At 69.3% G+C, this 114,561-nt stretch carries 91 protein-coding genes, 1 tRNA gene and 2 pseudogenes (1 of these 94 only partly in view); 54 read left to right on the forward strand and 40 right to left on the reverse strand.

All coding sequences use genetic code 11. The features are described from left to right. The first annotated feature begins 66 nt into the window (after positions 1 to 66). The 8 genes from I4Q42_RS14765 to I4Q42_RS14800 all read left to right on the forward strand — a co-directional run bounded on the left by I4Q42_RS14765 (position 67) and on the right by I4Q42_RS14800 (position 8,963). Positions 67 to 972: a LysR family transcriptional regulator gene (locus tag I4Q42_RS14765; protein WP_198576852.1), complete on the forward strand. Its 906-nt coding sequence runs from the start codon at positions 67 to 69 to the stop codon at positions 970 to 972. A gap of 132 nt (positions 973 to 1,104) precedes the next feature. After that, positions 1,105 to 3,591: a S9 family peptidase gene (locus tag I4Q42_RS14770; RefSeq protein WP_198576853.1), complete on the forward strand. Its 2,487-nt coding sequence runs from the start codon at positions 1,105 to 1,107 to the stop codon at positions 3,589 to 3,591. 13 nt (positions 3,592 to 3,604) lie between these two features. After that, positions 3,605 to 4,606, forward strand: a complete 1,002-nt coding sequence (locus tag I4Q42_RS14775) for a methionine ABC transporter ATP-binding protein (protein WP_198576854.1) — start codon at positions 3,605 to 3,607, stop codon at positions 4,604 to 4,606. A 59-nt stretch (positions 4,607 to 4,665) separates the two neighbouring features. Continuing rightward, the gene (locus I4Q42_RS14780; RefSeq protein ID WP_198577006.1) at positions 4,666 to 5,265 is read left to right on the forward strand and encodes a methionine ABC transporter permease; all 600 of its coding nucleotides are present in this window, start codon (positions 4,666 to 4,668) and stop codon (positions 5,263 to 5,265) included. Positions 5,266 to 5,311: 46 nt separating this feature from the next. Next, complete coding sequence (locus tag I4Q42_RS14785; RefSeq protein ID WP_198576855.1) at positions 5,312 to 5,674, forward strand: hypothetical protein; 363 nt, start codon at positions 5,312 to 5,314, stop codon at positions 5,672 to 5,674. Positions 5,675 to 5,912: 238 nt separating this feature from the next. Then, on the forward strand, positions 5,913 to 6,716 hold the full coding sequence (locus I4Q42_RS14790; protein ID WP_198576856.1) for a MetQ/NlpA family ABC transporter substrate-binding protein: 804 nt from the start codon (positions 5,913 to 5,915) through the stop codon (positions 6,714 to 6,716). A 183-nt stretch (positions 6,717 to 6,899) separates the two neighbouring features. Continuing rightward, on the forward strand, positions 6,900 to 7,640 hold the full coding sequence (gene radC, locus I4Q42_RS14795; RefSeq protein ID WP_198576857.1) for a RadC family protein: 741 nt from the start codon (positions 6,900 to 6,902) through the stop codon (positions 7,638 to 7,640). A 99-nt stretch (positions 7,641 to 7,739) separates the two neighbouring features. Next, entirely contained in the window at positions 7,740 to 8,963 is a 1,224-nt protein-coding gene (locus I4Q42_RS14800) for a dipeptidase (protein ID WP_198576858.1), read from the forward strand. A gap of 131 nt (positions 8,964 to 9,094) precedes the next feature. On the opposite strand, the gene msrQ is transcribed toward I4Q42_RS14800, so the two are convergent. Together msrQ and msrP are read right to left on the reverse strand one after the other, a co-directional pair. Continuing rightward, positions 9,095 to 9,808 (reverse strand): protein-methionine-sulfoxide reductase heme-binding subunit MsrQ, encoded by a 714-nt coding sequence (gene msrQ, locus I4Q42_RS14805; protein WP_198576859.1) that lies wholly within the window; start codon positions 9,806 to 9,808, stop codon positions 9,095 to 9,097. Then, a complete protein-coding gene (gene msrP, locus I4Q42_RS14810; protein ID WP_198576860.1) occupies positions 9,808 to 10,743 on the reverse strand; it encodes a protein-methionine-sulfoxide reductase catalytic subunit MsrP in 936 nt (311 codons plus the stop codon). Before msrP ends, msrQ begins: the two co-directional genes overlap by 1 nt. A 213-nt stretch (positions 10,744 to 10,956) precedes the next feature. Between msrP and I4Q42_RS14815 the strand changes: the two genes are divergently transcribed. Further along, a complete protein-coding gene (locus I4Q42_RS14815; protein WP_198576861.1) occupies positions 10,957 to 11,334 on the forward strand; it encodes a hypothetical protein in 378 nt (125 codons plus the stop codon). A 21-nt stretch (positions 11,335 to 11,355) separates the two neighbouring features. Here the strand turns inward: I4Q42_RS14815 and I4Q42_RS26105 are convergent. After that, positions 11,356 to 11,463: pseudogene (locus I4Q42_RS26105) on the reverse strand (hypothetical protein); the annotation flags it as partial. A 20-nt stretch (positions 11,464 to 11,483) separates the two neighbouring features. Continuing rightward, complete coding sequence (locus I4Q42_RS14820) at positions 11,484 to 14,372, reverse strand: bifunctional [glutamine synthetase] adenylyltransferase/[glutamine synthetase]-adenylyl-L-tyrosine phosphorylase (protein ID WP_198576862.1); 2,889 nt, start codon at positions 14,370 to 14,372, stop codon at positions 11,484 to 11,486. A 97-nt stretch (positions 14,373 to 14,469) separates the two neighbouring features. On the opposite strand from I4Q42_RS14820, the gene I4Q42_RS14825 reads away from it, so the two are divergent. From I4Q42_RS14825 to I4Q42_RS14835, 3 genes are all read left to right on the forward strand, one after another. Next, on the forward strand, positions 14,470 to 14,838 hold the full coding sequence (locus I4Q42_RS14825; RefSeq protein WP_198576863.1) for a BlaI/MecI/CopY family transcriptional regulator: 369 nt from the start codon (positions 14,470 to 14,472) through the stop codon (positions 14,836 to 14,838). Beyond that, a complete protein-coding gene (locus tag I4Q42_RS14830; RefSeq protein ID WP_198576864.1) occupies positions 14,828 to 15,736 on the forward strand; it encodes a M56 family metallopeptidase in 909 nt (302 codons plus the stop codon). Before I4Q42_RS14825 ends, I4Q42_RS14830 begins: the two co-directional genes overlap by 11 nt. An 81-nt stretch (positions 15,737 to 15,817) precedes the next feature. After that, entirely contained in the window at positions 15,818 to 16,372 is a 555-nt protein-coding gene (locus I4Q42_RS14835; protein WP_198576865.1) for a hypothetical protein, read from the forward strand. Between the two features lie 46 nt (positions 16,373 to 16,418). Here the strand turns inward: I4Q42_RS14835 and I4Q42_RS14840 are convergent, their stop codons facing one another. Together I4Q42_RS14840 and I4Q42_RS14845 are read right to left on the reverse strand one after the other, a co-directional pair. Then, on the reverse strand, positions 16,419 to 16,571 hold the full coding sequence (locus I4Q42_RS14840; RefSeq protein WP_198576866.1) for a hypothetical protein: 153 nt from the start codon (positions 16,569 to 16,571) through the stop codon (positions 16,419 to 16,421). 103 nt (positions 16,572 to 16,674) lie between these two features. Then, on the reverse strand, positions 16,675 to 18,096 hold the full coding sequence (locus I4Q42_RS14845; protein ID WP_198576867.1) for a helix-turn-helix domain-containing protein: 1,422 nt from the start codon (positions 18,094 to 18,096) through the stop codon (positions 16,675 to 16,677). Between the two features lie 158 nt (positions 18,097 to 18,254). Between I4Q42_RS14845 and I4Q42_RS14850 the strand changes: the two genes are divergently transcribed. From I4Q42_RS14850 to aceB, 3 genes are all read left to right on the forward strand, one after another. Beyond that, entirely contained in the window at positions 18,255 to 19,868 is a 1,614-nt protein-coding gene (locus I4Q42_RS14850) for an isocitrate lyase (RefSeq protein WP_198576868.1), read from the forward strand. Between the two features lie 53 nt (positions 19,869 to 19,921). Continuing rightward, on the forward strand, positions 19,922 to 20,152 hold the full coding sequence (locus I4Q42_RS14855; RefSeq protein ID WP_408611073.1) for a hypothetical protein: 231 nt from the start codon (positions 19,922 to 19,924) through the stop codon (positions 20,150 to 20,152). A gap of 256 nt (positions 20,153 to 20,408) precedes the next feature. Then, positions 20,409 to 21,989 carry a malate synthase A gene (gene aceB / locus I4Q42_RS14860; protein WP_198576869.1) on the forward strand — a complete coding sequence of 527 codons (1,581 nt, stop codon included), beginning with the start codon at positions 20,409 to 20,411 and terminating at the stop codon, positions 21,987 to 21,989. 215 nt (positions 21,990 to 22,204) lie between these two features. Here the strand turns inward: aceB and I4Q42_RS14865 are convergent, their stop codons facing one another. Then, positions 22,205 to 23,128 (reverse strand): polysaccharide deacetylase family protein, encoded by a 924-nt coding sequence (locus I4Q42_RS14865; RefSeq protein ID WP_198576870.1) that lies wholly within the window; start codon positions 23,126 to 23,128, stop codon positions 22,205 to 22,207. Positions 23,129 to 23,204: 76 nt separating this feature from the next. After that, entirely contained in the window at positions 23,205 to 23,957 is a 753-nt protein-coding gene (locus I4Q42_RS14870) for a FadR/GntR family transcriptional regulator (protein WP_198576871.1), read from the reverse strand. A gap of 138 nt (positions 23,958 to 24,095) precedes the next feature. Here I4Q42_RS14870 and manD point away from each other — a divergent pair, with 138 nt between their 5' ends. Beyond that, the gene (manD, locus tag I4Q42_RS14875) at positions 24,096 to 25,304 is read left to right on the forward strand and encodes a D-mannonate dehydratase ManD (protein WP_198577008.1); all 1,209 of its coding nucleotides are present in this window, start codon (positions 24,096 to 24,098) and stop codon (positions 25,302 to 25,304) included. 305 nt (positions 25,305 to 25,609) lie between these two features. Here the strand turns inward: manD and I4Q42_RS14880 are convergent, their stop codons facing one another. The 3 genes from I4Q42_RS14880 to I4Q42_RS14890 form a co-directional block, all read right to left on the reverse strand. Next, positions 25,610 to 26,332, reverse strand: a complete 723-nt coding sequence (locus tag I4Q42_RS14880) for a FadR/GntR family transcriptional regulator (protein ID WP_198576872.1) — start codon at positions 26,330 to 26,332, stop codon at positions 25,610 to 25,612. A gap of 134 nt (positions 26,333 to 26,466) precedes the next feature. Beyond that, positions 26,467 to 30,087 carry a TonB-dependent receptor gene (locus I4Q42_RS14885; protein ID WP_198576873.1) on the reverse strand — a complete coding sequence of 1,207 codons (3,621 nt, stop codon included), beginning with the start codon at positions 30,085 to 30,087 and terminating at the stop codon, positions 26,467 to 26,469. A 512-nt stretch (positions 30,088 to 30,599) separates the two neighbouring features. Further along, positions 30,600 to 31,718 (reverse strand): DegT/DnrJ/EryC1/StrS family aminotransferase, encoded by a 1,119-nt coding sequence (locus tag I4Q42_RS14890; RefSeq protein ID WP_198576874.1) that lies wholly within the window; start codon positions 31,716 to 31,718, stop codon positions 30,600 to 30,602. Positions 31,719 to 31,887: 169 nt separating this feature from the next. Between I4Q42_RS14890 and I4Q42_RS14895 the strand changes: the two genes are divergently transcribed. Next, positions 31,888 to 32,817, forward strand: coding sequence for a phytanoyl-CoA dioxygenase family protein (locus I4Q42_RS14895; RefSeq protein WP_198576875.1), 930 nt, complete (start codon positions 31,888 to 31,890; stop codon positions 32,815 to 32,817). 153 nt (positions 32,818 to 32,970) lie between these two features. On the opposite strand, the gene I4Q42_RS14900 is transcribed toward I4Q42_RS14895, so the two are convergent. Then, complete coding sequence (locus I4Q42_RS14900; protein WP_198576876.1) at positions 32,971 to 34,638, reverse strand: O-linked N-acetylglucosamine transferase family protein; 1,668 nt, start codon at positions 34,636 to 34,638, stop codon at positions 32,971 to 32,973. Between the two features lie 105 nt (positions 34,639 to 34,743). On the opposite strand from I4Q42_RS14900, the gene I4Q42_RS14905 reads away from it, so the two are divergent. The 6 genes from I4Q42_RS14905 to I4Q42_RS14930 are packed head-to-tail and all read left to right on the forward strand — an operon-like array spanning position 34,744 to position 39,418. After that, positions 34,744 to 35,715, forward strand: coding sequence for a ketoacyl-ACP synthase III (locus I4Q42_RS14905; protein WP_198576877.1), 972 nt, complete (start codon positions 34,744 to 34,746; stop codon positions 35,713 to 35,715). A gap of 10 nt (positions 35,716 to 35,725) precedes the next feature. Next, the gene (locus I4Q42_RS14910) at positions 35,726 to 35,947 is read left to right on the forward strand and encodes a hypothetical protein (RefSeq protein WP_198576878.1); all 222 of its coding nucleotides are present in this window, start codon (positions 35,726 to 35,728) and stop codon (positions 35,945 to 35,947) included. Then, positions 35,947 to 36,981 carry a 3-oxoacyl-ACP synthase III family protein gene (locus I4Q42_RS14915; protein WP_198576879.1) on the forward strand — a complete coding sequence of 345 codons (1,035 nt, stop codon included), beginning with the start codon at positions 35,947 to 35,949 and terminating at the stop codon, positions 36,979 to 36,981. Before I4Q42_RS14910 ends, I4Q42_RS14915 begins: the two co-directional genes overlap by 1 nt. Then, a complete protein-coding gene (locus tag I4Q42_RS14920; protein ID WP_198576880.1) occupies positions 36,978 to 37,739 on the forward strand; it encodes an SDR family NAD(P)-dependent oxidoreductase in 762 nt (253 codons plus the stop codon). Before I4Q42_RS14915 ends, I4Q42_RS14920 begins: the two co-directional genes overlap by 4 nt. Before the next feature lie 25 nt (positions 37,740 to 37,764). Further along, positions 37,765 to 38,388 (forward strand): NeuD/PglB/VioB family sugar acetyltransferase, encoded by a 624-nt coding sequence (locus tag I4Q42_RS14925; RefSeq protein ID WP_198576881.1) that lies wholly within the window; start codon positions 37,765 to 37,767, stop codon positions 38,386 to 38,388. 13 nt (positions 38,389 to 38,401) lie between these two features. Next, complete coding sequence (locus tag I4Q42_RS14930) at positions 38,402 to 39,418, forward strand: aromatic ring-hydroxylating oxygenase subunit alpha (RefSeq protein ID WP_198576882.1); 1,017 nt, start codon at positions 38,402 to 38,404, stop codon at positions 39,416 to 39,418. A gap of 168 nt (positions 39,419 to 39,586) precedes the next feature. Here the strand turns inward: I4Q42_RS14930 and I4Q42_RS14935 are convergent, their stop codons facing one another. From I4Q42_RS14935 to I4Q42_RS14945, 3 genes are read right to left on the reverse strand one after another with little or no spacing between them, the layout of a single operon-like run. Continuing rightward, complete coding sequence (locus I4Q42_RS14935) at positions 39,587 to 41,257, reverse strand: O-linked N-acetylglucosamine transferase, SPINDLY family protein (protein WP_198576883.1); 1,671 nt, start codon at positions 41,255 to 41,257, stop codon at positions 39,587 to 39,589. A gap of 8 nt (positions 41,258 to 41,265) precedes the next feature. Then, positions 41,266 to 41,985 carry a cytidylyltransferase domain-containing protein gene (locus I4Q42_RS14940; RefSeq protein WP_198576884.1) on the reverse strand — a complete coding sequence of 240 codons (720 nt, stop codon included), beginning with the start codon at positions 41,983 to 41,985 and terminating at the stop codon, positions 41,266 to 41,268. Further along, positions 41,982 to 43,838, reverse strand: a complete 1,857-nt coding sequence (locus I4Q42_RS14945; RefSeq protein WP_332873086.1) for a tetratricopeptide repeat protein — start codon at positions 43,836 to 43,838, stop codon at positions 41,982 to 41,984. The genes I4Q42_RS14940 and I4Q42_RS14945 overlap by 4 nt, the downstream gene beginning before the upstream one ends. A 220-nt stretch (positions 43,839 to 44,058) precedes the next feature. Here I4Q42_RS14945 and I4Q42_RS26720 point away from each other — a divergent pair, with 220 nt between their 5' ends. The 11 genes from I4Q42_RS26720 to I4Q42_RS15000 all read left to right on the forward strand — a co-directional run bounded on the left by I4Q42_RS26720 (position 44,059) and on the right by I4Q42_RS15000 (position 60,566). Then, a complete protein-coding gene (locus I4Q42_RS26720) occupies positions 44,059 to 45,984 on the forward strand; it encodes a methyl-accepting chemotaxis protein (RefSeq protein WP_198576885.1) in 1,926 nt (641 codons plus the stop codon). 2 nt (positions 45,985 to 45,986) lie between these two features. Continuing rightward, a complete protein-coding gene (locus I4Q42_RS14955) occupies positions 45,987 to 47,420 on the forward strand; it encodes a chemotaxis protein CheW (protein WP_198576886.1) in 1,434 nt (477 codons plus the stop codon). A gap of 10 nt (positions 47,421 to 47,430) precedes the next feature. Further along, on the forward strand, positions 47,431 to 48,513 hold the full coding sequence (locus tag I4Q42_RS14960) for a protein-glutamate methylesterase/protein-glutamine glutaminase (protein WP_198576887.1): 1,083 nt from the start codon (positions 47,431 to 47,433) through the stop codon (positions 48,511 to 48,513). Further along, on the forward strand, positions 48,510 to 49,346 hold the full coding sequence (locus I4Q42_RS14965) for a CheR family methyltransferase (protein ID WP_198576888.1): 837 nt from the start codon (positions 48,510 to 48,512) through the stop codon (positions 49,344 to 49,346). The genes I4Q42_RS14960 and I4Q42_RS14965 overlap by 4 nt, the downstream gene beginning before the upstream one ends. After that, the gene (locus I4Q42_RS14970; protein ID WP_198576889.1) at positions 49,343 to 51,235 is read left to right on the forward strand and encodes a chemotaxis protein CheA; all 1,893 of its coding nucleotides are present in this window, start codon (positions 49,343 to 49,345) and stop codon (positions 51,233 to 51,235) included. The genes I4Q42_RS14965 and I4Q42_RS14970 overlap by 4 nt, the downstream gene beginning before the upstream one ends. Further along, entirely contained in the window at positions 51,232 to 51,483 is a 252-nt protein-coding gene (locus I4Q42_RS14975) for a hypothetical protein (RefSeq protein ID WP_198576890.1), read from the forward strand. Before I4Q42_RS14970 ends, I4Q42_RS14975 begins: the two co-directional genes overlap by 4 nt. Before the next feature lie 55 nt (positions 51,484 to 51,538). Next, the gene (locus I4Q42_RS14980) at positions 51,539 to 51,922 is read left to right on the forward strand and encodes a response regulator transcription factor (protein ID WP_198576891.1); all 384 of its coding nucleotides are present in this window, start codon (positions 51,539 to 51,541) and stop codon (positions 51,920 to 51,922) included. Beyond that, complete coding sequence (locus I4Q42_RS14985; protein ID WP_198576892.1) at positions 51,919 to 52,557, forward strand: chemotaxis protein CheX; 639 nt, start codon at positions 51,919 to 51,921, stop codon at positions 52,555 to 52,557. Before I4Q42_RS14980 ends, I4Q42_RS14985 begins: the two co-directional genes overlap by 4 nt. Before the next feature lie 42 nt (positions 52,558 to 52,599). Next, positions 52,600 to 55,374, forward strand: coding sequence for a PAS domain S-box protein (locus I4Q42_RS14990; protein WP_198576893.1), 2,775 nt, complete (start codon positions 52,600 to 52,602; stop codon positions 55,372 to 55,374). A gap of 256 nt (positions 55,375 to 55,630) precedes the next feature. Next, positions 55,631 to 58,891: a TonB-dependent receptor gene (locus I4Q42_RS14995; RefSeq protein WP_198576894.1), complete on the forward strand. Its 3,261-nt coding sequence runs from the start codon at positions 55,631 to 55,633 to the stop codon at positions 58,889 to 58,891. Positions 58,892 to 59,021: 130 nt separating this feature from the next. Continuing rightward, positions 59,022 to 60,566 (forward strand): tryptophan halogenase family protein, encoded by a 1,545-nt coding sequence (locus I4Q42_RS15000; protein ID WP_198576895.1) that lies wholly within the window; start codon positions 59,022 to 59,024, stop codon positions 60,564 to 60,566. A gap of 98 nt (positions 60,567 to 60,664) precedes the next feature. Here the strand turns inward: I4Q42_RS15000 and I4Q42_RS15005 are convergent, their stop codons facing one another. After that, the gene (locus I4Q42_RS15005; RefSeq protein WP_198576896.1) at positions 60,665 to 60,853 is read right to left on the reverse strand and encodes a hypothetical protein; all 189 of its coding nucleotides are present in this window, start codon (positions 60,851 to 60,853) and stop codon (positions 60,665 to 60,667) included. On the opposite strand from I4Q42_RS15005, the gene I4Q42_RS15010 reads away from it, so the two are divergent. Both I4Q42_RS15010 and I4Q42_RS15015 read left to right on the forward strand, forming a co-directional pair. Then, positions 60,846 to 61,037: a hypothetical protein gene (locus tag I4Q42_RS15010; RefSeq protein ID WP_198576897.1), complete on the forward strand. Its 192-nt coding sequence runs from the start codon at positions 60,846 to 60,848 to the stop codon at positions 61,035 to 61,037. The genes I4Q42_RS15005 and I4Q42_RS15010 overlap by 8 nt on opposite strands. Positions 61,038 to 61,132: 95 nt before the next feature. Then, positions 61,133 to 61,810: an SGNH/GDSL hydrolase family protein gene (locus I4Q42_RS15015; protein ID WP_198576898.1), complete on the forward strand. Its 678-nt coding sequence runs from the start codon at positions 61,133 to 61,135 to the stop codon at positions 61,808 to 61,810. Positions 61,811 to 62,446: 636 nt separating this feature from the next. On the opposite strand, the gene I4Q42_RS15020 is transcribed toward I4Q42_RS15015, so the two are convergent. Beyond that, positions 62,447 to 62,523 (reverse strand) — tRNA-Arg (locus I4Q42_RS15020). Positions 62,524 to 62,819: 296 nt separating this feature from the next. On the opposite strand from I4Q42_RS15020, the gene I4Q42_RS15025 reads away from it, so the two are divergent. The 3 genes from I4Q42_RS15025 (at position 62,820) to I4Q42_RS15035 (ending at position 65,359) form a co-directional block, all read left to right on the forward strand. Beyond that, positions 62,820 to 63,962, forward strand: a complete 1,143-nt coding sequence (locus I4Q42_RS15025; protein ID WP_232793163.1) for a sensor histidine kinase — start codon at positions 62,820 to 62,822, stop codon at positions 63,960 to 63,962. Next, positions 63,959 to 64,318 (forward strand): response regulator, encoded by a 360-nt coding sequence (locus I4Q42_RS15030; RefSeq protein WP_198576900.1) that lies wholly within the window; start codon positions 63,959 to 63,961, stop codon positions 64,316 to 64,318. Before I4Q42_RS15025 ends, I4Q42_RS15030 begins: the two co-directional genes overlap by 4 nt. 63 nt (positions 64,319 to 64,381) lie before the next feature. Continuing rightward, a complete protein-coding gene (locus tag I4Q42_RS15035) occupies positions 64,382 to 65,359 on the forward strand; it encodes an alpha/beta hydrolase (RefSeq protein ID WP_232793164.1) in 978 nt (325 codons plus the stop codon). A 120-nt stretch (positions 65,360 to 65,479) separates the two neighbouring features. Here the strand turns inward: I4Q42_RS15035 and I4Q42_RS15040 are convergent, their stop codons facing one another. After that, on the reverse strand, positions 65,480 to 67,753 hold the full coding sequence (locus tag I4Q42_RS15040) for a WD40/YVTN/BNR-like repeat-containing protein (RefSeq protein ID WP_198576901.1): 2,274 nt from the start codon (positions 67,751 to 67,753) through the stop codon (positions 65,480 to 65,482). Positions 67,754 to 67,977: 224 nt separating this feature from the next. On the opposite strand from I4Q42_RS15040, the gene I4Q42_RS15045 reads away from it, so the two are divergent. Next, positions 67,978 to 70,101: a TonB-dependent siderophore receptor gene (locus tag I4Q42_RS15045; RefSeq protein WP_198576902.1), complete on the forward strand. Its 2,124-nt coding sequence runs from the start codon at positions 67,978 to 67,980 to the stop codon at positions 70,099 to 70,101. 31 nt (positions 70,102 to 70,132) lie between these two features. After that, positions 70,133 to 71,473, forward strand: a complete 1,341-nt coding sequence (locus I4Q42_RS15050) for a PepSY-associated TM helix domain-containing protein (RefSeq protein WP_198576903.1) — start codon at positions 70,133 to 70,135, stop codon at positions 71,471 to 71,473. Positions 71,474 to 71,477: 4 nt separating this feature from the next. Here the strand turns inward: I4Q42_RS15050 and I4Q42_RS15055 are convergent, their stop codons facing one another. After that, positions 71,478 to 71,894, reverse strand: a complete 417-nt coding sequence (locus I4Q42_RS15055) for a DUF1801 domain-containing protein (protein WP_198576904.1) — start codon at positions 71,892 to 71,894, stop codon at positions 71,478 to 71,480. 89 nt (positions 71,895 to 71,983) lie between these two features. Here I4Q42_RS15055 and I4Q42_RS15060 point away from each other — a divergent pair, with 89 nt between their 5' ends. Next, the gene (locus I4Q42_RS15060) at positions 71,984 to 73,801 is read left to right on the forward strand and encodes a beta-L-arabinofuranosidase domain-containing protein (protein ID WP_198576905.1); all 1,818 of its coding nucleotides are present in this window, start codon (positions 71,984 to 71,986) and stop codon (positions 73,799 to 73,801) included. Positions 73,802 to 74,018: 217 nt separating this feature from the next. Here the strand turns inward: I4Q42_RS15060 and I4Q42_RS15070 are convergent, their stop codons facing one another. Both I4Q42_RS15070 and fdxA read right to left on the reverse strand, forming a co-directional pair. Beyond that, on the reverse strand, positions 74,019 to 74,525 hold the full coding sequence (locus tag I4Q42_RS15070) for a CarD family transcriptional regulator (protein WP_110117731.1): 507 nt from the start codon (positions 74,523 to 74,525) through the stop codon (positions 74,019 to 74,021). 315 nt (positions 74,526 to 74,840) lie between these two features. Beyond that, on the reverse strand, positions 74,841 to 75,182 hold the full coding sequence (fdxA, locus tag I4Q42_RS15075; RefSeq protein WP_198576906.1) for a ferredoxin FdxA: 342 nt from the start codon (positions 75,180 to 75,182) through the stop codon (positions 74,841 to 74,843). A gap of 257 nt (positions 75,183 to 75,439) precedes the next feature. On the opposite strand from fdxA, the gene I4Q42_RS15080 reads away from it, so the two are divergent. Beyond that, positions 75,440 to 77,518: a putative bifunctional diguanylate cyclase/phosphodiesterase gene (locus I4Q42_RS15080; RefSeq protein WP_198576907.1), complete on the forward strand. Its 2,079-nt coding sequence runs from the start codon at positions 75,440 to 75,442 to the stop codon at positions 77,516 to 77,518. 56 nt (positions 77,519 to 77,574) lie between these two features. On the opposite strand, the gene I4Q42_RS15085 is transcribed toward I4Q42_RS15080, so the two are convergent. The 4 genes from I4Q42_RS15085 to I4Q42_RS15100 all read right to left on the reverse strand — a co-directional run bounded on the left by I4Q42_RS15085 (position 77,575) and on the right by I4Q42_RS15100 (position 81,796). Next, positions 77,575 to 77,934, reverse strand: coding sequence for a hypothetical protein (locus I4Q42_RS15085; protein ID WP_198576908.1), 360 nt, complete (start codon positions 77,932 to 77,934; stop codon positions 77,575 to 77,577). Positions 77,935 to 77,943: 9 nt separating this feature from the next. Beyond that, on the reverse strand, positions 77,944 to 78,753 hold the full coding sequence (locus I4Q42_RS15090) for a hypothetical protein (RefSeq protein ID WP_198576909.1): 810 nt from the start codon (positions 78,751 to 78,753) through the stop codon (positions 77,944 to 77,946). A 188-nt stretch (positions 78,754 to 78,941) separates the two neighbouring features. Beyond that, on the reverse strand, positions 78,942 to 79,235 hold the full coding sequence (locus I4Q42_RS15095) for an RNA-binding S4 domain-containing protein (RefSeq protein ID WP_198576910.1): 294 nt from the start codon (positions 79,233 to 79,235) through the stop codon (positions 78,942 to 78,944). Beyond that, positions 79,232 to 81,796, reverse strand: a complete 2,565-nt coding sequence (locus tag I4Q42_RS15100; RefSeq protein ID WP_198576911.1) for a helicase-related protein — start codon at positions 81,794 to 81,796, stop codon at positions 79,232 to 79,234. The genes I4Q42_RS15095 and I4Q42_RS15100 overlap by 4 nt, the downstream gene beginning before the upstream one ends. 188 nt (positions 81,797 to 81,984) lie before the next feature. Here I4Q42_RS15100 and I4Q42_RS15105 point away from each other — a divergent pair, with 188 nt between their 5' ends. Further along, positions 81,985 to 84,234 (forward strand): ATP-binding protein, encoded by a 2,250-nt coding sequence (locus I4Q42_RS15105; RefSeq protein WP_198576912.1) that lies wholly within the window; start codon positions 81,985 to 81,987, stop codon positions 84,232 to 84,234. A 57-nt stretch (positions 84,235 to 84,291) separates the two neighbouring features. Continuing rightward, positions 84,292 to 84,864 (forward strand): methylated-DNA--[protein]-cysteine S-methyltransferase, encoded by a 573-nt coding sequence (locus tag I4Q42_RS15110; protein WP_198576913.1) that lies wholly within the window; start codon positions 84,292 to 84,294, stop codon positions 84,862 to 84,864. Positions 84,865 to 84,945: 81 nt separating this feature from the next. Here I4Q42_RS15110 and I4Q42_RS15115 read toward each other — a convergent pair whose 3' ends face one another. Further along, the gene (locus I4Q42_RS15115; RefSeq protein ID WP_198576914.1) at positions 84,946 to 86,985 is read right to left on the reverse strand and encodes an alpha/beta hydrolase family protein; all 2,040 of its coding nucleotides are present in this window, start codon (positions 86,983 to 86,985) and stop codon (positions 84,946 to 84,948) included. A 55-nt stretch (positions 86,986 to 87,040) separates the two neighbouring features. Here I4Q42_RS15115 and I4Q42_RS15120 point away from each other — a divergent pair, with 55 nt between their 5' ends. Together I4Q42_RS15120 and I4Q42_RS15125 are read left to right on the forward strand one after the other, a co-directional pair. Continuing rightward, on the forward strand, positions 87,041 to 87,448 hold the full coding sequence (locus I4Q42_RS15120; RefSeq protein WP_198576915.1) for a hypothetical protein: 408 nt from the start codon (positions 87,041 to 87,043) through the stop codon (positions 87,446 to 87,448). A 143-nt stretch (positions 87,449 to 87,591) separates the two neighbouring features. Next, entirely contained in the window at positions 87,592 to 90,621 is a 3,030-nt protein-coding gene (locus I4Q42_RS15125; protein ID WP_198576916.1) for a TonB-dependent receptor domain-containing protein, read from the forward strand. 174 nt (positions 90,622 to 90,795) lie between these two features. Here I4Q42_RS15125 and I4Q42_RS15130 read toward each other — a convergent pair whose 3' ends face one another. The 6 genes from I4Q42_RS15130 to I4Q42_RS15155 all read right to left on the reverse strand — a co-directional run bounded on the left by I4Q42_RS15130 (position 90,796) and on the right by I4Q42_RS15155 (position 98,442). Then, positions 90,796 to 91,164 carry a response regulator gene (locus I4Q42_RS15130; RefSeq protein WP_101714994.1) on the reverse strand — a complete coding sequence of 123 codons (369 nt, stop codon included), beginning with the start codon at positions 91,162 to 91,164 and terminating at the stop codon, positions 90,796 to 90,798. Between the two features lie 5 nt (positions 91,165 to 91,169). Then, positions 91,170 to 92,780, reverse strand: coding sequence for an HWE histidine kinase domain-containing protein (locus I4Q42_RS15135; protein WP_332873087.1), 1,611 nt, complete (start codon positions 92,778 to 92,780; stop codon positions 91,170 to 91,172). 149 nt (positions 92,781 to 92,929) lie between these two features. Next, the gene (gene aroB, locus I4Q42_RS15140; RefSeq protein ID WP_198576917.1) at positions 92,930 to 94,045 is read right to left on the reverse strand and encodes a 3-dehydroquinate synthase; all 1,116 of its coding nucleotides are present in this window, start codon (positions 94,043 to 94,045) and stop codon (positions 92,930 to 92,932) included. Beyond that, positions 94,042 to 94,629, reverse strand: a complete 588-nt coding sequence (locus tag I4Q42_RS15145; RefSeq protein ID WP_198576918.1) for a shikimate kinase — start codon at positions 94,627 to 94,629, stop codon at positions 94,042 to 94,044. The genes aroB and I4Q42_RS15145 overlap by 4 nt, the downstream gene beginning before the upstream one ends. A 103-nt stretch (positions 94,630 to 94,732) precedes the next feature. Continuing rightward, the gene (locus I4Q42_RS15150; protein ID WP_198576919.1) at positions 94,733 to 96,016 is read right to left on the reverse strand and encodes a carbohydrate porin; all 1,284 of its coding nucleotides are present in this window, start codon (positions 96,014 to 96,016) and stop codon (positions 94,733 to 94,735) included. Then, positions 96,013 to 98,442, reverse strand: a complete 2,430-nt coding sequence (locus tag I4Q42_RS15155; protein ID WP_198576920.1) for a membrane-bound PQQ-dependent dehydrogenase, glucose/quinate/shikimate family — start codon at positions 98,440 to 98,442, stop codon at positions 96,013 to 96,015. Before I4Q42_RS15155 ends, I4Q42_RS15150 begins: the two co-directional genes overlap by 4 nt. 228 nt (positions 98,443 to 98,670) lie before the next feature. On the opposite strand from I4Q42_RS15155, the gene I4Q42_RS15160 reads away from it, so the two are divergent. Then, on the forward strand, positions 98,671 to 100,140 hold the full coding sequence (locus tag I4Q42_RS15160; protein WP_198576921.1) for a hypothetical protein: 1,470 nt from the start codon (positions 98,671 to 98,673) through the stop codon (positions 100,138 to 100,140). Then, positions 100,137 to 101,069, forward strand: a complete 933-nt coding sequence (locus I4Q42_RS15165) for a site-specific tyrosine recombinase XerD (RefSeq protein ID WP_198576922.1) — start codon at positions 100,137 to 100,139, stop codon at positions 101,067 to 101,069. Before I4Q42_RS15160 ends, I4Q42_RS15165 begins: the two co-directional genes overlap by 4 nt. 3 nt (positions 101,070 to 101,072) lie before the next feature. Here the strand turns inward: I4Q42_RS15165 and pseH are convergent, their stop codons facing one another. From pseH to I4Q42_RS15180, 3 genes are all read right to left on the reverse strand, one after another. Further along, positions 101,073 to 101,639, reverse strand: coding sequence for a UDP-4-amino-4,6-dideoxy-N-acetyl-beta-L-altrosamine N-acetyltransferase (gene pseH / locus I4Q42_RS15170; protein ID WP_198576923.1), 567 nt, complete (start codon positions 101,637 to 101,639; stop codon positions 101,073 to 101,075). 46 nt (positions 101,640 to 101,685) lie between these two features. After that, positions 101,686 to 102,675 (reverse strand): UDP-2,4-diacetamido-2,4,6-trideoxy-beta-L-altropyranose hydrolase, encoded by a 990-nt coding sequence (gene pseG, locus I4Q42_RS15175; protein WP_198576924.1) that lies wholly within the window; start codon positions 102,673 to 102,675, stop codon positions 101,686 to 101,688. A 108-nt stretch (positions 102,676 to 102,783) separates the two neighbouring features. Continuing rightward, a complete protein-coding gene (locus I4Q42_RS15180) occupies positions 102,784 to 104,055 on the reverse strand; it encodes a cytochrome P450 (protein ID WP_198576925.1) in 1,272 nt (423 codons plus the stop codon). A gap of 155 nt (positions 104,056 to 104,210) precedes the next feature. Here I4Q42_RS15180 and I4Q42_RS15185 point away from each other — a divergent pair, with 155 nt between their 5' ends. Together I4Q42_RS15185 and I4Q42_RS15190 are read left to right on the forward strand one after the other, a co-directional pair. Beyond that, positions 104,211 to 106,232 (forward strand): di-heme-cytochrome C peroxidase, encoded by a 2,022-nt coding sequence (locus I4Q42_RS15185; protein ID WP_198576926.1) that lies wholly within the window; start codon positions 104,211 to 104,213, stop codon positions 106,230 to 106,232. 112 nt (positions 106,233 to 106,344) lie between these two features. Beyond that, complete coding sequence (locus I4Q42_RS15190) at positions 106,345 to 106,566, forward strand: alkylphosphonate utilization protein (protein ID WP_198576927.1); 222 nt, start codon at positions 106,345 to 106,347, stop codon at positions 106,564 to 106,566. 100 nt (positions 106,567 to 106,666) lie between these two features. Here I4Q42_RS15190 and I4Q42_RS15195 read toward each other — a convergent pair whose 3' ends face one another. The 4 genes from I4Q42_RS15195 to I4Q42_RS15210 form a co-directional block, all read right to left on the reverse strand. After that, positions 106,667 to 107,155: a VOC family protein gene (locus I4Q42_RS15195; RefSeq protein ID WP_198576928.1), complete on the reverse strand. Its 489-nt coding sequence runs from the start codon at positions 107,153 to 107,155 to the stop codon at positions 106,667 to 106,669. A gap of 100 nt (positions 107,156 to 107,255) precedes the next feature. Further along, positions 107,256 to 108,383 (reverse strand): hypothetical protein, encoded by a 1,128-nt coding sequence (locus tag I4Q42_RS15200; protein WP_198576929.1) that lies wholly within the window; start codon positions 108,381 to 108,383, stop codon positions 107,256 to 107,258. Between the two features lie 112 nt (positions 108,384 to 108,495). Then, complete coding sequence (locus I4Q42_RS15205) at positions 108,496 to 109,503, reverse strand: hypothetical protein (protein WP_198576930.1); 1,008 nt, start codon at positions 109,501 to 109,503, stop codon at positions 108,496 to 108,498. Positions 109,504 to 109,505: 2 nt separating this feature from the next. Then, complete coding sequence (locus I4Q42_RS15210) at positions 109,506 to 110,393, reverse strand: LysR family transcriptional regulator (RefSeq protein WP_198576931.1); 888 nt, start codon at positions 110,391 to 110,393, stop codon at positions 109,506 to 109,508. A gap of 120 nt (positions 110,394 to 110,513) precedes the next feature. Here I4Q42_RS15210 and I4Q42_RS15215 point away from each other — a divergent pair, with 120 nt between their 5' ends. After that, complete coding sequence (locus tag I4Q42_RS15215) at positions 110,514 to 111,512, forward strand: aldo/keto reductase (protein ID WP_198576932.1); 999 nt, start codon at positions 110,514 to 110,516, stop codon at positions 111,510 to 111,512. Positions 111,513 to 111,764: 252 nt separating this feature from the next. Here the strand turns inward: I4Q42_RS15215 and I4Q42_RS15220 are convergent. Continuing rightward, positions 111,765 to 112,726, reverse strand: a pseudogene (locus I4Q42_RS15220) (IS5 family transposase). Positions 112,727 to 112,862: 136 nt separating this feature from the next. On the opposite strand from I4Q42_RS15220, the gene I4Q42_RS15225 reads away from it, so the two are divergent. Then, positions 112,863 to 113,882, forward strand: a complete 1,020-nt coding sequence (locus tag I4Q42_RS15225; protein ID WP_198576933.1) for a mechanosensitive ion channel family protein — start codon at positions 112,863 to 112,865, stop codon at positions 113,880 to 113,882. Positions 113,883 to 114,126: 244 nt separating this feature from the next. Next, positions 114,127 to 114,561: the start of an HpcH/HpaI aldolase/citrate lyase family protein gene (locus tag I4Q42_RS15230; RefSeq protein WP_198576934.1), read on the forward strand. 615 nt of this gene lie beyond the right edge of the window; the window shows 435 of its 1,050 coding nt (coding positions 1–435); it begins with the start codon at positions 114,127 to 114,129; its stop codon lies beyond the right edge, outside the window.

Below are 114,561 nucleotides of genomic sequence, written 5' to 3' on the forward strand. Positions count from 1 at the left end.
CGCCCATCTTGAACGATGGGATGAATGAGGTTCTATCGTTCAGTTTTTCGGAATGATTGGACGTTCATGGACAGGCTGCGCGCATTCGAGGTCTTCACGACCGTCGTCGCCAGGGGCGGCTTCGCCAAGGCGGCCGAGGCGCTGGACACCTCGCCGGCCAACGTCACCCGCTATGTCGCCGAACTGGAGGCCCACCTGGGCGCGCGGCTGTTGAACCGCACGTCCCGCCGGCTGTCGCTGACCGAGGCCGGGGAGGCGCTGTACGAACGGGCCCGGGCCATTCTCGACGAGTTCGCCGAAGCCGAGGCCGCTGCCTCGGCCAATGTCGCCGAACCGCGCGGGCGATTGCGGATCAACGCCCCGCTCAGCTTCGGCGTGCTGCACCTGGCCCCGCTGTGGCCGAAATTCATGGCGCTTCACCCGAAGGTCGAGCTGGAGATCAGCCTGTCCGACCGGGTCGTCGATCTGGTGGAGGAGGGTTACGACCTCGCCATCCGCATTTCGAGAGGCGGCTCCCAGGCCCATGTGGCGCGCAAGCTGGCGACCTCGCACAACATCGTCTGCGCCTCGCCCGACTATCTGCGGACCCATGGAACGCCGACGACGCCCGAGGAACTGTCCGCCCATCGGTGCCTGGCCTACAGCTACACGGCCATGGCGGAGGACTGGCGCCTGACCCATGAAGACGGGCGCGAGGCGAGCGTGCGGATGCGGCCGGTGATGTTCTCCAACAACGGCGACACGGCGCGAGCGGCGGCCCTGGCCGGGCAGGGGGTGATCTGGCAGCCAACCTTCCTGATCGGCGAGGACCTGCGCGCGGGCCGGCTGGTGCGACTGCTGCCCGACTGGCGCCTGCCGGACATTGACGTTCTGGCGGTCTATCCCAGCCGGCGGCACCTGAGCGCCAAGGTGCGGCTGATGGTGGATTTCCTGGCCGAGGCGTTCAGGGGCGCGCCACCCTGGGATCGTTGAACGGGCAGGGCCGTGCGCGCATCGCGCGGAGGTCGAAAACGACCGCCGATATCCGGTTTCCACTCGCTTTTTCGTTCACCTGAGCCGTAAGCCCGCCTATTGCTGCCCCTTCCTGAGAGTTCCGGGGGCTTCATGTTCGATATGCGTTTTGGTCGCCGCGCGGCGGCCCTTGCTTCGACCGCCGTGCTGGCGGCTCTGATCGGCGGTGCGTCCGTCGCCTCCGCCGGCGAGGCCTATCGCCTGCCGCCCGCGCCGATCGCCCAGATCCTCGACGCCGCGCCGACGCCGGGCGTCGGTCTCAGCCCTGACCGCAAGACCCTGGCCATCCTGGGCCGCGAGAACCTGCCGCCGATCCGGGCGGTGGCCGATCCGATCCTGCGCCTGGGCGGCTATCGCCTGAACCCGCGCATCAACGGCCCGACCGAGGCCCGCACGACCTGGATGAACAGCCTGTCGTTCGAGGACGTGAAGACCGGCGCGGTGCGCAAGGTCGCCCTGCCGGATGGCGCGCGCTTCATCGAGACCCGCTGGTCGACCAACGGCCAGAGCCTGGCCTTCGTGATGGAGGCCCCCACGGGCCTGGAGCTGTGGGTCGCCGACCTGAAGACGGCCACGGCGCGCAGGCTGACCGGTCCGGTGCTGAACGCCGCCTTCGGGTCGGTCGGCTATGACTGGCTGCCCGACGACAGCGGCCTCTTGGTGCGGCAGATCCCGGCCGGACGCGGCTCCGCGCCGGCCGAGCCGGCGGCGCCGGAAGGCCCGATCGTGCAGCAGGCCGCCGGCCGCACCGCCGCCATCCGCACCTATCAGGACCTGCTGGCCAACGCCCATGACGAGGCCCTGTTCGACCACTACTTCACCAGCCAGCTGACCCGCGTGGCCCTGGCCGACGGCGCGGCGACCCCGGTCGGCGCGCCCGGCGTGATCAGCGGCTTTTCCACCTCGCCCGACGGTCGCTACCTGCTCGAGACGCGGCTGAAGCGTCCCTACAGCTACCTGGTGCCGGCCGGTCGTTTCCCGACCGAGGTGCGGGTGCTGAACGCCGCTGACGGCAAGCTGGTCAAGACCGTGGTCGACCGTCCCCTGGCCGACAACCTGTCGGCCGCCTTCGACGCGGTGGTGGCAGGGCCCCGCAGCGCCCAGTGGCGGGCCGACGCGCCGGCCACCCTGGTCTGGGTCGAGGCCCAGGACGGCGGCGATCCCAAGAAGAAGGTCGCCATCCACGACCGCGTCCTGACCCAGGCCGCGCCGTTCGACGCCGCGCCCGCGACCCTGGTCGACCTCGACCTCCGCTATGCCGGCATCGACTGGGGCCGCGGCGACTTCGCCCTAGTCACCAGCCGCTGGTTCGACAACCGCAAGGAAAAGCGCCTGGCGGTCGATCCGTCCAAGCCCGGCGAGAGCCGCCTGCTGCTGGAGCGCAACTACCAGGACCGCTACGGCGATCCGGGCGACGCGGTCAGCCGCCGCAACGCCCAGGGTGAGGCGGTGCTGCACTTCACGCCGGACGGCAAGGGCGTGTTCGTCACCGGCGACGGGGCCAGCGCCAAGGGCGAGTTCCCGTTCGTGGGCGTGATGAACCTGGCCGACGGCAAGACCGCGCGCATCTGGCAGGCCAAGGCTCCGTACTACGAGACGCCGGTGGCCCTGGCCGACGAGGCCGGCAAGACCCTGATCACCCGCCGCGAGAGCAAGGACGAGGTTCCGAACTACTTCGTCAAACCCCTGAAAGGCGGAAACGGCAAGGCCCTGACGGCCTTCGTCGATCGCGCCCCGCAGTTCGCCGGCGTCACCAAGCAGACCATCACCTACAGCCGCCCCGACGGGGTGAAGCTGTCGGGCGACCTCTACCTGCCGGCCGGCTACGACAAGGCCAAGGACGGCCCGCTGCCGATGCTGATGTGGGCCTATCCGGAAGAGTTCACCGACGCCTCGGTGGCCGGCCAGACGGTGGACGCGGGCAACCGCTTCACCCGGCCGGGCGGCGCCAGCCCGCTGTTCCTGCTGACCCAGGGCTACGCGGTGCTCGACGGTCCGGGCATGCCGATCATCGGCAAGGACGGGGCCGAGCCCAACGACACCTATATCGAGCAGCTGACCGCCGACGCCAAGGCGGCCGTCGACGCGGTGGTGGCGCTGGGCGTGGCCGATCGCGACCGCATCGCCGTGGGCGGCCACAGCTACGGCGCCTTCATGACCGCCAACCTCTTGGCCCACACCGACCTGTTCCGGGCCGGCATCGCCCGCTCGGGCGCCTACAACCGCACCCTGACGCCGTTCGGCTTCCAGTCCGAGCAGCGCACCTACTGGCAGGCGACCGACACCTATACGAAGATGAGCCCCTTCACCTATGTGAAGCAGGTCAACGAGCCGATCCTGCTGATCCACGGCGAGGCGGACGACAATTCCGGCACCTTCCCGATCCAGAGCGAGCGCTTCTACGCCGCGCTGAAGGGGGCGGGCGCGACGGTGCGCTATACGGTGCTGCCCTACGAGGCGCACGGCTATCGCGCCCGGGAGTCGGTGATGCACACCCTGTGGGAGATGACCGACTGGATGGACCGCTACGTCAAGAACGCCCCGCCGCGCGCCGCCGCGCCGGCGGCCGCCGCAAAGTAAGGACCCGCCGCCGGTGATCCGCTTCGACTCCGTCTCCAAGACCTATCCCGCCGCCCGCGGCGCGACGGGTCATGCCGCCTTGCGCGAGGCTTCGCTCGAGGTCGCGCAGGGCGAGGTGTTCGGGGTCATCGGCGCCTCGGGGGCGGGCAAGTCGACCCTGATCCGGCTGATCAACGGCCTGGAAACGCCGACCGGCGGCAAGCTGGTGGTCGACGGCGACGACGTTGCCGCGCTCGACGTCGCCGGGCTTCGCGCCCTGCGCCGGCGGGTGGGGATGATTTTCCAGCACTTCAACCTGCTGTCGTCCAAGACCGTCGAGCAGAACGTCGCCTTCCCGCTGAAGCTTGCGGGCTGGGAGCCGGCGCGGATCAAGACGCGGACGGCTGAACTCTTGGCGCGGGTGGGGCTGACCGACCAGGCGGCCAAGTATCCGGCCCAGCTGTCGGGCGGCCAGAAGCAGCGGGTCGGCATCGCCCGGGCCCTGGCGACGGGGCCGAAGATCCTGCTCTGCGACGAGGCCACCAGCGCACTCGATCCCGAGACCACCGAGCAGATCCTGGCCCTGATCTCCGACCTCAATCGCGAACTGGGCCTGACCATCGTGCTGATCACCCACGAGATGGACGTGGTGCGCCGCGTCTGCGACCGGGTGGCGGTGCTGGAGGCCGGCCGCGTGGTCGAGGAAGGTCCGGTGGAGGAGGTGTTCCTGCACCCGGCCAGCGGCACGGCCCGCCGCTTCGTGGGCGAGGCCGAGGAGGTCTCCGAGATCGCCCTGCCGGCCGGCGTGCTGGTGCGGCTGACCTTCAAGGGCGAGGCCACCTATAAGCCCGTGCTGGGCGCGGTAGCCCGCGAGACTGGCGTCGACTATTCGATCCTCGGCGGCCGTATCCACAAGCTGCGCGATGCTCCGTACGGCCAGCTGACTCTGGCCCTGACCGGCGGCGACATCGAGGCCGCCATCACCCGCTTCGAGGCCGCCGGCGTGTGGGTGGATCGTCTGGAGGACGCCCGGTGAGCCTGTTCGCCAACATCGACTGGACGGATATCGGTCTGGCCAGCCTCGACACCCTGACCATGCTCGGCGGTTCGATGGCCCTGACCGTGATCCTGGGCCTGCCGTTGGGCGTGATCCTGTTCCTGACCGGCAAGGGCCAGATGCTGGAGCACAAGGCCGGGCACACGGCGCTGGGCCTGCTGGTCAACATCCTGCGCTCGGTGCCGTTCGTGATCCTGCTGATCGTGATGATCCCGCTGACCGTGCTGCTGGTCGGCACCTCGCTGGGCGTGGCCGGGGCCATCCCGCCGCTGGTGGTGGGAGCCGCGCCGTTCTACGCCCGCCTGGTCGAGACCGCCCTGCGCGAGGTCGACAAGGGCGTGGTCGAGGCCAGCTTCGCCCTGGGCGCCACCCGCCGGCAGGTGGTGCTGGGCGCGCTGCTGCCCGAAGCCATGCCCGGCATCATCGCCGGGGGCACGGTGACGGCCATCGCGCTGGTCTCCTACACCGCCATGGCCGGGGTGGTCGGGGCCGGGGGCCTCGGAGACCTGGCCATCCGCTTCGGCTACCAGCGCTTCCAGACCGACGTCATGGTGGTGACCGTGGTGCTGCTGCTGATCCTGGTGCAGGTGCTGCAGATGGTCGGCGACGTGGTGGTGCGGCGGGTTTCGCATCGTTGATCGGGCGGGCGTTGCGAGCGCAAAGCCGCCGTCCTAGAACCCGCTCATGAGCGACGACATCATCCTTCCCGCCCCGCCGCCCGAGCACTGGGACGCCGCCCTGGCCGAGACCCTGCCGGGCAAGACCATCCTGGTGGGCCTGACCTTCCTCGACGCCGACGGCGAGATCGAGGAAGTCGAACAGTTCCACGGCGTCATCCTGTCGGCCGAGCTCGACGAGGGCATCCTGGTCGACCTGCTGGGCGAGGAGGACGACGGCGACACCTATCTGCTGCCGCCCCAGACCTCGAACATCCAGGCCGCCCAGCCGGGGACCTACACCCTGGCCAATGGCGAGGTGCTGGAGAACCCCGACTTCGTGTCGAACTGGACGATCCAGGGCCCGGAAGATCCGGCCAACGAGGCTTAAGGCGACGGTCCGTTCTCTTCTTGGGAGTCATCGCCCGACTTGTTCGGGCGACCCAAGCCGACTTGGCCATGTCCTGACGCGCCGCTTGGGTCGCCCGCATGAAGCGGGCGATGACTTCTGGATGGGGGAGGCGTGGCCCGGCCCACCGCCCTCTTCCCCGCCCCAGGAAAACTGATTCCGCCCCGGCGGCGTTTTCGCGCAATACCCATCCGGAATTATCGACTTACCGGAGCCGTTCATGGTCGCCCGCCGCGCCGCCCTCCTCAGCCTCGCCGCCTTCGCCCTGCTGGCCGCCTGCAGCCGCCAGCCCGCGCCGTCGGCCGCCGATACCCTGGTGGTTGGCGCCACCGCCGTGCCGCACGCCGAGGTGCTGGAGTTCATCAAGCCGAAGCTGGCGGTCGAAGGCCTGAAGATCGACGTCAAGGTGTTCAACGACTACGTCCAGCCCAACACCCAGCTGGCCGAGAAGCATCTGGACGTGAACTACTTCCAGACCGGTCCCTATCTCGACACCGTCAACGCCGACCACGGCTGGGGCCTGGTCAAGGTGGCCGGCGTGCACATCGAGCCGCTGGGCGCCTATTCCTCGAAGATCAAGGCGATCGCCGACCTGCCGGCCGGCGCGACCGTGGCCATCCCCAACGAGCCCAGCAACGGCGGCCGCGCCCTGCTGCTGCTGGCCCGCAACGGCCTGATCACCCTGAAGGACCTGAGCAATCCCGTCTCGACCCTGAAGGACATCACCGCCAACCCCAAGAACCTGAAGTTCAAGGAGCTGGAATCGGCGACCCTGCCGCGGGTGCTGAATCAGGTCGATCTGGCGGTGATCAACACCAACTACGCCCTCGACGCCAAGCTCGACCCGTCCAAGGACGCCCTGCTGATCGAGGACAAGACTAGCCCCTATGTGAACTTCCTGGTCAGCCGGCCGGACAACGCGACCGATCCCCGCGTGCTCAAGCTGGCCAAGGCCCTGACCTCGCCCGAGGTGAAGGCGTTCCTGGCGGAGAAGTACAAGGGCGCGGTGGTTCCGGCGTTCTGATCGGGGAGCTCCCTTTCCACGCATCCCTTCCAGAAGTCATCGCCCGGCTTGTCCGGGCGACCCAAGCCGAGGCGGCAACGCCGCTTGGGTCACCCGCATGAAGCGGGTGATGACATCTTGAGGGAACCACTCTCGACAACTCCAGATTGCTAAGCTCTAATCCCGCTCTCGCAGAGGGGCGCGATGGTCAGCGGCAAGTCCTTGAAGGTGTCGGAGGCCGCGCCGCGCGCGCCCAAGGCGCCGGCGGCAGCGCCGTCGCACCAGAGCGGCCATCGCGAGCGCCTGCGCGAGCGGGCCAGGGCCGGCGGTCTCGCCGCTCTGCCCGACTACGAACTGCTCGAGCTCTATCTCTTCCGCAGCCTGCCGCGCGGCGACGTCAAACCCTTGGCGAAAGCGCTGCTGGCCCGGTTCGGCTCGTTCGCGGGCGTGATCGGGGCCAGCGTCGAGGAGCTGAAGATCGTCTCCGGCGTGGGCGAGGCCGCCGCCGTCGAGCTGAAGATTCTGCACGAGGCCACCTTGCGCGCCGGCCGCGAAACCATCGCCAAACGGCCGGTGATCTCGTCGTGGACGGCGCTGCTGGGCTATGTGCGGGTGGCCCTGGCCAACGAGTCCCGCGAGCAGTTCCGGGTGCTGTTCCTCGACAAGAAGAACCAGCTGATCGCCGACGAGGTGATGAACCACGGCACGGTCGACCACGCCCCGGTCTATCCGCGCGAGGTGATGCGCCGGGCGCTGGAGCTGGCCAGCTCCAACGTCATTCTGCTCCACAATCACCCCAGTGGAGATCCCACCCCTTCGCGGCCGGACATCGAGATGACCAAGCAGATCATCGCCGCCGGCAAGGCGTTGGGCATCGTCGTCCACGACCACCTGGTGGTCGGCCGCGAGGGCGTGGCCAGCTTCAAGGCGCTGGGGCTGATCTGACGCTCACCCTCCAAAAGTGGGCGCGGAGAAAATCTAATATCCTTGACGCGGGGCGCGGCGCCGCAGAGCTTGACCGGATCAGCTGTTCCGGAGTGTTCCATGCGTCGTCTGCTGTCAGTCCTGCTCGCCTCGACCGCCCTGCTGGGCGCTTCCGCCCAAGCCGCCGACGCGCCAGTCTCGAAGGCTGATAAGGCCCTGCACGAGCGCATCCTGACCCTGGACACCCACCTCGACACGCCCGAGCACTTCTCGCGGCCCGGCTGGAGCATGACCGACCGCCACACGGTGGGGCAGGACTTCACCCAGGTGGACCTGCCGCGGATGAACGACGGGGGCCTCGATGGCGGGTTCTTCGTGATCTACACCGGCCAGGGCGACCTGACCGCCGAGGGCTATCGCTACGCCCGCGACTTCGCCCTGACCCGGGCCACCGAGATCCGCGAGATGGTGGCCGCCCACAGCGACAAGTTCGAGCTGGCCTACACGCCGGAGGACGCGGTCCGCATCAACAAGGCCGGCAAGAAGTTCGCTTTCCAGAGCATCGAGAACAGCTGGCCGATCGGCGAAGACCTGACCCTGCTGCAGACCTTCTACAAGGCCGGCGTGCGGATGGCCGGGCCGGTGCACTTCCGCAACAACCAGTTCGCCGACAGCTCGACCGACCCCAAGGGCAAGATCTGGAACGGCTTCTCGCCGCTGGGCCTGCGCTGGCTGGCCGAGGCCAATCGCCTGGGGATCCTGATCGACGTCAGCCATGCCTCTGACGACGTGGTCGACCAGGCCGTGGCCCTGTCGAAGGTTCCGATCATCGCCTCGCACTCGGGCGCCAAGGCCGTCTTCGACCACCCGCGCAATCTCGACGACGCCCACATCAAGCGCATCGCCGACAGCGGCGGGGCGATCTGCATCAACTCGGTCTATCTGAAGGCGGCTCCGGCCAGCCCAGAGCGCAAGGCCGCCCTGGAAGCGCTGGGCAGGCCGCCGGCCGACGAGGTCGCCACCCAGGCCGACGTCGTCGCCTACGCCAGGAAGCGCGGGGAGCTCGACAAGCAGTACCCGCCGATCCGCGCCAACTTTGACATCTTCATGGACAGCATGACCCACGTGCTGAAGATCGGCGGCCCGAAAGCCGTCTGCGTCGGCGCCGACTGGGACGGCGGCGGCGGCGTCGAGGGCCTGGAGGACGTGGCCGACCTGCCCAAGATCACCGCGCGGCTGAAGGCGGCGGGGTATAGCGACGCCGACATTGAGGCGATCTGGAGCGGCAATGTGCTGCGGCTGCTGGGCCAGGCGCAGGCGTTCGCGAAGACGGCGGGGAAGTAGGTTCAAGAAAAGCCCTCCCCCTTGATGGGGGAGGGTTGGGTGGGGGTGGCTGCAGCGGTCAGTCGTGGTGCGGCGGAGCGGTGGGTGGTCACCCCCATCCCCGACCCTTCCCCCATCAAGGGGGAAGGGAGCTAGCGCGTCGCAAAACGCCTCCAAACCCGCCACCCCAGCAGCACCGCCAGGATCGCGCCGTAGACCAGCGGCGGCCGGTGGTCGGCCTTCACCAGCAGGTAGTAGTGGGCCACCCCTAGCGGCACGATGACATAGATCAGCCAGTGCAGCCGGCTCCAGGCCGCGCGGCCCATGCGGATCACCCAGCCGTTGGTCGAGGTCACCGCCAGCGGGATCAGCAGCACGAACGCCGCCATCCCCAGGGTGATGAACGGCCGCTTGAGGATGTCCTTCACCAGCTGGCCGACGTCGAAATAGAGGTCGACGCCGATGTAGCTGAAGAGGTGCAGCGTCACGTAGGCGAAGGCGAACAGGCCGATCGTGCGGCGAAAGCGGACCAGGCGCGGCTTCTTCAGGATCATCGCCGCAGGCGTGATCGCCAGGCCGACCAGCAGCAGCCGCAGGCCCCAGACGCCCAGTTGGCGGATCAGGGCCTCGATCGGATTGGCGCCCAGGTCGCCGGTGAAGGCGCGGAAGGCCAGCCAGACCAGCGGCGCGGCGCAGGCCAGCCAGACGGCGGCGTAGACGAGGTTGTCGCGGGTTTTCGAGGGCCTCCGCGCAGACCCCCTCCGGCCCTCCGGGCCACCTCCCCCAGAGGGGAAGGATTTGGTCGGCGCGGATGATGCTCCCCCTCTGGGGGAGCTGTCGCGGAGCGACTGAGGGGGCTGAGCCATCAGTAGAACTTCTTCAGATCCATGCCGCGATACAGGTCCGCCACCCATTCCCCATAACCGTTGAACGCCAGCGTCTCGCGCCGCCGGAACTCGCCGATCCTCCGCTCGCTGGCCTGCGACCAGCGGGGGTGGTCCACGGCCGGATTGACGTTGGAATAGAAGCCATATTCGCGCGGGGCCGAGCGGTTCCAGGCGGTCGGCGGCTGGCGGTCGACCAGGCTGATGCGGGTGATCGACTTGATGCTCTTGAAGCCGTACTTCCACGGCACGACCAGCCTCAGCGGCGCGCCGTTCTGGTTGGGCAGGGTCTCGCCGTAGAGGCCGACGGCGATCAGGGCCAGGGGGTGGGTCGCCTCGTCGATGCGCAGGCCCTCGCGATAGGGCCATTGCAGCACGTCCCACTTCTGGCCGGTCATTTCCGAGGGCCGCATCAGGGTCTCGAAGGCGACGAACTTGGCCTTTGATGTGGGTTTGACCGCCGCGATCAGGTCCTTCAACGGAAAGCCGACCCAGGGGATGACCATCGACCAGCCCTCGACGCAGCGCAGGCGATAGATCCGCTCCTCCAGCTTCTGGCCCTTGATCAGCTCGTCGATGTCGAAGGTGCGGGGCGCCTCGCAGGCGCCGTCGACGCGGACGGTCCAGGGACGAGTCTTCAAGCGTCCGGCGTTCTCGGCCGGATCGCTCTTGTCGACGCCGAATTCGTAGAAGTTGTTGTAGCTGGTGATGTCGTCCTTCGGCGTCGGCTTTTCCGGGGTCGAGAAGCCCTTGGTGAAGGCCAGGGGCGCGGCGGCCGCCGCTCCGCCCGATCCCGCCAATCCGAGCCCCGCCAGCCCAAGGCCCGCCGCGCCGGCGATGAACTCGCGCCGCCGCAGATAGAGCCCGCGATCGGTGACGTCGTTCTCGGTCAGGTCGGGACGGTGGCGGATCAGCATCGCGGGGCTCCGGGCTTGGCCTTGAAGATACGTATCGGGCTGGGCGAAGGTTTAAAGGCCGCGGCGCCTTTTTCACGACCGCGTCGCGCGCATTTCCTCATGGTGCAGCTTGAAATAGTTATATTGTGAATGCGCGCACAGATTGTGTTTTGGCCGGGGCGTATCGATCAGGCGTCGCCCAGCGAGGCGATCAACAACCAGAGGAGACACGTGATGGGTTTCTATGGTCCCGAACCTTTCGACACCGCCGAGGCCACCTACGTCTGGACCGGCCTGCGCACCCCGGGCTTCTTCAGCGTCAAGGTCCAGGGCGCGGCGCCGAACTTCACCAGCGGAATCCAGCTGGTCCGCGAGCCCGATTTCGTCGGCGGCCTGGCCGTCAAGGTCATGGGCTGGACCGGCCCCGTGGCCAAGGGCACGACGCCCTACGCGGTGTCGGGCACGTTCAACGGCTTCTACGTGCCCAAGATCCTGATCGTGGGCGCCAACAAGAGCCTGCTGATCGACGTGAAGGAGATCCCCTTCACCACCGACGAGGCCTATGTCGCGCAACTGACGGCCGCGGCGAAGGAGCCCGAGCCGGCGTACTGAGTTCCTAGCTGAATAAGGTCGTCATCCCGGGCGTAGGACCGCGAAGCGGGCCGTAGACCCGGGACCCAGGGGCCACTGCAATGCGGCTGCTTCTGGGTCCCGGCTCTCCGCTGCGCTGCGGCCGGGATGACGACGAATTTTGGTTTGCGCTAAGCCTTCACCACGGTCTCGAACGCCGCCCGCGCCTCGGCCTTGGCCTTCAGCAGCTTGGCCTTCAGCGAGCGGAACTGGCTCACATGCCCCGCCCGCGCCAGCAGCGCCCGGAAGGCCTTGGGTTCGGCCTCCGGATCGCCGCCGTCCTCCAGCGCCACCTTGATCAGCTGCGACAGGTCCTGCTCCAGCCGCCAGGCCGACAGGGCCGCGGTTAGGGACGCCTTGTCGCCCAGGCCCGCGGCGATCAGGGCCGACAGGGCCTCGCCGGTGTTCTGGGCCAGGGGGGCGCCGTCAGGGCCGTGAGCCAGTTGCAGGAACTGGGCGATGAACTCGATGTCGACCAGGCCGCCGGGTTCGAGCTTGAGATCCCACGGCCCCTTGCCCGGCCGCTCGCGCTCCATCAGTTCGCGCATCTCCAGCACGTCGGCGGCGGTCTTGGCGACGTCGCGGGGGCGGCGCAGGGCGGCCTCGATGGCGCCCTCGGCCCGCGCCTGGAAGGCCGGCGAACTGGCCCAGATCACCCGGGCGCGGGTCAGGGCCAAGAGCTCCCAGGTCTCGGACTCGCGCTCGTAATAGTCCTCGAAGGCGGCGAAGCTGACGGCCACCGGCCCCTTGCTGCCCGAGGGGCGCAGTTTCAGATCCACCTCGTAGAGCGTGCCCTCGGCGGTCGGGGCCGACAGGGCCGAGGCCAGGCGCTGGGTGAAGCGGGCGTAGAAGACGTCGGCGCTCCAGCCTTTGATCTCAGACGCGCCGGCCGGATCGTCGGCGGCATAGAGCGTCATCAGGTCGAGGTCGGACTTGGCGGTCATCTCGCGCGAGCCGGCCTTGCCCAGGGCCACGACCGCCACCTGTCCCGGGAAGGCGCCGCCCAGCCGCTCGACCTCGGCCAGGGCCGCGGGGGCGAGGCCGCCGACGATCAGGTCGCCGAGGTCGGCGAAGGCCCGGCCCACGTCGCGGGCGTCGGCCGTGCCGCTCATCACCCGCACGCCGATGCGGAACGACTGGTCGCGGAACAGGCGCCGGGCCGCGTCCATCGACGGCTCGAACTCGGAAGGATCCCAGGGAATCTCATCCGGCATCTCCATAGGACCGAAGAAGGCCGGGTCCAGCAGGGCGTCCAGCGCCGTCGGCCGGCGGGCCAGGGTGGTCGCCAGGCGCGGGGCGAAGGCCATGACCTGCACCACCAGCTCGAACAGCCGCGGCTGGGCCAGGAACAGCGACTGGATCTGCACGCCCGAGCTCAGCGACGAGAAGAAGTCGCCGAACCGGTTGAAGGCCGCGTCCGGCGCGCCGGTGGCGTTGGCCGCGTCGAGCAGGCGAGGGGCCAGGCGCGTGAACAGCTCGCGGCTGCGCTCGGTGCGGGTGGCGGCGATGTGGCCGTGGTGCCAGCCGCGGATGGTGGCGGCCACCCGCTCGGGCGACGAGAAGCCCATGCGCTTCAGCGTCGCCAGGGTCTCCGGATCGTCCTCGACGCCGGTGAAGACGAGGCTGCCGAACCGCGACGACAGCTCCTCCTCGCCCTTGAACAGGGCGCCGTAGCGCTGGTTGACGCCCTTCAGCATCTTGCCGACGGCGGAGTCGAAGCTGCGCAGGTTGCCGTGGTTCCACAGGGCGGCGACCTTCTTCCGGTCGGCGTCGGACTCCGGCAGCTTGTGGGTCTGGTCGTCGGCGATCATCTGGGCCCGGTGCTCCAGGGCCCGCAGGTCGTGATAGGCGGCGGTCAGATAGGCGCAGTCGTCAGGGGTGACGTGGCCGGCGTCGCGCAGAGCGGCCAGGGCGTCCAGGGTGCGCGGGCTGCGCAGGTCCGGATGGCGGCCGCCGAGGATCAACTGCTGGGTCTGGACGAAGAACTCGATCTCGCGGATGCCGCCGCGCCCCAGCTTCAGGTCCGCGCCCTTGGCCTCCAGCCGCTCGTCCACCTTGTAGGCGTGGATCTGGCGCTTGATCGAGTGGATGTCGGCGATGGCGGCGAAGTCGAGATTGCGCCGCCAGATGAAGGGCTGAAGCTCTTCGAGGAACGCCTCGCCGCGCGCCAGGTCGCCGGCCGCGATCCGGGCCTTGATGTGGGCCGCCCGCTCCCAGTTCTGGCCGACGCTCTCGTAGTAATCGAGGGCCGCCTCGATCGGCATGGCCGGCGGGGTCGAGCTGGGGTCGGGACGCAGGCGCAGGTCGATGCGGAAGACGTAGCCGTCGGCGGTGCGCTCGGCCAGCATCCGACCCAGGTGCTGGGTCAGGCGCACGGCCACGCCCTGCGGCTCGGTTCCGTCGCTCACCGGCAGGGCCTCGGGCGCGTAGAAGATCGAAAAGTCGATGTCGCTGGAATAGTTCAGCTCGAAGGCGCCGTGCTTGCCCATGGCGATGCAGAACAGGCCCGGATTCGGGCCGTCGGCGCCGTCTCCGACATGGGTCAGGGCGCCGCGCGCCACCTCGACCCGGGCGGCCTGGGCCAGGGCGGCGTGCAGCGAGGCGTCGGCAAAGCGGGTGAGGGCGCCGGTCACCGCGTCGAGGTCCCACACCCCGCCCAGGTCGCAGAGGGCGGTCAGCAGGTGCAGGTCGGCCTTCAGGTCGCGCAGGATCCGGCGGGCGGTCTCGAAGTCGGGCTCGGCGGCGACGGCCTCGGCGGCCGCCAGGATCTGCGACAGGCGGGCTTGCGGATCGCTGTCCAGGATCGTCGGCAGGCGCGCGCCGTCGCGACGGGCGAGGCCCGCGAGGTAGGGGCTGGCGGCGAACACCGGGGCCAGGGCCGGCCAGGCGGCGTCGATGCTCGCCATCCGCTCGCCGACCCGGCGGGCGATGCCTTCGTGGGCGCGCTCGGCCGCCTTGTCGTCGATGATCGGGCCGCAGGGGGCGAGGCGTTCGTCGAGGCGAAGGGGGAGGCGAGTCATGGCCGCACTCTTACCCGCTCGTCCCCGTCCGCCAAGCATCGCTTGACGAGGTCATTTACGGGCGTAATCATTCGGTTCAGCAGCGCAGCAGGCCGTCATGAGCATCACCCAAGCCGAAAGCCACGTCATGGAGTCGCTCTGGACCCAGAGCCCCCTGACCGTCGAGGAGATCCTCGAGGCCGTCGCCGCCCCGCAGGGGTGGGGCGAGGCCACGGTCAAGACGCTGATCAACCGCCTGCTCAAGCGCAAGGCCATCGAGTCACGCCGCATCGACGGCCGCGTGCGCTACGTGCCGATCGTCAGCCGCGCGGAGTATCTGCAAAGCGAGAGCCAGGGCCTGCTCGATCGGCTGTTCGACGGTCGGCTCACCCCGCTGGTCGCCCATTTCGCCAAGCACCGCTCGCTGTCGCCCGACGAGGTCAAGCAGCTGAAGCAGCTGATCGCGGAGCTGGACGATGCTGGTTGAACTGCTGGCCCTGACCCTGCTGCGCGTGCAGTTCGCCGCCGCCGCCGGCGTGCTGCTGGTCCTGGTGCTGCGCGTTCCGGTGCGCCGCCTGGTCGGTCCCGAGGCGGTCTACAAGCTGTGGCGCCTGGCGCCGATCGCGGCCCTGGTCAGCATCTTCCCCAGCCTGTCGGAAGCCCTGAAGGCGGGCGCGGCGGCCCAGCCGCCCGAACGGCTGCTGGCGGTGTCCCTGCTGACGGTGTGGATCGTCGGCGTTGTCGGCCTGGCCGGCTTCATCGCCCTGGCCGAGCGGGCCTTTCGGATCCGCGCCCGCGCCGGCCTGGAAGGGCCGGCGGTCATGGGCGTGTTCTGTCCGCGCCTGGTCATTCCGCACGACTTCGACCAGCGTTTCGACGCGGCCGAACGCGACCTCGTCCTGGCCCACGAGCGCGCCCACATGCGGCGCGGCGACCCGCGCGGCAACCTGATCATCACCGCCTGCCAGGTGCTGGGCTGGCTGAACCCGATGGTCCACCTGGGCGCGGCGATCGCCCGCCTGGACCAGGAGATCGCCTGCGACGGCGACGTCGTGGCCCTGCACCCCAAGGCCCGCAAGCGCTATGCCGAGACGCTGATGAAGGCCCATGCCTGCACGGCCGCCTCGCCGCTGGCCTGCGCCTTCGGCCGCCATCCGCTGGTCGCCCGCGTGCGGGTGCTGGCCGCTCCGGGTCCTGTCGCCGCCGAGGGGCTGGCGGTCACCATCGCGGCGCTGACAGCCATGACCGTGCTGGCCGTCTGGAGCCTGGCGCCGCGCGGCCTGGACGTGCCCGCTTTCCGCGTGCCCGGCGGCGAGGCCCGGGTGTTCGTCGACGGCGTCACCCCGCCGCCGCTGAACCGTCACGTCGAGGCGGTGGCGCGGTAGGGGGCATTTAACCGGCCAAGGGTTGAATGAGTTAGAATTACATGCGTAATATTTGCCTGGCTTTCAGGGAGATATCCGCGCATGTCGTTCGTCCTGCCTGTCCCCGACGCTGATGCCGACCGCAACCGCGCCGCCCTGGTCCGGCGCATTCTGGGGACCGGCCTGGCCCTGAGCCTGTTGGCCGCCCTGGCCTATACGATCTTCGACTTCGTCCGCTTCGAGCGGGCCATGGGCGCGCTGCCGCCGGCTAAGGGGACGGCCCTGGAGCCGGCGCGGGCGCAGGCCGCTCAGCGCTGGGCCGTGGTCAAGCCGATCCTGGTCGCGCGGATGAAGCAGTCACGGCCGCTGGAGCTGGGCGGGGTGTGGATGATGCGCACCGGCCGGGTCTGCGGCGTGGTCAACGGCAAGACCAGCTTCGGCGGCTTTACCGGCATGACCCGGTTCTACACCGACGGCGATACGCCGGTGTTCCTCTATGACGACCGCGGCGGCTTTCGCCAGACCTGGCATCAGTGCGATCGCGACCGTTGGGCGGTGATCCATCCGGGCTCGGACGAGACGGGCTTCTGCGCCACCAAGTTCGGGGCGACGCGCTGCCGGATCGTGCGGGTGCAGGCGAGAACGATGCCGCGGTAGGGGAGGTCAAGCCGGCGAACCGAACTTCCAGTCGGGGGCAGCGCGGCTAAATCCCGTCTGCGAAACCTGCGATGACCCCTTGGGCGAAGCCGATCCCAAACTCGCCCGCCAGGCGCGCGGCCACGATCGCGACGATCACCAGCACCGTCATCTTGAGCGGCTTGTCTTCGAAGCGGGAAAGCAGGGCTCTCAGCGACACCACCGAACTCCTTCGTTTCAGGACGGAACGATAGAGAACCGCATGTCCGCTTTCCACTCATAGTTGAAAATACTTCGTCTGCTGCAAGGGCGGGCGCTTGGCTTCACCGCGCGAACGGGAACGGCGTCACCGACTTGGTGGCCTCTTCCACCAGCAGCGTCCGGTTGATCGGCGCGGCCGCGCGCTGCGGGCAGGCGGGGCGTTCGCAGATGCGGCAGGAGGGGCCGATCTCGACGGTGACTGGGGCGGCGATGTCGAGGCCGCGGGCGTAGACCAGCTTGCTGGCGTATTTCAGCTCGCAGCCCAGGCCGATGACCAGTTCGTCCTCCAAGCCGGCTTGAAGCCCCGACACCCGCCGCACGGTGCGCGACAGGGTGAAGTAGCGGGCGGCGTCGGGGGTCTCGATTACCTGGGTGACGATGCGGCCGGGGGTCTTGAAGCTGTCGTGGACGTTCCAGCGCGGGCAGGCGCCGCCGAAGCGCGAGAACGGGAAGGGGCCGGCGGCGAAGCGCTTGGAGATGTTCCCCGCCGCGTCCAACCGCATCATGAAGAACGGAATCCCCCGGGCGCCGGGCCGGCTGAGCGTGGTCAGGCGCTGGGCGGCCTGCTCGTAGCTGACCCCGAACCGCGAGCGGGCCCGCTCGATGTCGTAGCCGCCGGCCTCCATGGCCGCGTGGAACGGCTCGTAGGGCATCATGATCGCGGCGGCGAGGTAGTTGTCGAGGAACACCTTCAACAGCTGGCGCGTGGCCCGGTCGGGGGCGGCGAAGCGGTCGGCCAGGCGCGTGAGGGCCTCGGGCGCCTCCATCAGGCCGAGCTGGTAGCACATGGCGAAGATGCGGCTGGCCGGGGCCAGGGTCTCCGACACCATCAGCCGCTTGCGGTGGTGGTCGTAGCGGCGCAGCGAGCCGGCCATGACCTCGACCGGCATGACCCGCACCTGGATGCCGAACCGGTCCAGCAGGCGCTCGCGCACGGCGGGGCCGAGGTCCTGCGGGTCGGCGTCGAGGGCGGCGACGATGGCCTCGGCCGCCGTCTCCAGCTCGGCGAAGTGGTTGCGCTGCGAGCCGACCAGGTCGCGGACCCAGTCGGTGGGCGAGGACGACACGGCGGGCGTTCCGTCCGGCCGCTCGAAGGCGCCCAGGTCGATCATCCGGCCGCGATCGAGATAGGCGCGGTAGAGGCGGGCCACGGCCTCGGCCAGAGCCGGCGACAGCTCGGCCACCTCGGCGGCCTCGTGCCGGCCGATGCCGAGGTCGGCGAACATCTTGTCGGCCAGCACCTCTTCCAGCCCCGCCCCGCCGCCGGGATCGTCTGCCGACAGGGTGCGCAGGTCCAGGTCATAGGCTTCCGCCAGCCGCAGCAGCATCTGGGCGGTGACCGGCCGCTGGTTGCGCTCCAGCAGGTTCAGGTAGCTGGGCGAAACGCCCAGTTCCTCGGCCATGCGGGCCTGGGTGACGCCGATGTCGCGCCGCAGCCGCTTCAGCCGGCCGCCGAGGAAGAGCTTTTTGTCAGTCGTGACCATGGATGTCACGTTGTCATGGATTTACAGATTACACAAAGTCAATTCATGACAAATCGTCTTCAATAGGTTCGACCGCATCGCCGCCGCCGCGTTAGCTCCCCAAGACGAAATCACGCCCGCCTCCCACAAGCGGGCCCCGATGGGGAAGTACGACGACCATGCGCAAGACCTACGCCGAGCACCGCCAGGACCTCCTCGCCCGCTATCCGCAAGGGCTGACGCCGGGCGGCGTCGCCATCGACGACATCATCCAGCTGAAGCTGCAGAACACCTATTCGACCCACCTCGACATCGCCCGCGACATGGCCGTGGTCATGCGCGCCGACATGGCCGCCTATGACGCCGACAGCAGCCAGTTCACTCAGTCGCTGGGCTGCTGGTCGGGCTTCCACGCCCAGCAGATGATCAAGTCGGTCAAGCGCCTGCGCGGCACCACCAAGGGCGCCTATGTCTATCTGTCGGGCTGGATGGTCGCCGGTCTTCGCAACCGCTTCGGCCACCTGCCGGACCAGTCGATGCACGAGAAGACCTCGGTCGTCGACCTGATCGAAGAGATCTATGTCTCGCTGCGCCAGGCCGACGAAGTGGCCATCAACGACCTGTTCAAGACCCTGAGCGCGGCCCGCAAGGCCGGCGACCAGGTCGCCGAACAGGCCGCGATCAAGGCCATCGACGGCTTCGAGACCCACGTCGTTCCGATCATCGCCGACATCGACGCCGGCTTCGGCAACGAGAACGCCACCTACCTGCTGGCCAAGGAGATGATCAAGGCCGGCGCCTGCTGCCTGCAGATCGAGAACCAGGTTTCCGACGCCAAGCAGTGCGGCCACCAGGACGGCAAGGTCACCGTGCCGCGCGAGGACTTCATCGAGAAGCTGCGCGCCTGCCGCCTGGCCTTCGAGGAACTGGGCGTCGACGAGGGCGTCATCGTCGCCCGCACCGACAGCCTGGGCGCGGGCCTGACCCAGAAGATCCCCGTCAGCCAGGAACCGGGCGACCTGGCTTCGGACTACATCAAGTGGCTGAAGACCGAGGCGATCACGCCGGAAAACCCGATCCAGCCGGGCGAGCTGGCCCTGTATCGCGACGGCGAGTTCCAGAAGCCGGTGCGCATGCCCAACGGCCTGTTCGCCTTCCAGGACGGCACCGGCCGGGCCCGCGTCATCGAGGACTGCATCGCCTCGCTGACCCAGGGCGGCGCCGACCTGCTGTGGATCGAGACCGACACCCCTAACGTCGACGAGATCGCCGCCATGGTGGCCGAGGTCCGCCAGGCCGTGCCGAACGCCAAGCTGACCTACAACAACTCGCCGTCGTTCAACTGGACGCTCAATCTGCGCAAGCAGGTGCGCGACCAGTGGATCGCCGAGGGCAAGATCCATGCGGACAGCTATCCGGAAGGCGCGGCCCTGATGTCGGCCGACCTGGACGACACCGACCTGGGTCGCGAGACCGACGAGCGCCTGGCGCGCTTCCAGGTCGACATCGCCGCCCGGGCCGGGGTGTTCCACAACCTGATCACCCTGCCGACCTTCCACCTGACCGCCAAGAGCATGGACGAGCTGTCGCGCGGCTACTTCGGCGAAGGCCGCATGCGCGCCTACGTCAACACGGTGCAGCGCGAGGAAATCCGCCGCGGCGTGTCGGCCGTGAAGCACCAGCACGAGGTCGGCTCCGACCTCGGCGACAGCTTCAAGGAAATGGTCGCCGGCGAGCGCGCCCTGAAGGCCGGCGGTCACGCCAACACCATGAACCAGTTCGCCGCCGAATAGCGGCGAGCTTCAAACCCTCCCGTCCCCCAAAGCCCGAACTGAGGAGAAACGTCATGACCAACGTCACGCAATTCGCTCCCGCCGCCATGCCGGATTCGTCGGCCCAGGACCGCGCCGTGGACCGTCTCGCCGAGGCCTCTCACCGCCTCAACGAAGCCGTCCGTCGCGCCATCGAGGCCGGCTATTCGGTCGAGCTGGTGCGCACCTCGCGCCACCACGACGGCTCGGGCAATTGGGGCGACCAGATCGTCCCGACGATCCGCGCCACGGAAAAGAGCGCTTAAAGACGCTCAGGCCAGGGCGGGAGGAGATGCAAGCGCTCCTCCCGCCCGCTCTCTGAAATCGTCATCCCGGAAGACGCCCAGCGTCTATCCGGGACCCAGGGGCCGGCGCGTGGCGCTCGAGGCTTCTTCGCGGTGGCCGGCGCTGCGCGGCGGCCCCTGGTTCTCGGCCCCTCCGCTCGCCTTCGCGGGCGTGCGGCCGGGATGACGAAATTTCGCTACAAGTACCTCCGCGTCACCACACACCACGGAACACGCCATGCCCCTCGACATCGCCGCCAACGTCCAGATCCTCGGCCCGGTCGAGGGTCGCGCGGTAGAGATCCTGACGCCCGAGGCCGTGGCCTTCGTGGCCGACCTGCACCGCCGCTTCGACGGCCGTCGCCGTGAGCTTCTGCAAGCCCGCCAGGCGCGCCAGGCCAAGTTCGACGCCGGCGAGCTGCCCGACTTCCTCGACGAGACCTCGCACGTCCGCGCCGCCGACTGGACCGTCGCGCCCGTTCCGGCCGATCTTCAGGATCGCCGTGTCGAGATCACCGGTCCCGTCGACCGCAAGATGATCATCAACGCCCTCAACTGCGGGGCCAAGGTGTTCATGGCCGACTTCGAGGACGCCACGGCCCCCACCTGGGCCAACGTCGTCGAAGGCCAGGTCAACCTGAAGGACCGCTGGAACGGCGTCTTGGACCACGTCGATCCGAAGTCTGGAAAGGCTTACGCGCTGGGAGCCAACCCGGCCGTCCTGAAGGTCCGGCCGCGCGGCTGGCACCTTCCCGAACGCCACCTCGAAGTCGACGGCGCGCCTGTCGCCGGCGCGCTGTTCGACTTCGGCCTCTATGTCTTCCACAACGCCAAGGCCGCCCTGGCCCAGGGCTCGGGCCCCTATTTCTACCTGCCCAAGCTGGAGAGCCATCTGGAGGCCCGCCTCTGGAATGCGGTGTTCGTCCACGCCCAGGAAGCGCTCGGCCTGCCGGTCGGGACCTTCAAGGCCACGGTGCTGATCGAGACGATCCCCGCGGCCTTCGAGATGGACGAGATCCTGTTCGAGCTGAAGGACCACATCGTCGGCCTCAACTGCGGCCGCTGGGACTACATCTTCTCGTTCATCAAGCGCCTGGGCCGCACGCCCGCCTTCCTGACCCCGGACCGCTCGGCCATGGTCATGGGCAAGGCGTTCCTGGGCGCCTATTCGCTGAAGCTGATCCAGACTTGCCACCGCCGCGGCGCCTTCGCCATGGGCGGCATGGCCGCCCAGATTCCGGTCAAGGGCGACGAGGCCGCCAACCAGGCCGCCTTCGCCAAGGTTCGCGCCGACAAGGAGCGCGAGGCCGGGGCTGGCCACGACGGCACCTGGGTCGCCCACCCCGACCTGGTGCCGGTGGCCATGGAGGTCTTCGACCGCCTGATGCCGACGCCGAACCAGCTTTCCAAGACCCTGGAAGGCCTGGAGATCACGCAACCCCAGATGCTGGAGCTGCATGACGGCGTGCGCACCGAGACGGGCGTCCGCGAAGCCATCCGGGTGGGCGTGCGCTACACCCAGGCCTGGCTCGAAGGCCGGGGCGCGGTGCCGCTCTACAACCTGATGGAAGACGCGGCGACCGCCGAGATCTGCCGCACCCAGCTGTGGCAGTGGGTGCGCCTGGCCGCCGAGCTCGACGACGGCCGCGTGCTGACCTCGGAGCTGTTCATCGGCCTGTTCACCCAGGAAATGGGCGACCTGCGCAGCCAGTTCGGCTCGCCGAAGCTGGAAGAAGCCGCGCACCTGTTCACGCGGATGGTGCTGGAGGAGGGGATGGAAGAGTTCCTGACCCTGCCGGCGTATGAGCTGATCGCGTAGTAGATCCGTGTCGTCCGGGCCGGGATGATGCGAAGGGGCGGCGGATCCAGTCGATCCGCCGCCCCGCTCTCATTCCGATATGTCCCCGCGAAGGCGGGGACCCAAGCTGTCTCTCATGATGAAGCGCGACCGTGGATCATCCTCGGCCTCGGCTTGGATCCCCGCCTTCGCGGGGATGCTCGGTTATTGGGCGTGCTGTAGGATAGGGGACCCAGCTATCGACACAGCCCCTTCGGATCCACCGGCTTGCTCAGCGCCGGCGGCAGGTCCGACAGGTCGACGCCGGTGTTGCGGGCCGTGCGCTCCATGATGCCGTCGCCGCCCAGCCACTGCTCGGCCTGGGCGTAGGCCGGGTCCTTCTGGGCCTCGTCCAGGGTCACGTAATGCGCCCCGGCCGCGTCGAGGCGGTCGAGCACCTGGGGCAGCATCCGCGCCGACCAGCCGCCGATGTGGGTCAGCAGCACCTGCGGGATCATCCGGCCGTAGACCTTCTGCGATACGGCCTGCATCCGCACGAGGGCGTCGTCGACGCCGCGCAGGTATTGGTCTTCCATCAGCTTGATCGCCGCCTGGTCGTTCCTGGCGACGCAGCGGGCATAGGCGTCGCTATAGGCCCAGTCGTCGAACGACACGGTGACGTGGGCGATGCGGTAGCCGTGCTCCTTCAGCCAGGCCGCGGCGCCGTCGTGGCGCTCGCGCGTCGCGCCGGTCGAAAGGTTGGGAAACCTCAGATACCGCCAATCCTGACCTTTCATCCGATCGGCGACCGCCGGCTCGCCCGCCTGCACGTCGGCGATCCAGGCCTCCAGGCTCGGGGCGCGGTCGATGTTGAGGTGGGTGGCGGCGTGGTTGCCTAGCGGGTGGCCGGCCTTGCGCCAGACGTCGAGCGCCGCCCGGGTCTCGACGTCGGTCGCGTTGGCGCCGTTGACGAAGCCGAAGGCCTGGGTGACGCCGTGGGCCTTGAATGCGGCGATGTGATCCTGGGTGATCGCCAGCCGGCTCATGCCCGAGGGCAGGGCGCCGTGCACCGGCAGGTCGTCGACCGTCACGGCGACGTCGAAGCCGGCCGCCAGGGCCGGGGCGGGCACGAGCAGCAACAGGAGCGCGGCGGCCCGGCGCAAAAGGCGTCGGAAGGGCATGGGTCGTCTCCTGGGTGGTGGTGGCGCAATTGGTTTGACCAATCTGGCCAAGACTCGCGCCTCCTCGAGGCAAGCTTCAGTCGGCGTCGGTATAGCGGTCGCGGGTGGCGGCGATGCGGGCGCGGGCCTCTTCCAGCTCCTGCACCTCGGTGGCGGCCAGCAGCGAGTTCAGCACCCGGGTCAGGTGGCGGCGCATGGCGTCGCGGGCCTCCTCGGGCGAGCGGGCGCGCAGGGCCGAGACGATGGCCGTGTGCTCGTCAATGCGCGGGATCACCCCGGCGGCGTGGGCCTTGACGCCCATCAGCTGGGTCTGGGGCGAGCGGGCGCGGGCCTCCCACAGCATCTCGACCGCGGCGATCATGGCGCTGTTCTGGGTGGATTCGACGATCAGCATGTGGAAGCGGCGGTCGGCGTCCTCGGCGCGATCGACGTCTCGGGCGTTCTCGGCCTGCATCTCGGCGACCAGGCCTTCGAGCTCGACCAGCGCCTCGTCGGAGATGCGCTTGGCGGCCATGGCGCAGGCCTCGGCCTCGATGGCGCGGCGGGCTTCCAGGAGCTCGAAGGGGCCGATGTCGGTGACGCCGGCCTGGCCCTGCTCGGGGACCTGGGCCTTGACGTAGACGCCCGAGCCCAGCCGCACCTCGACCAGGCCGTCCAGCTCCAGGGCGATGATGGCTTCGCGGACGGTGGGACGGGAGACGGAATAGGTCTGGGCCAGGTCGCGTTCCGACGGCAGGCGTTGGCCCACGGCGTAGCGACCCTCGGCGATCTGGCTGGCCAGATCGCGGGCGACCCGTTCGTAAAGGCGGCCTTCGGCCTTGGCGGACATGGGTAATCCTATAAATTGGTCAGGCCAATATGGACAGGCCGAACCGTGGGGACTATGGAACTGCCCATGGAAGATCACGGGAATCCCGACGTGCATACTAGCCAAACCGAGCCGTTCAAGGCAGCCGGCCTGCCGCCGCTGAAAATTACCGCAGCGCGGGTCATCGTCACCTCGCCGGGCCGCAACTTCGTGACCCTGAAGATCGAGACCGACCAGGGCGTCTACGGCATCGGCGACGCCACCCTGAACGGACGCGAGAAGTCGGTGGTCGCCTATCTCGAGGATCACGTGATCCCGGTGCTGATCGGCCGCGACGCCCGGCGCATCGAGGACATCTGGCAGTATCTCTATCGCGGGGCCTACTGGCGGCGCGGCCCGGTGACCATGCGGGCCATCGCCGCCGTCGACGTGGCCCTGTGGGACATCAAGGCCAAGGCTCTTGGCGCGCCGCTGTACGACCTGCTGGGCGGGCGTTCGCGCGACGGCGTGCTGGTCTATGGCCACGCCAACGGCTCTGACCTGGAAGACACCGTCGAGGCGGTCGGCCGCTACATCGACGCCGGCTACAAGGCCGTCCGCGCCCAGTCGGGCGTGCCGGGCATCGACCTGGCCTACGGCGTGGGCCGTGGCGACATGTACTACGAGCCGGCCGACGCCACCCTGCCGACCGAGACGGTGTGGGACACTCGCAAGTACCTGCGCTACCTGCCGACCCTGTTCGAGGCCCTGCGCAAGGAGCACGGCTTCGACGTGGCTTTGCTGCACGACGGCCACCACCGGATGACCCCGCGCGAGGCGGCCCAGCTGGGCAAGAGCCTGGAGCCCTACGACCTGTTCTGGCTGGAGGACTCGACCCCGGCCGAGAACCAGGAAGCCTTCCGCCTGATCCGCCAGCACACCACCACGCCGCTGGCCGTGGGCGAGGTGTTCAACACGATCTGGGACGCCAAGGACCTGATCCAGGAACAGCTGATCGACTACATCCGCACCACCATCGTCGGGGCCGGCGGCCTGACCCACCTGCGCCGCATCGCCGACTTCGCCTCGCTGTGGCAGGTGCGCACCGGCTGCCACGGGGCCACCGACCTGTCGCCGGTGACCATGGGGGCTGCGCTGCACTTCGACACCTGGGTGCCCAACTTCGGCATCCAGGAATATATGCGCCACTCGCCCGAAACCGACGCGGTGTTCCCGCACGACTACCGCTTCGACAAGGGTCTGCTCTACGTCGGCGACACCCCGGGCCATGGCGTCGACATCGACGAGGCCCTGGCGGCGAAATATCCTTACGAGCCGCGGCAGCTGCCGGTCGCCCGCCTGGAAGACGGGACGATGTGGAACTGGTGACACTCTCTCCGAATGAAGCGCGGGCCTGACCAGACCCGCCTCCCTAGGCCTTGTGCCTAGGGTCCAGGGGGCCGCCGCTCAGATCGTCGACCAGCGCATGGCCATGCTGGCGACGTTCTTCCGAAACACGCCGAGCCTTGCTCGCCCATGGATCCTCGCCACGAGGGCGAGGAAGGCGGGTATTTGAGGACAAAGGCCGTCTCGAACGGGGCGGTCTTTTCCATGGGCAAGACGGCCAGCGGTGAAACCTCTCACCCTCCCACCGCTTCGCGGCGGGCCCCTCCCTCTCTCGAAGAGAGAGGGTTTCAGGTGGGCCGTCGCTTCCGCTGCATCTGTGTCAGGTCCATCGGCCGGAGGATGTCGAGCAGCAGCTCGCGCATGGCGTCTTCGGCCGCTTCGGGGCGGCGGGCGAGGATGGCGTCGGCGATGCGGGCATGGGCGGGCAGGTGCTGGTCGGCCTGCTGCTCGATGCCGGGACGCTGGGCGCCGAAGCGCAGGGCCGCCTCGATCAGGTCGCGCATCTGGCGGTGGAAGCGGTTGCCGCTGGCCTCCAGCACGGCCACGTGGAAGGCGATGTCGGCCGTCAGCGGATCCTCGTCGCCCTGTTCGGCGGCGGCCATGCGGGCCAGGGCCTGTTCGACGCCGGCCCGGCGCTTGGCGTCGGCGCTGCGGGCGGCCAGGCCTGCGGCCAAGGGCTCGACGCTGAGCCGCAGCTGGGTGAACTCGATCAGCAGGTCCAGCGAGAACTTCCGTGTACGGATCCACGACAGGATGTCGGGATCCAGTAGGTTCCAGTCGTCCTCGGCGTTGACCGTCGTGCCGCGCCGGGCGCGGCTGGCCACCAGGCCCTTGGCGATCAGCATCTTCACCGCCTCGCGCACCACCGTGCGGGAGGTCTGGTAGCGATCGCAGATCTCGGTCTCGGTCGGGAAGGCGCGGACGGCGAAGGCGCCGGTGACGATCAGCTGGCCCAGGTCGTTGGCCAGGGTCTGGCTGAGAGTGCCGGCCGTGGTCAGGGAACGGGTCATGGTCGGTGAGCCCTGTCGGTGGCGAGCCAGCCGAAACCGGCCGCCGGAACAAGCGGAGGGGCGTCGCCCGGAGGGCCCCGCCCCGGCGCCGGGCCGACCCGAAGGGGCCGACGCGACGCCGAGGCGGGCGGTACTCAGTTCTTGTAGGTGAAGCCGACCGCGACGCGGGTGCCGCCGTAAGCGACCGACCACGGGTTGGGCGAGTTTTCGAAGCCGCGATCGTCCGAGCCGACCGACAGGCGGGCGGCGTTCAGCAGGTTGCGGCCTTCGAGATAGACCTCGAAGTTGTTGTTGATCTTCCGCGAGATCTTGGCGTCGAGGTACTCGTACTTTTCCGAGTAGTAGGCCTCGCTCGGATTGTACGGGAAGCCCACGAAGTTGCCGATGTTGGTGTTCGGCGGGTTGCGGACCGGCGAGCCGCTGGTGCTGGTGCACGGCGAGATGCACGACAGCACGCGGTCGCGGGTCTGGTAGGCGATGCGGGCCTTGGTGACGCCGTCGTCGTACCAGAACACCAGGTTGGCGAAGTACTTCGACTGGCCGGCCGGATCCAGGCCTTCGCCGGTCAGCGGGTCGATGTAGTTGACCGCATTGCCCGACTTGGTGGTCGAGATGTTGAAGTCCATGCCGGTCTTGTCCAGCTTCCAGGGCAGGAAGGTGAAGGCCGTCCGGGCCACGAATTCCCAGCCGGTCTGAACATAGCCGGGGCCGTTCTCGTAGCTGGTCATGGCGAAGTCGACGTCCGACAGCGGACGATCGGTGCCGGGCACGACCGCGTCGCTGCCGCCGAAGATCGTGCGGTTGTTCTTGATCGGCACGGCGATCGGGGCTCCGACGCGCACCTTCTGGCGATAGTAGGCGACGCTGAAGGTGGTGTCCTTGTTGGGATACCACTCGATCGAGGTGTTGTTCTTGGTCGCCTGGTAGGGCTTCAGGTCGGCGTTGCCGAAGGTGCCGCAGGTCATGTCCTGGTTCGAGCCGTCGGTCTCGATCACGTCGAGGCGGCGTTCGTCATAGGTACAGGCGCCGCCCGGCCACAGGCGGTTCATCGGCGGCGGGGCGACCGTCTTGGCCCAGCTGTAGCGCAGCACCAGCTTGTCCGGGATGGTCCACAGGGCGGCGTTGTAGGACGGCAGCCAGGCCGTGTAGGTCTTGTTGAGGGTCACCGGACGGGTGATCGCCGCGGTGGTCACGCCCAAGGCGTTGGTCGGGTCGTTCGGATTGAAGTTCCCGTTCTTCAGCGTGTAGTTCAGGGTCACGTAGCCGGAGCCGGCGACCTCGGTCTTGAACATCCGGCTGCCGAGGTTGCCGCGCAGCTCCATGCCGAACGGCAGGTCCTGGGCCAGGTCGGCCATCCAGTACCACGAGCTCATGGTCTCCTGGGTCTTGTTGACCGGCTGGTCGTAGACCTTGCCGTCGCTGGCGGTGCACGACTTGATGCAGTTGAGGTTGTAGTTGGCCGCGGCGGCCAGCTGCGAATAGGCCTTCTTGACGTCGATGCCGTCCCACAGCTTCAGGCCCGAGGTGCCCTCGTAGCCCTTCATGAAGGCGCCGTTCAGGTCTTCCAGCGAGTTCTGGTAGACCGAGATCAGCTGGGCCTGGGTCAAGGTCTCGATGCCGTACAGGAAGTTGACGCCCGTGGTCGGGTTGGGGGCGTAGCCGTAGACGCAGTTGTTGGCGGCGATGGTGGTCGACACGTTCTGGCAGGCCCGCACGTCGCTGCGCAGGGTCAGGGTCGGCACGAAGACGCCGGCCGAGGGCGAGTAGCCGCCGCCGGCCCAGGAGTCGGCGTTGCCCTTCTTGTAGAGCACGCCGGCCTTGAAGCGGGTGAACAGCGGCATGTCGGGCAGGTAGGTGACGTCGAACTTCAGCTGGTCTTCCGAGCTTTCGACCACGCGGGGCGTGAAGGCCAGGCGATAGGCGTTGCTGTACGACGGCAGGCCGGCCGCCGTCGGCGCCAGCATCTGCACGAAGTTCGTCATGTTGGTTTCGTCGTAGGCGGTGGGCGTGTCGATCGTCCAGATGCCGTTCTCGAGCACCCGCATCGTCGCGTTGCCGTAGTTGTACGACCGCGTCAGGCGGATTTCTTCGCGGGTGTACTTGCTTTCGTTGCGGCCGAAGGTCAGCTCGGCCAGCAGCGGGCCGCGGTCGAACTTGGCGCCGGCCGAGGCGTAGTTGGTGTGCCAGTCCTGGGAGTTCTGGATGTGGTCGATGTTCACCCCGGCGTTGGTGATGTCGAACTCTGTCAGGTGGTGGTTGCCGTCGACCTGGATCGTGCCGGGCACGATGTTGGCCGCCACGCCGTACAGCGGGAACGAGTTGTTGGTGACCGCCGTGCCCGGGGTGGTGTCGATGGTGAAGGGGGCGGTCGGCAGGCCGGGCATGTAGATGTAGTAGCCGCCGCCGTTGACGGCGCTCAGCACGTTGGGCGTGCCGGCCGGATAGAAGGTGTTGGTGGTCAGCGAGGTCGTGGTCAGGCCGTTCGACGCGCCATAGAGGGTGGCGATGCCGCCCCGGGTGCGCTGGCGGTTCTGCTCGGTCTGGTCACGGTTGGAGACCTGGTACTTGGCGAACACCGTCAGGTCGTCGCTGACGCGGTAGTCGAGGCGCAGGTCCCACGACAGGCGGTCTTCGTACTGCGTCCAGTTCTGGTCGCGCACCAGGTTGGGCGTGTAGTCGTTCCACTGGTTGAGACAGCTGATCTGAGCGTTGATCTGGGCCGCCTGGGCCGCGACGCGGTTGGCGCCGTTGCTGCCGGCGACGATCGTGCCCAGCTGCGCATCGTTCAGCAGCGGGAAGGCGCTGAGGCACTGGGCCTTGGTGGTCGCCGCCGCCGACTTGGTCAGCACGTCGACCGGGGTGGGGGCGTTCCACAGGCCGCCGCCGGTCGTGGCCCACGAGGCGATCGGGTCGTTGGCGCCGACGCCGTTGGCCGTGGCCGGATTGTAGGTGAAGGTCTTCTCGGCCGAATTGTCGAAGTCGGCGAAGCGGGTGTAGCCCTGGGCGTTGTTGGCGCCGCCGCTGTTCAGCGCGTGGCTGTCGTTCAGCCGCTTGCTGTAGCTGATGTTGCCCATGATGCCGATGCGGTCGTCGAAGAACTTGCGCGTCGCCACCACGCCGATCTCCGGCGAGGCCTTGCGCGACAGCGTGTTGCCCGAAGCCGCGCCGCGCACCGAGATGTAGGGCTTCTTGAAGTCCAGCGCGGTGCGGGTCTGGATCTGGATGGTCGCGCCGAGGCCGCCGGGCGTCATGTCGGCCGTCTGGCCCTTGATGACGTCGAGGCTCTTGATCATCTCGGCGGGGAATTCGCGAAGGTCGGCGGCGCGGCCGTCGCCGCCGCCCACGGCCAGGCTGAAGCCCGAGGCGGCCACGCCCATGCCGTCCAGCTCGACGCGCGTCAGGTCGGCGCCGTTGCCGCGGACCACGACGCCGTCGCCTTCACCGAAGCCGTTGCGCTCGATGGCGACGCCGGCGATGCGCGACATGGCTTCGTTGACGTTGCCGTCCGGGAACGAGCCGACGTCGTCGGCGACGATGGAGTCCTGCGCGGTGGCGCTGCGCTTCTTGCGCGCGATCGAGGACTGCTGCGAGGCGCGGGCCCCGACGACGATGGTCTCGACCTGCGTGGGCTCTTCCCTGGTCGCCGGCGTGGCGGTGGTCTGTGCGTGGGCAGCGTGTGCGGGCCACAGGGCCGCGCCCAGGGCGATGACGGACACAGCAGCGGCCATATGGCCGCGCGCGCTAAGGCGCTCCATTAGATTTCCTCCCGATGTATTTTTCTTTTTCGAGGACCCCTCGCCCTCGCCGGACTCTCAAGTCCGCGCACGACCCGAAGCTGCGCCTGCACGCAGCCGAGCCTGCCCTAGGGCGGTCCCGCCCTTGGTCTGAATGCCATTGTTCCCTCTCCCCAGCCCGTCAAACAGTGGTTTGGCCAGTCCCAATATGTTTGGAACGGTTCCACTATGTGGCATGACCACTTCATTACATACCGGAGATATTTTGGCAAGAATTGATATTATCAATGTGATGACGACTGTGGCCGCCAAAGCACGATCCGGCGCTCGAGCGCTTCAGCTGGGCGCCGAAATTATCCAGTTATTATAGAGCTTTATAGGCGTGTTATGGCGATGGCGTTCCGCGTCGCGAACCGGTTCCAGGCGAGGCGAGCGCCGCAGCCTGGGCGCGAGTTGGAGCCGTCGCCGTGTTGACCAATGTTTCAAGTTGGTAAGGCGACGCCCGAGCTTCGGACGTCAAGGCGCGCTGGCGGCTAAAGCGCCGCGCCCAGGGCTTCGGCGATGCGGGCGGCGTCGGCGCGGTCCAGGTCGATGTAGAACGGCAGGCCCAGGGTCGAGGTCGCCAGGATCTCGGTGTTGGGCAGGGCTTCGCGCGGGAAGGCGGCGAAGGCCGGAGACGCGTGGCAGCCCTCGCCCCACCACTGGCGGGTGTCGACATCGCGGGCCTTCAGCGCGGCGATCAGTTCCGGGGCGGCGCCCTCGGGCGTGGTCACCACGCAGACGCTGGTGGTCCAGTCGCGGCCCCAGCCGGGCTGGTAGCCAATTTCGCGGGGCAGGGGGAAGTGGCGCAGGGTCTGGGCGGCGGTGAACCAGCGCAGGCGATCGCCCGGCCAGGCGTCCAGCGAGGCCAGGCCGACGGCGGCCGCGTACTCGCTGATCTTGGCGTTGTTGGCGGTGTGCTGCGACAGCCGCGTGCCGTCGAAGCCGAAGCTGGTCAGGCGGCGCAGGCGGGCGGCGAGAGCATGGTTGTCGGTGGCCACGAAACCGCCTTCGCCCATGCCCAGCACCTTGGTGGCGTGCAGGCTGACGACGGTCGGCAGGCGCGCGTCGCAGGCCGCGTCGAAGGCGGCGGCGGCGTCGATGATCACCTTGATCCCGGTCTTGTCCTGAAAGTCGAGCCAGGCGGCGACGTCGGGCATGCGGCCGAACGGCGCGACGACGATGAGGGCGCCGACCGTTCCCGGCGCGCGGGCCAGGGCCTCGGCGGCGATCTGCGGCGTCAGCATCCAGCTGTCGCGGTCGGCGTCGAGGAACCACGGCGTCAGACCGGCCTGGACGGCGGCGTGGCCGGTGGCCACGAAGGTCCACGACGGCATGGCGCACAGGGTTCCGGGCGCGATGTTCAGGGCCTGCAGGGTCAGGGTCAGGCCCTGGGTGGCGTTGACGCAGGTGACGGCGCGGGCCTGCGCGCCGAAGCGGTGGGCCAGGCGCTCTTCCAGTTCCTGCACCAGCGGACCGAAGTTGGAGTACCAGCGCGCGGAATCGATGCGGCGCAGATAGGGGACGATCGCGTCGGTTTGCGGCAGGCGCGGCTTGGCGACAGCGATCGGCGTCGTGCTGTCGGTACGCGGGCTGCGGGCGTGCTTGACCATGGAGAATCCCCGAAATCCTCCGTAGCCTGCCGGTCACATGGTTAACAGGCGCTAACTGTCGCTGCGTCAGAGTTGCGACGGATTGCCTCGCCGCCGTGAAGCGATATTGGTTCTGCCGGTCTTTCGTCGTTTTCGGCGCAAAGTCTCGACGCAATTGGAGCAGCCTTCGATGTCCGCACCTTCGTCCGGCCCGGTTTCTGACCTGCCGGTGTCAGACCTGATCGAGCGCGGCTATCACGTGCTGCCCGGCGGCCTCGATCCCGCCGCCGCGGGCCGCCTGCTGGCGCGTATCCGCGAGCTGCGCGCGTTCGGCTCGGAGCTGTTCCTGAGCGAGGAAGAGTTCGACGCCGCCCCGCAATATGTCGGCGTCAATCCCGCGCCCGGCCGCAACCTGCTGGAGCGCTTCGACGAGGAACTGGCCTTCGTCGAGCGGGACGCCGGCCTGACCGCCGCGGTTGGCGGCCTGCTGGGCGACGACTACGAGATCCTGCTCAAGAAGCTGATCTGCGGCGTGCCGGCCTCGGCCGTGCCCCAGTGGCTGAAGACCCGGATCCACGGCAACCCGGTCAACAACCTGGGCCCCTACGTGAAGCCGCAGTACCGGGACGTGACCTATTTCTACGGCATCGACTTCCACCAAGACCTGATCGACTACAAGGACCGGGAAGCCGACTTCATCACCCTCTATGTCTATCTGCACGACGTCGGCGAACGCGACGCGCCGCTGTTCCTGCTGGAGAACAGCCACAAGCTGGGCGGCACCCTGTTTCCGCACGACCTGAGCAAGGACGAGACCGGCTGGACCTACGGCGACCGCAAGGGCGGGCAGGTGCACTGCCCGCAACACCTGCTGGTCGGGCCGGCCGGCTATGCCGCCATGTGGCACGCCTGCACCCTGCACGGCACCCAGCCCGACGCCGCCGACCACGAGCGCCTGTCGCTGCGCTACCTGATCGCCCGCAAGCCGACCCGCAAGGACACCGGCATCGACGCCGTCAACGCCACGCTGAGGGGGCCGCTGAGCCTGACGGCGACGCGGAACGACCTGGACGAGGCCGGCGCGGCGAAGGTGAAGGCCAATAGCGTCAACGAGGCTTAGGGGCCTTTCACTCAAGGCTACCTAATTTCCCGACTGTCCCCGCGAAGGCGGGGACCCAAGCTGGCGTTCAGGATGTGGCGCGGCCTTGGGTCACCCGCTGACTCGGCTTGGATACCCGCCTTCGCGGGGATGCTCGGATGAAAGATTGGCGTCCTATGCGGTTTTAGCCGCCATCTCCGCGAACGCCGCCTCCATCCGCCGCGTAAACCCGGCCTCGTCGCGATAGGCCGAGGCGTCGTAGGCGGGGCGGACGCGCGCGCGCAGGACCGCCAGGGCGTCGTGGTCCTGGTCCAGACGCGCGACGAACTCCGCCATGGCGCTCCAGTCGTCGAACAGCAGGTCGTCCAGGCCCATCGCCCCCAGCGCCTCGACGGCGACGCGGCTGTAGTAGTCGCGGCCCCGGATCGCCAGCACCGGCACGCCGCGCGAGACGGCCTCCATGGTCGTGGTGCCGCCGCCCACGGGCGTGGGGTCCAGGGCGAAGTCGATCTCCGCGAAGGCCTGCTCGTACTCCTCGCCGGTGGTCTTGCCCTCGAACAGGATGCGCTGCGGGGCGATGCCATAGGCCAGGAACCTGCACTGGGTCGTGGTCTGCAGCACCGGATCGACGAAGTAGCCGTACTTGCACAACAGCTTGGCGGTCGGGCTGGCGTGCAGCAGCCTGGCCCAGCCGGCGATGGTCTCGTCGCTGAGCTTGGCCGGGTGGTTGAAGCTGCCGAAGGTCAGAAAGCCGTTCGCGATCGCCGGCGACGGCGAGGTCTTCGCTGTCGGGGTCGGGCGGAACGGGGCCAGGATCGGGCCGATGTCGTACAGGGTCTCGACGAACAGCGGCGGGGCGTCAGCGGTCAGCATCTGCGAGCCGAGCATGGAGTAGTCCATGGTCTCCAGGCCGGTGGTCTGGATCCAGTTCAGCCAAGCGACCTGCACCGGCGCGGGCTGCCGGGCGAACACCGCCAGCCGGTTGCCCGAGGCGTGGCCCCAGACGTCGACCAGCACGTCGATGGCGTCGGCGCGGATCAGGTCGGCGTGGGCGTCATAGGTCAGGGCCTTGCACGAGCGGACGGTGACCTGGGCGGGCAGGGCTTCGGCTTCGGCGTGGTCGACATAGGCGAACACCTCGAAGCGGTCGGCGTCGTGGTTGTCGAACAGCGGGCCGGTGAAGTGGCGCAGCTGGTTGGCGAAGCTGGGCGCGACGTAGCCGACGCGCAGCTTGCGCTGGCCGTCCCAGGCGGGGGGGAAGGTCGGGGCGGCGGGGGCGACCTTGCGCATCACCTCGCCCCAGCGGCGGGCGGTTTCGGCTTGGCGGTTCAGCCCGTCCTTGGCGAACATCAGCGAATAGAGCACGAAGCCTGAGAGGTAGGAGGCGCCGGTCAGGGCCAGGGCCTTGTCGAAGGCGCCCAGCGCCGCCTCGATGCGGCCGGCGTGGTGCAGCGACTGGCCGTAGACGAACAGGCCCTCATTGGCCGCCACCGTCGCGTCGTTCAGGGCGCAGCCGCAGGCCGCCGCGGCGACCCCGACATAGTCCTCGCCATAGAACAGCCGGCCGACCTCGAGGGCGTAGGCGGCGTCGCGGGCCACGCGGTCCAGGGCGATCTCGTTCTCGCCCATCACCGTGAAGGCGTGGTTCATCCAGGCGGTCTCGAAGGCCTGGCGGGCGCGGGCCTCCTCGCCGATGCCGAGCAGGGCCGCGGCGTGGAAATAGTGCACCTGGACGTCGTCGCCGTTCCGGGCGGCCAGGGGCGCGAGCAGGGCCTCGGCGGCGGCGGGCTCGCCGGCCAGCAGCAGGTCCATGGCCCTGGGGAAGACGTCCTCGGCCGACATTGCAGGTCCCCCGCAAATCAAACGGCTGGCTCTCGGCGCAGCGACGCGCTTAGATTGCGCCAGACACTGTTCTGCAACGATTCATTCCGCGGCCGCGAGGCGTATATGTTGACCGCCAGGATCAAGGCGATCGCAGGTCACCTGCCCGAAGGCCGCCTGACCAACGACGCCCTGGCCGCGCGCTTCCCCGACTGGAGCGCCGACAAGATCCTGGACAAGACCGGCATCGCCGAGCGCCGGATCGCGGCCGACGGCGAGACCTCGCTGGACCTGGCCGAGGGCGCGGCCAAGGCCTTGCTGGCCCAGGAAGGCCTGAATCCGGGCGAGATCGACTTCCTGCTGCTGTGCACCCAGACGCCGGACTACGTGCTGCCGACCAGCGCCTGCCTGCTGCAGGCCAGGCTGGGCCTGCCGACCAGCGCCGGCGCTCTGGACTTCAACCTCGGCTGCTCGGGCTTCGTCTATGGGCTGAGCCTGGCCAAGGCCCTGATCGAGAGCGGCCAGGCCAAGCGAGTGCTGCTGGTCACCGCCGACACCTATTCCAAGCTGCTGGCGCCAGACGACCAGGGCGTGCGCACCCTGTTCGGCGACGGCGCGGCCGCCACCCTGGTCGAGGCGGTCGAGGCGCAGGCCCCGCTGATCGACCCGGTGGTGTTCGGCACCGACGGCCTGGGCGGCGAGCGGCTGATCGTCAAGCGCGGCGGTTTCCGCGAGCCTTCGGCCGGGGCCGACATGGTGTTGGAGATGGACGGTCCGGGCGTCATGGCCTTCACCCTGGGCCACGTGCCCAAGGCGATCGAGCAACTGCTGGCGCGCACCGGCCGGACGATGGACGAGCACGACCTTTTCGTCTTCCACCAGGCCAACGGCTTCATCCTGGATCGCCTGCGCAAGAAGCTGGCCATCCCGCCCGAGCGCTTCGTCATCGACATGCGCGAGGTCGGCAACACCGTGTCGTCCACCATTCCGCTGGCGCTGGCCCCGTTGTTGTCGCAAGGCGCGGGCGCCCCTAGACGCGTGATGCTGGTGGGGTTCGGCGTGGGCCTGTCCTGGGCCGCCGCCAGCGTCGTCATTTGAGGAGACCAAGATGAGCGCCCTTTTCGCCGGACTGGCCGAGATCTTCGAGGTCGACGAGTCCGAGATCTCGTCGGCTTCCGAGCTGGCCGCCTTCAACTGGGACTCGCTGGCGATCATCTCGACCCTGGCCCTGGTCGACGAGATCAACGGCGTGTTGCTCGACGGTCAGGCCCTGGCCAAGTGCGAGACCGTCGCCGACATCGAGGCGCTGATCGCCAAGGAAGCGGCGTGATGCAGGCCGCGCCCGGCGGCTATCGCGTCGAGGGCGTCCGCCTGGCGGGCGTGGTCTCGGCCGTGCCCGCCAGGCGCCTGGAGAACCAGGCGTTCGAAGAGCGGCTGGGCGAGGCGGCGGTCGCCGACGTCGCCAAGATGACCGGCGTCCAGACCCGCTACTGGGTGGAGCCGGGCCAGACCACGGCCGATCTCTGCCAGGTCGCCGCCGAGCGGCTGATCGAGCGGCTGGGCTGGGACCGCGCCTCGATCGACGGGATGATCTTCGTCTCCCAGACCCCCGATCACGCCCTGCCGGCCAGCGCCTGCCTGCTGCACGGCAAGCTCGGCCTTTCGCCGCACGCCCAGGCCTTCGACGTGGGCATGGGTTGTTCGGGTTACGTCTACGGCCTGTGGCTGGCCGCCTGTCTGCTGCAAGCGGGCTTGAAGCGCGTGCTGCTGCTGGCCGGCGACACCATCAGTCCCTTGCTCGACCCCGACGACCGCGCCACCGCCCCGCTGTTTGGCGACGCCGGCTCGGCCACGGCGCTGGAGCGCGATCCGGCCGCCGCGTCGCTGCATTTCAGGCTTGGCACCGACGGGACCGGAGCCAGCGACCTGATCGTCCAGGACGGCGGCTTCCGCTCGCCGTGCGGTCCCGCCGCCAGCATCGCCCCGACCCTGAAGATGGACGGCAACGCGGTCTTCGCCTTCACCCTGCGCGCGGTGCCGGCCCTGATCGAGGCTGTGCGCGCCGATGCCGGCCTGGCGGCCGAGGAGGTGGACTTCCACCTGCTGCACCAGGCCAACCAGTTCATGCTGCGCCACATCGGCAAGAAGGCGAAGGCCCCGCCCGAGCGTCTGCCGATCAACATCGGCAAGTTCGGCAACACCAGCTCGGCCACCCTGCCGCTGCTGCTGACCGACGCCGTGGCCGAGCCGTTGTCGAAAGAGGCCGCGACCCTGGTCCTGGCCGGCTTCGGCGTCGGCTATTCCTGGGGCGCGGTGGCCGGCCGCTTCGGTCCCCTCGACTGCGCGGAGACGGTGTACCTGTGAGCCTGCATCCCGAAGCCCTGGCGGGAAAGACCATCCTCGTGACCGGCGCCTCCTCGGGCCTGGGGCGGGCGAGCGCCCAGGCCGCAGCCGCCGTGGGCGCGCGGGTGATCGCCGCCGGCCGTGACGCCGAGCGCCTGGACCAGACCCTGGCCAGCCTGGCCGGCGAAGGCCACGTCTCCCTGATCCAGGACCTGTCCGAAGGCGACGCCGCCACCGACGTGGTGGCCAAGGCCGCCATCGAGGCCGGCGGGCTGGACGGGATCTTCCACGCCGCTGGCGTCGAGATGGTCCTGCCGATCCGCATGACCAAGGACGCCAAGCTCGACGAGGTGATGGGCGCGTCGTTCGGCAGCGCCTTCGCCGTCAGCCGGGCGGCCGCCAAGGCCAAGGTGATGAAGGACGGCGGCTCGATCGTCGTGGTCAGCTCGGTCGCCGCCGAGCGCGGCCGCGCGGGCATGACCGCCTATGCCGCCTCGAAGGCCGCCGTGGAGGGCCTGGTGCGGTCGCTGGCCTGCGAGCTCGCGCCCCGCCGCATCCGCGTCAACGGCCTGGCGGCCGGCGCGGTCGAGACCGAGATGCACCAGCGGATTTCGCGCGGCCTGACCGGCGAAGGGCTGGAAGCCTATCGCGCCCGGCACCTGCTGGGTTTCGGCCGGCCCGAGGATGTCGCGGCCGTCGCCGCCTTCCTGCTGAGCCCGGCCGCGGCCTGGGTCACCGGCGCGATCTGGGACGTCGACGGCGGCTATAAGGCCGCGTGAAGCGGCCGTACGGAGGAGACGGCAGATGGACTACGTGATGGTCGGGGGCGGCGCGCTCGCCCGGGAAATTATCGACTGGTTCGGTCCGCAGTTCGCCCGGACCGGCGACCGCTTCGTCGGCTACCTCGACGACGGCGACGCGCCGATGGCCCGCTTCGGCCGCGACCTGCCGCAGCTGGGACCCATCGCCGGCTACACCCCGGCGGTCGGCGTCCAGCTGGTGATGGGCATCGGCACGCCGGCCGGCAAGGCGGCGGTGGCCCAGGCCCTGCGCGCGGCCGGCGGCACGTTCGCCACCCTGGTCCACGACCTGGCCTTCGTCACCGCTTCGGCCAGGCTGGGCGAGGGCGTGCTGGTCGGGCCGTTCGTCAACGTCTCGTCCGACAGCAAGGTCGGCGATCTGGTCACCGTCAACGGCCATTCGGGCGTCGGTCACGACGTCGAACTGGGCGACTACTCGACCCTCAGCTGCCATGTCGACCTGACCGGCCGGGTCAAGGTGGGCGAGGGCGTGTTCTTCGGCTCGGGCGCGCGGGTGCTGCCCGGCGTCAGCATCGGCGCCAAGGGCGTGATCGGGGCCGGGGCGGTCATCGTCCGCGACACCGCGCCGGGCGCCACCTATTTCGCCGCGCCGGCCCGGAAGCTGTAGCCAGAAAGCCCTGATGACGCCGCTCGTCGACACCCTCTACCGCCGCTACTGGCACCTGGTCGCCCACCGCTCGGAAGTCGCCGAGCCGGGCGCCTGGCTGCGGCTGGACTGGGCGTTCGGCGATCTGGTGATCTACAACGACGACGGCGAGATCGGGGCCTTCGACAATATCTGCCCGCATCGCGGCGCGCGGTTCTTCGTCGGCGACCATGGCGTCGGACCGATGCTGTGCCCCTATCACGGCTGGCGCTACGGCGGCGGGGTGCTGAAACCGGCCCTGGCCAAGGGCTTCGACCCCGAGGTGTTGGCGGCCCAGTCCATCGGCCGTTACGCCGTCGCCTGGTGCGGCGACTTCCTGTTCGTCGGGATCGCGCCCGAGCAGGCCCTGGCCGACCAGTTGGGCGAGGCGGCCGGCAAGCTGGAGACGGTGTCGCGGCTGATCACCCGCCGCCGCGACTTCCACGCCCTGCCGTTCGAATGCGACTGGCGGGTGGCGGTCGAGAACGCGCTGGAGACCTACCACGTCAACCTGATCCACGGCTCGACCCTGGCCAGCCTGGGCATGGTCGAGAAGACCCTGATCGTCGACGGCGCGAACCTGACCTGGGAAGGCGAGGTCACCGACAAGCGCACCCTGCGCGGCCTCTCCGCCTTGGGGCGTTACTTCGACGCCGCCGAGGCCTACCAGGGCTACTGGACCATCCACGTCTTTCCGTTCGCGATGATCTCGTCGACCTTCGGCTACTCCTACGCGATGCAGACCTATTTCCCGGCGCGCGAGGGTCGGCGCACGCACTTCTGCACCCGCCTGCTGGACGGACGCGTGCGGCCCGGCGCCGAACGGGCGGTCGAGGCCTTCCTCGACTCCAGCGCCGAGATGAACCGCCGCATCTTCGACGAGGACCGCGAGATCTGCGAGCGGGTCAGCCCGGCGTATGACCTGGACAAGCCGGTGCGGGCGTTTGCGAAGTCGGAGGAGCGGCTGCGGTTGCTGCACGAGCGGCTGCGTCATCTCACCCCTCTCTCTTAGAGAGAGGGAGGGGCCCATCGCGGAGCGATGGGAGGGTGAGAGGTTTCACCCTTTACCGTCTTACCCCAAGAGGCGGGTGAGGCAGGCCGCGCCTCTTCCTGAGAGTTTGTTACCTCTCACCCTCCCACGCCTTCGGCGCGGGCCCCTCCCTCTCTCAAAGAGAGAGGGTCAGGTTTTATCCGGCCACTTCGCCGCGAACATCCCGAGATACGCCGCCTCCAGCGTCCGCGTGACCAGCGTCTCGTCGCTGAACGAGGCTTTGGCGAAGCCGTCCCAGGTGCGGTCGCGCAGAGACTGAAGGTTGGCGCAGGCCGCCACCGCCTTGGCGACGTAGTCGTCCCAGTCCTCGGCGACCAGGTCGGGCAGGCCGACGGCCTCGACCAGTTGCACGCCGATGCGGCTGTAGAAGGTCGGGCCCTTGAGGGTGATCACCGGCACGCCGCGGGCCATGGCCTCCAGCGTGGTGGTGCCGCCGGGGCAGGGCGAGGGGTCCAGCGACAGGTCGATCTTGGCGAAGGCCTGCTCGTAGCCGTCGCCCTCCGAATGGCCCTCGTAGAACAGCCGATCAGGCGTCACGCCGTGGGCCGCGAAGCGGGCGGTGGTGGCCCGGATCAGGATCGGGTCCTCGAAATAGCGGTACTTGAGCAGCAGGCGCGCGGTCGGCAGGGCCTGCAGCAGGCGCGACCACCCGGCGACGGTCTGATCGCTGAGCTTGGACGGGTTGATGAAGCTGCCGAAGGTGACGACGCCGCTCTCCAGGCTGGGGGCGGGCGAGGGCTTGGCCGGATCGGCGCGGAACGGGGCCGAGATCGGCTCGACCGGCCAGACGGTCTCGGTGAACAGGGCGTCCATGCCCGGCGTCAGGATCGACTTGGAGTGAATGGCGTAGTCCATCGAGCGCAGGCCGGTGGTCTGCTGGTAGTTCAGCCAGGTGGCCTGCACCGGCGCGGCCCGGCGGGTGAACACCCCAAGCCGCGAGCCGGAGGTGTGGCCCCAGGCGTCGATCAGCACGTCGATGCCGTCCTGTCGGATCAGGTCGGTCGCCTTGGCGTCGTCGAGCTCGCCGATCGCCCGCACGGTCGGCCGGCTCTTCCATTTGCCGCCGTCGTCGGGGTTCTGCGGATAGAGGAAGATCTCGAACCGCTCGGGGTCGTGATGGTCGAGCAGCGGGGCCACGAACTGGCGGATCTGGCCGCTGGAGAAGGTGGGCGCCACATAGCCGACCCGCAGCCGGCGGCCGGCCAGCGGCGCGGGCGGCGCGGCCGGCGCCAGGAACGGCGTCTCGAAGCGCTCGGCCCAGGCCCTGGCCGCCTTCGCGTGCCTGGCCACGCCGTCCTCGACCATGAACAGGCTGTAGAGCTCGAACTGCGCGGCCGGGCCGCTGTTGGGCAGCATGTCCGACAGGGCGTGGAACAGGTTGTTGGCCTCGTCGGCCCGGCCCTGGTGCAGGTAGGAGAGGCCCAGCGACACCACCTCCTGCGGCTGGTCGCGCCCGGCGATGACCGCCACCCCGAAGGCCACCCCGGCCGAGGCCGGATAGTGGGCGTTGTAGAGCCGGTGGCCGATCTGCACGGCGTAGTCGGCGTCGGTGGTCAGGCGCTCGACGTCGGCGCCTAGAGCCTTGATCACCGCCAGGCCGTGGGTCAGGCGCGCGTCGTTGAGGGTCTGGCGGGCGGCGGGATCGCGGTTGGCCAGTTGGGCCGAGGCCAGCCAGTACAGCGGCTCGATCGCGCCCGGCGCCTTGGCCACGGCGGCCTTGGCGGTGTGCAGGGCCACGGCCGGCTTGCCGGTCGCCAGGGCGTTGCGGGTGCGCAGGAGGTCTTGGTCGGGCGCGGCCATGGGGCTCTCTAGATGCGGGGATAGTCGCCGAGCGTGGCGAGGTCCGGACGGCCGCGCACGAAGGCGCGGACCTCGTCGGAGGTGAAGGGGCGATCGGGGCTGTAGAGCCCCTCGTAGACCGCGCGGACGAAGGTCAGGTCCGACGGCTCGTCGACGGTCCAGCGCAGTTCGTTCTCGTCCACGGCCTGGCGCACGCCGTCGAGGCGGAAGCGCTCGGGGCGGCGGTAGAAGAACGGGGTGACGTGCTCGCGCTCGTAGGGATCGGCCGCTTCCGCAGCGGCCTGGCGCAGGAAGGCCACGCCGACCATCTCGGCGTCGAGGCCCTTGGGATAGGTGCGGTCGGGATGGGTGGTGGCCGAATAGTCGGCCCCGCTGGCGACATGATGGGCGACCAGGGCGTCGATCAGCTGCGGGTCGGCCAGCGGGCAGTCGGCGGTCAGGCGGACCACGACGTCGCTGCCGGCCAGGTCCCGCGCCGCCCCGGCGAACCGGCCCAGCACGTCGTCGAGGTCGCCGCGATGGGTCTCGACCCCGGCCTGCTGCAAGGCCTCCGCCAGCACGTCGTCGGAGGCCTGGTCGGAGGTGGCGACGATCAGCCGATCCAGCCGGGCGGCGGTGCGCAGCCGCTCGATCTGACGTAGGATCATGGGCGCGCCGACCAGGTCGGCCAGCACCTTGCCCGGCAGGCGCGAGGAGCTCATCCGGGCCTGGAGGATGGCGACGATCATGCCTTGGCCCTGTCGGCCAGGGCCGTGGCGATGCGGGCCATGATCTCCGGCCATTCGGCGAAGTTCTTGGCCACGAAGGTCTTGGCCTGCGGGTACCAGGGATAGTGGTCGGTGCCCAGGCGGGTCCAGGCCTTGGCCGCGGTGATCATCCAGATCGGCGCGCCGCAGGCCCCGGCCAGGTTGATGGTGGCGTTGGAGAAGCCGATCGTCAGGTCCAAGGCGCAGGTCAGGGCCGCGACCTCGTCGAGGTCCTCCTTCAGGTCGATGCCCGGCGGCTGCCAGACCTCGACGCCCAGCATGTCGCGGGCGTAGGCGATTTCCTCGGCGCAGTCGCCGTACTGGATGTTGATGAAGCTGACGCCGGGGGTCTTCAGGACCGGCTCCCACAGCTGGAACGGCGAGAACTGCCGCGCCCGCTCGCCGTCGAGCTTCAGGCTCTTCCATAGCAGGCCGACCTTCAGGCCGGCCGGCGCGTCCTCCAGCACCTTGCGCCAGTGCGCCACGCGCTCGGGATCGGGTTCAAGGAAGCGCTCGCGCTCGGGGAAGGCCTGCGCGGTCGGGCGCAGCACCGGCAACAGCGAGGCGATCGGCGTCCAGGCGTCGTAGCGCGACACCTCGGCGACATTGGGAGCGCTGCGATAGGTGCGGCCCTCGTAGGCGACGGTGCGGTGCTGGCTGACCTCGACGCCCGGGAAGCTGCGCTCGAACAGGGTCTTCAGCCGGCGCTCGACGACCAGGCCCATCGAACCGTCGGCGCCAAGGCGCTCTTTCAGGTCCGGCAGCAGGTTGGCGAACATCACCTCGTCGCCCAGGCCCTGTTCGGCGACGACCAGCAGACGCTTGCCGTCCAGCGGCTCGCCGATGCGCCAGGGCTGGGCCTCGATGACGAAGCGCGGGGCGTCGCCGAGGTCGGGCGACAGCCGCGCCTCGTAGGCGCTCCAGCCCTCCTCGACCCGGCCGAGGGCCAGCAGGATGGTCGAGCGCGCGAACTGCATGGTGGCGATGTCTTCGCGCGAGTCCGAGCAGGCGATGCCCTTGTCGCAGTCGTCCAGCGCGCCCTCGGCGTCGCCCAGGTCGAGGCGGGCATAGGCACGGTTGTGATAGCCCTTGCCGAAGTCCGGGTTCAGCCGCAGGGCCTCGTCGAAAAAGGTCACCGCCGTGGCCCCGTCGCCCAGGCTGCACATCACCGTGCCCAGCGTGTTCCACAGGATCGGCTGCTGCGGATGCTCCTGGATCGCCGGCCGCAGGATGTCGATGGCCTCGCTGTTGGCGTTCAGGTCGCGCAGGGCGCAGGCCAGGTTGTTGACGCCGGCCACGTCGTGGGGCTGGGCCTTGACGTGGATGCGGAACAGCTTGGCGGCGATCTCCGGCATGTCCATGCGGTAGGCCAGGCGGCCCAGGTCGCCGGCCACGGCGTCCTCGCTGGGCAGCAGGCGCAGGGCCGCCTCGTAGCACTGCATCGAGCCGGAGAAGTCGCCCAGCTTCTCGCGCGACACCCCCAGCACGTGCCAGGCGACGCCGAGCTTGTCGTCGGTGGACAGGGCCTTCAGGGCCAGCTTGGCGGCGCGCTCGTAGTCGTGCTTGCGCACCGCCCCGATCGCCTGCTCCAGCAGGCGGGCCTGGGCCGAGTTGCCGAGGGTCTGGGTCTGGCGGGTCAGCCGGGCCAGGGCCTCCTTGGAGGCGGAATCGCCGACCGGTCCGGCCCGAAAGCCCATGTGGGCGGCGACCGGCGCGGCGTCCTGGCCGAGCGCCAGCACGCTGGGCGAAACCGGCGCGGCCAAGGCAGCCAAGGCGGGGCGAGCCGGACGCGCGCCCGAACGCGCGGAAGACGGCGATTTGTTGCGCGGCGCCATGAACGGTCCCCAGCGTGAGCGGCCGGCTCAGCCTTGTAGCGTCCTTGAATAGTCTGGTTCGCGGGAGAACGGGAATAGGGGTGTAGGCATGGCCGTTTCGCAGCGCCGGGTTGCAATGGTCCGGCGTGGCCTATTGTCGTTGTGGTCGAGCCTCGGGCCTGCTTCTATCGGTGCCTTCGAGCGGTCGCCTGGACCGGCCGATGGAAGTGTGGGGCGGCTTATGGCGCTGGTGAAGACGACGAAGCTCTCGGGTCGGGCGAAGGGCCGCGAGACCGCGCCGCCGCCCGAGGCCGTGGCGCCGGTCGCCAGGCGTACGCCGGCGCGAAAGCCCGTTCCGCGTCGCCAGAACGCCGAGGAGCGGATCGCGGCGGCCGTCCTGGAGTTGACCAGCGGCCTGACCGAGGCCGCCAGCGCCGTCGAGGAACTGCGCCGGGCCCTGGCCCAGATCTCCAGCGGCGCCGAGGAAGCCGCAGGAGCCGCGCACGAGTCCCTGGCCTCGATCAATGCGATGACCGAGCTGTTCGCGGCGGCGCGGGAGCGGGCCGAGGCCGCCCGTACGCGCGCCGAGACCTTGCAGGGCCTGCTGGCGGAGTCCGGCGCGGCGGTCACCACCTCGGTCAAGGCCGTCAGCCTGAACGCCCGGCGGCAGCTGGCGACGGTCGAGGCCGTGGCCCTGCTCGACCAGCACGCCACGCGCATCAACGAGATCACCGTCGGCGTCGCCGACATCGCCGACCAGACCAACCTTCTGGCCCTCAACGCCGCCATCGAGGCGGCGCGGGCCGGAGACGAGGGGCGGGGCTTCTCGATCGTCGCCGACGAGGTTCGGGCCCTGGCCGAGGCCGCCGAGCAGCGCTCGCGGCTGATCCGCGAGTCCGCCGACCGCATGGCGGCCCTGGTGCGCGACGTCGGCCAGCGGCTGCGCAAGGCCGCGACCGGCGCCGAGGCCGAGGCGATCTCGGCCGCCCGGATCACCGACACGCTCGACGTCATCCGCGGCGACATGGGCCGGCTGAGCCAGGACAGCCAGGAGATCCTGATCTCCGCCGTCGAGGCCGCCGCCGCCGCCAACGAGACCCGGCGCGGGGCCGAAAGCATCTCCAGCGCCGCGGAGGAGCAGGCAGCCGCCGGGACCGAGGCCCAGCGGGCGGTGCAGCAGCAGGGTCAGTCTCTGGACCAGAGCCAGACGGCGGCCGAATCCCTGAGCGAGCTGGTCGAGGTCGGAACGAGCGGCGAGGGCGCGGCCGACGCCGCGCGCGAGACCGCCGCCGCGGCCGAGGAGCTGTCGGCGGCCATCCAGCAGCTTTCCGGCTCGGCGGCCGAGATCCTGGTGGCCATCGACCAGATCAGCCGCGGGGCCCAGATCCAGGCGGCCGCCACCCAGCAGGCCAGCGCGGCGATGACCGAGGTCGAGCGCGCCGCCCGCCTGTCCACCGTCAATGGCGGCGAGAGCGCCAAGCGGGCGCAGGCCATGGGCGCGCTGCTGCGCGACAGCCGCGCGGCCATCTCGTCCCTGGTTGCGAACGTGGCCCAGGCCGCGAGCGAGAACCGTTCGATCCTCGACGCCATCGAGACCTTGGAACTTGAAAGCGCCACGACCGCCAAGCTGGTCGACGGCCTGGCCCTGGTGGCGGTGCAGACGACCATGCTGGCCACCAGCGGCGCGGTCGAGGCGGCGCGGGCCGGCGAGGCCGGGCGCGGCTTCGCGGTAGTCTCGGGCGACATCCGCACCCTGGCGCGCGACGCCGCGGGCAACGCCGAGGCGGTCAAGGACGTGATCGCCGCGATCGCGGTGCAGATCGGCAAGGTCCGCCGCGAGGTGGACCAGACCGCGGCCGTGGCCGAGCTGGAGGTCGACCGCAACCGGGCGATCGAGGAACGCCTCGAGGTGGTGGTCCAGGGGGCCGAAGCCCTGCGCGCCGGCGCCGAGGAGATCGCCCAGGGCGGCGAGGCCATCCTATCGGCCTGCACCCAGGTCACGGTCGGCGTCGGCCAGATCGCCGTCGCCGCCGAGGAGGCCAGCGCCGCCGCCACCCAGGCCGCCGTCGCCGCCCGGCAGCAGTCGCAGGCCGCCGAGGACCTTGCCGCGGCGATCGAGGAAATCGCCTTGCTGGCCGGCGAGCTGCAACGCGCGGCGGAGACGTGAGCGTGGCCGCCGAGGCCCGCCGACGGCTGACGGTTCGGGCTGGCGGAGCGCGGATGAGCCTGCCCGCCCAGGCGGTGGCCGAGGTGATCAAGCAGCCCAGGCTGACCCGCATGCCGCACGGCCCTGCCGAGCTGCTGGGCGTCACCCACCTGCGCGGCGTGGTGCTGCCCGTCGTCTCGCTGGCCGACATCCTGGGCCTGGAGGCGGGGGAGCCCGATCGCGTGGTGGTGCTGCGGCGCGATCCGCCGGTGGGCCTGGCCGTCGAGAGCGTCGAGGCCCTGGGCTTTTCCGACGACGCCTCGGACGACGCGGGCGAAGGCCTGAGGCTGCGCCGGGGCGACGGCGCCTCCTGGCTCGATCTCGACGAGGTTCTGGCGGCGCGCTTTTCGGCGACCCGCGAGCGGGGTCGGACCGATACGCGTATTGCGTCGGACGTCCTGCCGTCCAGTGCCCGCGAGGCCGAGCGTACCCTGGCCATGCTCGGGATCGCCCTGGCCGGCCAGGCCTATGGCCTGCCGCTGGAGGCGGTGGTCGAGGTCGCCGCCGTGCCGGCCGCCATCGCCGGCCTGCCGCGCACCGACGCGGTGCTGCTGGGCGTCTGCGACCATCGCGGCGCGGTGCTGCCGGTGCTGTCGGCCCGGGGGCTGCTGGGCCTGGCCGAGACGGCGCCCAGCCCGCGCGAGCGCCTCGTCGTGGTGCGCCTGGGCCAGGAGCGTCTGGGCCTGATCGTAGACGAGGTCACGTCCATCGTCCGCGAAAGCGCCGACCGTCTTGGCCGCGCGCCCAGCCTGTTCAATCGCGGCGGCGGCGAGGCCCGCATCGACACCGTCCTGCGCCTGACGGGCGACCGAGGCGTGCTGGCGATCCTCACCCCCGACCGCCTGCTGGCCGACGAGCGTGTCGGCCAGTGGCTGGCCCTGGCCAGCGCCTCCGAGGAGACCGCCATGACCCAGGGCTCCCTGGCCGCCCAGCGCGAACGCTTCATCGTCATCCGGCTGGGCGAGGAGCTGTACGGCCTGCCGATCGCCGCGGTCGACGAGGTGGTGCGCGCCCCCGACCAACTGACCCGCCTGCCCAAGGCTCCGGCCTATGTGAAGGGCGTGATGAACCTGCGCGGCAAGACCCTGCCGGTGATCGACCAGCGCGCCCGCCTGTCCGCGCCCGGCAAAGCCGAGGGCGCGGGCCGCATCGTCGTCGTCACCGTCGACGGCCTGCAGGCCGGCTTCGCCGTCGACGCCGTCATCGAGATCCTGGAGGCGGGAGAAGGCGATCTTCTGCCTGCGCCGGAACTGTCCGACCCCGGCGCCCGTTTGTTCGACCGCGCCGTGCGGCGCGGGGGCGACGTCATCTTGCTTATCGATCCAAAAGCGCTGCTGGAGCGGGCGGAAGCCGATCTCCTGCGCGACCTGGCGCGGACCGCTCCGGCGTCTTCGTGACCCCTTGCCCATGACAAAGGTCCTGGTCGTCGACGACTCGGCGCTTCTCCGGCGTGTCCTGAGCGAAATCCTGACGGAGGCCGGCTTCGAGGTCGCCATCGCCCGTGACGGGGTGGAAGCCCTGGCCAAGCTGGATGAAGTGCGCCCGGACGTCGTCACGCTGGACGTGCAGATGCCGCGCATGAACGGCCTGGAGTGCCTGGAGCAGATCATGGCCCGGCGGCCGTGCCCGGTGGTGATGGTCTCGTCCCTGACCGCCGAGGGGGCGGAGGCGACGCTGTCGGCGCTGGAACTCGGGGCCGTCGACTTCCTGCCCAAGCCCGACGGCGTGGTCTCTCTGGCCATAGACGAACTGGCGCCGGTGCTGATCGAGAAGGTCACGGCCGCGGCGACCGCCAAGGTGGGCCGTGGAAGCCGCTTGCTCGAACGCCTGCGGGCCAGGCGCGAAGCGGCCCGAGCCCCGACAAAGACGGGGGCGCGGCCTCGCAAGCAGGGCGCGGCCCCGGCCGGCGATCCGCCCGAGGGACTGGTGCTGGTCGGAACCTCGACCGGCGGTCCGGCGGCGCTGGAGGCGCTGCTCGGCGACATCGCCCCCGACTTTCCCTGGCCGATCCTGGTCGCCCAACACATGCCGGCCAGCTTCACCGCCTCGCTGGCCGCGCGGCTGGACGGCCTGTGCCCGCTGTCGGTGGTCGAGGCGGCCGGGCCAACGCCGCTGCGCACCGGCGGCGTCTATATCGCCCGCGGCGGGGCCGACATGGTGGTCAGTCGCCGGGCCGCGGGCCTGGTGGCCCTGCCGGCCCCGGCCGATCCCGCGCACCGCTGGCATCCCAGCGTCGACCGCCTGGTCGCCAGCGCCATGGCCCACGTGGCCCCCGACCGGCTGGTCGGGGTGCTGATGACCGGCATGGGCGACGACGGGGCCAGGACCATGGCCGAGCTGCACCGGCTGGGCGGGCGCACGGTCGCCGAGTCCGAGGAGACGGCCGTGGTCTGGGGCATGCCCGGCGCGCTGGTGCGGCTGGGCGGGGCCAGCGCGGTGGAGCCGGTCGACGCCATCGCCGGCCGCCTGTCGATGATGCTCGCCCGATGATCCCGCCCTTCACCGACATCGAGCTCGACCGCTTTCGGGATCACCTCTACCGGCAGACCGGCATGTGGTTCGGCGAGACCAAGCGCTACTATATCGAGCGGCGGCTGGACGAGCGGCTGGCCGCGACCGGCGCCGCCGACCTCGGCGACTACCTGGCCCACCTGCGCACCGACCCGGGCGAGCGCCAGGCCCTGGTCAACGCCTTCACCGTCAACGAGACCTATTTCTACCGCGAGGAACATCAGCTGACGTGCCTGGGCCGTTCGCTGCTGCCCGACCTCGTTGCGACGCGGCGGGCGGGCGACAAGGTGCGGATCTGGTCGATGCCTTGCTCGACGGGGGAAGAAGCCTATTCCATCGCCCTGTGGCTGCTGGAAAACTGGCGCATGGTCGACGCCTACAACATCGAGATCGTCGGGTCCGACATCGACACCCAGGCCCTGGAGGCCGCCCGCGCCGGGCTTTTCGGCGAGCGGTCCCTGGCGCGGCTGCCGCAGTCGGTGCGCGACGCCTATTTCGAGCCGGCCCGCCGCCATCGCTGGAAGATCATCGACGACCTGCGGGAGTCGGTGACCTTCACCGCCGCCAACCTGATGGACGGGCCGGGTCTGCGCGACCAGGGGACCTTCGACGTCATCTTCTGCCGCAACGTGCTGATATATTTCGACGACGCCTCGCGCGCCGTCGCGGCCCGGAACCTCTATGACCGCCTGTCGCCCGGCGGCTATCTGTGCCTGGGCCACACCGAGTCCATGAGCCGCATCGACGATCGTTTCCTCGTCCGGCGATTCGAGGACGCCGTGGTCTTCCAGCGTCCGGGAGGCCCGGCGTGATCGACGAGCTTCTCGCCCAGTTCCTGATCGAGGGCCGCGAGCAGGCGCTGGAGGCCGGCGCGGATCTGGCCGCCCTGCAGCGCGGACCGGCCGATCCGGCGCGGCTGGATCGCTGCTTCCGGGCCGTCCACACCCTGAAGGGGTCGGCCGACCTGTTGGGCCTGACGCCGATGGGGCGCGTGCTGCACGCCGCCGAGGACGTGCTGGGCCGGCTGCGCGGCGGGCAGGGCGAGGGGGGCGATTTCTCCGTCCTGCTGGAGGTCGCCGACCAGGTCGAGCGCTGGCTGGACGACCTGGACACGGTCGGAGTTCTGCCGGAGTCCGCCTCGGCGGCGTCGCAGGCCCTGATCGCCCGCCTGGCCGGCGACGGCGCCGCGCCGCAAGTCGCTGCCGCCGACGACTGGGACGGGGCGAGCGCCTTTCCGGGCCGGGCGGGCGTGGCCATCCGCTATCGCCCGCGCGCCGACGGCTACTTCGCCGGCGACGATCCGATCGCCATCATCAAGGCCGTGCCGGACCTGGCGCAGCTGCGGGTCAGCCTGGCCGAGCCCGTCGCCGATCCGGCCCTGTACGATCCCTTCCGCTGCACCCTGGTCATCGAGGCCCTGTCCACGGCCGCCCTGCCGGCGGTGGAGACCGCCCTGCGGCTGGTCCGCGACCAGGTGGCGCTGGCCACCCTTCGCGCCGCCGAGGCCTTCGCGCCGGCCGGCGTCGAGGTGGAAACGGCCCGCCGCACCCTGCGCATCGACGCGGCCCGGGTGGACCAGTTGGCCGACCTTTCCGACCAACTGGTGGTCGCCAAGGGCGGGCTGATCGAGCTGGCGGCCCAGGCCGAGCGCGGCGGCGACGGCCAGGCCCTGGGCCAGGCGCTGCGCGCCAAGCAGGCCGAGCTCGACCGGCTGGTCGCGGCCCTGCACACCACGGTCGGCCAGGCGCGGATGACGCCGCTGGCGCCGTTGCTGGGCCGGTTTCCGCGCCTGGTGCGCGAGATCGCCGCCACCCTGGGCAAGCCTGCGGCGCTGGAGATCGAAGGCGGCGAGGTCGAGGTCGACAAGGCGGTGGTCGACGGGCTCTTCGAGCCGCTGCTGCACCTGCTGCGCAATGCGCTCGACCATGGCGTCGAGCGGCCCGAGGCGCGGACGGCGGCGGGCAAGCCGGCCCAGGCCCTAGTGCGCCTGTCGGCCCGCACCGTCGGCGACCAGGCGGTGATCGAGGTCGTCGACGACGGGGCGGGCGTCGATCCGGCCCGGGTGCGCGACCGCGCGGTGGCCCGAGGCTTGATCGACGCAACCAGCGCCGAGGCCATGAGCGACGCGGCGCTCGTCGACCTGATCTTCCTGCCCGGCTTCTCGACCGCCGAGACGGTCAGCAGCGTCTCTGGCCGCGGGGTCGGCATGGACGCGGTGCGCGCCGCCGTCACCCGCCTGGGCGGGCGGGTCGAGATCGACAGCCGCCCTGGTCTCGGAACGACCGTGCGGCTGGCTCTGCCGATCCGCATGGTGCTGGCCAAGCTGCTGGTGGTGGAGAGCGCCGGCGAGCGCTTTGGCCTGCCGCTGGACGGCGTCGCCGAGATCGCCCGGGTTCCCGCCGACCGCATCTTCCCGATCCGCGCCGGCCGGGCCTTCGTGCTGCGCGACGAGGTCGTGCCGCTGGTGGATCTGGCCCAGGCTCTGGGGGCGGAGGCCGGCCCGTCCAGCGACCGCGTCGTCGTGGCCGGGGTGGGCGGCGAGCCGGTCGGCTTCGCGGTCGACGCGGTGGTCGAGCGGATCGACGCCGTCGTGCGGCCGATGGCCGGCCTGCTGGCCGGGGCGCGCGGCGTTTCGGGCTCGACCCTGACCGCCGACGGCTCGGTCATGCTGGTGCTGGACCTGGCGGAGCTTCTGGCATGAGGATCGAGCGAAACGGAGCCATCGCGGCGCTGCACGGCCACTGTCGGGTAGAAGACGCAGAGACCCTGGCGGCTCTGCTATGGGAGGGGAGCGTGACCACGCTGGACCTGTCGGGCTGCGACAGCCTGCACGGGGCCGTGGTCCAGGCGATCCTGGCGTTCCAACCTTCCGTCGTCGGTTCGCCCGGCGACGAGTTTCTGAAACAGCATCTGGTCCCGGCCCTGGCCCGAAGGGCGACGGCCGACTAGAGCCGGGCTATAACCGTCCGCCGCCCTAGGGGGCGCGGCATGTCGAGGAGTGTTCATGGTGGCGACGGTTCTGATCGTCGATGACAGCAAGCTGGCCCGCATCGTCGTGGGCAAGGCGATCGCTGCTCTGCAACCCGACTGGCGGCGGCTCGAGGCCGGCGGGGCCGACGAGGCCCTGGCGCTGTTCGAAAACGAGGCCATCGACCTCGTCATCCTCGACTTCAACATGCCCGGCCGCGACGGCCTGGAGCTGGCCGAGGAACTGCGCGGGCGCTTCGCCGACCTGCCGATCGCGGTGGCCACGGCCAACGTCCAGGACGAGATCATCGCCCGGGCCCGCGCGGCCAACGCCGCCTTCATCGCCAAGCCGGTCTCCGAAGAAGGCTTGAGGGGGTTCATCTCGGGGGCCGCCCTGCGCCTTCGGTCGGCCGGCCGATGAGCATCCAGACGATCTTTCTCGAAGAACTCGAACGCGACGCCCTGACCGAACTGGTCAATATCGGCGTCAGCCGCGCGGCCAGCAGCCTTCGCAAGATGGTCGGCGAGCAGGTGCTGCTGTCGGTGCCGTCGGTCGAGGTGGTGACCCGCCAGGGCGCGGCCACCCTGATCCGCGAGCGCGAGAACGGCGAGCTGGTCGCCGTGCGCCAGGACTTCGAGGGCGTGTTCTCGGGCCGCGCCCTGCTGATCTTTCCCCAGGCCAACAGCATGGCCCTGGTCCACGCGGTGACGGGCGGCGCCCTGTCCCACGGCGAGGCCGTCGACATGGAGGACGAGGCCCTCGCCGAGACCGGCAATGTGGTGCTCAACAGCTGCTTGGCGACCATGGCCAACATGCTGCAGAAGCCGCTGCAGATGTCGCTGCCCGAGGTGCTGCGCGGCGACGGGGCGTCGCTGTTCACCCTGACCGACCAGCACGCCGACGGCGGGGTGGTGCTGTTCCTCTACATCAACTTCGCCATCAACGACCGCGACATCCGCGGCTACATCGCCATGCTGATGGACCTGCCGTCGTTGCAGGCGCTGCGGTCGCTGATCGCCGACTTCATCGAACGCGTCGCCGGCGATGTCGGCTGATGCGCCTGAACCTATTGCTCAGCTTGGCGTTCCGATGAGGTCATGACCGACACCGTCGATGCAGCGATCCGCCCCGAGAACGCGGGAGCGGCCGTGGACCTGGACGCGCTGCGCGCGCTCGCCGGGCCGCTGTTCGACGCCCTGGCGGGATCGGGCGTGGCGATCACCGTCACCGATCCGCGCCAGCACGACGATCCGATCGTCTTCGTCAACGCCGCCTTCGAGGCCCTGACAGGCTACGAGGCGGCCGAGGTGATGGGCCGCAATTGCCGTTTCCTGCAGGCCGAGGGTGTCGACCCGCAGGCCGTGGCGGGTCTGGCCGGAACCTTGGAGAACGCGGGATCGGCCACGGTCGATCTGCTGAACGTCCGACGCGACGGGACGCGGTTCTGGAACCGACTGAACGTCACCACCCTGAAGGACGCGGCCGGGCGGCCCGCCTTCCGGTTCGCCACCCAGACCGACGTCAGCGCCGACTATGGCGACGAGGACCTGGGGCGAGAGCTGCGCTCGACCCGCCAGCGTCTCGCCGAGGCCAAGGAGCGGCTGCGCGTGGCCCAGACCGTGGCCGGCGCCGAGGGCGCCTGGGAGTGGAACATCGCCCAGGGACGTCTGGTCGCCGACGCGCGGTTCGCCGGTCTCTACGGCCTGGATCCGATCGCCGCGGCCAACGGCCTGCCGACCTCGGCCTTCTTCGACGCCGTGTTCGCGGCCGATCGCCTACGGCTGAAGATCGCCGTGGCCGGCGCGCTGAACGGCGCCGAGGTCTTCGCGCGCGACTACCGCGTCCTCGTCGACGGTGAACTCCGCTGGGTGTCGGCCAAGGGGCGGACCTATCTCGACGCCCAGGACAGGCCGGTGCGCTTCGCCGGCGTGCTGGCCGACATCACCGAGCAGAAGCGCGTCGAGGAGCGGCTGCGCATCGCCCAGTCGGCCGGCGGCGTGGGCAGTTTCGAATATCTCAGCGGCTTCGGCACGGTCGAGGTGTCCGACACCTTCTGCGGCCTGCTGGGCCTGCAACCGGCCACCAGCCTGCCGGTGCGGACGATCAACGCCGTGGTCGATCCCGAGGACCAGCCGCTGATCGGCGGACGCGAGAGCGAACGGTTGGGGCCGGCCTTCCACGAGTTCCGCATCCAGCGGGCCGACACCGGCGAGGCCCGCTGGCTGGCCTGCCGCGGCGAGCATCAGGCCGCGCCGAGCGGCGGGGTCAGCTTCATCGGCGTCATCTACGACGTCACCGCCACCAAGCGGTCCGAGGATCGGCTGCGCGACCTGGCCGCCGCCCTGGAAGCGCGGGTCGAGGTCAGCAACCAGGAGCGCGACCGGGTCTGGAACCTGTCGCGCGACCTGCTCAGCATCTCCGGCCGCGACGGCGCCTATCGCGCGGTCAATCCGGCCTGGACCGCCTTGCTCGGTTACGAGCCGGTCGACCTGATCGGCTCGGTGATGGGCGGGCTGGTGCATCCCGACGACCGGGAGATGGCCGGCGAGCTGGCGGCGGGGCTGCGGACCGGCGAGGCGGTGACCGACTTCGACTGCCGGGTGCTGTCCAAGGACGGCGAACTGCACTGGATCAACTGGACGGCCCTGCCGGACGGCGACTTCATCTATGCGGTCGGCCGCGACATCACCCAGCGCAAGCTGCTCGAAGACCAGTTGCGCCAGAGCCAGAAGATGGAGGCGGTGGGCCAACTGACCGGCGGCCTGGCGCACGACTTCAACAACATGCTGACCGGCATGCTGGGCGGTATGGACATGGGCCGCCGCCGCATCGCCGAGGGCCGGATCGCCGACGCCGAGCGGTTCTTCGAGGCGGCCACCCAGTCGGGCCAGCGCGCCGCCGCCCTGACTCACCGGCTGCTGGCCTTCTCGCGCCGGCAGTCGCTGGACAGCCGGCCGCTGGATGTGGCGGCGCTGGTGGCCTCGATGGAGGACCTGCTGCGGCGGACCCTTGGCGAGCAGGTGCGGCTGGAGACCGATGTCGACGCGGACCTCTGGACCGCCGTCGCCGACGACAACCAGCTGGAAAGCGCCATCCTCAACCTGGCGATCAATGCGCGCGACGCCATGCCCCACGGCGGCCGCCTGACGATCTCGGCCCGCAACGTCGCGCTGTCGGCCGCCCGCCTGGCCAAGAGCGACCGCGCCGAGCCGGGCGACTATGTCGAGATCGGCGTCGCCGACACCGGTATGGGCATGTCGCCCGACGTGCTGAGCAAGGTGTTCGACCCGTTCTTCACCACCAAGCCGCTGGGGCAGGGGACGGGTCTTGGCCTGTCGATGATTTACGGCTTCGTGCAGCAGTCGCGGGGCCATGTGGAGATCGAGAGCCAGGAGGGCGCGGGCGCGGTGATCCGCCTGTTCCTGCCCCGCCATCGCGGCGAGGTCGCCGACCTCGTCGAGGAGACCGACGATCGGGCCGAAGGCGGCGCCGGCGAGACGGTTCTGGTGGTCGAGGACGATCCGGCGGTGCGGCTGCTGGTCGTGCAGGTGCTGCAGGAACTGGGCTACCGCGCCATCGAGACCGAGAGCGGCCGCGAGGCCGCGCCCATCCTGCAGTCGGCGCGGGCCATCGACCTGATGATCACCGATGTCGGCCTGCCCGGTCTCAACGGCCGCCAACTGGCCGAGATCGCCCGCGAGAGCCGGCCGGACCTGCCGATCCTGTTCATGACCGGCTATGCCGAACAGGCCGTCGATCAGAGCACGTTCCTGGCGCAGGGGATGGAGATCATCACCAAGCCGTTCGCCATCGACCGCTTCGCCAAGCGGATCAGCGCCATCCTGCGCCGCGCGGAAGCCGAGCAGGCCTGAAGCTCTCGCAACCGGGCGTTTGTCCGCTCGGCGAGAGGGGCGTTACATTGTTACCACGCCGGCCCAGAACCCGACAAAAACGCGCCTCGAATATGCTGGGGCCGCGAAAATGCCCTTGTAGGAAAAATGGGCCCGGTTTAATAAATCAAATTAATTAAAAGACGCCACACGGCCAGATCCGGCAACCAAGTCGGGCGAGGCGAGCGTCGAAGCGCCGGCCATTCGCGGTGGGCGCTGAATTCTTAGGGGAGGAAGCATGAAGCTCATCGACAAGAAACGCGTCCTGTTCGTCTCGGCCGCCATGGCTTGCGTGGCCGGCGCCTGGAGTGTCGCGGCGCAGGCCCAGACGGCCGACGGAACCACCACCGAGACCGTTTCCGAGGTCGTCGTGGTCGGCCAGCGCAAGGCGATCCAGTCGGCGCAGGACCTCAAGAAGAATTCCGACCAGATCGTCGATTCGATCACCGCCGTGGACATCGGCGGCCTGCCCGACCGTTCGGTCACCGAGGCGCTGCAGCGCGTTCCGGGCGTGACCATCGGCCGGACCACCCAGCCCCGCGACGTCGATCGCCTGAACGCCGAAGGCTCGGGCATCCAGATCCGCGGCCTGACCTGGGTTCGTTCGGAGCTCAACGGCCGCGACATGTTCTCGGCCCGCGGCGGCCGCGCCATCTCGTGGGAAGACGTGACGCCCGAGCTGTTCGCCGGCGTCGACGTCTACAAGAACCCGTCGGCCGACATCGTCGAAGGCGGCCTGGGCGGCACGGTCAACCTGCGCACCCGCATGCCCTTCGACCAGAAGGACCGCCAGTTCGCCTTCTCGGCCGACTACACCCGCGGCGACCTGCGCAAGGAAGGCTCGCCCTCGGGCAGCATCCTGATGAGCGACCGCTATCAGACCAACTGGGGCGAGTTCGGCGCGTTGCTGAGCTACTCCAACTCGACGCTGAAGACGGCCGTCAACACCATCGCTGTCGACCCCTACAACGTCCACAGCACCAACACCCAGTCGTCCTACGACGGCGGCGCGACGCTGAACTACAGCGGCAACAACGCCATCGCGGGCCAGACCCAGGACCAGGTGTTCGTGCCGGTCGGCATCCAGTACCGCAACAACGACCAGGACCGGAACCGCAAGGGCTACTACGGGGCCTTCCAGTGGCGCCCGACCGACAACCTCGAGCTCTACACCACGCTGTTCCGCACCGAAGCCAAGCAGACCTTCATGGACAGCTTCGCCCAGACCTCGGCGTGCTGCTCGGCGACCAACAACCAGTCGTTCGTGGTCCAGCCGGCGGCGGGCACCGCGTTCGTGTTCGACGAGGACGGCAACTTCGTCAGCGGCACGCTGGTCGACGGCGGCGGCGGCGGCAACGGGGTCGCCAACTCGTTCCTGCTGAACGTGGGCACCCGATACGGCGTGGTGAAGGACAACACCAACGACATCTCGGCCGGCTTCAAGTGGCAGAACGACCGCTGGGCCGTGAACGGCGACCTGCAGTACGTCAAGTCGCACCGCGAGAGCACCGACCTGACGGTCTACAACACCGTCACCCTGCAAGGCGGTTTCGGTCTGGATCTGAGCGGCGACCTGCCCAAGATCACCATGAACAACGTCACGTCCTCGCCGTCGTCGTTCAACCTGTACGCGGCGATGGACCACATCGACGACAACGACGCCAACGAGAAGGCGGCCAAGTTCGACGTCACCTATTCGTTCGACGACGACGCCTTCCTGAAGGACGTCAAGGTCGGGGTGCGGGCGACCCAGCGCGAGGCGATCTCGCGCGACGGCGGCTATAACTGGGCGGTGATCTCGGCCCCGTGGGCCACGCGCGTCACCGCCACGGCCGACAAGTACACCCAGTACCAGGACACCGTCGCGTTCAGCAATTTCTTCAAGGGCGACGTGTCGGTGCCCTCGCTGATCATGCCGTCGTTCGACCTGGCCAAGAGCGCGACGACGCTCTCGGACTACCTCAACAAGGTGGTCTGGAACGGCCAAATCCCCGGCGGCGGCCCGGCCTATACGGACGGCGAGTACGGCTACTATCCGCAGACCGGCAGCGCCACCATCCCGTGGGGCGAGCTGGCCGGCCAGAAGAGCCCCTATGTCCAGGGCTCGCTGTGGAGCTACAACCCGCTGTGGGCGGCCCCGGGCAGCGGCATCAACTACTGGACCCCGCTGGGCGACTCCGACACCACCTTCGCCAACGGCAAGGGGGTCAACAACCAGCAGGAAGACACCACCTCGCTCTACGCCAAGGTCCGCTTCGGCAAGGACGAGCTGCCGCTGCAGTGGAACGGCGAGGCCATGAGCTTCGACGGTAACTTCGGCCTGCGCGTCGTCCACACCTCGACCGACAGCCGCGGCTACGGCACGGTGACCGAGATCGACCAGGGCCAGGCCCTGTTCGGCTCTGCGACGGCCGCCGCCAAGATCAAGTTCGCCGACGGCGAGTCGTTCACCTCGGTCGGCAGCACCAGCTACACCAACGTCCTGCCCAGCCTGAACCTGCGCCTGAAGGCCCGGGACAACATCTTCATCCGCTTCGCGGCCTCGAAGAACATCGTCCGTCCCGACTTCTACCAGATGGACCCCAGCGTCACGCTGTCGGGGACGCTGCAGTCGCGCAACGCGGTGCTCAGCGACAACCTGATCAACCAGCAGACCGGCTTGGCCTATACCCAGGCCCAGCTCGACACCGCGGTGGCCAACGGCCAGGCGATCCAGTACCACACCGACGTCGCCTTCGGCTTCAGCTCGGGCAACCCGAACCTGAAGCCGATGCGCTCGAACTCGTTCGACCTGTCGGCCGAGTGGTATTTCCACGGCGGCATGCTGGCCACGGGGATCTTCCACAAGGACGTCTACGACTATATCCAGTCGGTCGCTACCCAGGCCACGATCACCAAGAGCAGCGGCGAGTCCGTGACGGCCATCGGCACGGTTCCGCTGAACATGGGCCACGGCAAGATCTACGGCATGGAGTTCCAGTACCAGCAGTTCTTCGACTTCCTGCCGGGGCCGCTGGCCGGGATCGGCGCGGAATTCAACACGACGATGCTGGAAAGCCGCGGCGCGCAGAACGCCTCGAGCAGCACCACCGACGCCTCGCAGATCAACGCCTCGAAGCTCAACCTGCCGCTCGAGCAGCTGTCGCGCTACACCTACAATGCGACCCTGCTCTACAGTAAGTACGGCTTCGACGCCCGCCTGGCCTACAACTGGCGCTCGCGCTACCTGATGAGCGCCTCGGCCTCGAACCTGATGGTGCCCGTCTATGCCGAAGACTTCGGCCAGCTGGACGGATCGATCATCTACTCGATCAATCCGCGCCTGAAGGTCGGCGTGCAGGCGGTGAACCTGCTCAACAGCCGTTACGAGCTGACCATGGACCAGCGGGACTCCTGGTACCTGGGCACGCAGGGCAACTTCTCCGAAGCCCTGGTCCGCACCCACAGCTGGACCGTCAGCGACCGCCGCGTCTCGTTCATCCTGCGCGGCACGTTCTAGGACGGGCTGGCGCCGGGCCGAGGCCCGGTCCATCCTGAGCTTCGAAAGCCCCGTCGGCGCGCCGCCGGCGGGGCTTTTTCGATAGATCCACGCGACGCGTCACACGCGACAAGCCATCGGGGACGGCGGCATGGAAGACCCAGGTAAGATCTCGCATGTCGTGATCGTCGGCGGCGGCACCGCCGGCTGGATGTCGGCGGCGTTCCTCTCGCGCATGTTCCCCCAGCGGCAGATGCGCATCACGGTGGTGGAGTCCGCCGAGATCGGCACGGTCGGCGTCGGCGAGGCGACCGTTCCGTCGATCCTGTTCTTCAACCAGTTCGTCGGCGTCGATGAGCCGACGATGATGTCGGCCAGCCAGGGCAGCTTCAAGCTTGGCATCGAGTTCGTCGGCTGGAGCGATCCGGGGGCGCGCTACCTTCATCCGTTCGGCGCCTTCGGCGCGCCGATGGAGGGCGTCTCGTTCCACGCCTACTGGCTGCGGGCCCGGCGGCGCGGCTACAAGGCGGAGCTGGCGGAGTTTTCGCTCAACAGCCTGGCGGCCCAGGGCGGCCGGTTCGACTGGCACGTGGACGACCCCCACGATCCGCGCTCGGGCATGGTCCATGCCTACCATTTCGACGCCTCGCTCTACGCCCAGCTGCTGCGCCGCGTGTCCGAGGGCAGGGGCGTGCGCCGGGTGGAGCGCACCATCCGCGGCGTCAATCTCGACCCCGTCGACGGCACGATCGCCTCCCTGGCGCTCGACGACGGCGAGACCCTGGCGGGCGACTTCTTCATCGACTGCTCGGGGTTCCGGGGACTGCTGATCGGCCAGGCCCTGGGCATGGGCTACGAGGACTGGTCCGAATACCTGCCGGCCAACCGCGCGGTCGCCGTGCCTTCGGCCCGCTACGAGGATCCCGTGCCCTACACCCGCGCCACGGCCGAGCGGGCCGGCTGGCGCTGGCGCATCCCGCTGCAGCACCGCACCGGCAACGGCTATGTCTATGTCGCCGACCAGATCAGCGACGACGAGGCGGCCGGGTCGCTGCTGGCGGCCTTGGCGGCCGAGCATCCAGGCAACGAGATCCTCGCCGATCCGCGCTTCCTGCGCTTCACCACCGGCCGGCGCACGCGGTCGCGGCACAAGAACTGCGTCTCGCTGGGCCTGGCCAGCGGCTTCCTGGAGCCATTGGAATCGACCTCGATCCACCTGGTTCAATTCGGGCTGATGAAGCTGGCCGCCAGCTTCCCGCGCGCCAAGGACGACCCGGTGGCGACCGATTTCTACAACCGGATCATGGCCGACGAGATGGAGCAGATCCGGGATTTCCTGATCTACCACTACCACGCCAACCGCCGGGTCGGAGAGCCGCTGTGGGACCGCATGCGCGCCCTGGCCATTCCTGAAAGCCTGCGCGAGAAGATCGACCTCTACCGCACGCGCGGCCAGGTGATCTTCCCCCACCAGTCGATCTTCGTGGAGCCCAACTGGCTGGCGGTGATGATGGGCCAGCACGGCGAGCCGGAGGGCTACGATCCCCTGGCCGACCGCATGGACGACCGTCAACTGGCCGAGTACCTCCAGCACATGCGCATCGCCTGCCGCCAGGCCGCCGACCGCATGCCCAGCCACGCCAGCGTCCTGGAACGGCTGGCGGCCGCTGCGCAGCAGAAGGCCGGCTCGGCCTGAGCAGCGCCGGCTAGCTCTTACCCGGCGGCTTGGGCGCGACGCTGGCGTTGGCCAGCCTTGGCGGCAAGATTTTGGCCACGAGATGGAAGGCGAGCTGATCAGCCGCCCACCTTCTTCTCAAGCCCTGCAATAGCAGCGTTGACGACCGTCGACGCCCCTTCCTGCGGGGCGGCCTTCACGAAGGCGGTGTCCTGGCTTTGGAAGATCGCGGTGGCCGCTTGATGCAAGATGATGCTGCGGTCGCTCTCGGAACCGGCGGCCTCGACCAGCAGGCGATAGGTGGCCACCCAAAGCTCGACGGCCCTCCCGAACGCCGACGTCTATCTGGGCGGCCGCAACGGTGGGACCAACTACACGCCGGAACGGACGCACAATTTCCTGGCGTTCCATGCCGGCTTCACCGACGCGCAGGCAGTGGTCTTCCAGCAAGCGGTCGCGACCTACATGGCCGCGGCGGGCCTGGCCAGCTGATCGGTGGCCAGGCCTCGGCTGTCGTTCGGGGGTGGGCCTAGAAGTTTCCGCACAGCTCCTATAGCAAAGCTAGCCAAGCTTTGCTTTGAGGGTGGATGATGCTCGGGCGTAGTATCCGGTTCGGCGTCCTATTGATTGGCGTGATGGTGGCCGGCCTGCTCGCCTGGGCGGTCTATGTCGCGGCGCCCATGTCGACGAAGCCCGCTCGCTCTCTTCGGGCGCTTGCCGTGCTTGCAGAGGCGACCCGGCCCGCTGAAACCGTGGTGCTGGGCGACAGCATTACTCAGATGGGTGGTGATCTAGACCCAATCTGTGGGCCGCGCACCCTGAACGCCGGCGTGCAGGGCTCTGACGCCTACACTTGGCGCCGGATGGCTGGGCCGGTCTTTGGGCTCAGCCGACCAGCGCATTCGATCATCGCGCTTGGGACGAACACCAAGGCCACACCGGCCGAGTTCATCGCCGACTACCGCGCGATATTCGACGCCGCCCCCCGACCGGTCGCGATCGTTGGCATATGGCCGTTCGAGGCGTCACGGCTGGGCGCGGAGAAGGATCGCTCTGCGATGCTGGCGCGCTACAATGCTGAGCTGAGAAAGCTGGCGGCGGAGCGGGGCGTGGCCTTCATCGAGCCGCCAACGTCTGCCAACGGGCTGACAGCTGACGGCATCCATCCGAACGGCGCGGGTAAAGCGGTCTGGAAGGCCGGGCTCGCGACGGCCTGTGGGCCCATCACTAAGCGGATCGCGACCCTCGGCGCGTCAGGACGCTGATCCTCAGATCTGGCGATCCCACCACTCCTGATCGGTCTCAGGCTGCTCGCGCAGTTGGCGCGCTGCCCACACGCCCGTTTCAAACGCGGCGGCGACCGAGGCGATTAGCAGCAGAAGTTAGATTGCGGCGTCGTACATACGGTCAAGCTACAGCCGCCACCTTAGCTTGACTAGTGTCTAGGCGCTCCCGTTCCTTCGTGCAGCCGGTTCCAGCGGTGCTGCACGAAGGAACGAGGCTCCGGCCGAGCAAGAGATGGGGTTCTGATGCTCGGCCGGACATGCGCAGACGATCCGGGGGATACGGCTGCGCAACGCCCCCACGCTAGCGCTTAGCGTGTGTCTGCATCAGAGGGAATCTCTCTGGTCGCGGACGCGCGCTCTACAATGCTGAGCGGCGGAGCTTGTTCCCGCCGCGCTCCCTGACATCCCGAAAGGAAGCCCATGAGGCGTCACCCCATTCTGTGGGCGCTTGCGCTCGCATGCGTCCATGCCGCCAATGCTCTGGCTGCGCCCCTTACCGTGTCGGCCACGCCGGCCAAGCCGTCGTCCACCTATCGCTGGCTCGACGGCCAGGCGCGAGACCTCACCGGCGCGCGTATTTCCGGCGTGACCCTGGCTGTGGCGTTTCTTTACCGCTGGCGGTCCAGGAGGGACTCGAACCCCCGACCTTCGCTTTAGGAAAGCGCTGCTCTATCCGGCTGAGCTACTGGACCGTGCGGCATGGCGCGGACCGGGGTGCATAGCGCATGTTGCGGCGGGTGCGAAGCCTAGGTTGGCGGGCGGCGCGGCGGATTGTCGCAAGGGTTGGCGTTGCGGGCGTTTGGCGGCACCTACTGTGGAGCTGCAAAGCCTTGATGTGCCTGGACTGTCGGCCAACGAAAGGAATTCATTAACCTTCCCGGCAACCGGGAGTAGTCGTGTGCGGCGCCACGCCTCTTGTTGTTGTCCCCCCGACGCGTGCTAGGCTTTCGGTCTAGTGGACCCGCGAGCGTCAATTCGTATGTTGGACATGGCCGAACACGACGTGTCGAGCGGCGAAGACGATTCCGCGCTGCTGACGCTTGTCGAGACGATCGAGGAACTTTCGGCCACGCGCACCATCGATGAGGTGGCCGCCGTGGTCCGCTCGTCCGCGCGCCGCATCTCCGGCGCCGACGGCGTGGCCTTCGTCCTGCGCGACAACGAGTGCTGCTGGTACCTGGACGAGGACGCCATCGGCCCGCTGTGGAAGGGCAAGCGCTTCCCGCTGACCGCCTGCATCTCGGGCTGGGCGATGCTGAACCGCCAGACGGTGGTGATCCCCGACATCTATCAGGACGACCGCATCCCGCACGACGCGTACCGGCCGACCTTCGTCAAGAGCCTGGTGATGACGCCGGTGCGCACCCGCGACCCGATCGCGGCCCTGGGCGCCTACTGGGCCAAGGAACATACGCCGGCCCCGGAGATCGTCGCCAAGCTGCAGGTCATGGCCAGGGCCACGGCCGCGGCCCTGGAAAGCGGCCGGCTGCACGCCTCGCTGAACAAGGAGCTGGAGCGCCGCACCTTCCTGATGCGCGAGCTGGACCACCGGGTGAAGAACACCCTGGCCTCGGTGCAGTCGATCGCCAGCCAGACCCTGCGCACGGCGACCTCGCCCAAGGCCTTCAACGAGTCGTTCGAATCCCGCCTGCTGGCCCTGTCGCAGGCCCACGAGCTGTTGACCAAGCAGGCCTGGGGCAAGGCCCAGCTGCGCGAGATCCTGGCCGCCGCCATGCGCCCGTTCGGCGGGCTGGAGGACGGCCGCTTCGTGGTCGAGGGGCCGCCGATCGAGATCACCCCGGAAGCGGCGGTGGCGGTGCACATGACCCTGCACGAGCTGATCGTCAACGCCGCCAAGTACGGCGCCCTGTCGACGCCGCAGGGCAAGGTGTTCGTCACCTGGAGCGTGGAGCAGGAGGGCGGGCTAAACCCGGCCTTCGCCCTGGAATGGCGCGAGCGCGGCGGTCCGCCGGTCAGTCCGCCCGAGCCTGGCGGCGAGGGCTTCGGTTCGCGCCTGATCCGGCGCGGCCTGTCGCGCGATCTGGGCGGGGCGGCCAGCCTCGACTTCGCGCCCGAGGGCCTGGTCTTCACCTTCCGCGCCCCGCTGTCGCAACGGCTGGCGGCCGCATGAACGGTCGTCGGATCATGATCGTCGAGGATGAGGCGCTGGTGGCCATGATGGTCGAGGACCTGCTGACCGATCTCGGCTGCGAGGTCTCCGGCTCGTTCGGGGCGGTGGGCGAGGCCCTGGCCTATCTCGACGACGGCAAGCCCAGCCTCGACGGCGCGGTGCTCGACATCAACATCGGCGGCGAGATGGTGTTTCCCGTGGCCGAGGCGCTGCGGGCCAAGGGCGTGCCCTTCGTCTTCGCCACCGGCTACGGCGCCCTGCCGCGCAAGGGCTTCGAAGACGTCACCGTGCTGGCCAAGCCGATCAATTTCGGTCACCTGCGCGACGCCGTGCACGGTTTCGGCCAGGCGGCCTAGAGGCCTCTTTCGCGGCATCTGCCTTCGATGGCAGGCTCGGTCTCCAGTCGCCTGGAGGTCGCCATGAACCGCAAGATCCTGACGCTCGCCCTCGTCGGGGGTCTCGTCGCCAGCGCCCTGGCCGCGCAGGCCCAGCCCCTTCGCAACCGCCTGCGCGAGCGCATGGCCGAGCGGATGGAGCAGAAGCGCGTCGAGGAGGAGCGTCCGGTCGACCTGCAGGCCATCGCGCCCGGCGCCCGCAAGCTGACCCAGTCGTACGGCGCGGCCAAGGGCCAGGATCTCGACGTCTACATCCCGCCCGGCGCTCAGGACGCGCCGGTGATCATCATGGTCCATGGCGGCGCCTGGAAGGTCGGCGACAAGGCCAATGTCGGCTTGATCGAGAACAAGCTGAAATACTGGCTGCCCAAGGGCTACGTGTTCGTCAGCGTCAACTACCGGATGCTCCCCGAGGCGATGGCGGATGCGCAGGCGGGAGACGTGGCGCAGGCCGTGCGCTGGGTTCAGGCCCATGCGGCCGCGTGGGGCGCCAGCGACCGCCGGATCGTATTGATGGGCCACTCGGCGGGCGCGCACCTGGTCGCCCTGCTGTCGTCCAAGCCCGACATGGTGGGCAAGCCGTGGGCCGGGACGGTGGTGCTGGACTCGGCGGCGATGAAGGTCTCGACCGTGATGGACGGGCGTCACCCGCGCTTCTACGACGAGGCGTTCGGCGCCGATCCGGCCGCCTGGGCCAAGGTCTCGCCGATGGACCAGTGGACGCCGGCGGCCGTGCCGATGTTCGTCGTCTGCTCGAGCCAGCGGCCTGACAAGCCCTGCGACGACGCCAAAGGCCTTCCAGGCCCAGGTGCAGAAGGCGGGCCAGGCCATGCCGGTGCTGCCCCAGGCCTTGAGCCACGCCGACATCAACCGGACGCTGGGCGCGCCGGGGGCCTATACGCAGGCGGTGGAGGCGTGGATCAAGCAGCGGGTGGGGCGCTGATCTGGTACCTTCTCCCAGAGGGAGAAGGAGGGGCCCGCGCCGCAGGCGTGGGAGGATGAGGGGTTACGAGGCCGGCCGGCGTGCCGGCACGATCGTGGGCCATGCGGTGAGGGTGTAACCCCTCACCCTCCCACCGCTACGCGGCGGGCCCCTCCCTCTCCCTCTGGGAGAGGGTCGCCTTAGCTAGGCTCGCCATACACAATCCCCCGCCCGTCGGTGCCGACATACACCCGGCCGTACACCCGCATGTCGGCGGCCAGACAGCGGAAGCGGCGGCCGTATTCGTGGTGGGGGTCGTTGACGCGGACCCAGCTCGCGCCTTCGTCGTCCGAGCGCCAGATGGCCTTCACGCCGTCCTTGCGGCCGATGGCGAAGAGGGCGGGATGATGCCGGCCGGGCGGCGGGGCGCCGAGATCGAGTTGATCCACTTGGATCCCACCGTCGATGTGGGTGAACCGCGCGCCGCCGTCGGTGGAGCGGAACAGGCCCTGGCCCGAGACGAACCACAGATGGCCGGCCTGGCCGGGGACGGCCTTCAGCGGCCAGGGGATCTCGCGCCAGGTCACCTGGTCGGCCGAGAGGTCGGCGGGCAGGCCGCTCACCGGAGCCGCGGCGAACGAGGCCCCGGCGTCGGTGCTGATCCAGCGCTTGCCGGTTTGCAGGTCCAAAGCGGTGAAGCGCCGGGGATCGACGCGGTCGGGTACGGGGCGGAGCCAGGCCGGCAGGCCCTGGCTGACCTGCCAGGACGCGCCGCGGTCGCGGGTGATCTGGGCCTGGGCGGTCATGACCATGAACACCGAGCCGTCGGCGTTGACGACGATGGCGGCGTCGTCGTGCGGATCGGGGCCGCGCCGGCCCTGGCCGGGCGGGGGTGGGGCGTTCGGGATGCGCGGCGCCGTCATAGGCGCCCAGGTGCGGCCATGGTCGCCGGACCAGGCCAGGGTCGGGCCGCCGTGGCGCTGGTGCGGCGTGCCGCTGCGAACGACTATGGCGGGCTGCACACCTGCGTAGTCGATGAAGTTGGTGTTGCCGAACACCGGGGTCGTGAACTGGTCGGTCGGCGAGACGGACAGGTCGTCGTGCACGAAGCCGGAGATGTCGCCGAAACCGCTGAGCAGGGGCGGGCCTTCGGGCAGGCTGGCCAGGGTGATGATCGCCGTCTGTTCGATGCCCTCGATCCATGGGAACCAGGTGGTCGGCCGGCCGGCGGCGGCCTTGGTGAACTCCCGCGTGGCGTAGATCGTCGCGCCGGTGGTGTAGCAGGCGAAGTCGGGGTCGAACGGGTCGATGGCCAGGCCCGCCATCCACCAGCCGAAGTCGGCTTCCGGCTCGCCCCAGTGCAGGAACGGCGTGGTCGTCACGTCGCGGCGAGCGTCGGCATAGAGGTCGGTCCAGGTCGCGCCGTGGTCGGTGGAGCGCCACAGGGTGTCGTGCGGGTTCCAGCGGTTGAGGCTGGTGACGGCGACCGCGCCGGAGCGGTCGACCGCCACGCCCATGAAGCCGCCGCCGCGCTGGGCCTGCGGCTTGGCGGGCGTGATCTCGGTCCAGGCGTTGGTCGCCGTATCCAGCCGCCAGACCGCGCCGCCCTCGACATTCGACGGGCCGATGCCGCTGGAGTAGGTGACGTAGAGCCGGCCCTGGCCGTCCAGCGCCGCCTTGCAGGCCAGATAGGCGTGCGGGGCGGGGATCGGTTTCCAGCTGGCCCCGCCGTCGTCGCTGCGCCACAGGTGATGCTCGGAAGGATCCGCGACGCCGACGAAGAGCGTCCGCGAGCCCCGGCCCGGCTTTCCGCTGCTGGGATCGAAGATCACGAACGACAGGCCGCCGTGCGTCGGGGCGGGGCGGGCGTTGAGGCCGAGGCCTGGCAGCGGGAAGCTCGCGGACTTTGACCAGGTCGCGCCCCGATCGCGGCTGACCTGCAGGCCGTCGTGGCGCGAGGCGAATACGAGCGTCTTGGTGTCGTTTGGATCGATGGCCAGGCGCTCGCCCAGGCCCCGGCCGTCCTCGTTGCCGCCCATGCGGAAGGGCACAGGGATGACGGTCCAGTCGGTCCCGCGGTTCTCGGACCGCAGGATGGCCGCCGGATCGGGCCGACCCATGCCGCAGGCCAGATAGACCACGTTCGCGTCGACCGGATCGGGCGCGACGCTCTCGACGCCCTGCCAACTGCCCTGGGCCTGGTCGTCGAGCAGCGGGATCCAGCGCCCCTCCGAGGCCTGCCAGCGATAGGCGCCGCCCATGTCGGAGCGCAGATAGGCCAGGCCCTTCTCGACCGGGCTGAACACCACGCCGGGGATGAAGCCGCCGCCGCCCACCCGGACGTTGCGCCAGCGATAGGGCAGGGGGCGCGTCGCCGCCTGGACCGCGGCGCCGAAAGGCAGCGCTGTCATCGCGGTGCTGGCCAGGAGGCTCTTCAGGGTCGCGCGGCGGCTCGGGGCGGGAGAGATCGGCATGGCGGCCCTAATGCGAAGCGTCGTTTTCGGCGATGTGGCATGAGGCGTCGCCGTTTCGCCAGCCACAATTGTTAGCGCTAACCAAGCTCTACCGCCGCGCGCCGTGGCCGAAAGGACGCATCCTGAACGCAAACGCGAAGCCTTTGCATCCTGAGGTTTGACAGGCCTCGACCTCGGATCTATTCGCTCTTGCGACTTATTCTTGATTGCACGAGCGCTCCCCGATGTCCCGATCCCTTCGCGCCTTCCTGCTCGCCGCCGCCCTGAGCCCGGCCATCCTGGCGGGCGTCGCCCATGCCGCCGAGGTGGTGGCCGTCGATGCACCGGCGGCCGACGCCGACGACCTGGAAGGCGTGGTGGTGACCGGCGCCAAGACCCGCACCTCGGCGGTGACGGGCCTGGACATGAGCCTGCGCGAGACCCCGCAGTCGGTCAGCATCATCGACCAGTCGCTGATCCGCGACTTCGCCCTGACCAACGTCAACGAGGTGCTGCTCTCGGCCACCGGCGTGAACGTCGAGAAGGTCGAGACCGACCGCACCTATTACAACTCGCGCGGCTTCGACATCAGCAACTTCCAGGCCGACGGCGTGGGTCTGCCGCTGATCTGGGGCATCCAGTTCGGCGAGCTGGACACCGTGCTGTTCGACCGGGTCGAGATCGTGCGCGGCGCCAACAGCATGATGACCGGCACCGGCAATCCGTCGGCCACGGTCAACTACGTGCGCAAGCGCCCGACCGCCGAGTTCCAGGCCAGCGCCGCCCTGCAATACGGCTCGTGGGACTCCAAGCGCCTGGAAGCCGACGTCTCGGGCCCGCTGAACGAGAGCGGCACGCTGCGCGGCCGGCTGATCTACGCCAACGAGGACCGCGACTCCTATCTCGACCACTACAAGGTCAACCGGAACGTCTATGGGGCCTTGCTGGCCTGGGACGTCACCGACAACACCACGGCCACCTTCGGCTGGTCGATGCAGGACAACCGGGCCAGCGGCGTGCTGTGGGGCGCCCTGCCGCTGACCTATGGCGACGGGACCCTGATCAACTACGACGTCTCGGCCTCGACCTCGGCCGACTGGACCTATTGGGACGTGCGCGACCAGACCGGCTTCGCCGAGCTCGAGCACCGCTTCGACAACGGCTGGCGGGTGAAGGCGATCGCCACCGCCAAGCGCTTCGAGGAGCACGCCAAGCTGCTCTACGCCTACACGCTCGAGGACGGCGTCGATCCGGACACCGGCCTGGGCGTCTATGGCTCGAGCGGCGTCTATCCGTCGATCTATGAGAGCTACACGCTCGACACCTATGCCTCGGGCCCGTTCACCGCCTTCGGCCGCGAGCACCAGCTGGTGGTCGGCGGTCAGATTTCGCGTTCTGAAGGCTTTGAGTACGAGGACTTCTCGGGGGACACGATCGTCTATGCGCCGGTGACCAGCTGGGGCTCGACCCAGCCGGCCCAGCCGACCTATCCGGGCGCCTATCTGGCGGCCAACGAGACCAACAAGCTGGCCCGCTTCTACGCCGCCACCCACCTCAGCGTCACCGACCAACTGAAGCTGGTGGCCGGCTTCAACGCCCTGAAGCTGAAGGCCTACGGCTTCTCGTACGGCGCCGACATGGTCCGCGACGAAAGCAAGGTCAGCCCTTATCTCGGCGCGGTCTACGAGCTGAACAAGAACGTCTCGCTCTATGCCAGCTACACCGACATCTTTAATCCGCAGTCGGAGGTCGACTTCGGTAACCAGAAGCTGGCCGCCGTGCACGGCAAGAGCTACGAGGCCGGCGTCAAGAGCGAATGGCTAGACGGCCGGCTGTACGTGACCGCGGCCGTGTTCAAGGCCGTGCAGAACGGCCTGGCGGCCTATGCCGGGACCTTCGAGGACGGCGACGACGGCAAGGTGGGCGGCTCGTACTACACGGCCCAGGACACGGAATCGAAGGGCTACGAGATCGAGGTCAGCGGCAGGATCACCGACAACTGGCGCGTCGGCGCTGGCTGGACCGACCTGGAGATCGAGGACCGCGACAGCGGCGCCGACGCCCGCGTGTTCCTGCCGCGCAAGACCCTGAAGGCCTCGACCACCTACAGCCTGCCGTCGCTGCGCAACCTGAAGCTCGGCGCCGCCGTGCGCTGGCAGGACGAGATCCACCTGGAAGACTTTTCGGTCACCCAGGACGCCTATGCGGTGGTCGACCTGATGGCCGGGATCGACGTCACCGACAAGATCCGCGCCACGCTCAACGTCCGCAACGTCGGCGACGAGAAGTACCTCAACAGCCTGATGTGGAACCAAGCCTATTACGCCGCCCCGCGCAGCGCCTCGGTCCGCCTGGACTATCGCTTCTAAGAAGCGTTATTAAGAAGGCTCAGGAGGCGGGATGGACGCGCGTAATCGAGAAACCCCCTATGCGCCGGCTCTTCCGCCGGCGCCGGAGCCGGCCAAGCCCTCCGCCTCGGCGGTCAAGGCCGCCAAGGCTGTACGCGCGGCCGTGCGCCCGACCCTGACCTTCGTCCACCGCTGGGTGGGGCTGGTCATCGCCGGCTTCCTGTTCATCTCCGGGGTCACCGGCGCGGTGATCTCGTGGGACCACGAGCTGGACGACATCCTCAATCCGCACCTGATGCACGCCAGGACCGACGGTCCGGCCCTGCCGACCCTCGACATCGTCAAGCAGGTCGAGGCCCGCGATCCCCGCGTGATCGTCTCTTACTTCCCGCTGACCGCCGAGCCGGGCGAGACCCTGGCCATCGGCGTCGACGCCCGCCAGGATCCAAAGACCGGCAAGCACTACGAGCTCGGCTACAATCAGGTGTTCATCGACCCGGCGACGGGCCAGGAACAGGGCCGGCGCGAGTGGGGCGCGGTCTGGCCGATCACCACCGAGACCTTCGTCTCGTTCCTCTACATCCTGCACTACACCCTGCACATTCCCGAGTTCTGGGGGATCGACCGCTGGGGTGTCTGGTTGCTGGGCGGCATCGCGGTGCTGTGGACGCTGGACTGCTTCGTCGGCTTCTACCTGACCCTGCCGGCCAGCCCGACCAATGGGCGCAAGCCGGCCAAGAGCTTCTGGAGCCGCTGGAAGCCGGCCTGGCAGATCAAGACCAAGGCCAGCGCCTACCGGATCAATTTCGACATCCACCGGGCCTTCGGCCTGTGGCTGTGGGGCGTGCTGTTCGTGGTGGCCTTCACGGCCTTCTCGCTGAACCTCTACAGCGAGGTGTTCTACCCGGTGATGTCGAAGATCTCGAAGGTCTCGCCGACGCCGTTCGACACCCGCGTGCCGACCAGCCACGACAACCCGATCCTGCCCAAGCTGACCTATGAGGCGATCATCGCCAAGGCCAGGACCGACGCGGCCGCGCGCGGCTTCACCGCCCCGGTGGGCGGGGCCTTCTACTCGCCGCACTACGGCGTCTACGGCGTGGCCTTCCACAAGGTGGGCGACGACCACGGCGCTGGCGGTGTGGGCCCGCCCTACCTCTATTACGACGGCGCCGACGGCCGCTATCTGGGCGAGCGCCTGCCGTGGAAGGGCACGGCGGCCGACATCTTCGTCCAGGCGCAGTTCCCGCTGCACTCGGGCCGGATTCTGGGCCTGCCGGGCCGCATCCTGATCTCGCTGACCGGCCTGGTCGTGGCCGCGCTCAGCGTCACCGGCGTGGTCATCTGGCTGAAGAAGCGCCGGGCGCGGGTGCTGAGGAAGAAGCCGGCCTGAGGTCTCAGCAGCTGGTATGGCCGCTGCGCGTCCAGGCGGCCGACGCTTTGGCGAGCTCGCGCAGCACGGACAGGTCCACGTCGCTCAGGCGCTTGAGATAGACGCAGGCCACGCTGGAGCGGTGCTTGCCGAGCCTGGCCAGCAGAGTTTCGCGCTCGGGGAAGTCCGAGGCGAAGTAGAGCACCAGGTCGGCCTTGCGTGGCGAGAAGCCGAGCAGGGGCCAGTCCATCGGCTTGGCGCCGTCCGTCGAATAGGAGCCGAAGCCGACGATCGAGGGACCCCACATCACCGCCGGCGCGCCGGCGATCTCGCTGAGGATCTCGCGGACGACGGCCGCGTCGGCGCGCCGGTTCTCGGGCGCGGCGGCCAGGAAGTCGTCGACGCTGGCGTCGGTGGGGCGGGTCTTGGGTTCGGCGGCCATGGCGGGGCTCTCGGGACGATCCGGGCAGATTGAGCGGGGAGGCGGCTTCTGCCAAGGTCCCCGCGCAAGTGCGCGCTTTCGGGGGAAACATGGTCACGCGTCGCGGATTTCTGGCTGCCGGTTGCTGCGCGGCCTGTTCGACTCCGGCCTTCGGCGCTTTAGCGGCCTCGGGCAAGGCCAAGCCGGGCCTGTCGACCTTCGCCTATGACCGCGTGCGGCTGGGGCCGGGCAAGATGCAGGACCAGCTGGCGCACCAGCACCGCCTGTTCATGGGCCTCGACGACGACCGCCTGCTGAAGCCCTTCCGCCAGCGCGCCGGCCTGCCGGCGCCGGGCGCCGACATGGGCGGCTGGTACGACGACAGCGCCGACTTCCATATCGACGTCAACGACTGGAGCACGGCCAACTGGCACGGCTACATCCCCGGCCACAGCTTCGGCCAATACGTCTCGGGCCTGTCGCGCTACGTCGCCATCACCGGCGATCCGGCGACGCGCGAGAAGGTGCGGGGTCTGGTGACGAAGTACGCCGACACCATCTCGCCGCGGTTCTTCGCCGGCTACACCCTGCCGGCCTATACCTACGACAAGATCGTCATCGGCCTGATCGACGCGTACCGCTACGCCGGGATCAAGGAGGCCGGGCCGGCGCTCGACAAGGTCACCGACGCCGTCCTGCCGGTGCTGCCGGAAAAGGCCCTGACTCGCGAGGAGCGCCGCCAGCGGCCCTATGCCAGCGAGGCCGAGATCTGGGACGAGCCCTACACCCTGCCCGAGAACCTGTTCCTGGCCTGGGAGCTGGGCCTGGGCGAGCGCTACAAGGATCTGGCCCTGCGCTACATGCAGGACGCGGCGCTGTTCGATCCGCTGGCGCGGGGCCAGAGCCCGCTGGCCGGCAAGCACGCCTACAGCCACGTCAACGCCCTGAACTCGGCGATCCAGGCCTGGTACGCGACCGGCGACGAAAAGTACCTGAAGGCCGCCCGCAACGGTTTCGACTTCGTGGTCAGGCAGTCCTTCGCCACCGGCGGCTGGGGCCCGAACGAGGAGCTGGTCGGGCCGGACGACACCGAGACCCTGCTGAAGTCGCTGACCGAAACCCACCGCACCTTCGAGACGCCGTGCGGGGCCTACGGTCACTTCAAGATCGCCCGCTCGCTGCTGCAGATCACCAAGGATCCCCGCTACGGCGACAGCATGGAGCGGGTGCTCTACAACACCATCCTCGGCGCCAAGGACACCACGCCCAAGGGCGAGACCTTCTACTATTCCGACTACAGCGACACGGCGTCGAAGTTCTATCGCGACGAGCTGTGGCCCTGCTGCTCGGGGACCTTCATACAGCTGGCGGCCGACTACGGGATCAGCGCCTATCTGCGGGACGGCGCGCGGCTCTATGTGAACCTCTACGTTCCTTCGACCCTGAAGGCGTCGGTGGGCGACCTGCCGGTGTCGCTGCGCCAGGACACCCGCTATCCGCTGGAGCCCACGACCGAGATCGCCGTCGACCCGGCGCGGGCCGGGCGCTTCTCGCTGATGCTGCGGGTGCCCGCTTGGGCGGGGGCGGGCAGCCGCATCCTGGTCAATGGCCAGCCGGCGGGCGTGGCGGCGCGGCCGGGGACCTTCGTCGAGCTCGATCGCGTCTGGTGGCCCGGCGACAAGGTGCGGCTGCTGTTCGACATGGCCCCGCGGCTGGAGCCGCTGAACGCCGCCCATCCGGAGGTGGTGGCGCTGATGACCGGCCCGTTGGCGCTGTTCCCGCTCGGCCATGGCGAGGTGAAGCTGACTCGGGCGCAATGGCTGTCGGCGCGCCAGCAGGGAGCCGAGTGGCGGGCCGGGAACGTGGCGTTCAAGCCCTTCATGGCCATCGGCGACGAGACGTATCGGCTGTACGGGCGGCTAGTGTGATCCCTCTCCCAGAGGGAGAGGGAGGGGCCCAGGCGTAGCCTGGGAGGGGGAGGGGTTACGAAGTTGGACGGCGTGTCGGCGCTCCGTCGGGCGCCGTAACCCCTCACCCCGACCCTCTCCCTATGGGAGAGGGAGACCCACACCGTCTTTCCCAAACGAAAAACGCCCCCGGTGAACCGGGGGCGTCTTCGGAAACGTCGTCGGAGGCGGGAAGGCCTCAGGCGGCGGTCTTGACCAGCGACTTGGTCAGGATGCCGATGGCGGCTTCGCGGTCGATGCGCTCGATGGCGGCGACTTCGCGGGCCATGCGGTCCAGGGCCGATTCATAGAGCTGGCGCTCCGAATAGGACTGTTCCGGCTGGTTTTCGGCGCGGTGCAGGTCGCGGACCACTTCGGCGATCGAGACGAGGTCGCCCGAGTTGATCTTGGCTTCGTATTCCTGGGCGCGACGCGACCACATGGTGCGCTTCACGCGGGCGCGGCCCTTCAGGGTGGTCAGGGCCTGGTTGACGACGTCGCCTTCGGCCAGCGGGCGCAGGCCGGCGGCCTTGGCCTTCTTGGTCGGGACGCGAAGGGTCATCTTCTCGTGGTCGAAGGTGATGACGTAAACCTCGAGCGACATCCCGGCCACTTCCTGGGTCTCGATGCCCTGGATCGTCCCCACGCCGTGGGCGGGATAGACGACATGATCGCCGACCGAGAATTCCAGACCGCTCTTGCTCATTCGTTCGTCCTCATAAAATTGGGCTCGCGCCCAAAACGCCGTTTCCAACCATCCCAAAAGGCGATAGCAACCCGTCCGTCGGAGAGGCGGGGCCAAGTCGGTCAGGATTTGGAGTGTCTTCTTAAGTCACCCTTCGCCTTCGATCGGGCGAGCCGTTGGACGGCTGTCGTCTTCCACCAGACGTGCAGGTGCGAGGGCGCATCCGTCACGTCGGAGGCGACAATAGCATAAAATTCAGCCTCATGAAAGGCTTGCGACCCCGCATGGGGGCGCCGCGGCGCGAAACGCGCCGCCTGAACGCTGATCAGGACGCGATCAGGAGCCCTTGCCGGGCTTTTCGCTGAAGTACTTTTCGAACTTTCCGGTCTCGCGCTCGAACTCGGCGCGGTCGGCCGGGGGCTCGCCCTTCACGGTGATGTTCGGCCAGACCTTGGCGTAGTCGGAATTGATCCGCAGCCACTTGCCGTCGGCGTCGTCCTCGGTGTCCGGCTTGATGGCGTCGACCGGGCATTCCGGTTCGCAGACGCCGCAGTCGATGCATTCGTCCGGATTGATCACGAGGGTGTTTTCGCCCTCGTAGAAGCAATCCACCGGGCACACCTCGACGCAGTCCATGAACTTGCAGCGGATGCAGGCGTCGGTGACGATGTAGGTCATCGGAACTTGGCGGCTTTCTGGGACGGACGTAACGCGGCCGCGTTTTCGGAGCGACGGCGCCGAATGTCAATGCGGCGTGGCGTGCAGCGCACGCAGGATTTCTTATCACGCCAGCAGGCGGGCGCCGAAAATACCGTTTCGTCGGGTCCTCGACAGTGGAGAACGAGGTTCGTCGAAAGATACCAATTCTTATGGAAAAGCGTTTCACTGTGCGGTTGAGGATACGCCGCATAACAACGTCGGGCAGCCGACATCAGATGATCAACATGGCCCTGAAGACCGCTTCGCCATTCGCGGCGGAGGACATCAATGCGCAGCTCAGGCTTCGAATGGCGTCGTTCGAGGCCTTCGTCGCGCATGCGCCGTTCGCGGCCGCGCTGATCGATCGGGCCGGCCGCCTGAACGCGGTCAGCGCCGAGTGGCGCGACGAGGACCTGACGCCCGGCCTGCATCCGGGCGACCTGTTCGCCCGCAGCCTGATGAACGTGGAGGACGTCGAGAGCCTGGAGCAATGCCTGGCTTCGGGCGAGCCGTTCTCGCGCTACCGCGCCCAGGTGGTCGACGGCGCCCAGCGGATCTGGCGCAGCGAGTTCGCCGCCTGCCGCAGCGACGAGGGGGTCATCTTCGCCGTCATCGTCACCGCCCGCGACGTCACCGGCTACGCCCAGACCGCTCTGCGGGCCGAGCGCAACGAGCAGCGGCTGAAGCTGGCGCTGGAGCTCGACGACCTGATGGTCCGCGAGGTCGATCTGAAGACCGGCGAGGTCTATGTCTCGGGCACCTGCCCCGAGCTCGAGAAGTGGTGCCTGTTCGACCGCGACCCGCTGGAGATCGTCCACGAGGAAGACCGCGAGCGCATGGCCCAGATCATGCGGTCGCGCCGTGACGGCGAGGCGGCGGTGTTCGAGTTCCGTCTCAACCGCGACGACGGCGTCGAGACCTGGGTGCGGTCGGTCGGCAAGCGCTTCGTCGGCGGCGACGGCCAGCCCGAGCGGCTGGTCAACCTGTTCAAGGACATCACCGACCGCCGCCGCCAGACCGAGGCGGTCGAGACCCTGGCCTTCCGCGATCCGCTGACCAGCCTGCCCAACCGGGCCTTCTTCCAGCGCAAGTTCCAGGAGGCAGTCGACGCCTCGGAGATGGTCGGCGAGATTTTCGGCCTGATCATGATCGACGTCGATCACTTCAAGGACATCAACGACACCCTGGGCCACGACGCCGGCGACGCCCTGCTGCGGCGGCTGGCCGACGTGCTGCGCCACGCCTTCCGGGCCGGCGACACCGTGGCCCGCCTGGGCGGCGACGAGTTCGCGGTGATCCTGCGCGGCCTGCACGGCGAGGCCGACATGCTGCGGCCGATCAAGGCCCTGCAGGAGCTGCTGCGCCAGCCGATCCAGCACGCCGGCCGCAGCTTCTCGGTCAGCGCCAGCATCGGCGCGGCCCTGCACGGCGATCCCGACGCCGACCCCAGCCACATCTTCAAGAACGCCGACATCGCCCTCTACCGGGCCAAGGACGAGGGCCGCAACCGCTCGATCGTCTTCGACCCGTCGATGCGCTCGGCCCTGGAGCAGCGGCTGGAGCTGCTGCGCGACGTGCGCGCGGCGATCGAGGCCGACGAGTTCACCCTCTACTACCAGCCGGTGATCGACCTGGCCTCCAACAGCATCGCCGGCTTCGAGGCGCTGATGCGCTGGGCCCACCCCGAGCAGGGAATCCTGACGCCCGACCGCTTCATGCCCGCCTTCGAGGACCAGGACCTGTCGTTGAAGCTGGGCGACGTGGCGTTCGAGACGGCGCTGAAGCAGATGCGGGCCTGGCTGGACGCCGGCATCGAGTTCGGCCGGGTGGCGGTCAACATCTCGGCCGCCCAGTTCCGCTCGGGCCGCCTGGCCGAGGAGGTGCAGGAGCGCCTGGCCCGCTGGAACGTGCCCTGCGATCGCCTGACCATCGAGGTCACCGAGCACGTCTACATGGGCTGGGCCTCGGACGTGGTCAGCGACACTGTGCGCAAGCTGCACGCGGCCGGGGTTATGATCGCCCTGGACGACTTCGGCACCGGCTACGCCAGCCTGGCCAACCTGCGCCAGTTCCCGATCGACCGGCTGAAGATCGACAAGGGCTTCGTCCAGAACGCCGAGGACGCGGCGATCGTCAAGGCCGTTATCACCCTGGGCTCGTCGATGGGCATGAAGGTGGTCGCCGAGGGCGTCGAGGACAGGGAACAGCTGGAAGCCCTGGCCGCCTATGGCTGCGACCAGGTGCAGGGCTACCACTTCAGCCGCCCGATGCCGGCCGACAAGGTGCCGGGGTTCGTGGACGGGTTCGTTGGGTAGGGCGTAAGCGGTCCAGGCAGACTTGGGCGGCGTGCGCCTCCAGCAAGCGCTGAAGTCTAGAGGGCTGCATCCCGTCGGACCGCCTCGATCAGCCGTCTCCTGCTCAGGATGACCGGCAGTGTCACAAGGACGCCGACCAAAAAGTACAAGAGCGCGTTCGACGCTATTATGGCGATGGTCCAGAGGCCGGCGGCGTAATCACTGATGCCCGACAGGCCGAGCATGAAGACCGAAGATGGCCAGAGAACAATGCCCCACCACGGCAGGCCGATCACGGGATTTAGGAAGTACAATGCCGTGGCGGCCAACAGGCCGGTCATCGCGAAGATCACCCCGTAGCCAAAGGCGTATGACCACCGAGGACGAGCTGATTTCGACGTCGTCATCGTGCTTTGAAAGTTTTCGTCGCCCGTCATCGTCGCCAGCTACTTCAGCTGCGTCTTGTTGATCTTGCCCTGGTCGACGATCCAGACGTCCTTGCCGCCGTTGGTGCCGATGGCCAGGGGCAGCTTGTAGAGCAGGCTGAGGAAGACCTGGGTCTCGACCGGGGTCGGCGAGACGATGTGGGTGGCGAAGGCCAGGGCGGGTTTGCCCTCGGCGGCCTTGGGCTTCTCGATCATCAGGCACGAGGCCGACAGGGCGTCGACGCGGGTCACCGTCTTGCCGTCGGCGGCGACGCTGATCCGGTAGTGGCCGCCGACCGGAATGGCGCCGGCCGCGGGGCTGGGGGCCAGCAGCCAGACGATGAAGCCGTCGCCCTCGGGGTCGCGGACGATGGCGGTGTTGTAGCCGGCGCGGCAGGTCTTGGGCTGGACGGCGATGGCGGCCTGGCGGGCCGAGAAGGTCAGGCGCTCGTCTTCGGAGAGCTTGCGATCGGCCGGTTCGGTGACCGCGCCGGCGCCCTTGCCGTCGACGACGACGTCGTAGCCGATCTCCAGGCCCGAGCCGGTGTCGCGCAGGAAGCGGACGGTGGCCGTCCGGCCGTCGTCCTCGACCAGCCAGCCTTTGAGGCCGGCGCCCTGCAGGTCGGGCACCTTCTTGGCCAGGGCGTCGCTGGCCAGCCAGGCGGCGATGTCCTGCCGGTAGATGGCGCGGCCCAGCTGTTCGACCTGGGGCAGGTCGAAGGCGCGGATAGGCGGGGGAGGCTTGGCGGGAGATTGGGCGGGTTGGGCGTGGGCGACGCCGGTGAACAACAGGGCCAGGCTGAAGGCCAAGGCCGGATGGAACGACGCCACGCGATGAACTCCCCCGGATTGAACTCCACCGAAGGTAGCGGATGGCGCGACGGCGTCTATGGCAAAGGTGGGGCGTTGATCAGATGCTCCCCCTCTGGGAGAGCTGTCGCGAAGCCAGTGAGGGGGTCTTGCCGCGGCGCTGTCCCCCTCCGGCGCTCTGGTCCTCGCCCAGAGGGGGAGAAGCTCCCTTACCCCTCCACCGCCTCGTACAGCCCCCGCGCCTCGGTGGCGGGGCCCCGCCGTTCGCCGCAGTCGAGGACCCGCACGTTGACCAGCCGGCCGCCGATGGCGAAGAGCAGGACGTCGCCGGCCTTGAGCGTGCGGGAGGGCTTGTCGACGCGGCTTTCGGGGACGCCTGCGCGGGTCAGGCGGATGCGGCCCTCATCGACGAAGCGGGCGGCCATCGAGCGGGTCTTGAAGAAGCGGGCGCGCCACAGCCAGACGTCGGCCCGGCAATGATCTTCATGAACGACGTCGCTCATGACGCGGCTTTCGCGGGCGCGGCGGCCGGCTTGCGGCGGCGGGGCTTCTTGCGGCGGGCAGCCGGGGCCGGCGGCGGCTCGGTCAGCTTGGCCAGGGCCGCGAAGGGCGAGTCGGGGCGGGCCTTGACCGGCTTGGGCTCCAGCCGCTGGGCGCCGCGGCGCTTCCAGACGATCGGGGCGTCGGGCTTGGCGCGCACGGCCGGGGTGTAGTCGAGCGACCGCAGGATCGAGGAGGCCTCGGCGGCGGTCCAGCCCAGGGTCTCCAGCGCCGCCGGGGTCAGCACCACGCCGCCGGGGCGCTGCTCGGCGCGCAGCAGGTCGTCGAGCTTTTCCAGGGTTTCGACCGGGACCAGGTGCTTGCCGGCGATGCGCAGGCCGCTGGCGGCCAGGGCGCGGGGCGAGGGCAGGGGCGTCGGGAGGGGCGCGAGGCCGGTCACCGCGCCGCGCCAGCCGCCGGGATCCAAGGCTCGGGCGCAGGCGATGGCTTCGGAGCGCAGCACGCCCGGCGCATAGAGCGAGAAGGCCCCGATGCGCACGCCCAGGCTCTTCAGCGTGCGACGTTCGGCCTGGCTGAGCGCTTTTAGTTCCGGTTCGAGCGGGCGCTTGTCGAGCACGCCGCCGGCCTCGAGCAGGCGGTGGGCGACGCCGCGCGGCAGGCCGCGCAGTTCGCCGCCGGCCAGGGCCTGCTGCAGCTTGCGCAGCGGGGCCAACTGGCGATCGACCTCGGCGGCCAGGAAGGCGTCCAGCCGCCGTTCGGCCCGCTCGCGGGCCGGGACGGGGCCAAGCTCGCCCAGCAGGCGGGCGCGGGGCGAGAGCAGATCGCCGCCGCCGCGGACCACGCCGGCCGCCTCGCCGCGCCACAGCACCATGCCGTCGGGGTTCAGGGCGAAGGCCTCGTCGGGCTCGGCGGCCAGCAGGCCAAGGCGGCGGGCGATCTCGGGTCCGACGGCGCGCTGGGCGGCGTTGCGCAGGGCGCGTTCCTCCAGCGGGGTCGAGCCCTTCTCGGCGACGAAGGTGACGCCGGTCAGCCGGCCGACGACATGGCCCTCGACGCTGATCTCGCCGTCCTGGGCCACGCCCGCCAGCAGGGTCTCGCGCTCGCCCAGCTGCTTCATCAGCACGCTGGTGCGGCGGTCGATGAACCGGGCCATCAGCTTTTCGTGCAGGGTGTCGCTGATCTTGTCTTCCAGCTCGCGGGTGCGGCCCTGCCAGTGGACGGGGTTGGCCAGCCAGTCGGGGCGGTTGGCGATGTAGGACAGGGTGCGCACGCCCGAGAGCCGCGCAGCCAGGCTGTCGATCTCGCCGTCGGTGCGGTCCAGCGCCTTGAACTGGCCGTTGATCCAGTCCTCCGGCAGGCGCTTGCGGCCGGTGGTCAGGTCGTCGAACAGGGTGCGGACCATCCGCTGGTGATCGTCGTCGGTGGTCTTGCGGAAGTCAGGGGTCTGGCAGACGTCCCACAGCTTCAGCAGGGCCGAGCGGTCGGACTTGCAGCGGGCGACGACGTCTTCCTGCTGGGCCAGCTTGCGCAGGGTGCGCTCGTCCAGGGCTTCTTGCGACAGGCTCAGGCCGTTGCGGTTGGGCGGTTCGGACAGCGAGCGCAGCAGGCCGGGCAGGTTGCCGAAGTCCAGCCTGGCGCTGCGCCACTCGGCGGCCATCACCGGCTGGAAGGCGTGCTCCTCGACGGCCTGGACCAGGTCCTCGTCCATCTCTTCGCAGTCGCCGGTGACGCCGAAGGTGCCGTCGCGGGTGTAGCGGCCGGCGCGGCCGGCGATCTGGCCGACCTCCTGCGGGTGCAGCCAGCGGGTGCGGCGGCCGTCGAACTTGCGCAGGCCGGCGAAGGCCACATGGTCGACGTCCATGTTCAGGCCCATGCCGATGGCGTCGGTGGCCACGAGGAAATCGACCTCGCCGCTCTGGTAGAGGGCGACCTGGGCGTTGCGGGTGCGGGGGCTGAGGCTGCCCATGACCACGGCCGCGCCGCCCCGCTGCCGGCGGATCAGCTCGGCGATGGCGTAGACGGCGTCGGTGGAGAAGGCGACTACGGCCGTGCGCCGGGGCAGGCGGGTCAGCTTCTTGGAGCCGGCGTAGGACAGGTTGGAGAACCGCTCGCGGCCGACGATCTCGGCGTCGGGCAGCAGGCGGCGGACCAGCGGAGCCATGGTCGCCGCGCCCAGCAGCATGGTCTCGAACCGGCCTCGGGCATGCAGCAGACGGTGGGTGAAGATGTGGCCGCGCTCGGGATCGGCGCACAGCTGGATTTCGTCGATGGCCACGAAGTCGACTTCGCGGCCCAGCGGCATTGCCTCGACCGTGCAGACGAAGTAGGCCGCGCGCGGCGGGACGATCTTCTCCTCGCCGGTGATCAGGGCGACGCTGGCCTTGCCGCGCAGCTTGACGATGCGGTCGTAGATCTCGCGCGCCAGCAGGCGCAGCGGCAGGCCGATCATGCCCGAGCCATGGCCGAGCATGCGCTCGACGGCCAGGTGGGTCTTGCCGGTGTTGGTGGGCCCCAGGACCGCGGTGAGCCGCGACGGGGCGAGGCCGGTGGAACGGTCGCTCATGACCTTGCGAAAGTGGGGCGGGAATCGGGGCGAGGCAAGCGGGGCTTGGTCGGCGACCTGGATCCGGGCCCGAAGTGTCGACGATGCGACGATCCGCCGCTGGCGCCGTAAACCAGACCGGCCAAGCTGCCCGGTTATGAAGGACGCGGGGGAGTCTCCCGCCCCGCTTACCCTCGGCCAAGGACGCCATGTTCGCAACGCTCCGGTGTTTGGATCAGCACGACCCGACGCTGGTGATCTGGGCGCTGATGGTCTGCCTGGCCTCGATGGGGGTCGGGGTGCACGCCCATCACCGCGCCGCGACGGCCGCCCGGTCGGCGCGCGGCGCCTGGATCGTGCTGACGGCGGTGGTGCTGGGCAGCGGCGTCTGGGCCACCCACTTCATCGCCATGCTCGGCTTCCAGCCCGGACTGGGGCTCAGCTTCGACGCGCCGCTGACGGCGCTGTCGTTCGCCGCCGCCCTGGGCGGCCTGGCCTTCGGCAGCTGCGTCGCGATCCAGGCGGCCGGGCGGCGCCAGCGGGTTCTGGGCGGCGCGATCTGCGGCGCCGGCATCGCGGCGATGCATTTCGTCGGGGTGTCGGCGATGCGGCTGCCGGCCCTGCTGATCTGGCGGCCCGACCTGGTGGCGGCCGCCGTGCTGCTGGCCGTCGGCCTCTCGGCCCTGGCCTTCCGCGACCTGACGCGGGAGAGCGGCCTGAAGGAGCGGCTGGTCAGCGTCCTGCTGCTGGCGGCGGCGGTGTGCGGCCTGCACTTCGTCGGCATGGGGGCGGTCACCCTGCTGCCGATCGCCGGGAACGAGGAGATCGGCCGCTTTACCCGCGACGAGCTGGCCCAGCTAGTGATCGCCATGGTGACGATGATCGTGCTGGCCGGCGGCGGCATGCTGTTCACCCATCGTCTGGCCCAGATGTCGGCCTTCGGCACGCTGCGCTCGGCCCTTAACCGGGCGCCGATCGGGCTGGGCTATTTCGACCGTCACAGCCAGCTGCGGGTGTGGAACGCCACCCTGGCCGACTTCGCCCGGCCCTATGGCATGACCCTGGCCCAGGGGATGACCCTGGCCGAGATCGCCGAGCGCACCGCTTCGGACCGGGCGTCCCGCGACGCCGCCCAGGCCGTGATCGAGGCGGTCGGCGGCGGCGAATGGGTGTCGCCCGACATCTTCACCTCGCCCGACGGCCGCTTCCAGTCGGTGAAGATGGCGCCGGCCGACGACGGCGGTTACCTGCTGATCATCACCGACATCACCGAGCACGTGGCGGTGACCGAGCGCGAGGTCGAGGCGCGTCGCCTGGCCGAAAGCGCCAGCCGCGCCAAGAGCGAGTTCCTGGCCAATATGAGCCACGAGATCCGCACACCGCTGAACGGCATCCTCGGCATGACCCAGGTCATGGCCCGCGAGGCCCTGGCGCCGGACCAGCGCGAGCGGCTGGAAATCATCGGCGCCTCGGGGGCGACCCTGCTGGAGATCCTCAACGACGTACTCGACCTGTCGAAGATCGAGGCGGGCCGGATGGAGCTGGACGAGGCCCCGTTCGACCTGGAGGCGACGGTGCGGCTGGCTGTCGCCCCCTACGCGCCGTTGGCCGCGGAGAAGGACCTGTCACTGTCGCTGACGGTGGATGAGGCGGCCGCGGGCCTGTGGCTGGGCGACGCGGCGCGCCTGCGCCAGATCCTCGGCAACCTGGTGGTCAACGCCGTCAAGTTCACCGACCTGGGCGGGGTCAAAATCGCGGTCGAGCGCCGGGAGACGGGCCTGCGCTTCACGGTGGTCGACACCGGCGAGGGGGTGTCGGAGGAAGACAGCGAGCGCATCTTCAAGGCCTTCACCCAGGCCGACGCCTCGTCCACCCGCCGTCATGGCGGCACGGGCCTGGGCCTGACCATCTCGCGCACCCTGGCCGAGCGGATGGGCGGGACGATCTGGCTGGACAGCTGGCTGGGCGCGGGGGCGACCTTCGGCGTCGACCTGCCGCTGGTCCCGGTGATCGAGGACGGGGCGGCGGCGGACGCGGAAGCGCCGCCCGCGCCAAGCCCGCCGCGGAGCGCCCTGCGCATCCTGGCGGCTGAGGACAATCCGGTGAATCAGGCCGTGCTGAAGGCCCTGCTGGCGCCGTTCGACATCGACCTTCGGCTGGTGGACGACGGCGAGCAGGCGGTGGCCGCCTACCAGGCCGATCCGGCCGTCGACCTGATCCTGATGGATATCCAGATGCCGGTGCTGAACGGCCTGGCCGCCGCCGAGGCGATCCGCCGGTTCGAGGCCGAGCAAGGCCTGGAGGCGGCCCCGATCATCGCCGTCACCGCCAACGCCATGCCGCATCAGGTCGAAACCTACTTGACCGCCGGCATGACCGGCTTCGTCGCCAAGCCGCTGAAGCTGGGCGACCTGCTGGCGGCGATCGAGATGGCGACGCCGCGGGCGGACGCGGCCTAGGAGCGCGATCCTCACGCCCGACTCGCCGGGCGCGAGAGCCGTGTTAATCTCTGGGCCATGGCACAGGGCTTCATGCTTTTCGAGACGGCGATCGGCCGCTGCGGCCTGGCCTGGGGCGCGGGCGGCCTGATCGGCGTGCAACTGCCCGAGGTCGGCCCTGGCGCGACCTGGGCCCGCCTGCGCAAGCGCTATCCCGACGCGGTCGAGGCCGCGCCGCCGGCCGAGGTCGACGCCGTGGCCGACCGCATCATCGATCTGCTGGCCGGCGGCCGCGACGACATGGCCGACGTGGCCCTGGACCTGACCGTGGTCCAGCCGTTCAACCGCCGGGTCTACGAGATCGCCCGCGCCATCCGGCCCGGCGAGACCTCGACCTACGGCCAGGTGGCCAGGGCCATGGGCGAGGCGGGCGCTATGCGGGCGGTGGGCAAGGCCCTGGGCGAGAACCCCTGGCCGATCGTCGTGCCCTGTCACCGGGTGCTGGGAGCGGACGGCAAGATCGGCGGCTTCAGCGCCGACGGCGGCGCGGCCACCAAGGCCCGGCTGCTGACCATCGAACGGGCCCGGGTCAACGACGTGCCGACCCTGTTCGACCTGGACTTCTCGGTCGCTCCGCCCAAGGGCCGCTGACCGGCGCCTTGAAAGGCGGGTCATGAAAAAGGGCGGCGCCTCGCGACGCCGCCCCCGTACCTCGACCTTGCGGGGGGCGGCCTAGAGGCCGCCGGGACCGCAGCCGGTCTTCAGGTAGTTCTCGATGGTCGTCAGCACCTTGACCTGCTGGTCGGGGGTGTCGCCGGCGGTGTGGGCCATGTCGGCGATCTTTACGAAGGTCACGTCCTTGCCGGCGTTCTTGAGCGCCTGGACGAAGCGTTCGGAGTGGCTCATCTCGACGGTCAGGTCGCGGTCGCCGTGATAGACCAGGATGGGGATCGAGACCTTGTCGGCGTTCTTGAGCGGGCTCAGGCCGTCGATGGTCGGCTCCTGGAACTCCTTGCCCCAGCGGCTGCCGGACAGGATGCCGGTCTTGATGCGGGCGATTTCCGACACGCCGGCGCCGGCGATGGCGCACTGGTAAAGGCCGTTCGGCCGAACCGAGGCGGCCATGGCCGAATAGCCGCCGTAGGAGAAGCCGTGCATGGCGATGCGGTCAGGCGCGGCGATCTTCTGGTCGATCAGCCAGCGAGCGCCGTCGTCCTTGTCGTCCTGCATCTTCTGGCCCCACTCCTTGTCGCCGGCGCGCCAAAGCTTCTGGCCCCAGCCCTCGGAACCCCGGAACTGGGGTTGCAGCACCGCATAGCCGCGGGCGGCGAAATACTGGACCCAGCCCGAGCCGTCCCACCCCAGATCATCGCGACCCCACGGTCCGCCGTGCGGCAGGATGATGGTCGGGTAGGGGCCTTCGCCAAAGGAAGCCTTGGGCGGCGTGGTCAGGAAGGCGGGAATGATCAGGCCGTCACGGGCCGGGTATTGCACGACGCGCATGTCGCCGAGCGTTTCGGGGGCGATCCAGGGCTTGGCCTTGGCCAGCAGTTTGATCTGCCCGTCGACGATCAGATAGTATTCAGCGGCCACCTTGGGGCCGGAGCGGACGATCAGGAAGCGTTTACGGTCGTTGGACCAGTCGGCGAGGCTGACCTTCGCGCCGTCGGGATAGGAGATGCGGGCCTTTTCGCCGGTGGCGATGTCGGTCCACTCGGTCTTGACGGTCTGGTATTGTAGCGCCTTGCGGGCTTGGTCCTCGGCGGCCTTCAGCGTGGGATCGAGCCAGTAGCTCCCGCCGTCCGGACCTTCATAGGTAAAGCCGAGGATTTCGCCGTAGTCGGCCTTGTCCTGGGACTCGTAGACGGAGCCGGCGTCGAACAGCTTGTGGGCAAACGCCTCGCCCAACATCTTCTTGGCCTTGATGTCGTATTCGAAGATTGCCGACTTGTCGCGACCCTTGCTGGTGCGCACGAGGGCGATGTTGGGGTCCTTGGTGAAGCCGATGATCTCGGAGATTTCGCGGTCGGCAGCGTAGGAGCGGAAGTGTTCCTCCCAGGCGTTGGTGGCCGGGTCGCGAATCCACTGGGCGATATAGGCCTTGCCATTGTCGAACGCGAATTCGACCCGGGCGCGCACATCGCCGTTCAGGTCGGTCTGTACGCCGCTGAACTTGTCGGAGTCCTGCAGGACCTTGGTCATCGCGCCAGTATAGGCATCCATCTTGTAGATGCCCTGCACGTATACGGTGCCCTTCGAGTTCGGCCGGAACAGGTCGACCAGGACGTTCTTCGGATCCAGAGGCAGGGTGTCGATGATCGAGCCGGCTTCGTCGGCGAACTGATCGCGGCCGCCAGCCGTCGTCATCACGTTGCCGCCGTCGAGGTCCATTATGAAATTTCGACCGGTGTACGATTTGACGACGAAGCCTTGGCCAGTTGTCGTCTCGACCGGCTGCCAGCTCGAAACCAAAATGCGATCGTTCTTGATGAAGCGAACACCGACCATGTTAGACCGCGGGGGCGGGCCGATAATCTTCGGCGGCTTGGTCAGGTCGTCGGCGTTCCAAACCGAAATGTAGGTCTTCTCACCATCGGGCGAGACGACGCCCGCCAGATGTTTGCCGTCCGGAGAGATGCTCACGCCGCGAAGCGCCGGCCGCTTGGCCCATTCGGCAGCCGTGGGCGGCGCCGCGGAGGCGTTGGTCGCGGCGAGCGCGGACGCGCCCAGCATGAGCGCGGCGACAGCCGCGGACAGTGAAAGCTTCGACATAGAACTTACGATTCCCCAGCTGGCGCCCCAAGGCGCAGCAACATTTGGAAACGTAATGCAGCGCCTCGCGGCGGGTAAACCCCGTAGCCCTCGCCTCGGCAAGATTTTCGAACGTCGTTCTCGGGTGCGCAAGTTTCCGCCTGCGTCTCCAGACGCGTCAGAATCGGCGGTCAAGCCTGCTAAACATGGCCTGTCGCGGGTTTCAGAAGGTTGCGGACGCCGATTCCCGATGGCGCAAATATGGCTTTTCGGTCGCGAAAATAGTTCTGGGTGCCCTGATTTTGCGCGGGGATGTGGTGGTCTCGGCAAGCCTCGCTTGAGGGGTTCTTTTTGCTATTATCAGCCCGTTTCTGGCTCAATTTTCTTAAATACCGGCGATATTCAAAACATATACTCCGAAATCGGGCTGATCAAAAAAATAGCGTGCGCCGACCAAAAGGGCGATACTGTGACCGGATTGTAACGCTTTCGGCCCGAATTATGCCTTTGAGCGACCTTTCGTTGAGCTCTTCGAAAGAGCTGTTACGAATTTGCGACCCAGTCATATTTCTGTGGGCGCGGCTTAATGTCCGCCCGCCATCTGGGGGATAGGGGACTAGAAACATTATGCTCCAGCGTAAGCTACTTCTTAGCACGTCCGTCATTGCGGGCCTCATCGCCGCAACCGCGGCGCCGACCTTCGCCTTCGCCCAGTCGACGACGGCCAAGGCCGACGATCCGGCGGAAGTCGAGGAACTGGTCGTCACCGGTTCGCGCATTCGCCGCAACGAGTTCACCAGCTCGTCGCCGATCCAGGTGATCAACGCGGAAACCTCGAGCCTCGAAGGCCTGGTCAACACCGCCGAGGTCCTGCAGGGCTCGGTCGCCGCGACCGGCTCGTTCCAGGTCAACAACCAGCTCACCGGCTACGTCACCGACGGCGGCCCGGGGGCCAACAGCATCTCGCTGCGGGGCTTGGGGGCCAACCGCACGCTGGTGCTGTTCAACGGTCGTCGCGTCGGACCCGCCGGCACGCGCGGCACGGTCGGCCCGGTCGACCTGAACGTCATCCCGCAGGCCATCGTCGAGCGTCAGGACATCCTGAAGGACGGCGCCTCGTCGGTCTACGGTTCGGACGCCGTCGCCGGCGTGATCAACATCGTCACCAAGACCAATCTCGATGGTGGCGTGATCAACCTCTACACCAACCAGTCGTTCGAGGGCGGCGGCGAAGTCTACAACCTCAGCACCGCCTGGGGTAAGACCTTCGACCGTGGTCACTTCTCGATCGCCGCCGAATACAACGAGCGCAAGATTCTGCGCCGCGGCGACCGCGACGACACCTCCTGCGCCGCCGACTACCTGTTCAACCCGACTTCGGGCGCTCGGGTCGACCTGCGCGACCGCAACGGCAACACCATGTGCTATAACCAGCTGTCGCAGGTTATCCGCACCGGCAACTTCGGCGACCTGATCTACAAGGAAACCGGCGTCAACTATAACGTGGTCGGCAACTCGGGCGGCACGGCCAACGCGGCCGGACTGTTCGGCAACACCCCGATCCCGTACGCCGATCTGGCCCGCCAGACCCGCGCCGGCTTCCCCGACACCTTCGGCTACGCCAAGTACAATAACCCGCTGTACGCCCGCGCCTCGGCCATCAGCCCGGTGAAGCTCTACAGCCTGTACGCCTCGGGCGGCTATGATCTGGCCGAAGGCGTCGAAGCCTACGGCGAGTTCCTGTTCAACCGCCGCGAGTCGGAACAGAATGGCCTGCGCCAGTTCTTCCCGACCCTCAGCAGCACGCCCGGCAACAGCTTCTACACCAGCAACCCGAACAACCCGTACGGGACCACGCTGGGCACCCTGCTGCCGATCATCCCGCTGAAGTCGGACGGCGAGCAGCGCGTCGACTACTTCCGCCTGGTCGGCGGCCTGAAGGGCACCGTCAACGTGCTCGGCGGCTGGGACTGGGACATCTACGGTCAGTACTCGAAGTCGGACGCCGTCTATAAGGGCGACATCATCTATAACGACCGCGTGCTCGCCACCACGGGCGCCGCGGCCTGTAACCAGTCGCTGATCACGATCTCGGGCGGCAACTGCTCGGCCGTTCCGACCGGCATCCGCTGGCTGTCGCGCGACGTCATCGGCGGCAACTTCAACGACGGCGAAGCCGGCTTCCTGTTCGGCCGCTCGCGCGGCACCACCACCTACGAACAGAAGATGGTCGAAGGCACGATCTCGGGCGATCTGTTCACCCTGCCGGCCGGCAAGGTGGGCGCGGCGCTCGGCTTCGCGCTCCGCAAGGACGAAATCGACGACACGCCGGACCGCAACGAGCAGCTCGGCAACCTGTGGGGGTCGACCTCGGCCGGCCGCACCGCCGGTTCGGACACCGTCAAGGAAGTCTTCGGCGAAATCGAAGTGCCGCTGCTGAAGGGCCTGCCCCTCATCGAAGCCCTCGATTTCTCGGGTTCGGCTCGCTACACCGACTATGACAGCTACGGCGCAGACAAGACCTACAAGGTCGGTCTGAACTGGGCCATCACCCCGTCGATCCGCGTCCGCGCGACCAAGGGCACCTCGTTCCGCGCTCCGGCGCTGTACGAACTGTACCTGGCCAACCAGACCAGCTTCCTGGGCCAGACCGCTATCGATCCCTGCATCCGCTGGGAAGACAGCACCAACCCGCGCCTGCAGGCCAACTGCGCGGCCGCTGGCGTTCCGGAAGGCTACACCGCCGCTGGCGGCAACAGCGCCCTGATCACCACGGGCGGCGGCGCCGGCATCCTGAATGCCGAAACCTCGAAGGCCTGGACCGTCGGTACGATCTGGACGCCCAGCTTCGTCGACCTGTCGGTCGCCGTCGACTACTACGAGATCACCGTCAACGACGAGATCCGTCAGTTCGGCTCGGCCAACATCCTCAACACCTGCTACACCTCGGCCAACTATCCGGGCGACCCGCTCTGCACCCTGTTCACTCGTGATCCGAGCACGCACTACATCACGGACGTGAACAACAGCTACGTCAACGTGGCTGAGCAGGGCACCCGCGGTATCGATCTCTACATCCGCTACAAGCACGAGTTCGACTTCGGCAAGCTGTCGATCGACTCGCAGTTCGCTTGGCAGCTGGAAGACGTGGTCGAGCTGCTCGCCGGCTCGGCGACCGAGGACTACAACGGCACGACCTACGGCTACGACGGCCCCGACTTCACCGGCAAGATCGTCACGCGCTTCGACCGCGGCGACTACACCTACCAGTGGGGCGTGGACATCATCGGTAAGGCTTCGGACACCGAAGAGTTCGAAGGCGACGTGTTCCCGAGCACCCGCTACTCGACGACGTGCCGCAACACCGTGACGAACGTCACCGGCCCCTGCGCCACCCTGCTGGGCACCGGTCCGATCGCCGTCGTGGCCGCCGACGTCTACTACAAGCAGTACTCGGAGTTCACCGCGGTCCACAGCCTGTCCGTCCGTAAGAAGATGGACGACTGGACGATCCAGGCCGGTATCCGGAACGTCTTCGACGAGCGCTCGCCCGCTCAGTCGTCGGGCCAGTTCCGCATCGGCACCGCGGCCATCACCACGGGCTACGACCTGCTGCTGGGCCGCCAAGGCTTCGTGAACATCAGCAAGCGCTGGTAGTCGCGAGGACGCTTTCCCAAGCGTCCAGGCAAGAGAGAGGAGGGGCGGCGAAGGCGACTTCGCCGCCCCTTTTCATTGTCCGCTTGCCCTGCCGGTCCTGCGGCGAACGACACGAAAAAGGCCGCGCCCCTCGTAGGGACGCGGCCTTTTCGTCGGTGGAAGCCGGTAGGCGGCTTAGGCGACCTGGGCGGCCAGGCCTTCGAGCACGCGGCGCAGGTCGGCTTCGCGGAACGGCTTCTGCAGCACGGCCGAGCCCTTGTGCGGCTCGGTGAGGCCGGCCTCGCCATAGCCGCTGGCGAAGGCGAAGGGCACGCCGCGGGCTTTCAGGGCGTCGGCGACCGGGAAGATCGGTCGACCGCCCAGATTGACGTCGAGCAGGGCCGCGTCGATCTCGGCCGAGCCGGCCAGGCGCAGGGCCTCCTCGATCTCGGCGGCCGGGCCGACGACCTCGCAGCCGAGATCGCCGAGCATGTCCTCGACCAGCATCGAGACCAGGGCTTCGTCTTCGACCACCAGTACCTTCAGGGCGGCGAGGGTCTTCATGTGTTTCAAGGCTCCAGGGCGGCCAAGGGCAGCGTCATGGCGCAGACCAGGCCAGATTGATCATAGGCGAGACGGACCTGCCCGGACAACTCGCCGGCGAGGCCCTTCTCAAGAAGACGGGCGCCAAAGCCGCGACGGCTCGGCGGGGTGACGGGCGGGCCGCCGCTTTCGGTCCAGCGCAGATGCAGGCGGGCCGGGGTGGTGTCGGACGCCGGCTCGGTGGTCCAACTGATCGTCACCCGGCCCTCGGCTCCCGACAGGGCTCCGTACTTGGCGGCGTTGGTGGCCAGTTCATGCACGGCCATGCCGATCGCCACGGTGGCCTTGGGATTGAGCCGCAGGTCGCGGGCGTAGTCGAAGTCCAGCCGCTCGCGGCCGCCGAAGGCCTCGAGCTCGGCGTCGACGATCTCGCGCAGGCTGGCGCTCTCCCAGTTTTGCTCGGTCAGCAGGTTGTGCGTCTGGGACAGGGCGATCAGCCGGGCCTCGAAGGCCTCGCGGAAGCCTTCCAGGTCGTCGGCGGCGCGCAAGGTCTGGGCGGCCATCGACTGCACGGTGACCAGGGTGTTCTTGACCCGGTGGTTTAGCTCGTTGAGCAGCAGGCGCTGGCGCTCCTCGGCCCGCTTGCGCTCGGTGACGTCCAGCGACACCCCGGCCATGCGGCGCACGCCGCCGCGGACGTCGCCATCGCTCTGGTAGCGCACTGCGGCGCGGCCGCGGGCGTGCACCCAGCGGGTTTCGCCGCTGGGGACCACCACCCGGTACTCGATGTCGTAGTCTCCGCCAGTGCGGATCGCCTCGTCCATCGCCGCGAGCATGCGGTCGCGGTCGCCATGGTGGATCGTCGCCACGAGATCGTCGAAGCCGAAGGCCGCGTCCGGGCCCCGGCCGTAGTTCGAGCGGCAGATATCGGAAGCGTCGTAGGCGCGGGTTTCGACGTCGAGCTCCCACGAGCCCAGGCGACCCGAATCGAGGGCGAACTTCAGGCGTTCCTCGGCGCGGCGGCGTTCGGTCAGCTCGCGGTCGCCCGCTTCGCCGGCCTGGTTCCATTCGATGGCGACGGCGGCCTGGGCGGCCAGGCCGACGATCACCGTCTCGGCGCGGGCGTCGAAGCGTCCGGTGTCGCGGTGACCGAAGAACAGGCCCCCCAGCACCAGGCCATCGGCGGTCTTGACCGGCGCGGCCAGATAGCTGCGCACCGGCAGGTGGCCGGCGGGCATGCCATGGAAGGGGGCGTTCTTGCCGTAGCGGGGATCGGCGGTGATGTCGTCGGAGCGGACGACCCCGACGCCGTCGAAGGTCGGGGCGAACACGGCGGTCTTGCGGACCATGGGGAAGTGGGCGAAGGCCTCCGGCGGCGCGCCCGCCAGGGCGTAGAGCATGTAGTTTTCGCCGGTCTGGTCGACGACGGTGTAGAAGAAGGCTCCGAACTGGGCGCCGATCAGCTCGACGCCGCCGTCGATCACGGCCTGCACGGTCTCGCCCAGGCTCTGGTGGGCGCCGATGGCGGTGGCGATCCGGCTGAAGGCCTGGTTGCGGCGGATCTCTTCGGCATGGGCCGCCTGCGCCTCGGCCAAACGCCGGCGGAGGTCGGCAACCTCCTCCGTCGCAGCGCGCACGTCAGCCTCCAAAACGATCACCCCGGGCTCCCCCTAGACCCCACGCCGAAGACTACGGCGCATCGTGGTCAACGCGCCGAATGCGGAGCGGTTCCGACCGAGCGTAAACAAGCTTGGCTATTGGGGAAGGGGCGATCTTCCGACCGCCGTCAGTCGACCGCGCCTTCGGCCAGCAGGAAGGCGCGCAGCGGGGCCGGATCGACGCCCTTGGCGACGAAGGCGTCGCCGATCCCGCGCACCAGCACGAAGGTCAGGGCCCCGCCCTCGGCCTTCTTGTCCTGGCCCATGTGGGCGATCAGGGCGTCGACCTGGAACGGCTCGGGGCGCACGTCCGACAGCCGGGTCGGCAGGCCGGCGGCCTTGATCGCGGCCTCGGCGCGGACGGCGTCCTGGGTCGAGCACAGGCCTTGCGACACCGAGAAGCGGAAGGCCTGGGCCATGCCGACGCCGACGGCCTCGCCATGCTTGAGCGCGTCGCCAAAGCCCATCTCGCCCTCGATGGCGTGGCCGAAGGTGTGGCCGAGGTTCAGCAGGGCGCGGCGGCCGGCTTCCTTCTCGTCCTCGGCGACGATCTCGGCCTTCATCTCGACGCTGCGGCCGACGGCGCGGACCAGCGCCTCGGTGTCGCGCTCGAGCACGGCATGGACGTTCTTTTCCAGCCATTCGAAGAACGGGAAGTCGCCCAGCAGGCCATACTTGATGACCTCGGCATAGCCGCAGGCCAGCTCACGGGCGGGCAGGGTGGCCAGAACGTCGAGGTCGGCCAGGACGAGACGCGGCTGGTGGAAGGCGCCGATCAGGTTCTTGCCGCGCGGGGTGTCGATGGCGGTCTTGCCGCCGACCGAGCTGTCGACCTGGGCCAGGAGGGTGGTCGGGATCTGGATGAAGTCGACGCCGCGCTTGTAGATCGCCGCCGCGAAGCCGGCGAGGTCGCCGATGACGCCGCCGCCGAAGGCCACGATCATGTCGCCGCGCTCGAGATTGAGGGCGAGAAGTTGGTCCGACAGATGCGCCAGGCCTTCGAAGCTCTTGGTCTCCTCGCCGGGCGGCAGGACGATGACGTCGACCGAGGCCCCGGCCTTTTCCAGCGACACCGACAGCCGCTCGACATGATGCTCGCCAACATTGGCGTCGGTGACCACGGCGCAGCGCCTGCGCTTGGCCAGGAACGGCAGGACGTGGTCGCCGGCCTTGTCGATCAGGCCGGTGCCGATGACCACGTCATAGGCGCGATCGCCCAGGCCCACGGGAACGGTGCGGATCACGGCTGTACTCTTTCCGAGGTCGGGGCGGGGGAGGCGAAATAGGTCCGCAGGGCGGCGATGACGGCCTCGACGGCCACCATGTGCGGCGTGTCGCCGGTCTCGACGGTCAGGTGGGCCTCGCCATAGGCGGGGTAGCGCGTGGTCGCCTGCTCGCGCAGGACGTCCATCGGGTCGCGGTTCTTGAGCAGCGGCCGGCCGTCCTTGCGGCCGACGCGGCGGGCCAGCAGCTCCAGGTCGGCCTTGAGCCAGACGGCGATGGCCTTGTCCTTGATCAGGGCGCGGGTCTCGGCGTTGACGAAGGCCCCGCCGCCGGTGGCCAGCACGTGCGGCGGGTCTTCCAGCAGGCGCGAGATCACCCGGCGCTCGCCGTCGCGGAAGGCGGCCTCGCCCATCTCGGCGAAGATCTCGGGGATGCCGCGGCCGGCGGCGCGCTCGACCTCGTTGTCGGCGTCGCGGAACGGCAGGTCGAGCGTCTGGGCCAGGCGCCGACCGACGCTGGACTTGCCCACGCCCATCAGCCCGACGAGGACGATGGTCCGGTCACGGAGGTCTGGATGGCGTGGGGCGGTGAGGTCGGCGGTCATGGTCGATCCTCCCGATACACGAGCCGGGCGGCCGCCGCCACGCCTGGAGCTGCGCTTATTCCTGAGGCGGGCGCCATGTTTCGTGAAAGGGGAGGGCGGGCCGCTAGAACTGCGCCTTCAGCTGCGCCCCCACCGCCAGCGCGTTAGACGTCGAGCGATAGCCGAACGCGCCGGGGTCGAGGATGTACTGCACGTCTGGCCGCACAGTCAGCCAGCGGGTCGCCTGCCAACCGTAGCTGAGCTCGATCGCCGTCTCGCCGGCCGGCAGCACGCCGTAGTCGACCAGGGTCGGCGAGGCGTCCGCATAGGCCTGGCGCAGGCGCGGATTGACCTGGGCATGGACAACCCCCAGCGCGAGGGTGTCGGCGTCGCGGCCGGGGAAGGTTCCGGTCTGGACCAGGCCCGCCTCGTACCAGCGGTTGATCGGGGCCGAGGCCTTGGGATTGAGCGTGACCTGGCCGAACAGCGACAGGCCCCGATTTCCGCTCCCCTGGCGCCAGACCATCTGGTCGGCCAGCAGGTAGACGCCGTAGCGGCCCTTCACCTTGCCCGTCTCGCCCTGCCGCGTGACTCGCGAGCTGTCGTAATAGGCGCCAAGCTTGTAGTGGCCGGGCATCGCGCCGCCAGAATTGTGAGAGGCCGCGCCGCGGTCGTACTCGACCTCCAGCGGAAGCATCACCCCGGTCGAGCCCGAGGCGAACGGCTTCCAGGCGTTGCGCTCATCGTTCAGCGACGGATTCACCTGGAAGGCGCCGGTGCGCAACAGCAGGTTCGGCCGCACGGCGTAGCGCACGGCCAGCCCCCAGCGGGCGTTGGGATAGTTGTACCAGCCGCTGTCGCCCGACATCGACAGCGGGTGGGCGCAGAAGGCGGCGTTGACCAGGTTGCAGCCGATGGCCATGCCGCCCAGGTCGTTGCCCATGGCGAAATAGCCGACCCGCAGGTTCAGCCGGCCGCCGTCCAGCCGCTGCTCGACGGACAGTTCGGTCAGGCGCGTATACTGGCCGCCATAGGCTTCCTGGATCGGCAGCCGGTTTCCGACCACGTCGGACGACACGCCCTTGCCGCGCCGGTCGTTGAAGGTCAGGTGGGCGATGGCGCCCGACCAGCCCGACAGCTTCTCCAGGTCGAAGTCGGCGCCGACCCGGATCTGCTGGGTGTAGCCGCCGCCGCGTCGCAGGCCGCCGTCGATGGCGCTGAAGGTCTCCGAGACGTAGTCGCCGCGAAAGGCGATCCCGTCTTCGGCGAGATCAGTGCGGAGCCCGCCCCAGCCTCCGGTCAGGGTCGTGCGCTCTTCGGCCAGAGCGGACGAGACGAGCGCCGACGAGGCGAGGAGCGCCGCCGCCAGACCGGCGGCGACGCTCAGCCGTTCGAGACGCCCGCTCATTTCAGGGCGTAGGCGATGACGTAGTCGCCGCGGTCGGGCGACTGGCGGGCGCCGCCGGCGGTGATGACGACGTACTGCCTGCCGGTCTTGGGCGAGCGGTAGCTCATCGGGCCGCCCTGGCTGCCGACCGGCAGGCGGGCCTTCCACACTTCCTTGCCCGTCGCCGAGTTGAAGGCCCGCAGGTAGTAGTCCTGCGTGCCGGCGAAGAAGACGAGGCCGCCTTGGGTGGCCAGGCTGCCGCCCAGGGTGGGCAGGCCGATCGGCATCGGCAGGCCCATCTTGATGCCCAGCGGGCCGGTGTCGCGCACCGTGCCGACCGGCACCTGCCACTTGATCTTCTGGGTCTTCATGTCGATGGCGGTCATCGTGCCATAGGGCGGGGCCTGGCAGGGGATGCCCAGCACCGACAGGAAGCGGTTCTTGTCGACCGAGTAGGGCGTGCCCTTCAGGGGCACGGCGCCCATGCCGGTGTTGACCGCCTCGCCGCCGGTCGCCGCCGTGGCCTTGGCGGCCTGCGGCGTCATCCGCACCCACAGGCCCAGGCGCATGTCGTTGACGAAGAGGGTGTTGGTGGTCGGGTCGGTCGACAGCCCGCCCCAGTTCATGCCGCCCAGCGAGCCGGGGAAGCTCAGCGACTTGTCGGCGCCAGGCGCGGTGTAGAGCCCCTCGTAGCGCATGCCCTTGAAGGCGATGCGGCACAGCAGCTGGTCGAAGGGCGTGGCGCCCCACATGTCGGCCTCGGTCAGGGTCTGGGCGCCGATCTGCGGCATGCCCACCGACTTGGGCTGGGTCAGGGCGTAGGGCTCGCCGGGGATGTTGGCGGCCTTGACCGGCACGTTCTCGACCTTGGTCAGCGGTTTGCCGGTGGCGCGATCCAGCACGTAGAGCTGGCCGGCCTTGGTGCCGAAGACGAGGGCCGGAATCGTGCCGCCGCCCGTCTTCGGGAAGTCGATGAAGCTGGGCTGCATCGGCACGTCGAAGTCCCAGAGGTCGTTGTGGACCGTCTGGAACACCCACTTCTCGCGGCCCGTGGTGGCGTCCAGCGCCAGCATCGAGGCGCCGTAGCGGTGGTCGAGCGCCGAGCGTGTCACGCCGTAGAGATCGACCGAGGCGCTGCCCACCGGCATGAACACGGTGTTGGAGGCGGCGTCGTACGACATCGACGACCAGACGTTGGGCGTCGAGCGGGCATAGGTCTTGCCGGCCGGCGGGGCCTTGGTGATCGACGGATCGCCCGGGTCGAAGGCCCAGCGCAGGGCGCCGGTGATGACGTCGAAGCCGCGGACCACGCCGCCGGGCATGTCGACCTGGACGTTGTCGGCGATGCGGCCGCCGACCACGATGGTGGTCCCGGCCAGGGTCGGGGCGGCGGTCAGCTGGTACTGCGGGTCGGGGGCGTCGCCCAGGCCGGCCTTCAGGTCGACGCGGCCGCCGGTTCCGAAGCCCTCGCAGGCCTTGCCGGTGTCGGCGTCGAAGGCCATCAGCACGGCGTTGATGGTGTTCATCAGGATACGGCGACGGCAGGGCGCGCCCTCGGGCACGGTCGCCGTCAACACCGGTGTGGCGCCGGAGACGGTGGGCTGGGCCAGCGGCGCGCCGGCGTCGAAATAGGCCAGGCCCCGGCAGCGCATCCACACCGAAGCCTTGGCGTCGACGATCGTCTTCCACTTCTCGCGGCCGGTGTCGGCGTCCAGCGCGATGACGTTGTTGTGCGGCGTGCAGATGTAGACGGTGTCGCCGACCTGCAGCGGGGTGTCCTGGTCTTCGGCGCCGTTGCCGTCGCTGACCGCCACGTCGCCGGTGCGGTAGGTCCAGGCGACCTTCAGGTCCTTGACGTTGTCGCGGGTGATCTCGTTCAGCGCCACGAAGCGGCTGGCGCCGGGGGTGTTGCCGTAGGCTTCCCAGTTCTTCTGGGCCTTGGCCGGATCGACCGGGACCAGGCCCGCCGCCGCGCCGGCGAAAGCCACGGTGGGATGGGCGAAGAACATGCTGATGAAGCCGGCGGCCGAGCCCACGGCCAGAATCGCGCCGAGCGCCAGGGCCGGCATGAAGGCCGGCGACTTGCCGCTGGCCCGCGCCATCAGCGGATAGGAGAAGGCCACGACGGCCGCGCCGACGCTCAGGGCCAGCAGGCGCGAGATCAGCGGCCAGAACGAAAAGCCCGACTCCCAGACCGCCCACAGCACGGTCAGCACGAACACCGCGCCGAACAGCAGCGCGCCCGTCGCCTTGGCCCGGCAGATCAGCGCCCCCGAGACGGCCAGGGCGACGCCGGCGGCCAGGAAGTAGGGGCTGCCGCCCAGGGCCAGCAGCTTGCCGCCGCCGATCAGGAAGAACAGTCCGGCGGCCAGGATGACCGCGCCCAGCAGCAGCAGCCAAAGCCTGGCCAGGGGCGCGAGGCGGGTATCGGGGGGAGAGAGGGGCATTCGGCGGGATCTCCTGCGGATGATCGGCGCTGCTCGACCACTCCCGTCCGGCCGGACGTTGGAGCCCCCCAAGGCTCAAGCTCACGCTACGTAAGCTGTACATTTCCGCAATTGGACCCAAATTCGGCGGCTCGCAAGCCTTTCTGGACGACCAAGGTTACGTCCGCGCCGCCTTCCGGCCCCTTCACCGTCTTCTGCCTGCCGTGCTTCCTTGCCATAGTGCCGGCCATGGCTTTCTCCCCGCGTTCGTCGCTTGCCCTCGCCGCCGCCCTGTCGGTCCTCGCCGGAACGGCCCATGCCCAGGAGGGCGCGGTGGCCGTAACGACCCTGGCGCCGCCCGACCTGTTCTCGATGCCCACCGCCGAGACCGGCCTGCCGGACGACCTGTGGAAGGACGCCTCGCCAAGCCTGATGCGCCAGGTGCTGCCGACCCTGGGCGCCAAGCCGCTGTCGCCGGCCTTCGCCGCCTTCGCCCGCCGGGTGCTGGCGACCGGCGCCCACGCTCCCAAGGGCATCGGCGACGATCCGGAGATGGGCGCGGCGCGCGGCCTGGGCCTGATCGCCCTGGGCGAGGCGGCCGGGGCCAAGCAGGTGCTCGACCGCACGCCGGGGCTTGACCAGAACAGCGCCCTGGCCATGGCCGGGGCCGAGGCCAACCTGATCCGCGGCGACGACGAGAGGGCCTGCGCCATCGCCAACGCCCTGGGTGTCGATCGCGGCGGCGGCTACTGGCTTCGCCTGCGGGCCTTCTGCCAGCAGCGCGCTGGGCAGCTCGACGAGGCCCAGCTGACCTTCAACCTGGCCCAGCAGCAAAGCCAGGATCCCGCCTATGTGCGGATGATGACGGCGCTGTTGGCCAAGACGCCGGACACTGGGAGCGGCGACCTGCGCAACGGCATCGACTTCGCCCTCTCGACCACCCTTGCTCTGGACATCCGAAGCCCGGCGGCGGCCGCGACGGCCTCGCCGGCGCTGCGTCCGGTCACCGCGCCGGCCCCGGGCGACCTGGCGGCGGCCCAGGCCTCGGACTGGACCTTCCTGCGCGCGGCAAAGCCGGGGACCGACTTCGCCGTCGCCGCTCGCGCCGCCGCGCCGCTGATCGCCTCGACGGTGGCCGCCGGCGGTCCGATGGATCAGATGCTGTTCCTGCGCGCGGCTCTGGCGGCCGGCGACGTCAAGACCGCCCAGGCGATCCGCGGCGGCCTGACGGGCGCGGCGCCGCAGGACCTGGCCCTGATCGACGCGGCCCTGGCGGCGGACTCGGGCGAGCCGACCGACGCGGCGCTGCACACACTGGTCGAGCAGGGCGCGGCGGCGGGGGCCAAGTCGCCGCTGCAGCCGGCAGCCGTGGTGCTGCAAGGCCTGGGCGGTGCGCTGAGCCCCGAGGACCGTGCGACCTTCGCCGGGTTCGAGGCGGGCAAGTCCACGGCCTCGTCCGCGCGGCTGGCCCTGCTCGACAGCGCGGCGCTCGCCGGCCGCAAGGGCGAGGCGGCGCTGCTGGCCCTGTGGATCGCCGGCGAGGCCGGAGCCGCCGGGCCCGCACCCGCCGATCGCGCACGCATCATCTCGGCCCTGAACCGCGCGGGCCTGGCCGTCGACGCCCGGGCGATCGCCGCCGAGGGCCTGCTGCCCGCGCCGCCGGCCCCGGCCAAGCCCGCCGCCGCCAAGCCGGCCGCCAAGCCCGTGAAGAAGAAATGAGCGGCCCAAAGTCGGGGGGGAGGGCCGAAGGCTGGGTCGAGGCCTTCCTGGAGATGATGGCCGTCGAGCGCGCGGCAGCCGCGAACACCCTGCGCGCCTATGAGAAGGACCTGGCCGACGCCCGGGGCTTTCTCGGCCGAAAGGACAACGATCTCGACGAAGCCGACGCCGAGGCCGTCGAGGCCTATTTCCAGGACCTCGGCGCGCGCGGACTTTCACCGGCCACCGCCGCCAGGCGACGCTCGGCCGTGCGGCAGTTCTATCGCTTCGCCCTGGGCGAGGGTTGGCGAGCCGACGATCCCTCCCGCCGTGTAGTCGCGCCCAAGGCCGGCCGGCCGCTGCCCAAGGTGCTGTCGCGAGCCGAGATCGACGCCCTGCTGGCCGCCGCCTCGGCCAAGGACGGGGCCCAGGGCCTGCGCCTGACCTGCATCATCGAGCTGCTCTACGCCTCGGGCCTGCGGATCTCGGAGCTGCTGGCCCTGCCGCTGTCGGCCCTGGCCCGCGACCCGGCCTTCCTGATGGTCAAGGGCAAGGGCGGCAAGGAGCGGCTGGCCCCGCTCAACGATGCGGCCCGCTTAGCGGTGAAGGCCTATTTGGAGGAAAGGTTGCAATTTCTGCCAAAAGGCGAGAAGGCCAGCGCTTGGCTCTTTCCCTCGCGCGGCAAGGGCGGCCGGCTGACGGGGCGGCGCGTCTCGCAACTGCTGGAGGACGCCGCCATCGCCGCCGGCATCGACCGCGAAAAGGTCAGCCCCCACGTCCTGCGCCACGCCTTCGCGACGCACCTGCTGGAGGGCGGCGCCGACCTGCGGGTGATCCAGACCCTGCTCGGCCACGCCGACATCGGCACCACCCAGATCTACACCCACGTGGCCGGCGAACACCTGGCCGAGGTAGTGCGCACCAAGCACCCGCTGGGGCGGAAGGAGTAGGGGTCAGGCCTCGCCGACCGCGAAGCCCTTGGCCAGCAGCTTGGCGCGGAAGCCCTCGCGCAGGTCCGCCCAGTCGGCGCGCAGCAGGCCCAGGCCGACGACGTTCAGCGCTTGGCCGCCCTTGATCACATGGTCGCGGTAGAGGGCCTCGCGCTGGAAGCCGAAGGCCATGTGCCGCTGCCAGACGTCGGTATTGCCCTCGAGCACCTCGCACCACAGCTTGTCGAGATCGAGCGGGCCGAAGACGTGCTCGATCACCCAGTATTCGACGAAGCTGCCGATCCCCAGGCCGCGCACGGCCGGGTCGGCCAGGTAGTAGGCCCAGGCGCAGCGGCGGTTGCGGCGGTCGATGTCGACGACGTTGGCCAGGCCCACCGGATGACCGTCCAGTTCGATGATCCAGTAGATCGCGGTGGTCAGGCCGGGCAGGCGGGCGAACCAGGCGGCGTGCTCCTGCGCCGTGATCGCATGGTCGCTGTACATGTAGGGCGCGACGGCGGGCGAGTTGCGCCAGGCCAGAAGCCGATCCTGATCGTCGGCGGCGACGGGGCGGAGGGTTACGTTCGGCACGGCCTGGCGTCCTGAAGCGAAGAGCACCTGCCAAGGCTAGGCCAGTTCATCGCGTCGCGCCAATCAGCGCCAGGAAGCGGCCCGCGGTGCGCGCCGCGCCGGCGCCGTCGCAGACGCCCGCGGCAGCGGCCGACATGGTCGCGCGTGCGACCGGGTCGTCGGCCAGGGCCTGGAAGGCGGCGGGCAGGGCGCGCAGGTCGTCGGCGCCTAGGGCCAGATGCGCGCCGCGGTCGGAGAGGGCGGCGGCCGCCTCGCGCTGGTTGTCGGCCAGCACCAGCGAGAGCGCGGGCAGGCCCAGCACGCAGCGCTCCCAACTGCTCGACCCGGCCGCTCCGATCGCGAGGTCCGCGGCGGCGGTGAGGGCGGGCATGTCACGGGTGTCGATGTGAAGGGTAAGGCGCGGATCGGCCATGTCGCGCAGGGCCGGCAGGCTGGGGGCCGCGCCGCCCGCCACCACGTCGAGCGCTCGCTCGCCGAGCACGGGCAGCAGGGCGGAGACGACGCGGGCGGTGATCCCGCCGACGTCGGTCAGGCCCAGCGACACCATCACTCGGTGGACGCCTGGCGTAGCGGCACGGCGGGCCAGGGCCTCGGCGCGCAGCGCGGCGAAGGCCGGGGACAGGGCGGCGTGGTTGGGGCCCAGCAGCAGTTCGGCCTGCGAGGGAACCAGGCCGGCATAGTCGGCCGCCGTGCGGCTGAGGCCCGCATCGACCACCAGGTCGGCGGCCAGGAGGCGGTCGGCCAGGTCGTCGACCACCAGGGTCGGTCGGCCCTCGGCGATGGCGCGATGATCGGGGGCGGCAAGGCCGTAGTGGTCGAAGACCACGGCGTTGAAGCCCGTCGCGTCGGCGATCGTCGCGCGCGCGGCGCCGGGGGCGAAGGCGTCGATCAGGGCGTCCAGGGCCGGCGGGCCGGCGAAGGCGCAGGCCGCGCCGCCGGCCTCCAGGGCGCGGGCGAGGTTGAGGCTGCGCATGAAGTGGCCGCCGCCGACGCTGGGGCCGGCATTGACCACGAACAGGATGCGGGGTGCGCTCACGAACCGACTGCGGCCTCTCGCGCCCCGGCCGCCGCCCCCCGCTGGGGAGACGGCCGCGACGCTCTGGCGGTAGCACAGCCCATGGGTATGGGCGAGGTTCGGACGACCTTACTTGGTCAGGACCAGGCTTTCCGGGAACGGCCCGCCCTTGAAGTCCAGGTGACCCGCCGCCCCAGCCGCGCGCTTGGTGAAGCCGGCCTTGATGATCTGCTTGGCCAGTTCGGGGGCCTGCTGCAGGCTGACCTGGTCGCCCAGGCACCGGTGCTCGCCAAAGCCCAGGTGCAGGTAGTGATAGGCCGGGCGGCCGGGCTTGAAGGTTTCCGGATCGGGCACGACCGTGGCGTCGTGCATGGCCGAGGCGACGCTGGCGAACACCACCGTGCCGGCCGGCAGCGAGGTCTGGCGCGGGGTGCCGGCGGCGATCGTGTAGGGCTCGACCAGCAGGCGCACCACGAACGGGGCCATCGGGTTGAAGCGCAGGGCCTCCCAGAAGATGGCGTCGAAGGTGGCGTCGTCATTGGCGACGGCCGCGCGCTTGGCGGCGATCATCTGGTCGGGGCGGTCGAGCAGTTGGTCGATGGCCTGGACGATGGCCGACGAGGTGGTCTCGATGCCGCCGACCAGCAGGCCCATGACGTTGGACAGGATGCGGCCCTGGTCGAAGCCGATCTGGGGCGGGGTCTGCAGCCGTAGAAGGCGGGCGACGACGTCGTCGATCTTGGGATCGGCCTTCACCTGCTTGGCGCGGCGGGGCAGGAAGTCTTCCAGGTAGGACCGCATCTCGGCCCCGGCGGCGATGTTGGCCGCATGCACCTTGGGGTCGTCGATCAGGTTGTGGAACATGTCGTTCTGGGTGGCGTAGGACCAGCGCAGCATCGCCGTCAGGTCCGGCCCCGGAAAGCCGAAATACTGGCCGGTTAGGGCGATCGGTCCAGGGCGGGTGACCTGCGAGACCAGCTCCAGCCGGCCGTCGGGCGAGGCGCCCTGGGCGATCAGCTTGGCGGCGATCTTGGCCACGGTCTGGCGGACATTGGCCAGATCGGACTGCTGGATCAGCGCCCGCATGATCCCCTTGTCGCGCTGGTTGTAGACCGTGCCGTCGCGGGCCAGCATGAACGGCCCCACGGCCGGGTCCATCTTGGGCGCGTAGGGCTTGACCGTGAACTGCTGGTTGCGGGTCAGGGCCTCCTCGACATCGGCGAAGCGCGCCAGGATCGTCGGCCCGCCAGGCGTCACCAGGATCGGCCGCTTGGCGCGCAGTTCCTTGAACAGTTCCAGCGGCTTGGTGGCGATCCACTGGTAGAGCAGGCCCAGTTTCTGCTGCGGTTGCGGCGCGGCGTCGTAGGTGTCCAGGAACGATGATGCGGCGACATCGACCATCTTTGACCTCGGCTCGTCAGGTTTGGATTGGTGGTGTGAAAGCGGCCCCGGGACGCGCTCGAGGTGAGATCGGTCGCGTCACTTCCTGAAATTGTATCTCATGTTGATGAGTCCTCAAAATTGCATTCTTATGCGACGTCGCGGAGGGGCGTCGAATGTCGAGAAACCGGAAAGCGGTTCTGTGGGGCCTGGCCCTGGTCGTCTTCGTCCTCGTGGCGATCGGGATCGAGAGGCTGGTCGCCTTCGTCAATCCGCCGCTGCCGCCGGCCCAGCCGGTGCGCGAGGCCCGCTGGCTCGAACAGGGCTGGAGCCAGGAGGACCGCTACTGGTTCCACCACGCCACCCAGGGCACCTCGACCCTGCCCATCCCCTACGCCTGGTTCGTGGCGGTGGCCGAGCCGAAGATCTTGCCGTTCGGCAAGGAGCGGCTGTTCATCGAAGACGCCTACATGCAGAAGCTGGGCTTCATCCCCAGCCCGCCGTCGGGCGGCGGATCGGCTGGACCGGCCGGCGGGCGCGAGAAGGCCTACGGCTACAAGGCCCGGATAGGCGGCGTGCCTGTTGACGCCAAGGTCGAGAGCCCGCGTGGCCTCAATCCGGCCGGCATGCCGGTGGGCTTCGCCATCACCCGGGCCTATCGCGACCCGACCACCGGCCAGATGCTGCCCGACCAGGTGGGCCTGACCTGCGCGGCCTGTCACACCGGCCACCTGGAATATAACGGCGTGTCCCTGCGCATCGACGGCGCCAACGCCGCCAGCAGCCTGGGCGACCTGACCAACACCCTGGGCGCGGCTTTGCTGCTGACCAAGGTCCTGCCGTGGCGGTTCGACAGCTTCGCCGAGCGGGTGCTGGGCCCCAACGCCACCAGGGCCCAGAAGCAGGCGCTGCGGGCCGAGCTGGGAGCGACGATCAAGGCCCTGGCCGCCGAAGCCAAGGGGACGGCCCATATCGACAAGCGCGACGGCGTGCCCGAGGGCTTCAACCGCCTGGACGCCCTCAACCGCATCGGCAACGAGGTGTTCTACATCAACCTCTTGCCGGCCAAGTCGGCGACCTTCGACCCGCTCGACAACTACGCGGCCCTGACCGCGCCGGTGAAGTATCCGCACCTGTGGACCACGCCGTGGTTCACCTGGGCTCAGTATGACGCCTCGATCGGCCAGCCGGCGGTGCGCAATGTCGGCGAGGCGATCGGGGTGCTGGCGCGGGTCAACATGACCACCTACGACCAGCCCCACAAGCTGTGGGTCTCGTCGGTGCCGGTGGGCAACCTGGCGCGGATGGAGCAGCAGATCGAAGGCCCCAACCCGCTCGAGCGCGAGCCCGACGGCCGGGTGCGCGGCTTCAAGGGGCTGTCGGCGCCGAAGTGGCCGCAGGACGTGCTGGGCCGGATCGATGTCGGCAAGGCCGCGGCCGGTCGCAAGGTCTACGCCCTGCGCTGCCAGGGCTGCCACATGCCGCCGCTCGATGATCCCAACCAGGCGATCTACACGCCCTCGCTGTGGACCACGGCCAACGAGCACGGCGAGAGCTATCTGAAGGTCAACATCATCCCGCTCAGCGTGGTGGGCACCGATCCGGGCCAGGCCAACATCCTGTCGGCGCGCAAGATCAAGGCCCCGCTGGCCCTGGGCCTGCAGCCGGGGGTGACGGACCCGGTCACGGGGGTGACCTGCTTCACCAACCCGACCCCGGCGACCACCGAGCTGTCGTTCGGCCAGGCCCTGGCCTCGGCGGTGCAGTTCGTGGTCGACAAGTTCCACGCCGACCGGGCCGTGCCGATCAAGAGCGACACGGCCGAGGCCGACAAGGGCAACCGGCCCAACTGCGTGCAGGCGCCGCCGGCCTACAAGGCCCGGCCGCTGAACGGCATCTGGGCCACGCCGCCCTATCTGCACAACGGCTCGGTGCCGTCGCTGCATGCTCTCCTGGGACCGCCGGGCGAGCGCCCTGGCAGCTTCTGCCTGGGCAACCGGGCCTATGATCCCAAGCTGGTCGGGCTCGACGTCTCGTCCTGCCCGCGCGGGGCCTTCAAGCTGAACACCAGCGTCAAGGGCAGCTCCAACCAGGGCCACGAGTTCCGTGACGCCCCGGCCGGGACCAAGGGCGTGGTCGGGCCGGCGCTGAGCAACGACGAGCGGCTGGCGGTGATCGAGTTCCTGAAGACCCAGTAGACTTCGGCGATAGCAGGCTTGGTGACGGGTCTTTTGATCTTCGCCGCAAATCGGTTAGGAGAGCCCCTACTTTTATTGCGGGCTTGTCGTCCGCCGGCCGAAGGGGCTCTCCATGTCCGACGAAACCCGCGACTCCAATGGCGCGATCCTGGCCGACGGCGACAGCGTCACCCTGATCAAGGACCTGAAGGTCAAGGGCTCGGGCGGGGTGACGCTGAAGCGTGGGACCCTGGTCAAGAAGATCCGCCTGACCGGCGACCCCGAAGAGGTCGAGGCCAATGTCGACAAGGTGAAGGGCCTGGTGTTGCGGACGGAGTTCGTGAAGAAGGCCTGAGGCTGGCGAGCCCCCTGTCGCGACCGGGCCCGTCGGCGCCTGCAGCGGCAGGGCCGGCAGGCCGCGCACCTGGGCCTCGCCGGCCAGGCGCTGGCGGGACCTAGGACTCGCCTCGCGCCGCCTTCTCGAGGGTCGGCACGTCGATCTTCACCATCTGCATCATGGCGGCGAACACGCGACCGGCGACGGCCTTGTCGGCGCCGGTGGTCAGCTCGATCAATTGGCGCGGGGTGACCTGCCAGGACAGGCCGTACCTGTCCTTCAGCCAGCCACAGGCCGAGGGTTGGCCGCCGCCGGCCAGCAGGCTGTCCCAGTAATGGTCGACCTCGGCCTGGCCGTCGCAGTCGATGGACAGCGAGATCGCCTCCGTGAACTTGAAGTGCGGCCCGCCGTTCAGCGCCACGTGCGGCTGGCCGTCGAGCTCGAAATAGACCGTCGACACCGAGCCGCCCGGACCGGCCGGCGGCGGCACGTCGTCCGGATAGCGGTTGATCGACACGATCTTCGAATTGGGAAAGATCGAGACGTAGAAGTTCGCGGCCTCTTCGGCCTGGGTGTCGAACCACAGGAACGGGGCGATCTTCGGCATGGCGTTTCCTTCCTCGCTGGCGGCCTGGTCGCCACGTCTTCCCGAGGACGAAGGAACGCCGACGGAGCCGACATCGTCGAGGCGAATTTTCGCGCGGTGGTCAGATCGAGCGGTCGATGGCCTGGCCGACATTGCGCAGGGTCGCCAGGGCGACCGCCGCGGTCGAGGCGGCGGCGCTCACCGGAGCGTCCGACAGCGCCGAAGCCGGGGACTGGCCCGCCGTCGTCGTTGTGTTCGAGATTGCGGCGGGCAAGGCCAGGGTCGCTGGTTGCGCGGCGAGGGCCGCGGCGGCCTCCTTGGCCTTGCGGGCGGCGATGACGTCCGACCAGCGGTAGCCCCACATGCTGCTGTCGTCGACCTGGCCGCTGACGTCGCGGCCGTTGGCGAGGGCGGTGACTTCGCCCGTCGAGCGCACCGACACCGACCAGCCGGCCTCGCCCGCCGACTGGGTGAAGTCGCCGATCTTCAGCCTGCCCTCGGTCGTGCGGTAGAGCGTCGTGCCCGTGACCTTGAATTCGCTGTTCATCTTGCCGGTCGTGCCGCCCAGGCTGGACAGGCCCATCTTGATCAGCCGCTCGGAGGTGTAGACCAGCATGTCGGCCTCGCCGCCAAACCCCCGGCTGCGCAGCTCGTCGAGCTCGGCGGTGTAGTTCAGCATCCATATGCCCCCGTTCACCAGGCCGGCGCCGAAAGCCAGCATCTCGATGTTGTCGCGCGCGACCTTGGCCATGCCGGTGGCCATCTGGTTGTTCTCGGACTCGATCGAGCCCTTGGGATAGGTCTCGACCGGCGCGGCGACGGCCGTGGTCGTCGCGGGCGCGGGCGTCGGCGCCAGGGGCGGCGTGGGCGTCTCGGCCGAAACCTCGGCGGGCGCGGCGCCGGAGGCTTCGGCGGCCTTCTGCGCGGCCTCTTTGAGCAAGGCCTCACGGGCGAGCGCCGCCTTGGCCGAGGACGACAGCTGCACCCTCACGACCGGTGGTTCGGCGATTTCCGGCAGGCCCATCGCCCGGATCGAGGCGTCGGCCTGGGCCAGGATGGCTTCACGCCGGTCGTACGATCCCGCCGCCTTGGCGTACATGTCCTTGCGGTCTTGGGCCCGCTTCAGATAGGCGGCCTCGTCGAACGCCAGGCCCATGCGCTTGTAGAGATTGCGATCCCCCTCCAGGCGCGCCTGGGCGTTCGCCACGGGGTCGTAGCTGTAGGGGGATGGAGCGACGGCTGAGACCATGGGTTCATCATCCCCGCGCGCATCGCGCGTGTTGAGAGTGTATGATCAACATGGAGGCGAGTCGTGAAGAGCCGGTAAACCGTACGACGCAGCGAGCCGCGCCATGCGCGTATCAGCCGTAGCGATCGGCAAGGTCGAGCAAAGCTTGGTCAGGCGCGGCGTAGCTGACGATGCGGACGTCCAGCGCCTTCTCGCGCAACGCGTCCAGCGCCCGGATCATGGCCTCGTCGATCCAGCGGTCGCGGTTGCCGAAGGCGCCGCCGCCTACGCGCGTGAGATAGACGACGGGCTGGCCGCGCGCGGCGTTGAGCACGCCCGCCAGCAGGGTCGCCTCGTAGGCGGCCTCGAGGATCAGCGTGGCGAAGGGCGCGGCCAACGCCTTGGTGACCGGCGCGTAGCTGACGGGCAGGGCCGAGCAGAAGGCCTGGGACACGGTCTGGCCAGTCGCTTCGGGATCGTCGGTGACCTCGGCATCCCAGACCAGGCCGACGCGCAGCAGCCCCCGCAGGGTGTCGCGCTCGCTCTCGTCGATATAGTCGAGCACGGCGGCGATCGCCTCCAGACCGGTATCTGTGCAAAGGGCGTAGCCGTTGCGCATGGTCCAGAGCGCCTCGATCGGACGACCGATGAGGTCCACTAGGCGCGGACCAAGGTCGACAAGGCCGTCGAGCTGGCGATCGCGGGTCTGGCCGGGCCGCCCGCCGACCGGGGCCAGGTAGTTGCGATAGATCGTGGCCGCGCCGGCGGCGATGGCGCAGGCGGGACCTTGGGTGGCGTCCCAGGCGTAGCGTGACACGCCTTCCTCGGGCGAGACGCCGGGATCGACCATCTCCAGCAGGTTGAACTGCGAGGCGACCTGGAACAGCGCCCCGGCGTTGGCCGCTTGATTGTGCAGCGTACGGGCGTCGCCGCGCACGATCTCGACGGCCAGGCGGCCAGGCGCGGCGACCTCCGCGGCGCGGGCGCGCAGTTCGGCCAGGGAGGGCAGCTCCAACCTGCCGATCCCGAAGGTGCGATCGCTCGCCTCCGAGCGCAGGCGGCCGTCCTCGACGCGCAGCCGGGCCTGGGTGGCCGTGTAGTCGTCCTCGGCAAAGCCCGTCAGGCGCTCGAACCAATCCATGCCTATGCCCGCATCCAGTCGATGAACGCCCGCAGCGCCGGGGAAAGCTGGCGGCGGCTGGGGTAGTAGAGGAAGAAGCCGGGGAAGGGCTCGCACCAGTCTTCCAGCAAGGCGACCAGGCGGCCGGCGGCGATGTCGTCGGCGACGGCTTCGCGGAATGGGAAGGCCAGGCCCGCGCCGGCCCGGCAGGCCTCCAGCAGCACCACGCCGTTGTCGGTCAGCAGGCAGGCGGGCGGGGTGACGACGACCAGGCGGCCTTGGCGCTCGAACTCCCACGGATAGGGCTGGCCCGAGCTGCGGCGCACCAGCAGGCAGCGATGGCCGCTCATCAGGTTTTCCGGCGCGGTGGGGGCGCCGTGGCGGGCGATGTAGTCGGGGGTGGCGACCAGGGCCTGGGAGAGCTCGCCGCTGAGCGGCACGGCGATCATGTCGGCCTGCAGCCGCTCGCCCAGCCGCACGCCGCAGTCGAAGCCGCCGGCGACGATGTCGGCCAGGGCGTCCTCGCAGACGATCTCGACCCGCACGTCGGGATAGGCGTTCATGAAGCCGCCCAGGCGCGGGGCCAGCAGCATGCGGGCCGCCGTGCTGGCGACGTTGATGCGCAGGCGGCCGGCGGGGCGATCGCGGAACTGGGCGATGTCGTCGAGGGCCGCGTCGATGTCGGCCAGGGCAGGTCCAAGCCGTGCAAGAAGCCGCTCGCCGGCCTCGGTGGGGGCGACGCTGCGGGTGGTGCGGTTGAGCAGCCGCACGTCCAGCCGGGCCTCGAGATTGCGGATCGTATGGCTCAAGGCGGAAGCCGTGACGCCCAGGGCCTGGGCGGCGGCGCGGAAGCTGCGGCGCTCGGCGACCAGGGCGAAGACGGCGAGGTCGGGCAGGGGGCGGGCGTTCATTGCTGAGAGATGCTCAGGAGTGCGTTGAGACCGCAAGCGGTTATCGTTTCGGCCGTTCAGGCCCATCTCCCCGATGTCGCGGCGCGGTCCGTGACCGATATCCCGAAAAAGGAGCTGCCCATGAAGACGCGCAAACTCGGCGATGGCCTGGAGGTCTCGGCCCTCGGTCTCGGCTGCATGGGCATGAGCTGGGCCTATGGGCCGGCGCCCGACAAGCAGGCGATGTTCGACCTGATGGCCAAGGCCGTCGACCTGGGCGTCACCTTCTTCGACACCGCCGAGGTCTATGGTCCCTACGTGAACGAGGAGCTGGTCGGCGAGGGGCTGAAGCCCTTCCGCGATAGGGTGGTGATCGCCACCAAGTTCGGCTTCGACATCGCCCCCGACGAGACGGGCGTGGCCCGCATGCGCGGCGTCAATTCGCGGCCCGACAACATCCGCGCCGTGGCCGAGGCCTCGCTCAAGCGCCTGGGCGTCGAGGTCATCGACCTCCTCTACCAGCACCGCGTCGATCCGGGCGTGCCGATCGAGGATGTGGCCGGAACGGTCAAGGACCTGATCGCCGAGGGCAAGGTCAAGCATTTCGGCCTGTCGGAGGCCGGGGCGGGGACGATCCGCAAGGCTCATGCGGTGCAGCCGGTGGCGGCCCTGCAGAGCGAGTATTCGCTGTGGACGCGTGGGATCGAGGCGGAGGTGCTGCCGACCCTCCGCGAACTGGGCATCGGCCTGGTGCCCTACAGCCCGCTCGGCCGCGGCTTCCTGACCGGCGCGATCAAGGCTGGCGACGGCTTCGGCAAGGACGACTTCCGCTCGACCCTGCCGCGCTTCCAGGGCGAGGCGCTCGCCAAGAACCAGTCGCTGGTCGAGGCCCTGGTCGAGCTGGCCGACGACAAGGGCGTGACGCCCGCTCAGCTGGCCCTGGCCTGGCTGCTGGCGCAAGGGCCGGACATCGCGCCGATCCCGGGCACGACGAAGGTCGCACGGCTGGAGGAGAACGTGGGCGCGGTGGACGTCGTGCTGAGCGCCGACGACTTGGCGCGGATCGCCGCGGCGGTGCCGGAGACGGAGGTCGAAGGCGCGCGCTATGCCGAGGCTGGGCTGGCGATGGTGGGCCGCTGATCTGAAGCGAGCCCGCGACGCGAGAACCTCCCCCTGTGGGGGAGGCGATCGCGCAGCGATCGGTGGGGGGCGTGATTTCGAGATTGGCCAGCGCCTCGACGGCTGAAAACTTCGCCCCACCGGCCTTCGGCCGCCTCCCCCATGGGGGGACCGCTGCGTTACGCCCCTGCCGCAGGATCTGGGCCTGCAAAGACGTAGTTCGGCGCCTCCGAGAGGCGGTTTCGGCCGCGTCTGGACGTAGTTGTGGCGTGATCAGGCGGTCAGGACGGCGGCGCGTCTCAAGTTGAAGGCCATGGCGGTGAGCAGCACCTGGCCGGCGGCCTTGGCCAGGCCCAGGTAGCGGACGCGGGTCAGGCCCATGCGGCGCTTCCAGGTGGCGAAGGTGGTCTCGACGGCGGCGCGGCGAACGGCGATCAGGTCGTTGAAGCGCTTCTGACGGTCGGTCAGGGGATGATAGCGGTTGGGCCGACGCATCAGGCGAGGCTTGACGCCGGCCAGCTTGAGCCGGGCGCGCCGGGCATGGGTGTCGTAGGCCTTGTCGGCATAGACGGCCGCCTCGTCGCCTCGGATCAGGGCGTCGGCCGGGACGGTGTCGTTGACGTTGGCCGGCGTGGTGATCACGGCCCGCACCAGCCAGACCCCCGGTCCACGTTCACATGGGCCTTGTAGCCGTAGGTCGAGCCGGGCTTGCCCTGGCGTTTGGCGAAGGCCGCATCCGGGTCCCTGGCCTTGGCCAGAGCCTCCTTATCGCCCCGCGGCCGCGGCGTCGCCGCCTCGATCAGGGTGGCGTCCAGCATCGCGCCCTGCTTGAGCACCAGGCCCGCCCCCTCCAGCTGGCGGTCCAGATCGCCGAACAGGCGCTCCAGCAGCCGCTGGCTCACCAGCCGGTTGCGGAACCGGCACAGCGTCGTGTGATCGGGAACCGCATCTTCCAGGCTCAGCCCCACGAACTGGCTGAACGACAGGCTGTCGCCCAGCCGAAACTCCAGTTCCGCGTCCGACAGCCCGTACCAGGCCTGAAGCAGCAACGCCTTGAACAGCAGCAGCGGCCGATAGCCCGGCCGTCCGGGCCCATCCTCGCGCAGACCCGCCAGCCCCTTCTCGAAGCCCGACCAGTCCACCAGTTCCGACAACCGCTCCAGCGCCGCGCTGCCGGCCCGACGCCCCGCGCCGATCTCTCCAAACCCAAGCTGGCCCGTCATCTTCACCGACATGGAAAACCTCCCCGCCTCAGCAGCAGGGAATCACAGTCAGCCAATTTCGCAACGGTCCCCCATGGGGGGGGGGGCCTTTTGTGACGGCTCGCGGCGGGACTTGAAAGCGGGCTCCAGCGGAGCTCAACTCCCGTCCATGACCGACAACCCGCTGCAACGCCTGGACGCCCTGGAGCTGGTCAAGCTCGGCAAGTCGGCGATCACGGTGGGCGGGTTGGGGGCCGGGATCGTCATCGTCATCGCCGCCCTGCTGGCCGCGCGGCTGGCGGCGGCGGGGCTTAGGCGGCTGCGGGCCCGGGCCGCCGACAACGCCTCGTCGCTGTATGTGGTCGAGAAGCTGACGACCTACGGCCTGGTGGTCATCGGCCTGCTGGCCGGCCTGTCGACCATGGGCATCGACCTGACCTCGCTGACGGTGTTCGCCGGGGCGGTCGGGGTGGGTGTAGGCCTGGGCTTGCAGGGCGTTATCAAGGATTTCGCCTCGGGCGTCAGCCTGGTGTTCGAGCGGCTGATCGCGGTGGGCGACTTCGTCGAACTGTCGAACGGCTCGCGCGGGGTGGTGCACGAGATCGGGCCGCGCGCCACGCGCATCCGCACCAACGACGCCACCGACGTGATCGTGCCCAACTCGGTGCTGGTCAACGACCAAGTGGTCAACTGGACCCTGCGCAACACCACCCGCCGCATCCGCGTGCCTTTCGTCACGGCCTTCGGGGTCGACAAGGAGGTGGTGCGCGAGGCGGTGCTGAAGGCGGCTCGCAGCGTGCCCTTCACCAGCGCCGACGACGCCGTGCGCCGCACCCAGGTGTGGCTGGTCGGCTATGGCGAGCACGCCCTGAAGTTCGAGCTGATCGTCTGGCCGACGGTGGAGGCCGTCCGCCGCCCGGCGGCGATCTTCGCGGCCTATACCTGGGCCATCGACGACGCCTTGCGCGGGGCCGGCATCGAGATCCCCTATCCGCAGCGCGACGTGCGGCTGCGCGGCCTGTTCGGCGAAGAGGGCGAGGACGCCCGGGCGGCCCTGCGGCTGGAGCCGAAGGCGGCGCGGAAGGGGCGGGGCAAGGCGACCGCGCCGGCCTCGAGCAACGACGCCGCCGACGAGCTGGGCCGCGAGGATCCCGATGAGGCGCCGCCGCCACGACCGGCTTCTCCCTAACCCCATTTCCCGTCATTCCCGCCCTTGTGGCGGGAAACCCTGGTTCCGTTCGCACGTGAAGCGCCAGCGGACTGCTAAGCAGTCCGCCCCTTCTGCCCTTGCGGCTGACGGAGGGCTTCCCGCCACAAGGGCGGGAATGACGGGAGTTGGGAGAGGACCATCTTCCGCGTCGGCCTTGACCCTCTGGCCGCCCCGCCGCAGTCTTCTCGCAACTGCGAAATAACAATCAACGGGGAAGACGCGCATGAAGACCGCCCGAGGCTTCTTCAAACCCCTGGCCATCGGCGCGCCGGCGCCGTGGCGCGAGCTTCCCGCCCGCGTCGAGCGGATGATCCACTTCGTGCCGCCGCACCTGGAGAAGGTGCGCGCCAAGGTCGGCGAGATAGCCCCGACGGTCGACGTGATCTTGGCCAATCTGGAAGACGCCATCCCCGCCGACGCCAAGAGCGCGGCCCTGGCCGGGACGATCGCCCTGTCCCGCGAGGTCGACTTCAAGGCCCTTGGCGTGGGGCTGTGGGTGCGGATCAACTGCCTGAACTCGCCCTGGCACCTGGACGAGGTGGCGACCCTGGTCGAGAAGGCCGGCGACAAGATCGACGTGATCATGGTCCCCAAGGTCGAGGGGCCGTGGGACATCTTCTATATCGACCAACTGCTGGCCTCGCTGGAGGCCAAGCAC

Source organism: Caulobacter hibisci, from assembly GCF_016135805.1.
Classification (GTDB): Bacteria; Pseudomonadota; Alphaproteobacteria; order Caulobacterales; family Caulobacteraceae; genus Caulobacter; species Caulobacter hibisci.

Coding starts and splice junctions, on each gene's coding strand:
- I4Q42_RS14765 (WP_198576852.1), top strand. CDS start 67: ATGGACAGGCTGCGCGCATTCGAGGTCTTCACGACCGTCGTCGCCAGG.
- I4Q42_RS14770 (WP_198576853.1), top strand. CDS start 1,105: ATGTTCGATATGCGTTTTGGTCGCCGCGCGGCGGCCCTTGCTTCGACC.
- I4Q42_RS14780 (WP_198577006.1), top strand. CDS start 4,666: ATGCTCGGCGGTTCGATGGCCCTGACCGTGATCCTGGGCCTGCCGTTG.
- I4Q42_RS14785 (WP_198576855.1), top strand. CDS start 5,312: ATGAGCGACGACATCATCCTTCCCGCCCCGCCGCCCGAGCACTGGGAC.
- I4Q42_RS14790 (WP_198576856.1), top strand. CDS start 5,913: ATGGTCGCCCGCCGCGCCGCCCTCCTCAGCCTCGCCGCCTTCGCCCTG.
- radC (WP_198576857.1), top strand. CDS start 6,900: ATGGTCAGCGGCAAGTCCTTGAAGGTGTCGGAGGCCGCGCCGCGCGCG.
- I4Q42_RS14800 (WP_198576858.1), top strand. CDS start 7,740: ATGCGTCGTCTGCTGTCAGTCCTGCTCGCCTCGACCGCCCTGCTGGGC.
- msrQ (WP_198576859.1), bottom strand. CDS start 9,808: ATGGCTCAGCCCCCTCAGTCGCTCCGCGACAGCTCCCCCAGAGGGGGA.
- msrP (WP_198576860.1), bottom strand. CDS start 10,743: ATGCTGATCCGCCACCGTCCCGACCTGACCGAGAACGACGTCACCGAT.
- I4Q42_RS14815 (WP_198576861.1), top strand. CDS start 10,957: ATGGGTTTCTATGGTCCCGAACCTTTCGACACCGCCGAGGCCACCTAC.
- I4Q42_RS14820 (WP_198576862.1), bottom strand. CDS start 14,372: ATGACTCGCCTCCCCCTTCGCCTCGACGAACGCCTCGCCCCCTGCGGC.
- I4Q42_RS14825 (WP_198576863.1), top strand. CDS start 14,470: ATGAGCATCACCCAAGCCGAAAGCCACGTCATGGAGTCGCTCTGGACC.
- I4Q42_RS14830 (WP_198576864.1), top strand. CDS start 14,828: ATGCTGGTTGAACTGCTGGCCCTGACCCTGCTGCGCGTGCAGTTCGCC.
- I4Q42_RS14835 (WP_198576865.1), top strand. CDS start 15,818: ATGTCGTTCGTCCTGCCTGTCCCCGACGCTGATGCCGACCGCAACCGC.
- I4Q42_RS14845 (WP_198576867.1), bottom strand. CDS start 18,096: ATGGTCACGACTGACAAAAAGCTCTTCCTCGGCGGCCGGCTGAAGCGG.
- I4Q42_RS14850 (WP_198576868.1), top strand. CDS start 18,255: ATGCGCAAGACCTACGCCGAGCACCGCCAGGACCTCCTCGCCCGCTAT.
- I4Q42_RS14855 (WP_408611073.1), top strand. CDS start 19,922: ATGACCAACGTCACGCAATTCGCTCCCGCCGCCATGCCGGATTCGTCG.
- aceB (WP_198576869.1), top strand. CDS start 20,409: ATGCCCCTCGACATCGCCGCCAACGTCCAGATCCTCGGCCCGGTCGAG.
- I4Q42_RS14865 (WP_198576870.1), bottom strand. CDS start 23,128: ATGCCCTTCCGACGCCTTTTGCGCCGGGCCGCCGCGCTCCTGTTGCTG.
- I4Q42_RS14870 (WP_198576871.1), bottom strand. CDS start 23,957: ATGTCCGCCAAGGCCGAAGGCCGCCTTTACGAACGGGTCGCCCGCGAT.
- I4Q42_RS14880 (WP_198576872.1), bottom strand. CDS start 26,332: ATGACCCGTTCCCTGACCACGGCCGGCACTCTCAGCCAGACCCTGGCC.
- I4Q42_RS14885 (WP_198576873.1), bottom strand. CDS start 30,087: ATGGAGCGCCTTAGCGCGCGCGGCCATATGGCCGCTGCTGTGTCCGTC.
- I4Q42_RS14890 (WP_198576874.1), bottom strand. CDS start 31,718: ATGGTCAAGCACGCCCGCAGCCCGCGTACCGACAGCACGACGCCGATC.
- I4Q42_RS14895 (WP_198576875.1), top strand. CDS start 31,888: ATGTCCGCACCTTCGTCCGGCCCGGTTTCTGACCTGCCGGTGTCAGAC.
- I4Q42_RS14900 (WP_198576876.1), bottom strand. CDS start 34,638: ATGTCGGCCGAGGACGTCTTCCCCAGGGCCATGGACCTGCTGCTGGCC.
- I4Q42_RS14905 (WP_198576877.1), top strand. CDS start 34,744: ATGTTGACCGCCAGGATCAAGGCGATCGCAGGTCACCTGCCCGAAGGC.
- I4Q42_RS14910 (WP_198576878.1), top strand. CDS start 35,726: ATGAGCGCCCTTTTCGCCGGACTGGCCGAGATCTTCGAGGTCGACGAG.
- I4Q42_RS14915 (WP_198576879.1), top strand. CDS start 35,947: ATGCAGGCCGCGCCCGGCGGCTATCGCGTCGAGGGCGTCCGCCTGGCG.
- I4Q42_RS14925 (WP_198576881.1), top strand. CDS start 37,765: ATGGACTACGTGATGGTCGGGGGCGGCGCGCTCGCCCGGGAAATTATC.
- I4Q42_RS14930 (WP_198576882.1), top strand. CDS start 38,402: ATGACGCCGCTCGTCGACACCCTCTACCGCCGCTACTGGCACCTGGTC.
- I4Q42_RS14935 (WP_198576883.1), bottom strand. CDS start 41,257: ATGGCCGCGCCCGACCAAGACCTCCTGCGCACCCGCAACGCCCTGGCG.
- I4Q42_RS14940 (WP_198576884.1), bottom strand. CDS start 41,985: ATGATCGTCGCCATCCTCCAGGCCCGGATGAGCTCCTCGCGCCTGCCG.
- I4Q42_RS14945 (WP_332873086.1), bottom strand. CDS start 43,838: ATGGCGCCGCGCAACAAATCGCCGTCTTCCGCGCGTTCGGGCGCGCGT.
- I4Q42_RS26720 (WP_198576885.1), top strand. CDS start 44,059: ATGGCGCTGGTGAAGACGACGAAGCTCTCGGGTCGGGCGAAGGGCCGC.
- I4Q42_RS14960 (WP_198576887.1), top strand. CDS start 47,431: ATGACAAAGGTCCTGGTCGTCGACGACTCGGCGCTTCTCCGGCGTGTC.
- I4Q42_RS14965 (WP_198576888.1), top strand. CDS start 48,510: ATGATCCCGCCCTTCACCGACATCGAGCTCGACCGCTTTCGGGATCAC.
- I4Q42_RS14975 (WP_198576890.1), top strand. CDS start 51,232: ATGAGGATCGAGCGAAACGGAGCCATCGCGGCGCTGCACGGCCACTGT.
- I4Q42_RS14980 (WP_198576891.1), top strand. CDS start 51,539: ATGGTGGCGACGGTTCTGATCGTCGATGACAGCAAGCTGGCCCGCATC.
- I4Q42_RS14985 (WP_198576892.1), top strand. CDS start 51,919: ATGAGCATCCAGACGATCTTTCTCGAAGAACTCGAACGCGACGCCCTG.
- I4Q42_RS14990 (WP_198576893.1), top strand. CDS start 52,600: ATGACCGACACCGTCGATGCAGCGATCCGCCCCGAGAACGCGGGAGCG.
- I4Q42_RS14995 (WP_198576894.1), top strand. CDS start 55,631: ATGAAGCTCATCGACAAGAAACGCGTCCTGTTCGTCTCGGCCGCCATG.
- I4Q42_RS15000 (WP_198576895.1), top strand. CDS start 59,022: ATGGAAGACCCAGGTAAGATCTCGCATGTCGTGATCGTCGGCGGCGGC.
- I4Q42_RS15015 (WP_198576898.1), top strand. CDS start 61,133: ATGATGCTCGGGCGTAGTATCCGGTTCGGCGTCCTATTGATTGGCGTG.
- I4Q42_RS15025 (WP_232793163.1), top strand. CDS start 62,820: ATGGCCGAACACGACGTGTCGAGCGGCGAAGACGATTCCGCGCTGCTG.
- I4Q42_RS15030 (WP_198576900.1), top strand. CDS start 63,959: ATGAACGGTCGTCGGATCATGATCGTCGAGGATGAGGCGCTGGTGGCC.
- I4Q42_RS15035 (WP_232793164.1), top strand. CDS start 64,382: ATGAACCGCAAGATCCTGACGCTCGCCCTCGTCGGGGGTCTCGTCGCC.
- I4Q42_RS15040 (WP_198576901.1), bottom strand. CDS start 67,753: ATGCCGATCTCTCCCGCCCCGAGCCGCCGCGCGACCCTGAAGAGCCTC.
- I4Q42_RS15045 (WP_198576902.1), top strand. CDS start 67,978: ATGTCCCGATCCCTTCGCGCCTTCCTGCTCGCCGCCGCCCTGAGCCCG.
- I4Q42_RS15050 (WP_198576903.1), top strand. CDS start 70,133: ATGGACGCGCGTAATCGAGAAACCCCCTATGCGCCGGCTCTTCCGCCG.
- I4Q42_RS15055 (WP_198576904.1), bottom strand. CDS start 71,894: ATGGCCGCCGAACCCAAGACCCGCCCCACCGACGCCAGCGTCGACGAC.
- I4Q42_RS15060 (WP_198576905.1), top strand. CDS start 71,984: ATGGTCACGCGTCGCGGATTTCTGGCTGCCGGTTGCTGCGCGGCCTGT.
- I4Q42_RS15070 (WP_110117731.1), bottom strand. CDS start 74,525: ATGAGCAAGAGCGGTCTGGAATTCTCGGTCGGCGATCATGTCGTCTAT.
- fdxA (WP_198576906.1), bottom strand. CDS start 75,182: ATGACCTACATCGTCACCGACGCCTGCATCCGCTGCAAGTTCATGGAC.
- I4Q42_RS15080 (WP_198576907.1), top strand. CDS start 75,440: ATGATCAACATGGCCCTGAAGACCGCTTCGCCATTCGCGGCGGAGGAC.
- I4Q42_RS15085 (WP_198576908.1), bottom strand. CDS start 77,934: ATGACGGGCGACGAAAACTTTCAAAGCACGATGACGACGTCGAAATCA.
- I4Q42_RS15095 (WP_198576910.1), bottom strand. CDS start 79,235: ATGAGCGACGTCGTTCATGAAGATCATTGCCGGGCCGACGTCTGGCTG.
- I4Q42_RS15100 (WP_198576911.1), bottom strand. CDS start 81,796: ATGAGCGACCGTTCCACCGGCCTCGCCCCGTCGCGGCTCACCGCGGTC.
- I4Q42_RS15105 (WP_198576912.1), top strand. CDS start 81,985: ATGTTCGCAACGCTCCGGTGTTTGGATCAGCACGACCCGACGCTGGTG.
- I4Q42_RS15110 (WP_198576913.1), top strand. CDS start 84,292: ATGGCACAGGGCTTCATGCTTTTCGAGACGGCGATCGGCCGCTGCGGC.
- I4Q42_RS15115 (WP_198576914.1), bottom strand. CDS start 86,985: ATGTCGAAGCTTTCACTGTCCGCGGCTGTCGCCGCGCTCATGCTGGGC.
- I4Q42_RS15120 (WP_198576915.1), top strand. CDS start 87,041: ATGCAGCGCCTCGCGGCGGGTAAACCCCGTAGCCCTCGCCTCGGCAAG.
- I4Q42_RS15125 (WP_198576916.1), top strand. CDS start 87,592: ATGCTCCAGCGTAAGCTACTTCTTAGCACGTCCGTCATTGCGGGCCTC.
- I4Q42_RS15130 (WP_101714994.1), bottom strand. CDS start 91,164: ATGAAGACCCTCGCCGCCCTGAAGGTACTGGTGGTCGAAGACGAAGCC.
- I4Q42_RS15145 (WP_198576918.1), bottom strand. CDS start 94,629: ATGACCGCCGACCTCACCGCCCCACGCCATCCAGACCTCCGTGACCGG.
- I4Q42_RS15150 (WP_198576919.1), bottom strand. CDS start 96,016: ATGAGCGGGCGTCTCGAACGGCTGAGCGTCGCCGCCGGTCTGGCGGCG.
- I4Q42_RS15155 (WP_198576920.1), bottom strand. CDS start 98,442: ATGCCCCTCTCTCCCCCCGATACCCGCCTCGCGCCCCTGGCCAGGCTT.
- I4Q42_RS15160 (WP_198576921.1), top strand. CDS start 98,671: ATGGCTTTCTCCCCGCGTTCGTCGCTTGCCCTCGCCGCCGCCCTGTCG.
- I4Q42_RS15165 (WP_198576922.1), top strand. CDS start 100,137: ATGAGCGGCCCAAAGTCGGGGGGGAGGGCCGAAGGCTGGGTCGAGGCC.
- I4Q42_RS15180 (WP_198576925.1), bottom strand. CDS start 104,055: ATGGTCGATGTCGCCGCATCATCGTTCCTGGACACCTACGACGCCGCG.
- I4Q42_RS15185 (WP_198576926.1), top strand. CDS start 104,211: ATGTCGAGAAACCGGAAAGCGGTTCTGTGGGGCCTGGCCCTGGTCGTC.
- I4Q42_RS15190 (WP_198576927.1), top strand. CDS start 106,345: ATGTCCGACGAAACCCGCGACTCCAATGGCGCGATCCTGGCCGACGGC.
- I4Q42_RS15195 (WP_198576928.1), bottom strand. CDS start 107,155: ATGCCGAAGATCGCCCCGTTCCTGTGGTTCGACACCCAGGCCGAAGAG.
- I4Q42_RS15200 (WP_198576929.1), bottom strand. CDS start 108,383: ATGGTCTCAGCCGTCGCTCCATCCCCCTACAGCTACGACCCCGTGGCG.
- I4Q42_RS15205 (WP_198576930.1), bottom strand. CDS start 109,503: ATGGATTGGTTCGAGCGCCTGACGGGCTTTGCCGAGGACGACTACACG.
- I4Q42_RS15210 (WP_198576931.1), bottom strand. CDS start 110,393: ATGAACGCCCGCCCCCTGCCCGACCTCGCCGTCTTCGCCCTGGTCGCC.
- I4Q42_RS15215 (WP_198576932.1), top strand. CDS start 110,514: ATGAAGACGCGCAAACTCGGCGATGGCCTGGAGGTCTCGGCCCTCGGT.
- I4Q42_RS15225 (WP_198576933.1), top strand. CDS start 112,863: ATGACCGACAACCCGCTGCAACGCCTGGACGCCCTGGAGCTGGTCAAG.